General features: G+C 39.9%; 83 protein-coding genes and 1 riboswitch. Of the genes, 70 read left to right on the top strand and 13 right to left on the bottom strand.

Features of this window, described 5'->3' with window-relative positions:
* Positions 1-979: 979 nt before the first annotated feature.
* The 7 genes from HMPREF1519_RS00450 (at position 980) to HMPREF1519_RS10725 (ending at position 15706) form a co-directional block, all read left to right on the top strand.
* Positions 980-5722: a glycoside hydrolase family 70 protein gene (locus HMPREF1519_RS00450; RefSeq protein ID WP_037610551.1), complete on the top strand. Its 4743-nt coding sequence runs from the start codon at positions 980-982 to the stop codon at positions 5720-5722.
* Positions 5723-6203: 481 nt separating this feature from the next.
* Complete coding sequence (locus tag HMPREF1519_RS00445; protein ID WP_022496376.1) at positions 6204-8189, top strand: KxYKxGKxW signal peptide domain-containing protein; 1986 nt, start codon at positions 6204-6206, stop codon at positions 8187-8189.
* 864 nt (positions 8190-9053) lie between these two features.
* On the top strand, positions 9054-13793 hold the full coding sequence (locus HMPREF1519_RS00435; protein WP_037610549.1) for a glycoside hydrolase family 70 protein: 4740 nt from the start codon (positions 9054-9056) through the stop codon (positions 13791-13793).
* Between the two features lie 273 nt (positions 13794-14066).
* Positions 14067-14393 carry a bacteriocin immunity protein gene (locus tag HMPREF1519_RS00430; protein WP_021146107.1) on the top strand — a complete coding sequence of 109 codons (327 nt, stop codon included), beginning with the start codon at positions 14067-14069 and terminating at the stop codon, positions 14391-14393.
* Positions 14394-14594: 201 nt separating this feature from the next.
* Positions 14595-15332: a YhfC family glutamic-type intramembrane protease gene (locus HMPREF1519_RS00425; protein WP_037610547.1), complete on the top strand. Its 738-nt coding sequence runs from the start codon at positions 14595-14597 to the stop codon at positions 15330-15332.
* Positions 15319-15594, top strand: coding sequence for an autorepressor SdpR family transcription factor (locus HMPREF1519_RS00420; protein WP_002891308.1), 276 nt, complete (start codon positions 15319-15321; stop codon positions 15592-15594). Before HMPREF1519_RS00425 ends, HMPREF1519_RS00420 begins: the two co-directional genes overlap by 14 nt.
* Positions 15584-15706, top strand: a complete 123-nt coding sequence (locus HMPREF1519_RS10725; protein WP_306669501.1) for a DUF1648 domain-containing protein — start codon at positions 15584-15586, stop codon at positions 15704-15706. Before HMPREF1519_RS00420 ends, HMPREF1519_RS10725 begins: the two co-directional genes overlap by 11 nt.
* A gap of 518 nt (positions 15707-16224) precedes the next feature.
* Here HMPREF1519_RS10725 and HMPREF1519_RS00410 read toward each other — a convergent pair.
* Positions 16225-17256 (bottom strand): S66 family peptidase, encoded by a 1032-nt coding sequence (locus HMPREF1519_RS00410; RefSeq protein ID WP_037610545.1) that lies wholly within the window; start codon positions 17254-17256, stop codon positions 16225-16227.
* Positions 17257-17587: 331 nt separating this feature from the next.
* Here HMPREF1519_RS00410 and HMPREF1519_RS00405 point away from each other — a divergent pair, with 331 nt between their 5' ends.
* The 3 genes from HMPREF1519_RS00405 to HMPREF1519_RS00395 all read left to right on the top strand — a co-directional run bounded on the left by HMPREF1519_RS00405 (position 17588) and on the right by HMPREF1519_RS00395 (position 20634).
* On the top strand, positions 17588-17917 hold the full coding sequence (locus HMPREF1519_RS00405) for a bacteriocin immunity protein (protein WP_037610543.1): 330 nt from the start codon (positions 17588-17590) through the stop codon (positions 17915-17917).
* A 247-nt stretch (positions 17918-18164) separates the two neighbouring features.
* On the top strand, positions 18165-20180 hold the full coding sequence (locus HMPREF1519_RS00400; RefSeq protein WP_037610540.1) for a M13 family metallopeptidase: 2016 nt from the start codon (positions 18165-18167) through the stop codon (positions 20178-20180).
* 133 nt (positions 20181-20313) lie between these two features.
* Positions 20314-20634, top strand: coding sequence for a hypothetical protein (locus HMPREF1519_RS00395; protein ID WP_081721209.1), 321 nt, complete (start codon positions 20314-20316; stop codon positions 20632-20634).
* Positions 20635-20868: 234 nt separating this feature from the next.
* On the opposite strand, the gene HMPREF1519_RS00390 is transcribed toward HMPREF1519_RS00395, so the two are convergent.
* A complete protein-coding gene (locus HMPREF1519_RS00390) occupies positions 20869-24372 on the bottom strand; it encodes a KxYKxGKxW signal peptide domain-containing protein (RefSeq protein ID WP_037610538.1) in 3504 nt (1167 codons plus the stop codon).
* A 366-nt stretch (positions 24373-24738) separates the two neighbouring features.
* A complete protein-coding gene (locus tag HMPREF1519_RS00385; RefSeq protein ID WP_037610535.1) occupies positions 24739-26004 on the bottom strand; it encodes a threonine/serine ThrE exporter family protein in 1266 nt (421 codons plus the stop codon).
* Between the two features lie 326 nt (positions 26005-26330).
* On the opposite strand from HMPREF1519_RS00385, the gene dhaK reads away from it, so the two are divergent.
* The 6 genes from dhaK (at position 26331) to HMPREF1519_RS00355 (ending at position 31193) form a co-directional block, all read left to right on the top strand.
* On the top strand, positions 26331-27320 hold the full coding sequence (dhaK, locus tag HMPREF1519_RS00380; protein ID WP_037610533.1) for a dihydroxyacetone kinase subunit DhaK: 990 nt from the start codon (positions 26331-26333) through the stop codon (positions 27318-27320).
* A gap of 31 nt (positions 27321-27351) precedes the next feature.
* Positions 27352-27927 (top strand): dihydroxyacetone kinase subunit DhaL, encoded by a 576-nt coding sequence (dhaL, locus tag HMPREF1519_RS00375; protein ID WP_037610531.1) that lies wholly within the window; start codon positions 27352-27354, stop codon positions 27925-27927.
* A 3-nt stretch (positions 27928-27930) separates the two neighbouring features.
* On the top strand, positions 27931-28305 hold the full coding sequence (gene dhaM, locus HMPREF1519_RS00370; protein ID WP_014634742.1) for a dihydroxyacetone kinase phosphoryl donor subunit DhaM: 375 nt from the start codon (positions 27931-27933) through the stop codon (positions 28303-28305).
* A gap of 14 nt (positions 28306-28319) precedes the next feature.
* Complete coding sequence (locus tag HMPREF1519_RS00365; RefSeq protein WP_037610528.1) at positions 28320-29303, top strand: Gfo/Idh/MocA family protein; 984 nt, start codon at positions 28320-28322, stop codon at positions 29301-29303.
* Positions 29304-29454: 151 nt separating this feature from the next.
* On the top strand, positions 29455-30546 hold the full coding sequence (locus HMPREF1519_RS00360; protein WP_004182244.1) for a glycerol dehydrogenase: 1092 nt from the start codon (positions 29455-29457) through the stop codon (positions 30544-30546).
* A 302-nt stretch (positions 30547-30848) separates the two neighbouring features.
* On the top strand, positions 30849-31193 hold the full coding sequence (locus HMPREF1519_RS00355; RefSeq protein WP_002885337.1) for a hypothetical protein: 345 nt from the start codon (positions 30849-30851) through the stop codon (positions 31191-31193).
* A 221-nt stretch (positions 31194-31414) separates the two neighbouring features.
* Here HMPREF1519_RS00355 and HMPREF1519_RS00350 read toward each other — a convergent pair whose 3' ends face one another.
* Complete coding sequence (locus tag HMPREF1519_RS00350) at positions 31415-32899, bottom strand: DUF1846 domain-containing protein (RefSeq protein WP_022496779.1); 1485 nt, start codon at positions 32897-32899, stop codon at positions 31415-31417.
* Between the two features lie 306 nt (positions 32900-33205).
* On the opposite strand from HMPREF1519_RS00350, the gene HMPREF1519_RS00345 reads away from it, so the two are divergent.
* The 25 genes from HMPREF1519_RS00345 (at position 33206) to HMPREF1519_RS00225 (ending at position 55431) form a co-directional block, all read left to right on the top strand.
* Positions 33206-34465 carry an ABC transporter permease gene (locus HMPREF1519_RS00345; protein ID WP_037610526.1) on the top strand — a complete coding sequence of 420 codons (1260 nt, stop codon included), beginning with the start codon at positions 33206-33208 and terminating at the stop codon, positions 34463-34465.
* A 15-nt stretch (positions 34466-34480) separates the two neighbouring features.
* Entirely contained in the window at positions 34481-35113 is a 633-nt protein-coding gene (locus HMPREF1519_RS00340) for an ABC transporter ATP-binding protein (RefSeq protein ID WP_002885283.1), read from the top strand.
* 13 nt (positions 35114-35126) lie between these two features.
* Positions 35127-36503, top strand: a complete 1377-nt coding sequence (locus HMPREF1519_RS00335; RefSeq protein ID WP_037610524.1) for an ABC transporter permease — start codon at positions 35127-35129, stop codon at positions 36501-36503.
* Positions 36504-36574: 71 nt separating this feature from the next.
* Positions 36575-37228 carry a response regulator transcription factor gene (locus tag HMPREF1519_RS00330; RefSeq protein WP_037610522.1) on the top strand — a complete coding sequence of 218 codons (654 nt, stop codon included), beginning with the start codon at positions 36575-36577 and terminating at the stop codon, positions 37226-37228.
* Positions 37225-38529, top strand: a complete 1305-nt coding sequence (locus tag HMPREF1519_RS00325; protein WP_037610520.1) for a sensor histidine kinase — start codon at positions 37225-37227, stop codon at positions 38527-38529. Before HMPREF1519_RS00330 ends, HMPREF1519_RS00325 begins: the two co-directional genes overlap by 4 nt.
* Positions 38530-38761: 232 nt before the next feature.
* Positions 38762-40372 (top strand): glucan 1,6-alpha-glucosidase DexB, encoded by a 1611-nt coding sequence (gene dexB, locus HMPREF1519_RS00320; protein WP_037610518.1) that lies wholly within the window; start codon positions 38762-38764, stop codon positions 40370-40372.
* Between the two features lie 129 nt (positions 40373-40501).
* Entirely contained in the window at positions 40502-41503 is a 1002-nt protein-coding gene (gene galE, locus HMPREF1519_RS00315; protein ID WP_037610516.1) for a UDP-glucose 4-epimerase GalE, read from the top strand.
* 133 nt (positions 41504-41636) lie between these two features.
* Complete coding sequence (locus tag HMPREF1519_RS00310; RefSeq protein ID WP_022496074.1) at positions 41637-42479, top strand: aldo/keto reductase; 843 nt, start codon at positions 41637-41639, stop codon at positions 42477-42479.
* Between the two features lie 129 nt (positions 42480-42608).
* Positions 42609-42824: a type II toxin-antitoxin system RelB family antitoxin gene (relB, locus tag HMPREF1519_RS00305; protein ID WP_013990356.1), complete on the top strand. Its 216-nt coding sequence runs from the start codon at positions 42609-42611 to the stop codon at positions 42822-42824.
* Positions 42814-43068 (top strand): type II toxin-antitoxin system RelE family toxin, encoded by a 255-nt coding sequence (locus HMPREF1519_RS00300; protein WP_013990357.1) that lies wholly within the window; start codon positions 42814-42816, stop codon positions 43066-43068. Before relB ends, HMPREF1519_RS00300 begins: the two co-directional genes overlap by 11 nt.
* 144 nt (positions 43069-43212) lie before the next feature.
* A complete protein-coding gene (locus HMPREF1519_RS00295) occupies positions 43213-43899 on the top strand; it encodes a DUF1275 family protein (RefSeq protein WP_037610513.1) in 687 nt (228 codons plus the stop codon).
* A 90-nt stretch (positions 43900-43989) separates the two neighbouring features.
* The gene (locus HMPREF1519_RS00290) at positions 43990-44622 is read left to right on the top strand and encodes a nitroreductase family protein (protein ID WP_022496190.1); all 633 of its coding nucleotides are present in this window, start codon (positions 43990-43992) and stop codon (positions 44620-44622) included.
* Positions 44623-44814: 192 nt separating this feature from the next.
* Complete coding sequence (locus HMPREF1519_RS00285) at positions 44815-46107, top strand: PTS transporter subunit EIIC (protein WP_037610511.1); 1293 nt, start codon at positions 44815-44817, stop codon at positions 46105-46107.
* Positions 46094-46957, top strand: coding sequence for an alpha/beta hydrolase (locus HMPREF1519_RS00280; RefSeq protein WP_037610509.1), 864 nt, complete (start codon positions 46094-46096; stop codon positions 46955-46957). Before HMPREF1519_RS00285 ends, HMPREF1519_RS00280 begins: the two co-directional genes overlap by 14 nt.
* A gap of 184 nt (positions 46958-47141) precedes the next feature.
* On the top strand, positions 47142-47591 hold the full coding sequence (locus HMPREF1519_RS00275; protein ID WP_037610507.1) for an Rrf2 family transcriptional regulator: 450 nt from the start codon (positions 47142-47144) through the stop codon (positions 47589-47591).
* A gap of 137 nt (positions 47592-47728) precedes the next feature.
* Positions 47729-48580 carry a VOC family protein gene (locus tag HMPREF1519_RS00270; protein ID WP_037610505.1) on the top strand — a complete coding sequence of 284 codons (852 nt, stop codon included), beginning with the start codon at positions 47729-47731 and terminating at the stop codon, positions 48578-48580.
* Between the two features lie 136 nt (positions 48581-48716).
* A complete protein-coding gene (locus HMPREF1519_RS00265) occupies positions 48717-49319 on the top strand; it encodes a nitroreductase family protein (protein WP_037610503.1) in 603 nt (200 codons plus the stop codon).
* A 491-nt stretch (positions 49320-49810) separates the two neighbouring features.
* Entirely contained in the window at positions 49811-50125 is a 315-nt protein-coding gene (locus HMPREF1519_RS00260; RefSeq protein ID WP_037610501.1) for an aspartyl-tRNA synthetase, read from the top strand.
* 5 nt (positions 50126-50130) lie between these two features.
* Positions 50131-50340 (top strand): helix-turn-helix transcriptional regulator, encoded by a 210-nt coding sequence (locus HMPREF1519_RS00255; RefSeq protein ID WP_037610499.1) that lies wholly within the window; start codon positions 50131-50133, stop codon positions 50338-50340.
* A 1-nt stretch (position 50341) separates the two neighbouring features.
* A complete protein-coding gene (locus HMPREF1519_RS00250; RefSeq protein WP_037610497.1) occupies positions 50342-51139 on the top strand; it encodes a DUF3169 family protein in 798 nt (265 codons plus the stop codon).
* A 262-nt stretch (positions 51140-51401) separates the two neighbouring features.
* On the top strand, positions 51402-52325 hold the full coding sequence (locus tag HMPREF1519_RS00245) for an aldo/keto reductase (protein ID WP_022496472.1): 924 nt from the start codon (positions 51402-51404) through the stop codon (positions 52323-52325).
* 148 nt (positions 52326-52473) lie between these two features.
* A complete protein-coding gene (locus HMPREF1519_RS00240) occupies positions 52474-53049 on the top strand; it encodes a TetR/AcrR family transcriptional regulator (protein WP_022496473.1) in 576 nt (191 codons plus the stop codon).
* Entirely contained in the window at positions 53046-53726 is a 681-nt protein-coding gene (locus HMPREF1519_RS00235; RefSeq protein WP_022496474.1) for an ABC transporter ATP-binding protein, read from the top strand. The genes HMPREF1519_RS00240 and HMPREF1519_RS00235 overlap by 4 nt, the downstream gene beginning before the upstream one ends.
* Before the next feature lie 3 nt (positions 53727-53729).
* Positions 53730-54875, top strand: coding sequence for an FtsX-like permease family protein (locus tag HMPREF1519_RS00230; RefSeq protein ID WP_037610494.1), 1146 nt, complete (start codon positions 53730-53732; stop codon positions 54873-54875).
* A 295-nt stretch (positions 54876-55170) separates the two neighbouring features.
* Entirely contained in the window at positions 55171-55431 is a 261-nt protein-coding gene (locus HMPREF1519_RS00225) for a SemiSWEET family transporter (RefSeq protein WP_002888017.1), read from the top strand.
* 107 nt (positions 55432-55538) lie between these two features.
* Here HMPREF1519_RS00225 and HMPREF1519_RS00220 read toward each other — a convergent pair whose 3' ends face one another.
* Both HMPREF1519_RS00220 and HMPREF1519_RS00215 read right to left on the bottom strand, forming a co-directional pair.
* Complete coding sequence (locus tag HMPREF1519_RS00220) at positions 55539-56021, bottom strand: glutathione peroxidase (RefSeq protein WP_022496476.1); 483 nt, start codon at positions 56019-56021, stop codon at positions 55539-55541.
* Between the two features lie 116 nt (positions 56022-56137).
* Positions 56138-59287 (bottom strand): KxYKxGKxW signal peptide domain-containing protein, encoded by a 3150-nt coding sequence (locus HMPREF1519_RS00215; RefSeq protein ID WP_037610492.1) that lies wholly within the window; start codon positions 59285-59287, stop codon positions 56138-56140.
* A 326-nt stretch (positions 59288-59613) separates the two neighbouring features.
* Here HMPREF1519_RS00215 and HMPREF1519_RS00210 point away from each other — a divergent pair, with 326 nt between their 5' ends.
* From HMPREF1519_RS00210 to HMPREF1519_RS00200, 3 genes are all read left to right on the top strand, one after another.
* Complete coding sequence (locus tag HMPREF1519_RS00210) at positions 59614-60999, top strand: amino acid permease (RefSeq protein ID WP_037610490.1); 1386 nt, start codon at positions 59614-59616, stop codon at positions 60997-60999.
* A 74-nt stretch (positions 61000-61073) separates the two neighbouring features.
* Positions 61074-61517: an ASCH domain-containing protein gene (locus HMPREF1519_RS00205; RefSeq protein WP_037610488.1), complete on the top strand. Its 444-nt coding sequence runs from the start codon at positions 61074-61076 to the stop codon at positions 61515-61517.
* 121 nt (positions 61518-61638) lie between these two features.
* Positions 61639-64293, top strand: coding sequence for a carbohydrate-binding domain-containing protein (locus HMPREF1519_RS00200; protein ID WP_037610486.1), 2655 nt, complete (start codon positions 61639-61641; stop codon positions 64291-64293).
* A gap of 74 nt (positions 64294-64367) precedes the next feature.
* On the opposite strand, the gene HMPREF1519_RS00195 is transcribed toward HMPREF1519_RS00200, so the two are convergent.
* From HMPREF1519_RS00195 to HMPREF1519_RS00185, 3 genes are all read right to left on the bottom strand, one after another.
* The gene (locus tag HMPREF1519_RS00195; protein ID WP_037610483.1) at positions 64368-64562 is read right to left on the bottom strand and encodes a CsbD family protein; all 195 of its coding nucleotides are present in this window, start codon (positions 64560-64562) and stop codon (positions 64368-64370) included.
* 66 nt (positions 64563-64628) lie between these two features.
* Positions 64629-65261, bottom strand: coding sequence for a DUF421 domain-containing protein (locus HMPREF1519_RS00190; protein ID WP_037610481.1), 633 nt, complete (start codon positions 65259-65261; stop codon positions 64629-64631).
* Complete coding sequence (locus tag HMPREF1519_RS00185) at positions 65258-65710, bottom strand: DUF3290 family protein (protein WP_037610479.1); 453 nt, start codon at positions 65708-65710, stop codon at positions 65258-65260. The genes HMPREF1519_RS00190 and HMPREF1519_RS00185 overlap by 4 nt, the downstream gene beginning before the upstream one ends.
* 374 nt (positions 65711-66084) lie before the next feature.
* On the opposite strand from HMPREF1519_RS00185, the gene manA reads away from it, so the two are divergent.
* The 3 genes from manA to msrB all read left to right on the top strand — a co-directional run bounded on the left by manA (position 66085) and on the right by msrB (position 69647).
* The gene (manA, locus tag HMPREF1519_RS00180; protein ID WP_037610477.1) at positions 66085-67026 is read left to right on the top strand and encodes a mannose-6-phosphate isomerase, class I; all 942 of its coding nucleotides are present in this window, start codon (positions 66085-66087) and stop codon (positions 67024-67026) included.
* A 212-nt stretch (positions 67027-67238) separates the two neighbouring features.
* Positions 67239-68567 carry a branched-chain amino acid transport system II carrier protein gene (gene brnQ / locus HMPREF1519_RS00175; RefSeq protein WP_037610475.1) on the top strand — a complete coding sequence of 443 codons (1329 nt, stop codon included), beginning with the start codon at positions 67239-67241 and terminating at the stop codon, positions 68565-68567.
* A gap of 129 nt (positions 68568-68696) precedes the next feature.
* A complete protein-coding gene (gene msrB / locus HMPREF1519_RS00170) occupies positions 68697-69647 on the top strand; it encodes a peptide-methionine (R)-S-oxide reductase MsrB (RefSeq protein ID WP_037610472.1) in 951 nt (316 codons plus the stop codon).
* An 880-nt stretch (positions 69648-70527) separates the two neighbouring features.
* Here the strand turns inward: msrB and HMPREF1519_RS00160 are convergent.
* Entirely contained in the window at positions 70528-71877 is a 1350-nt protein-coding gene (locus tag HMPREF1519_RS00160; protein ID WP_037601008.1) for an MATE family efflux transporter, read from the bottom strand.
* A gap of 63 nt (positions 71878-71940) precedes the next feature.
* Positions 71941-72774 (bottom strand): helix-turn-helix domain-containing protein, encoded by an 834-nt coding sequence (locus HMPREF1519_RS00155; protein ID WP_037601006.1) that lies wholly within the window; start codon positions 72772-72774, stop codon positions 71941-71943.
* 91 nt (positions 72775-72865) lie between these two features.
* Between HMPREF1519_RS00155 and HMPREF1519_RS00150 the strand changes: the two genes are divergently transcribed.
* Positions 72866-74467: an ATP-binding cassette domain-containing protein gene (locus HMPREF1519_RS00150; RefSeq protein ID WP_051412007.1), complete on the top strand. Its 1602-nt coding sequence runs from the start codon at positions 72866-72868 to the stop codon at positions 74465-74467.
* Between the two features lie 122 nt (positions 74468-74589).
* Here the strand turns inward: HMPREF1519_RS00150 and HMPREF1519_RS00145 are convergent, their stop codons facing one another.
* Both HMPREF1519_RS00145 and HMPREF1519_RS00140 read right to left on the bottom strand, forming a co-directional pair.
* Positions 74590-75858, bottom strand: a complete 1269-nt coding sequence (locus HMPREF1519_RS00145; RefSeq protein ID WP_037610468.1) for a nucleobase:cation symporter-2 family protein — start codon at positions 75856-75858, stop codon at positions 74590-74592.
* Positions 75858-76439 (bottom strand): xanthine phosphoribosyltransferase, encoded by a 582-nt coding sequence (locus HMPREF1519_RS00140; protein WP_037610466.1) that lies wholly within the window; start codon positions 76437-76439, stop codon positions 75858-75860. The genes HMPREF1519_RS00145 and HMPREF1519_RS00140 overlap by 1 nt, the downstream gene beginning before the upstream one ends.
* Before the next feature lie 148 nt (positions 76440-76587).
* Positions 76588-76683, bottom strand: a riboswitch (purine riboswitch).
* 205 nt (positions 76684-76888) lie between these two features.
* Between HMPREF1519_RS00140 and HMPREF1519_RS00135 the strand changes: the two genes are divergently transcribed.
* From HMPREF1519_RS00135 to HMPREF1519_RS00030, 22 genes are all read left to right on the top strand, one after another.
* Entirely contained in the window at positions 76889-77569 is a 681-nt protein-coding gene (locus HMPREF1519_RS00135; RefSeq protein ID WP_037610463.1) for a response regulator transcription factor, read from the top strand.
* Positions 77559-78533, top strand: coding sequence for a sensor histidine kinase (locus HMPREF1519_RS00130; protein ID WP_037610461.1), 975 nt, complete (start codon positions 77559-77561; stop codon positions 78531-78533). The genes HMPREF1519_RS00135 and HMPREF1519_RS00130 overlap by 11 nt, the downstream gene beginning before the upstream one ends.
* Positions 78534-78677: 144 nt before the next feature.
* Complete coding sequence (locus HMPREF1519_RS00125; RefSeq protein ID WP_037610458.1) at positions 78678-79436, top strand: ABC transporter ATP-binding protein; 759 nt, start codon at positions 78678-78680, stop codon at positions 79434-79436.
* A gap of 1 nt (position 79437) precedes the next feature.
* Positions 79438-81438 carry an ABC transporter permease gene (locus tag HMPREF1519_RS00120; protein WP_037610456.1) on the top strand — a complete coding sequence of 667 codons (2001 nt, stop codon included), beginning with the start codon at positions 79438-79440 and terminating at the stop codon, positions 81436-81438.
* 84 nt (positions 81439-81522) lie between these two features.
* Positions 81523-82017, top strand: a complete 495-nt coding sequence (locus tag HMPREF1519_RS00115) for a YkgJ family cysteine cluster protein (RefSeq protein ID WP_002885314.1) — start codon at positions 81523-81525, stop codon at positions 82015-82017.
* Between the two features lie 12 nt (positions 82018-82029).
* Positions 82030-82695, top strand: coding sequence for a hypothetical protein (locus HMPREF1519_RS00110; protein WP_037610454.1), 666 nt, complete (start codon positions 82030-82032; stop codon positions 82693-82695).
* 136 nt (positions 82696-82831) lie between these two features.
* Positions 82832-83509 carry a hypothetical protein gene (locus tag HMPREF1519_RS00105; protein WP_037610452.1) on the top strand — a complete coding sequence of 226 codons (678 nt, stop codon included), beginning with the start codon at positions 82832-82834 and terminating at the stop codon, positions 83507-83509.
* A gap of 70 nt (positions 83510-83579) precedes the next feature.
* Complete coding sequence (locus HMPREF1519_RS00100) at positions 83580-84461, top strand: ABC transporter ATP-binding protein (RefSeq protein ID WP_037610450.1); 882 nt, start codon at positions 83580-83582, stop codon at positions 84459-84461.
* A complete protein-coding gene (locus HMPREF1519_RS00095) occupies positions 84458-85195 on the top strand; it encodes an ABC transporter permease (RefSeq protein WP_037610448.1) in 738 nt (245 codons plus the stop codon). Before HMPREF1519_RS00100 ends, HMPREF1519_RS00095 begins: the two co-directional genes overlap by 4 nt.
* A gap of 10 nt (positions 85196-85205) precedes the next feature.
* Entirely contained in the window at positions 85206-85655 is a 450-nt protein-coding gene (locus tag HMPREF1519_RS00090) for a cytidine deaminase family protein (RefSeq protein WP_037610447.1), read from the top strand.
* Between the two features lie 143 nt (positions 85656-85798).
* Positions 85799-86734 (top strand): bile acid:sodium symporter family protein, encoded by a 936-nt coding sequence (locus tag HMPREF1519_RS00085; protein ID WP_013990402.1) that lies wholly within the window; start codon positions 85799-85801, stop codon positions 86732-86734.
* Between the two features lie 308 nt (positions 86735-87042).
* Positions 87043-87252 carry a hypothetical protein gene (locus HMPREF1519_RS00080; protein WP_004182317.1) on the top strand — a complete coding sequence of 70 codons (210 nt, stop codon included), beginning with the start codon at positions 87043-87045 and terminating at the stop codon, positions 87250-87252.
* A gap of 10 nt (positions 87253-87262) precedes the next feature.
* Positions 87263-87442 (top strand): hypothetical protein, encoded by a 180-nt coding sequence (locus tag HMPREF1519_RS00075; protein ID WP_037610444.1) that lies wholly within the window; start codon positions 87263-87265, stop codon positions 87440-87442.
* Complete coding sequence (locus HMPREF1519_RS00070; RefSeq protein WP_037610442.1) at positions 87435-88313, top strand: ABC transporter ATP-binding protein; 879 nt, start codon at positions 87435-87437, stop codon at positions 88311-88313. The genes HMPREF1519_RS00075 and HMPREF1519_RS00070 overlap by 8 nt, the downstream gene beginning before the upstream one ends.
* Positions 88313-89050, top strand: coding sequence for an ABC transporter permease (locus tag HMPREF1519_RS00065; RefSeq protein WP_037610440.1), 738 nt, complete (start codon positions 88313-88315; stop codon positions 89048-89050). The genes HMPREF1519_RS00070 and HMPREF1519_RS00065 overlap by 1 nt, the downstream gene beginning before the upstream one ends.
* Positions 89043-90125, top strand: a complete 1083-nt coding sequence (locus HMPREF1519_RS00060) for a sensor histidine kinase (RefSeq protein ID WP_037610438.1) — start codon at positions 89043-89045, stop codon at positions 90123-90125. The genes HMPREF1519_RS00065 and HMPREF1519_RS00060 overlap by 8 nt, the downstream gene beginning before the upstream one ends.
* Positions 90122-90724: a response regulator transcription factor gene (locus HMPREF1519_RS00055; protein WP_037610436.1), complete on the top strand. Its 603-nt coding sequence runs from the start codon at positions 90122-90124 to the stop codon at positions 90722-90724. The genes HMPREF1519_RS00060 and HMPREF1519_RS00055 overlap by 4 nt, the downstream gene beginning before the upstream one ends.
* A 369-nt stretch (positions 90725-91093) precedes the next feature.
* Positions 91094-92086, top strand: coding sequence for an ABC transporter ATP-binding protein (locus tag HMPREF1519_RS00050; protein ID WP_021151727.1), 993 nt, complete (start codon positions 91094-91096; stop codon positions 92084-92086).
* A gap of 1 nt (position 92087) precedes the next feature.
* On the top strand, positions 92088-92906 hold the full coding sequence (locus tag HMPREF1519_RS00045) for an ABC transporter permease (RefSeq protein WP_037610434.1): 819 nt from the start codon (positions 92088-92090) through the stop codon (positions 92904-92906).
* A 1-nt stretch (position 92907) separates the two neighbouring features.
* On the top strand, positions 92908-93693 hold the full coding sequence (locus HMPREF1519_RS00040) for an ABC transporter permease (RefSeq protein ID WP_014634663.1): 786 nt from the start codon (positions 92908-92910) through the stop codon (positions 93691-93693).
* A 38-nt stretch (positions 93694-93731) separates the two neighbouring features.
* Positions 93732-94193 (top strand): GNAT family N-acetyltransferase, encoded by a 462-nt coding sequence (locus tag HMPREF1519_RS00035; protein WP_037602136.1) that lies wholly within the window; start codon positions 93732-93734, stop codon positions 94191-94193.
* 684 nt (positions 94194-94877) lie between these two features.
* Positions 94878-101462: a S8 family peptidase gene (locus HMPREF1519_RS00030; RefSeq protein ID WP_037610429.1), complete on the top strand. Its 6585-nt coding sequence runs from the start codon at positions 94878-94880 to the stop codon at positions 101460-101462.
* Positions 101463-101851: the final 389 nt, after the last annotated feature.

Raw genomic sequence — 101851 nt, 5'->3', positions numbered from 1 at the left:
TTTTTACATACTGCAAAATAAGGGCTGTCATGAGAGTTTATGAAAAGTGAGCATTGGGTAGAGTCCCTAAGGTTGTGGGGCAATCTTTTTAATGACAATCCTTATTTTTCCAAGTCTCCTCAATTTCGGTATTGTGAGACTGTTCAAGTCAAACATGAGTCCTGACGAAATGATTTTAGAAAAACGAGAGTCGTTGGGGATTTTCCTCCTTTCTAAGCATGGAAGATCTCGTTTTTTTGGGGTTTCTAAGACACAAAAAACTAGAGCTTACTAGTATGGGGCGTCCCCTCTAGAGCTCTAGTTTGAGATGATGCTGTATTTTTAGAAATGAGCCCTAGTTTGATGATTCAAAGTGACTCAGGAATGGTCATCCTACTATGATTTTTATTTAGGCATTAGGCAAGTAATGTCAATCTTTTAGATAATCCCCAAGTGTCCTTTAAAGCAAGATTAAAACGCTTACATATTCACCTAGCTTCATTATAATCCTTTTTTAAGAATAAACAATAGAAACTAACAGAAATACCTAAAATGTTAAAGAACTGACATAAAAGATTCTATATTTAGTTTCGTTAGTCAAATAAGAATTCACCTGTGTAAATCATTTATATTTTTAATTTTTGTTCCTCATAGACAGACCACGATCTTAGTCAGATGAAAAAATAGAGTCTTTCTATCTAAAATTTTCTTTTCAGAATTGTCTTTTTAGGGTCTGCTTCTCTCATAGTTTTGCTATCTCTTAAGCTTAATTGAAGCTTACTTTAATGATGAAAATCCTTTAAGAATAAGTGTTTGAGAATCAGATACTCTCTATTTAAGACCTTACATGAAGTGTAAGGTCTCATTTTCGCTAATCAAAGTTAATATAACTGAGCGCATGGCAGAGATTTATGAAAAGAAGATGACTTTTTCCTATTTGTAATTTGTCTGAATATATCATAGAGTAGAGTCAACAACAGAAAAAGGATGATTGATATAGATGGAAAATAAGGTACGTTTTAAACTACACAAGGTTAAGAAAAACTGGGTAACTATCGGGGTGACCACTCTCTCAATGGTTGCCTTGGCAGGCGGAAGCCTCCTAGCTCAAGGTAAGATAGAGGCTGATGAGACAAGCACGCCAAATGGTGATGGCCTGCAACAGCTGAGTGAGGATGGGACTGCTAGTCTAGTGACGACAACAACTGTTACTGAGCAAGCTAGTGCTCAAGCAAGTGTGGCAGCAGTAGCAACAGCAAGCGTAAGTCACGAAACAAGCTCTCAGGTGGTAGCAAGTGCGGTCACTCAAGAGGCAACTGTCCAAGCACAAAGTAGTCAAGTTATCGGTCAAGAAGTGGCAGTTTCTTCGCAAACTCAATCCAGTGGCCAAGAGACAGAGACTACGGAACAGGTGTCACAAGGTCAGACATCAACTCAAGTAGCTGGGCAAACAAGTGCTCAGTCTACTCCAAGTGTGACAGAACAAGCAAGACCTAGAGTCTTGACCAATGCTGCACCATCAATCGCCACACGCGCTGCTGATAGCACTATTCGTATCAATGCCAACCGCAACACTAACATTACGATTACGGCCAGCGGTACGACACCAAATGTAACCATTATCACAGGGCCAAACACTCCTAAGCCAAACGTGACGGTGACAAGTCCAAATGGCACAAGACCAAATGTGACCATTGTAACGCAGCCAAATCAACCAAACAAACCTGTTCAACCGAGTCAACCGTCCCAGCCGTCTCAACCTAACAAGCCAGTCCAACCAAGTCAGCCAAGTCTTGACTATAAGCCAGTAGCTTCCAACTTGAAGACTATTGATGGCAAGCAGTATTATGTTGAAAATGGCGTCGTGAAAAAGAACGCAGCCATTGAACTTGATGGGCGTCTTTATTATTTTGATGAGACTGGGGCTATGGTAGATCAAAGTAAACCTTTGTATCGTGCCGATGCCATTCCAAATAACTCTATCAATGCGGTTTACAATCAAGCCTACGACACATCAAGCAAGAGTTTTGAACACTTGGATAATTTCTTGACAGCTGATAGTTGGTACCGTCCAAAACAGATTTTGAAGGATGGGAAGAATTGGACAGCTTCAACTGAGAAAGATTATCGTCCCCTTTTGATGACTTGGTGGCCAGACAAGGTGACACAAGTCAATTACCTCAACTATATGAGTCAACAAGGCTTTAGTGATAAGACCTATACGACCGACATGATGAGCTATGACTTGGCAGCCGCTGCCGAAACGGTTCAACGAGGAATCGAGGAACGTATTGGTCGTGAGGGCAATACCACTTGGCTTCGCCAGTTGATGTCAGATTTCATCAAAACACAGCCTGGCTGGAACTCTGAGAGTGAGGACAATCTCTTAGTTGGTAAAGATCACTTGCAAGGAGGAGCACTGACCTTCCTAAATAATAGTGCGACAAGTCATGCCAATTCAGATTTCCGCCTCATGAACCGCACACCGACTAACCAAACGGGGACACGCAAATATCATATTGACCGTTCAAATGGTGGTTACGAGTTGCTCTTGGCTAACGATATCGACAACTCTAACCCAGCTGTTCAGGCAGAGCAACTAAACTGGCTCCACTACATCATGAACATTGGTTCTATCCTTGGCAATGATCCAAGTGCCAACTTTGACGGTGTTCGTATCGATGCGGTGGACAATGTGGATGCGGACCTCTTGCAGATTGCTTCTGACTACTTCAAGGAAAAATACCGTGTCGCAGACAATGAAGCCAACGCTATTGCCCACTTGTCAATCCTTGAAGCTTGGTCTTACAACGATCATCAATACAACAAGGATACCAAGGGTGCTCAGTTGTCTATCGACAATCCACTACGTGAAACGCTTTTGACGACTTTCTTGCGTAAGAGCAATTACCGTGGCAGCTTGGAGCGCGTGATTACTAACTCTCTTAACAACCGTTCAAGTGAGCAGAAACACACGCCACGTGATGCCAATTATATTTTTGTGCGTGCCCATGATAGTGAAGTGCAAGCTGTTTTGGCCAATATCATTAGCAAGCAGATTAATCCAAAAACAGATGGTTTCACCTTCACTATGGATGAGCTCAAACAGGCTTTTGAAATCTACAATGCGGACATGCGCAAGGCTGATAAAAAGTACACCCAGTACAATATCCCAGCTGCCTATGCCACAATGTTGACCAACAAGGACAGTATCACTCGTGTTTACTACGGGGACCTCTTTACCGACGATGGCCAATACATGGCTCAAAAATCACCATACTATAATGCTATCGATGCCCTGCTTCGTGCTCGCATCAAATATGTAGCAGGTGGTCAAGACATGAAGGTTACTAAGCTTAATGGCTATGAAATCATGTCATCTGTGCGTTATGGTAAAGGAGCAGAAGAAGCCAACCAGCTTGGTACTGCCGAAACACGCAACCAAGGAATGCTCGTCCTTACAGCCAACCGTCCAGATATGAAGTTGGGAACAAATGACCGTTTGGTGGTCAATATGGGAGCTGCCCACAAAAACCAGGCTTACCGTCCATTGCTTCTCAGCAAATCTACAGGTCTTGCGACCTACCTCAAGGATTCTGATGTGCCAGCTGGATTGGTTCGCTATACTGACAATCAAGGGAACTTGACCTTTACAGCAGATGATATCACTGGTCATTCAACCGTTGAAGTTTCAGGTTATTTGGCAGTTTGGGTGCCAGTAGGTGCTTCTGAAAACCAAGATGCTCGAACCAAGGCTTCGACGACCAAGAAAGGTGAGCAGGTCTTTGAATCATCAGCTGCTCTTGACTCACAGGTCATTTACGAAGGTTTCTCAAACTTCCAAGATTTCGTTAAGACACCAAGTCAGTACACCAACCGTGTCATTGCTCAAAATGCCAAACTCTTCAAAGAGTGGGGAATCACTTCCTTTGAATTTGCGCCACAGTACGTGTCTAGCCAAGACGGCACTTTCTTGGATTCTATCATTGAAAATGGCTATGCCTTCGAGGATCGTTACGATATTGCCATGAGTAAGAACAACAAATACGGTTCACTCAAAGACCTCATGGATGCCCTTCGTGCCCTTCACGCAGAAGGTATCTCAGCCATTGCTGACTGGGTTCCAGACCAAATTTACAATCTTCCTGGAAAAGAAGTGGTAACAGCCTCACGTACCAACAGCTACGGCACACCACGTCCAAATGCCGAAATCTACAATAGTCTCTATGCAGCTAAAACACGTACCTTTGGAAATGACTTCCAAGGCAAGTACGGTGGTGCCTTCCTCGATGAGTTGAAGGCGAAATACCCAGCTATCTTTGAGCGCGTGCAGATTTCAAATGGCCGTAAATTGACAACCAATGAGAAAATCACGCAATGGTCAGCCAAGTATTTCAATGGAAGCAATATCCAAGGCACAGGGGCTCGTTATGTCTTGCAAGATAACGCCACAAATCAACACTTCAGCCTTAAAGAAGGTCAAACCTTCCTTCCTAAACAAATGACAGAAATCACAGCAACTGGTTTCCGTAGGGTGGGAGATAAGGTCCAATACCTCTCAACGAGTGGTTACCTTGCCAAGAATACCTTCATTCAAATCGGTGCTAACCAGTGGTATTACTTTGATAAGAACGGCAACATGGTCACAGGTGAACAGGTCATTGATGGCAAGAAATATTTCTTCCTAGACAATGGTCTCCAGCTACGCCATGTCCTTCGCCAAGGCAGTGATGGTCACGTCTATTACTACGATCCTAAAGGGGTTCAGGCCTTTAACGGATTCTACGACTTTGCAGGTCCTCGCCAAGACGTTCGCTATTTTGATGGCAACGGTCAAATGTATCGTGGTCTCCATGACATGTATGGCACAACCTTCTATTTCGATGAAAAGACTGGTATTCAAGCCAAAGACAAGTTCATCCGCTTTGCGGACGGACGCACACGTTACTTCATTCCAGATACAGGAAATCTCGCAGTCAACCGTTTTGCGCAAAATCCTGAAAACAAGGCTTGGTATTACCTCGATAGCAACGGTTATGCCGTGACAGGCCTTCAAACTATTAACGGTAAGCAATATTACTTTGACAATGAAGGCCGTCAGGTTAAAGGACACTTTGTCACTATCAATAACCAACGTTACTTCCTTGATGGCGATAGTGGTGAAATTGCCCGTTCACGCTTTGTGACGGAAAACAACAAGTGGTACTATGTCGATGGCAATGGTAAGTTGGTTAAAGGTGCTCAAGTCATTAATGGTAATCACTATTATTTCAACAATGATTATAGCCAAGTCAAGGGTGCCTGGGCCAACGGCCGTTACTATGATGGTGATTCAGGTCAGGCCGTAACCAACCGCTTTGTCCAAGTTGGTGCCAACAAATGGGCTTACCTCAACCAAAATGGTCAAAAGGTAGTTGGTCTCCAACATATCAATGGTAAACTTTACTACTTTGAAGGCAATGGTGTCCAAGCTAAGGGTAAACTCCTTACCTATAAAGGCAAGAAATACTACTTTGATGCCAATAGTGGTGAAGCCGTAACCAATCGCTTCATCCAAATTTCTCGCGGTGTTTGGTATTACTTTAACGCCTCAGGCCAAGCCGTAACAGGTGAACAAGTCATCAACGGTCAACACCTCTACTTCGACGCTTCTGGTCGTCAGGTCAAAGGCCGTTACGTCTGGGTTAAAGGCCAACGCCGTTACTATGATGCCAATACTGGAGCTTGGGTCAGAAAACGATAATTAGGCAGGAAAAATGTATTTTGGAGACTATCCCAGAAGCTTATAGATTGAAAATCAGTAGCTTTCCACATAATTTCAAAACTTTTAAGTACTTGAAGTATTTTTCTTCAAGTACTTTTCTTTTATCATTTTCCCTCGAAATGTCTAGTGGATTGTAAGCAAACAATGAGTTTGATTAATAGAATCGTCAATAAATTGCTTACTTTCGTTTTAAACTATACTCAGTCCTCTAATGAAGGGGGAGCTAAAACGGCTAAACATCGGAATTTCTGTGTAAAGTTAACAAAATCCAAACGTTCTTTTGGTAACGTTTTCTAACATATAAAGGTTATAGGTATATATCTTAGGCTTGTTTCTTCAAATGGATTATGGGTAGAAGGTTAGTCTTATGAGACTAGGGTTATGCATCTGTAATTGTATTCGCTTCCAAAATCCCTTAACATAGTATAGAGAAATAAAGTTATATTGAAAGGTGTATGTTATGGAAAAGAAAGTTGGATTTAAGTTGCACAAGGTCAAGAAAAACTGGGTGACTATTGGAGTTAGTACGCTGTCGATGGTTGCACTTGCGGGTGGAGCACTTTTAGCAGATCAATCGGCACAAGCAGATGAAGTGTCACTTCCTAATGGAGACGGTTTTGAACAAACAGATGCAGGCATTGAGTCAAGTGCTTCATTGATTAATGAAAGCTATTCGCCAACCTTGACGGAAGATGCTGGCCATTTGTCAGCGGTGTCATCTAACTATGGCAGTCAAACAAGCTCAGGCTACGAGTCTTCATCATCTGTCTCAACAGGAGGCTCATCACAGACTGTGGTAGGTGGTGGATCTGGTCAAGTCAGCTCGTCACAATCTTCTCAAGTAGTAGGAACACAAACCTCTAATTCATCACAAACGGGTTCTGCTTACCAATCAAGTAGCAGTTCGGCATCAGTAAGTGCTAGTGCGTCAAGTTCTTCAAGCTCATCAAGTTCAGCTTGGTATTCTTACTCGTCTTCATCATCATGGTCATCATCATCGTCAGCTAGCGGTTTTGCGACAATTACGACAAGTTCGTCTGACTCAAACGGCATTCATTGGAATGGTGGTCGAAACACGACAATTACCATCACGGCTTCAGGAACAACGCCGAATGTGACTATCGTTTCGAACTCTAATAAACTGTTTCCAAACGTGACAGTAGGTCAATCAAACGGTTCAAATGCTAATGTCACTATCATTTCACAAGGAAATCAACAAAATAACTCAGGTTACCAAATCATCACAGGTGAGACTAAACCAAGTGTTGATTCGAACAATGCCAAGTCTTCATTTGTACGTGTAGGCGAAAATCAATGGTATTATTACGACCAATATGGCCAAAAGGTCAAAGGTGAAAAGGTTATCGATGGTAAGGCTTATTACTTCCTTGAAAATGGTCTTCAAGCCCGTGACTCACTTGTTAAAGGTAGCGATGGCTACACTTATTACTACGATAAAAATGGTGTGAAAGCTATCAACGGTTTCTACGATTTTGCAGGTTATCGTAAGGATGTCCGCTATTTCGATTGTTATGGTCACATGGCTACTGGTCTTCTTGAAATGTGTGGCACAACCTTCTACTTTGATACACAAACAGGTATCCAAGCGAAAGACAAGTTTATTCGCTTCTCAGATGGCCGTATCCGTTACTTCATCCCTGATACTGGTAATATGGCTGTAAATACTTTTGTTCAAAATAAAGAAAACCAAGCTTGGTACTACCTAGATGAACATGGTTACGCTGTGACAGGAAAACGTATCATCAATGGTAAAGAATACTGCTTTGACTCAGAAGGCCGTCAAATCAAAGGTCAGATGATGCAACAAGGCAACAAGCAATACTACATTTCAGCTCAAACAGGTGAAATGGCTGTTTCACGCTTTATCTTTGAAAACAACAACTGGTATTATGCGGATGCTTTTGGTTGCCTCGTTCAAGGTGCAAAAGTGATTGATGGTAAACTCTATTACTTCAATAAAGACCACAGCCAATTAAAAGGTGGCTGGGCTGAAGGACGCTACTATGATGCCGTTACTGGTCAAGCAGTCATTAACCAATTCATTCAAATTGCGGCTAACCAATGGGCTTACCTTAACCAAGATGGTCACAAAGTGACAGGTTTTCAAAACATTAACAATAAAGTTTACTACTTTGGCAGCAATGGTGCTCAAGTCAAAGGTAAATTGCTCACTGTCCAAGGTAAGAAATGCTACTTTGATGCCCACACTGGTGAGCAAGTGGTGAACCGCTTTGTCGAAGCTGGACGTGGCTGCTGGTATTACTTCAACGCAGCAGGTCAAGCAGTGACTGGGAAACAGGTCATCAATGGCAAACAGCTTTACTTTGACGGTTCAGGTCGCCAAGTTAAGGGACGTTATGTCTATGTTGGTGGTAAACGCCTCTTCTGTGATGCTAAAACTGGTGAATTGAGACAGCGTCGCTAATTAAGATGTACTTTAAAAATCTAGAGCGAATTTTTCCTTTTCCTATATAAATTACTATTATTATTTTCCTATCAGAACTCTAGATGATTAAATAGACAAAAAAGCCAGCGTTTGCTGGTTTTTTTAGTGAAGATAAGGTTTTGCTGTTTGTTTAGGTGCTTTTTCCACGCTTAAATCCTAATAATTTTGTCCCTCTCATATTCAAAAGAAGGAGCCATAGCCGTGTTATAATGGGTACTATAGTTGTATTTAGGAAAATAGAGTTAGGGGGAGTTATGGGGAACTATCTTCGTTAAACTCAAGGTGTAACTGGCTTTTTAGAGGAGGAAAATCATGCTTATCTTGGCTTGGATTATCATTGTCATATTATTTCTTTTAATTTCGAATTATTACTTTTATAAAACAGATTCCAGAACACGTAAAAAAGCATTCCTCTATGCAATTATTGAGACCATAGGTGCCTTTTTTACTAGGTGGTAGTACATGGAAAATAATTAAAAACACCAATCAAGAGTTTTTCGGACTACCAAACATGGAAAGCAGCGCAACCTCCTAACCCATTAGCCACACATACTTTCACAGTCATTCGCTAATACCTCCCACAAAGCCTTTATTTCATCTTAGAAATGAAGGTTTTTTTATTTAAAAATAAATTAAGATTGTTGGGGTGCAAGGAGTGCTTGGAGGGGCTATAACCTAATGATACCGTTAGTTACCAATTCCTCGTTTCGTCTACCATTCATTTGAGCCTGATTTCTTAGAAAACTAGGGGCTATACATTAAGCTGACATTATAGTTGTGTAATTGTATTCCCTTGTCAAATAGCTTATGATAGAAATAATATAAGGGAAAAAGGTATATAATATGGAACAAAAAGTACGCTTTAAAATGCATAAAGTGAAGAAGAATTGGGTGACAATTGGGGTAACAGCACTCTCAATGGTTACTGTTGCTGGTGGAACTTTGTTGGCGAATCAACAGGTTCAGGCCGATGAGCAAAATCCTGCGAATCAGTCGGGTGATAGCAGTCAGGATTTGCTTCAAGAAACACCTGCCACAACTAATGATGTAGCAACTACGGTAGCACCAACTATCGCGACAGATGCCAATACTGCTAGTGTCAACATACCTGTCGCAGACGCCACTAGCACGACAACAGCTGTCACAGATAGAGCAGTAGCACCTACCACAAACGCAGCAACAGTTGACACCAACTCAGGTCAAGCAGCACCAAGCACAAATGTGCAACCAGCTGCAGCTGATACGAGTGCTACAACTACAGATACAACTAACAATACTACAACAGCCACTACAGACCGTGCAGCAACAACTGATACGGCAAATACAGAAGCTCGTACACGTAGTCGTCGTGCCTTGGCAGAAACTCGTGAAGCTAACACCAACACGTCGACTGGAATCCAATGGATTAACGGCAAACAATACTATGTCAATAGTGACGGTAGTGTGCGTAAGAACTTTGTCTTTGAGCAAGATGGTAAGTCTTATTACTTTGATGCTGAAACAGGGGCTCTTGCGACCAAGTCACAGGATGAATTTTCAACAGAACCTATCAAGGCAACCGTAGATTTTTCATCTGGAAACCAGCTCTACAAAAACGATGACAAGTCTTTGGACCAACTCGACACCTTCATCACAGCGGATGCTTGGTACCGTCCAAAGAGCATTCTCAAGGATGGTAAGACTTGGACAGCTTCAACTGAAGCGGACAAACGTCCACTCTTGATGGTTTGGTGGCCTGACAAGTCAACTCAGGTTAACTACCTCAACTATATGCAAAATCAAGGTCTTGGTGCAGGCTCATTCTCAACCAACTCTAGCCAGGAAAGTCTAGACCAAGCTGCCAAGATGGTTCAGACTAAGATTGAAGAACGTATCGCTCGTGAAGGAAACACAAACTGGTTGCGTACAAGTATCGACCAGTTCATCAAGACTCAGCCAGGTTGGAATAGTAGCACTGAAAATAGTTCATACGACCACTTGCAAGGTGGACAGTTGCTCTTTAACAACAGTAAGGGTGATACTGGCAACCGTACGAGTCACGCCAACTCTGACTATCGTTTGCTTAACCGCACACCGACTAACCAGACGGGTACGCGTAAGTACTTCAAGGACAATTCTATCGGTGGTCTTGAGTTCTTGCTTGCCAACGATATTGATAACTCAAACCCAGCAGTTCAGGCAGAGCAACTTAACTGGCTTCACTTTATGATGAATATCGGAAGCATCATGGCCAATGACCCAACAGCAAACTTTGACGGTTTGCGTGTCGATGCCTTGGACAATGTGGATGCCGACCTTCTCCAAATCGCTTCAGATTACTTCAAAGCAGCCTATGGTGTGGACAAGTCTGAAGCCAATGCCATTAAGCACTTGTCATACTTGGAAGCTTGGTCTGCCAACGACCCATACTATAACAAGGACACTAAGGGGGCACAACTTCCGATTGATAATGCCCTTCGTAATGCCCTTACCAACCTCTTGATGCGTGATAAAAATACACGTATGCAGCTTGGGGACATGACTGCTTTCATCAACAGTAGTTTGAATCCACGTGGTGCTAACGATAAAAATGGTGAACGTATGGCTAACTATATTTTCACCCGTGCCCACGATACGGAAGCTCAAACGATTATCCAACGTATCATCCGTGATCGTATCAATCCAAATTTGTTTGGCTACAATTTCACTCGTGATGAAATCAAGAAAGCCTTCGAGATTTACAATGAGGATATTGATAAGGCTCACAAGACTTATGCGTCATACAACTTGCCATCTGTTTATGCTCTCATGTTGACCAACAAGGACTCTGTAACACGTGTTTATTACGGAGACCTCTATCGTGAGGATGGTCACTACATGGCTAAAAAGACGCCTTACTTTGATGCCATCGACACCCTCTTGCGTGCTCGTATCAAGTATGTAGCTGGTGGTCAAGACATGGAAGTGAAGAAAGTCGGAAATGATGGCCTCTTGACATCTGTTCGTTATGGTAAAGGTGCCAATAACAGAACTGATTTGGGAACTTCAGAAACTCGTACGCAAGGTATGGGTGTCATCATGACCAACAACTATGATTTCCGCTTGGGTAGCAATGAAACTGTAACGATGAACATGGGTAGAGCACACCGTAATCAGCTTTATCGCCCATTGCTTTTGACAACAAAAGATGGTATAGCAACCTACCTCAACGATTCTGATGTGCCTAAAAACCTTCTTAAACGCACTGACTGGAATGGGAACTTGACCTTCAATGCCAACGATGTTTTCGGTGTAGAAAATGTCCAAGTCTCAGGTTACCTCGGTGTCTGGGTACCATACGGAGCTAAGGCTAATCAAGATGCACGTACACAGCCAAGTAATCGTGCCAATAGCGACGGTCAAGTTTACAAGTCTTCAGCAGCCCTTGATTCGCAAGTCATGTATGAAGCCTTCTCAAACTTCCAAGCTTTTGCGGACGATCAGCCAGAACTCTACATGAACCGTGTCTTGGCTAAGAACACTGACTTGCTCAAAGCTTGGGGAATCACGTCGGTCGGACTTCCACCACAGTATGTTTCAAGTAAAGATGGCACTTTCCTTGACTCAACAATTGATAATGGTTATGCCTTTGATGACCGTTACGATATGGCCTTGAGTCAAAATAATAAATACGGATCACTTGAGGACCTCCTTAACGTTCTTCGTGCCCTCCATAAAGACGGTATTCAAGCCATTGCTGACTGGGTGCCAGACCAAATCTATAACCTCCCAGGAAAAGAAGTGGTAAATGCGACACGTGTTAATGGTTATGGTAACCACCAAGTAGGCTACCAAATCATTGACCAAGCCTATGTGGCTAATACTCGTACAGATGGTACAGACTATCAAGGTAAATACGGTGGTGCCTTCCTTGATGAGCTTAAAGCTAAGTACCCATCTATTTTCAACCGTGTGCAAATCTCAAATGGAAAACAGTTGCCTACGAATGAAAAGATTACTAAATGGTCTGCTAAGTACTTCAACGGAACTAATATCCTTGGACGAGGTATCAACTATGTCCTTCGTGATGACAAGACTAACCAGTACTTTAATACTTCAGCCAACAGCCAACTCTTGCCAACACCACTTCGTGATACTGGTGCCATCACAAGCACTCAAGTCTTCCAACGTCGTGGACAAGATGTTTATTTCCTACGTGATAACCAAGCTGTTAAGAATGAATTTGTTCAAGATGGTAACGGCAACTGGTATTACTTTGGTGGTGATGGTAAGATGACCAAGGGTGCCCAAAACATCAATAACAAGGATTACTATTTCTTTGACAATGGTATCCAATTGCGTAACGCCCTTCGTCGTGCTAGCAACGGCTATACCTACTATTACGGTCTAGACGGCGCAATGGTTAAGAATGCCTTCGTTGATTTTGATGACAAACATAAGCAGGTTCGTGCCTTTACGACTCAAGGAACAATGGTAGTAGGTAACCTTCATTGGAGTGGCCACCATTTCTACTTTGACCGTGAAACTGGTATCCAGGCTAAGGATCGCGTTGTTCGTACAGATGATGGCAAATTGCATTACTATGTTGCTGAAACGGGTGACATGGGACGTAACGTCTTTGCGACAGACAGCAGCACAGGTAAACGTTATTACTTTGACGCTGATGGTAACACTGTGACTGGCTCACGTGTCATTGACGGTAAGACTTATTACTTTAACCAAGATGGTAGTGTCGGTACGGCCTACAGCAATCGTGCAGATTCTATTATCTTTGAAAATGGTAAGGCTCGCTACATCACACCAGCAGGCGAAATCGGACGCAGCATCTTTGTCTATAACCCAGCAACTAAGGCTTGGAACTACTTTGATAAAGAAGGTAACCGTGTCACAGGACGTCAATACATTGATGGTCACCTCTATTACTTCAAGGAAGATGGTAGCCAAGCTAAGGGTGAAATTATCGAGGAAAACGGCATTAAGTATTACTATGAGCCAGAATCAGGTATTCTTGCTAGCGGACGCTACCTCCAAGTTGGTGATGACCAGTGGATGTACTTCAAACAAGACGGTTCACTGGCTATCGGCCAAGTTCGTGCTGATCATGGATACCTTAAGTACTTTGATAAAAATGGTATCCAAGTTAAGGGGAAAACTGTTGTCGAAGATGGTAAGACTTATTACTATGATGCCCACAGTGGAGCTCTTGTCACAAGCAGCTTTGCTGAGATTGCACCAAACCAATGGTCTTACTTCAATACTGATGGCCAAGCCCTTAAAGGCAAGTGGACTATCAATGGCAAGGAATACTACTTTGACGAAAATGGTATCCAATACAAAGGCAAGGCCATTAAGGTCGGCAGTCGTTACAAGTACTATGACGAAAACGACGGTCAACCTGTAACCAACCGCTTCGCTCAAATCGAGCCTAATGTCTGGGCTTACTTTGGAGCAGATGGTTATGCAGTGACAGGGGAACAAGTCATCAATGGCCAACACCTTTACTTTGACCAATCAGGTCGCCAAGTTAAAGGAGCCTACGTCACAGTCAATGGCCAACGCCGTTACTACGATGCCAACACTGGCGAATATGTCCCAGGAAGATAAGTAGTAGTAGCCCCAGTGACTGCTCAGAGAACACACAGACGAGAATGAGGGAAAATTCTCAAGAAAAAAAGATCGTGAAAACGGTCTTTTTTTGTATCTCTATTTCGATTTTTTCGAAATAGTCTTGACAGTAGTCTATGAAAAGCGTAGAATCTTTTTCAAAAAAAGAAAATAGGTGTGCTCACCAAGATAGCATTTCTTTCCGAATTCGATGATAGTATAAATCAAATGTTTACCTTGAGAAAAGCAGGATCTATTTAGGGAGTGTTCTAGTTGACAAAAAGTGATAATATCCAAATTGAAGATATCTTAAACAATATCTATAATCTCATTTTAAATCCAGAAACAACTGAAGAAGAGAGAAACTTGCTCGTAACGTTTAAAAACGAAATAGAAGTTGGAAAGAAGGACAATGGTGAACTTCTTGCAGAGTTACGCAGAGCTATTCAAGTTCTAGCTGTCGACAATCTTTCTAAAGGGATTTCACTGAGTTCAGGATTGAGTGAATTGAGTAAGACACTCACAGAATTCCAAAATGAATCAGAACGTAACGCTAATCTAGCAATAGGATTGTCATCAATCGCCATGTTTTTTAGATGATTTATCTGTTTGTGATGATTAATAATTAAAATGACAAAAAAGATCGTTTTCACGATTTTTTTTGTGATTCTATTTCGATTTTTTTCGAAATAGAATTGACTGTAGTCTATGAAAAGCGTATAATCTATTTCGAAAAGTATAGAAATAGGTATTCTCACCAAGATAGTATTCTTATTCCGTCTCAATGAAAGGATAAATCAAATGGAAACACTCCTTTTTATGACAATTCTTGCCATGTTAGTTATCGCCATCATAAGTTTTATCGTCCTGAGGAAAAGATGGAAGTTTTCGCTCAAGCTCTTTTTAGTGGGACTGATTGGCTTTGCCTTACCAGTCATGATGATTGAAGGACCTATCAATGCCTTGGTTTTATCTGGTTTTACTCACTCTTCTAAGTGGTTTACCATTGTTTATGGAGGACTTATGGCTGGTCTTGTTGAAGAAACAACACGCTATTTGGTTTTTAAGATTCTCGAAAAGAAAAGAAGTTTGATGACGTCTGATATTGTAGCTTACGGTTTTGGACATGGTCTTAGTGAATTTATCTTGCTTGGAGTGATGGGCTTACTCACTAACATCATTGTTTTACAGGCCGTCCATTCAGGTCAGGCCAGTCAGTTACCTTCATTTCTAGTAGGTCAGGTCAATCAATTAACAGGCTTTGCTGTGCTTATGTCTCTCTTTGAAAGAATAGTTGCCTTGGTGTTACAAGTCTTGCTTACAGCTTGGGATTTTCTAGCAGTCACTAAGCATAGACTTTCATTCTATTTCTGGGCAATTATACTCCATGCTGCCATTGATTTTTTGGCAGGTGCTTATCAGCTAGGGATAGTCAGCAATCTCTTACTAATCGAACTTATTTTAGCTATTTATGTGTTAGGTATTGGACTTCTGACATGTCGTATTTGGAGAAAGGAGGGAACTCATGGGCTTATCTGAAACACTAAAAGCTATCTCTGCCCCTGTGAGGAGAGAAATTTTAGACTATCTAAAGTCTGGACCCAAGTCCGCTGGTGAAATCAGCCAGCAGTTTGACTTGGCTCCCGCAACAGTTTCCCATCATTTGTCTACCTTGAGAAAAGCGGGACTTATTGAAGAAGAAAAGCAGAAGAATTTTATCTACTATAGTTTGAACTTGACCGTTTTTGAAGAAATTTTAACTTGGATTCAATCACTTGGAGGAAAAGAAGATGAAAAATAATATGCAAAGAGTCATTAGTAATATAGTAATACTTACACCGGTTATTGTCGGACTAGTCTTTTACAAACAACTACCAAATCAGATTGCAATCCACTTTAATGTTGAAGAGTAAGCCAATGGTTTTATGAACCGCAATCTAGCAATTGTTGCACTTCCTTTTCTTGCGTTAATCATATATAATCTCTGTTTTTCATTCTTTAAACAAATAACGATCCCATTCTTAAAAGAGTTTATGCTATGGTTTGTCCCAATCTCTACTGTGCTTATCCAAGGTCTTATATTGACTGTTGCCTTAGGAGGTCATGTTCAAGTTCGCTTGACTGTGATTTGGTTAGTGGCACTTATTTTTCTAGTGATTGGAAATTATCTTCCTAAAAGTATTGGCCTGGCTACAAAAAATCATAACCAGAGCAGTAAATCAGTAGTGAGAAAGTTGGGATACCTAATGATTGGAATAAGTCTTGCCTTGCTAATAAGTCTCTGCTTTAATCCCTATACTACAATTATGGTTTTGGGCATTTTTATAGTTCTTATTTTGAGTATCTTGTTACCCAATTTTCGCTGTTTAAGAAAATAAAAAGAAGTAATCGTCTGATTACTTCAATCTGAGCTGAGAAATTCTTCCCAGCTTTATTTGTGATTATCAAAGCGAATGACTTGCTCCGTTGCATCTACATACGCGTGGACTCCAAAGGAAACAATCGCTCTTGGTGTGGCATGGCCGACATTCAGATTATAGACAATCGGGATATTGCTATCAATGATGTCCATTAAAGCCTCCTTATAGTCGTCATAGAAGGTTTCATCCATAGGTTTCCCGACCAAGAGTCCACTGATGACCTCAAATATCCTAGTTTCTTTTAAAGTTTGCAACATTTTTTTGAAATCATCAGGTTCAGGCTTTTCTTCACTTGTTTCTAGCAATAGAATCTTTCCTTCCCAGTCGGATAAGTCAGGGAAAAGTTTGTATTTTTGGCAGAGGTCTGTGCTATCTGCGTGTAGAGAGTTGTCGAAAATATCATAGAGAGACTCAAGACAACCACCGAGGATTTCTCCCTCAAACTGAGCATTGCCTTGTAACAAGTCAAAACCTGTATTTGCATGGCTGACACGAGGTGTTCCCAGAGCCTTGGGACTATAATCAGTCCGTTCCTCATACCAAACGTTACTAGGGCGGATTTCTGAGATTCTGCCAGTCTCAATCAATTCTTTAAAGTAGTGAAGGCTATAGTCAAGCATTTCCTTGTCTAATTCACAAATGTCTGCTAGAAAGGATTGCCCATAAAAAGTCTTGATTCCTAGTTTATGCAACATGAGATGGTTCATGGTCGTATCCGAGAAGCCAAGAAAAATCTTTTGTTTGATAACCTTTTGTAGTTGGTCATTTTCAAAAAGATAAGGTAGCAAGCGATAGGTATCGTCTCCACCGATGGCGCATAGGATCATGTCGATGCTATCATCAGAAAAGGCCTGAATCAAATCCTCTGCACGAGCTTCAGGATGTTCTTTGATAAAGTCTAAGCCTTTTAGCGAATGAGGTAAAAAGATAGGATTGAGTCCCAGGTCTTTGAGTCGTTGGACCCCCAAGTCCACTTCGTGCTTGACAAAGTCTTCACCGATAATTCCACTAGATAAGCTCACAATACCAATAGTAGAAGTCATATATTATCCTCCTAAAAATAAATTGATGCTATTGTATCATAAAGAATGATAGAAAAATATAAGGAATAGCGTTAGACATATGTTTTTATGTCAATAAAGCAATAGAAAAATAACCGCTCGATGTGCTTACTTCTTTTTGTCTGTTGGTGCTATATTTGGACCATTTGTGGTCGAAGGATATTATTATTCTTGAATTTGCTATGTTAGATGTGTATAATGATGTCACAGCGAACTATTGAAAGAGGTCGTTGCTCATGACAACACAAACAATTAACCAATTTAATTCACTTGCTCGACCTAATCTTGCTACAGGTTATAGGAGGTAATCTAGATGACAAAAAGTAACAACAACCAAATTACGGATATCTTAAACAATATCTATAATCTTATTATAAATCCAGAAACAACTGAAAATGAGAGAGAGTTGCTCGTAACGTTTAAAAATGAAATAGAAGTTGGGAAGAAGGATAATGACGAGCTTCTTGCAGAATTAAGGAGAGCTATTCAGGCTCTAGCAGTCAGCAATCTTTCTAAAGGGAAATCACTGAGTTCTGGAGTGAGTGACTTGAGTAAGACTCTCACAGAATTCCAAGAAAAATCAGAGCGTAACATTAATCTAGCAAGAGGATTAACATCACTCGGCAGTTTGTCTTTTAAATGATTTATCTGCTTGTGATGATTAGTAAAATGACCAAAAAGCTCAACTGAATTCAACCTGCTAAGTTGGATTTAGTTGATTTTTTATGGTTTTTATCTTGAGTGTCATGATACCTAATTTTCGCTATTTAAGAAAATAAAGAGAAGTAATCGTCTGATTACTTCTTTTTGTCTTCCAGAAACAGCTTGCTAAAATTTGTGTTCTAATGATATAATACAAGTATATTAATCTAATTTTCTAAGGAGTATCTATGAAAAAGCGTAAGAAAATTATTCTTGGTTCCATAACGGGAGCCTTGGCCTTGGCTCTTGCAGGAGGTGGTTTTTGGGCTTATAAAACCTTTGTCCCACAAGAAACGCCGATTGACAAGAATGCTACGGTAGCCTCAAATTTTTACCAAGCTGTTAACAAGGATTGGCTTCTAAAAACCAAAATTCCTGCTGATTCTCCAAGCATTGATAATTTTTATACTTTAGATGAAGATATTAAAGGAAAGCTAAAGAAGGATATCAAAAATTTAGGGGAGGGCAAGGAAACGTCAGATATTACAGGGATGTCTGAGTTTATCACTTTCTACAAGGCTGCTAGTGATTACAAGCAACGTGAGAAAGATGGACTTGAACCTCTCAAACCTTATCTAAAAGAAATTGAGGATATCAAGGATCTGAATGATTTGGCCAGTAAATCTGCTAGCTTGACTGATAAAGGGATTCCTCTTCCATTTGGTTATGACGTAGGAACTAACGCAGAGAATACCAGCCAAAAACAAATCCAATTGAGTCCCCCAAGTATCTTATTGCCAGATGTGTCTATTTATAAAGACGAGGCCAGCAAGAAACAATATTTGACTCCAATTGAAACAGCTACGCAAAAAGCCTTGGAAATGCTTGGATATAGCGAAAAAAATAGTAAACGCATTGTCAAAGAAGCACTGGAGTTCGACGAAATCATTGCTAAGTACAGTCTCAGTAACGAAGAGATGTCTGAAAGTAAGAATTTGGTTCACCCTAAAACAGCAGAAGAGATTAATGCCTACTCTGGTTCCTTCAAATTATATGATGTCATTAAAGGCATTATGGGACGTGATTTAGAAACCATCAACGTCCCTAATACCAAGTATTTTGAGAATTATAGTAAGATCGTCAATCAGGACAATTTTTCTAAAATCAAATCATGGATCTTGGTTCAAGAAGCTATGGCGGCCTCAAATTCTCTGACAGAAGATTACCGCTTGAATTTTCAATCGATTAGCATGGCTATTATGGGTACACAGAAGCCAATTTCTAAGGAAGATACGGTTTACGAGATGAGTGTCCATCTGTTTAGTGATGTCATGAGTGTCTATTATGGACGTAAATACTTTGGTGAGGAAGCCAAGACTGACGTGACAGGCATGATTGATAAAATCAAAAATGTCTATCGTGGCCGTCTCCAACAAAATGATTGGTTGACGGAAGATACACGCAACAAGGCCATTGAAAAGTTGGATAAAATGAAGGTTTTCGTAGGTTATCAGGAAGATGTCGATCCTGGTACTAAGGAACTACATCTTGATCCGAACAAGTCCTTCTTTGGATTGTCAGAAGACATTGCCCAGTTCGGAAAACGTTATACCATTGATCATTTTGATGATCCTATTGATAAGAATAAATGGTCTGGTTCTGCTTTTGATATCAATGCTTATTACAACCCAGAAAGCAATAGCATCAACTTCCCAGCTGGTATTTTACAAGCTCCATTTTATGACAAAAACCAAAGTACTGAAAAGAACTATGGTGGTATCGGTGTCGTGATTGGACATGAAATTACCCATGCCTTTGACTCCAATGGTGCCGACTATGATGAGAACGGCGACATGCATAACTGGTGGACAAAAGCAGATAGTAAAGCTTTCGACAAGAGGATCAAAGCCTTTGAAGACCAGTGGAATGGTTTGGAAATTTACGGGACTAAGGTAAATGGAAAACTCACAGTCACTGAGAATGTCGCAGATGCTGGCGGTCTCTCATCCACACTACAAGTTCTCAAAACAGATCTGACAAAACCTAACCTCAAGGATTACTTTGAGAACTACGCAGATATCTGGAAACAAAAGGCCAGCCTACAGTACAATAAATATACCATGGTACAAGACGTCCACGCACCAAATGAGTTGCGTGTTAACCAACAACTTAAAAACCTTCCTGAGTTTTATGAGGCCTACCCTCAAATCAAGGAAGGAGACGCCATGTATCTAGCACCAAGCAAACGTATTAGTTTGTGGTAAAAAGTCTTGCTACTTTGCTAATCAAGAAGAAGAGAATTTGGAATGGAAACATCCCAAGTTCTCTTTTTATGTTGTCGTTTTGGGGAATCATTTTCTAGTGTTATAATGTTGCTATTAAGGAAAGGATTCAAGAATGATGCATAAAAGGAATCTGATAGAAGATAACAAAAGAGCTGAGAATCAGAGCTTTCTCTACTTCCTACACGAGGAGAAAAAATTTGATGTAAAGGCACTTGATGATTTGTGTCACTACATCATAGAATTGGATACAATCAGTCTCGGGCAGTTGAGAGATATCCATTATATTGAAAATCAAATACTACGTCATCTCGTGTATCATTTTGATGATAATGATCTAAGTAAAATTACAAATCTCCCTTTTGACTACTGGGAGTATATAGAGCCCTTTGAACGCTTGGTAGCATGTTTGTATGAGGGTGATGGTGAGGAATGACAATTATCCAGATTATAACAAAGACTTATTAGAGACTTTGAATCAACAGTATGGCTATGCTAGAGATGTTAAGGAATATTTTAATTTGAAGTAGATTGATGATAGAGATTTTGCCGGTAGCCTTACTAGGTTTTAGACAAAAAGAAAACACCAGAAAAAATGATTTCTGGTGTTTTTGAATACATTTTGGCAAAAATGAGGTATTTTTAAATGCTTACAGTTGTTAGTTTGATATTAATCCTTTTTCTCTGTAGCTACGCCATTTTCGTCAATAATATAGGTTTTTCCATCTTTTTCAAGCGTAGTGTTAGTGGTAATTGGAGAACCTTTTGACTCTGGACTAACTGATATCGGCTTTTCAAAATGATAAAGTTTACCATCAAACTCTGCCCATTCGCCACTAAAAGGAGTAGTCATATAAATTTCAGGGTTGAAATAATAAAGTCTATTATCTTCTAACCGAATGACACCTGTTTTTACAACTCCATTTTCATCAGAGATACAGAAACCATTCCAAGAGGTCGAGGTGTCTGTAGCTGTATTCCTTAGAAGTCGTCCTTTAGGACCCAAAAGATAGGTCTTTTCATTGATATTTTGTAGATATGTTCGGTTTTCAGCTCCCCATGGTGGGCTAATATAGTAGGTTTCATTATTATGAGTAACCCATCCGAACTGTAGATGACCGTCCTTATCAGCATAATAGTATTTGTAGTCGCCGTCAATATCATCAGAAAGCATACTACCGTCTTTTTTGAAGAAATAATCGAAATCACCTATCTTGTGTCTATCATTTCGAACTTGGTAGCCATCTTCTTTAAAATAAACACGTTTACCGTCAATAGTTGCCCAACCAAAGATCTGGCTTCCATCCTCGCCAAAATAAGTATATTTTTTAGAAAAGTAATCGCCTGTTTCATGGAATTTATTTACGAACATAGCACCAGTATCTTTATCGAAGAAATAGTATTTTCCATCAAGCAGAAGGCGTTTTCCTTTTGCTTGTTTTCCAGTTGGATCAAAGTAGTATTTTTGATGATTAATAATTTGAAGTCCAGTGGCTAACTGTCCATTCTCTTTAATATAAGCCCAATCACCATCTCTATCTTGAATAAATTGTCCAGGTTTATTCATAGTTACATAACCATTTTGGTCAATGACATAACGAATACCATTAAGTTCAAGTGTTCGGTTAGTCCACATAGCTCCGCTGTCTCTATCGAAATAATGTGTTTGACCGTCAATTTCGACAAGTCTTCCCTTAGCTTGTTTGCCCTCTTTATCAAAGTATAGAGTGACATTATCTATTGAATGGAGTCCTGTGACAGCTTTTCCCTCGTTATCAAAGTAGTACCAATTCCATGCATCATCGTGTTCGAAACGATTTGTTAGTTTAGTTTCGGTCGCTACTCCTTTATCATCAATGAGGTAGGCTTTTTTATTGTAAACTAAGGTCTTGGAAACTGTGAGAGGGGAAGTTTCGGAAAGCGAACTTGTTCTATTGAAAGCATAGAATTTATTATCACTTTGAATTACAGTTTCTTCAATCTTAGTTAAATCTGTGTTTTCTGGAAGTAGATGTCCGATGTAGAAATCATTGTTTTCATCAAGATAGTATAGATTACTATAATTATCACGAATAATACGTTTAATCTTATCGGTCTTTGTTCGTACTCCGTGGTCAATAATGTCTACTTCTTCCCTGACGGTATGGGTATAACTTCTTCCACCATTCTTGTAAGTTCTGTTTATGCTAGGCTCTAAGTGGTATAGCTTATCATCAATCGTTTTCCAAGTAGGTGTTGTAACTGTAAACATTTTGGGGATATTGCTATTATCAAAATAGATATTTTCAAAATAATAGAGTTTACCATTATTTGCAGTGCTAACACCAGTAAGTAGAACTCCATCCTTATCTGTACCTACGATGCCAGAGTAGTATGCATCATAATCCAGTTCCTGACGTCCGAGTAAAGGTCCGAGATAGTTTTTTAGAAGTTTGCCTTCAAAATAGTAATAGTCCTTGCCTCCTTTATTGACTATACCAGTGACTGGTGAACCAGAATTTGAAAAATAGTAGTCATCACCATTAATATGATGTTCTCCGGTTAGTACTTGGCCAAATTTATTGGAGCGATAGCTAGTATTTAAAGTTCCAACAAAGACACGTAATGACTGAATATAAAAGGCATCTTTTACCAATTTTCCATGATTATCAAAGAGGTAGTTTTGTCCTTTGAAGATAGTAAGACCATTTTCAACTCGACCAGTATGATCAAAATAATAAAGTTGATCGCCAACTCGATGCCATCCATAGTAACGTCGACCATCAGAACCATAATATTCGTAATACGTTTTAGCAAATGGTTCCTGTCTTCTGATTTCAATAGACCAAGTATGCCAATAGTTGGTTTTTACAGCACCTGAATAGTGACTAAAATAGTAATGGGAGCCGTCAATGATTCTTTCCCCATCTTTCGCTTGACGACCTTCTTCGTCAAAGTAAAGAGTTACTCCATCTACATTTTGCCATCCTTTTAGTTTCTCTCCTGTTGCGGTGTAATAGTACCAGTTGCCTGAGGAATCTTCTTGGAAATGGCCACCAGAAACAAGTGGACGTTGAGGAAGTTTCTGTTCAGTTTCAATCAAAAGACCATTAGCTTCTGCGTGGTAAGTTTTTCCATTAATAGTGATGTCGGTATTTATAACCTTATGACCACTATCCTTATCAAAGTAATAGGGTTCGATACCTATTGTAACGATTTCACCCTTGGCCTGAACACCGTCTGGGTAGAAATACATGTCGAAGCCATCTATAGTCTGTTCGCCTGTTAGAAGTTTCCCTTCTTTATCACTATAGTACCAGTTGCCGTCGTCATCCGACCAAAAACGGTCACGAACCAATTGGCCAGTATCTTTTTGAAAATAATAGGAATTTCCATCTAGTACGACAAAGGCATCTTTAGCTTGGACACCATTAGGGTAAAAGTAGAGTGGTATATTGTCAATAACTTGTTTACCGATAAGTGCTTTCCCATCTTGGCCTAAATAGTACCAATTTCCATTCTTATCAGATGCAAAAGCACTACGGGTAAGTTGTCCACTATCTTTCTCAAAGTGATATGTTGATCCATTAACGTGACGGGTGTCTCCTTTGACTTGCTTACCATCGGCATCGAAGTAGACATTCACATTATCAATATTTTGCATACCAGTAAGTGCTTTCCCATCCTTAATATAGTACCAGTTGCCCTGATCATCGCTAGTGTAATGACCGCCGGATATTACGGGACTTTCTTCTACTTCATGGGCTGCATTTGTTTCAGAATGTGATGTTTCAGAGCTTACGACTTCACTGCTAGTAACAGTAGAGACTTCCGAACGAAGAGCTTGTTGAGAGTTAATTTCAGAAGTACCTATGTCTGAAGTAGCTGCATCAGTGACACTTTGTTTAGATTCAGTAGAAGTAGTTTCAGTGATGATTTCACTTGAATTTGTTGTGACTAAAGATTTGTTTTCCTCTGGTTTAGTAGTGACTTCATTAGTTGACGGGCTTATGACATCGATTGCATTTTCTTCTATGCTGTTTTCAACCGTTGGTTCTGAGGTGGAGTGAGTCTGTTCAGCTGCGGACACATAGCCCAAGCTTGCAAAACTAAGTCCTAGAGCTAGACCAGTTACTGCAATGGTTACCCATTGCTTTTTTACTTTGTGAAGTTTAAAGTATACTTTCTTTTCCATGATAATGCTCCTTTCATAAAACTAAATAATAGTAGCAAGGATATGGTTAACTCATGAGTAAAATTAAGTTAGTATTATGGTTCTATTACTTACATATCAAGTTTATCATCACATTTTAATAAAATCAAAGAATTGTGTAAGCGTTTTTATTTTTGTATAAACTCTTTCCAACTCTACTCTAAACAAAACTGATAGTATATGAATGATGAACTTTCATTAAAGAGTGTTAATGATGTATTTGCTTTAAGTTAGCAGCGGATAGATCCTTGAGTAGGGTATTTTTGATATTCATAATATGCTATTCACTGATTTTAGAACGCCACCAAAAAAAGCCACTGGCATACAAAACCACTGGCTTTTAACAATTTATTTCTTCTTCCCTAGTACAAAATAGCGGCTAGGGATTTGTTGTGTCAAACTGACGGCGATGGCGATGGTAAATGAGGCCAGGAAACAAGCTCGTAGGAAGCTGAGACCTAGGTCTGAATTTCCAATCAAGAGGAAGTAGACCGCACGGTAGAAGCTCATCCCAGGGATGAGTGGGAACATGCTTGAGGCTAGAAAGACTGTAGCTGGACATCTACGGTAGTGGGCCAAAAAGCGTGAGGTGAAGGTAACCAGTAGGGCTGGGAAGAGGATGGCAAGGACCTCGTGATGGGTATTGTTCCAAATCAAGAGGTAGAGGAGCCATGAGCCTGCACCTAGGGTTCCGAGGTCTAAGAAGTATTTCTTGGGAACTCGGTAAAGCACGGAGAAGGCTGCTGTCCCCAGCCCGGCCATGAAGGTCTGAATCAAGACCTCCTGCCATGAGGTAGATGGTGTTGAGAACATGCCTGATAATTGTTCCGCAAAGGGAAGAAGTGAAATCATGGCAAGAACACCGACAGAGATAGACAGACAAGTGGAGACCCCAGACAGCATCAGGGCCAGACCACTATAGTAGTTGTTCTGGGTGAATTCTCGTATGGCATTAACAAAGTAGGCCCCAGGAATCAAAATCATCAAGGTTCCTAGGATAATCACACTACGATGTTGGCCGATTCCTAGATAGTAGAGAACATTGGCTGATAAAGCAGCAATGGCACTAGAGAGGATAATCTGCAAGAAACTGGTATGAATAAAACGAGAAAAGAGCTGCATACCAATCCCCACAAAAAGTCCCGATATAGCCGCAGCAGTTCCATCAATCCAGCTACTTCCAAGGGCTAGCGAGAAGCTTCCTGCACCAATGACACAGGCTATAATGTCCTCTAAAGGACGATAGAAAGTCTTCTGCTCTATGGTTTTCAGCTTTTGGAAAATACTAGCCACAGGCTGATTTGGCTGCTCTGCCAGTTCACGAGACAGGCGGTTAACTTCCTCGAGCTTGCCCAGATGGATAGAAGGAGCTGAGGTAGCTAGGACACGAGACTCCTTAAGACCAGATCGGTTGAGTCCGGAGATCATTACCCCTCGATTGACCACGTAAGTGGAAAAGTCTCTGATACCAAGAGACTTGGCCATATGCCCCATGGTGTCTTCAATACGGTAAATCTCAGCACCGCTCTCCATAAGGACACGGCCAGCCTGAAGGACGGCATCCATTTCGTTTTTAGTTTCTATTTCTGTCTCTCTTGGAAAATCGATGGTCATTTGAACCTCCTAATCGCTTAATTCGTCATTCCATTATAAGGTTTGAATGGTGGTTTTTCAATAGCTTTGGCGACTAAAAAAGGACTTTCTATGAGATTTTTCTTCTACTTTAATGATAGAGGTCAGGAAAATGGAGGTCTTGCCTTTTGCCTTGCTATTGATAGAGGCAAATGCTACAATTAAATTATAAAATGTATGCGTTTACATATTTTTACGCTGTCTTTCTCAAAAAGCCTTGAAGTCCTTTATTTAAAGGGAATTAACAATCACAGAAGGAAGCCAATGTAAGTGCAAATAGTTGATACCTTTGAAAAGGAGGCAATCCCATGAAAAAAATTATCAATAAACCTGAAAATGTAGTGACAGAGATGCTAGATGGCTTGGCTTATGTTCACAGTGATTTGGTACATCGTGTTGAGGGGTTTGACATCATCGCAAGAAATGAGCAGGCTGCTGGTCAGGTTGGTCTCATTTCTGGTGGTGGAAGTGGTCACGAGCCAGCTCACGCAGGTTTTGTAGGTGATGGTATGCTTTCTGCAGCCATTGCAGGTGCTGTCTTCACGTCACCAACGCCAGATCAGATTTTGGAAGCTATCAAGGAAGCGGACCAAGGAGCTGGTGTCTTCATGGTTGTTAAAAATTATTCTGGCGACATCATGAATTTTGAGATGGCTCAAGAATTGGCTGAAATGGAAGGCATCGAGGTTGCTAGTGTTGTTGTAGACGATGATATTGCTGTGGAAAATAGCCTTTATACACAAGGTCGTCGCGGGGTTGCAGGTACTATTTTCGTTCACAAAATCCTAGGTCATGCGGCTCGTGAAGGCAAGTCTCTGGCTGAAATCAAAGACTTGGCTGATAAGATTGTTCCTAATATTCACACCATTGGTTTGGCCCTTAGCGGTGCGACGGTTCCTGAGGTTGGTAAGCCTGGTTTTGTCCTAGCTGAGGATGAAATTGAATATGGTATTGGTATTCATGGTGAGCCAGGCTATCGTAAGGAGTCTATGCAGCCATCTCGCCAGTTAGCTGAAGAATTGACAGGGAAACTCCTTGAAGCCTTTGAGGCTAAGGCAGGTGAACGCTATGCCCTTCTCATCAATGGTATGGGTGCGACACCTCTCATGGAGCAGTATGTCTTTGCTAACGATGTAGCAAGCATTCTTGGAGAAGTTGGACTAGAAGTGGCCTATAAAAAATTAGGTAACTACATGACATCGATTGATATGGCAGGTCTTTCATTGACGCTCATGAAGATTGAAAATGACTCTTGGCTTGAGGCTCTGGAGAGTCCTGTTAAGACCATTGCTTGGTAGTCTGACATGGAAACTAGAAATTAGGTATATTATGGATAAAACAGTTGCAGTAAAATGGATGCAAGGCTTTGATCAAAGGGTTGAAGTAGAAAAAGACCACTTGTCTGAATTAGACGGTCCTATTGGAGATGGTGATCATGGTGCTAACTTGGCGCGTGGTATGGCGGCAGCCATTGAGGCTATTAAGAGCACGGAACCACAAAGTGCAGCAGAAGTGTTTAAGGCAGTCTCAATGGCCTTGATTAGCAAGGTTGGTGGTGCCTCAGGTCCGCTCTATGGGTCTGCCTTTATGGGCATGATGAAGGCTGAACAAGATGGACAGGATTTGGCAGGAGTACTTGAGGCAGGTCTCGAGATGATTAAAAAACGTGGTCATGCACAAGCTGGTGAAAAGACCATGGTGGATGTTTGGCATCCGGTTGTTGAAGCTGTCAAACAAGGTCAACTAACCAATGATGTCATTGACCAAGCTGTTCTTTCAACCAAGGATGTTGCAGCTACCAAGGGGCGTGCCTCTTATGTCGGTGAGCGTTCAATTGGTCACATTGACCCAGGTTCCTATTCGTCTGGCCTACTCTTCAAGGCCTTGCTAGAAGCGGAGGGCTAGGATATGCCAGAACTTGGAATTGTGATTGTATCCCACTCTGCTGATATCGCTAAAGGTTTGGTGAGTCTGATTCGTGAAGTTGCACCAGATATTCCTTTAACGGCCACAGGCGGTCTTGAAGATGGTGGACTGGGATCTAGTTTTGACCATGTTCAAGTAGCAGTGGATAGTCAACCTGCTAAACGTCTCTTGGCCTTTTATGATCTGGGCAGTGCTCGCATGAATTTGGAGATGGTTGAAGAATTTTCAGACAAGGAAATCCTTATTCAGCAGGTTCCTCTCATTGAGGGGGCCTATGCGGCATCAGCCTTGCTTCAGGCAGGAGCGAGTGAAGTTGAAATCTTATCACAGATAAATGAATTAACCATTCAAAAATAGAATAAAGGAAAACTATGACAAATCAAATTAAGTATAAATGGGCTAGTCTTGGGACGGGTGTTATTGCCAATGAGTTGGCACAGGCTTTAGAGGCTCTAGGTGGTAAACTCTATTCCGTTGCTAATCGCACCTATGATAAGGGTGTTGCCTTCGCTGAAAAATACGGCATTGAAAAGGTTTATCAAGAGATTGATGAAGTGTTTAAAGATCCTGAAGTGGATATTATCTACATTTCAACGCCTCACAATACGCATATCAATTTTCTTCGTAAGGCACTCGCAGCAGGTAAACACGTCCTCTGTGAAAAATCTATCACCTTAAATAGTGAGGAATTGGCAGAAGCTATCCAACTCGCCGAAGAAAATCATGTTAAACTGGCAGAAGCCATGACCATTTTCCATATGCCTATCTATCGAAAACTCTCTGAAATCGTGGAAAGTGGTAAGTTGGGACCTCTTAAGGTTATCCAGATGAACTTCGGTTCCTATAAAGAATATGACATGACCAACCGCTTTTTCAATCGTAACTTGGCTGGTGGAGCTTTGCTTGATATCGGTGTCTATGCCCTTTCCTTTGTACGTTGGTTCATGACGTCGCAGCCGACAGAGATGGTTTCACAGGTTAAATTAGCTCCAACTGGTGTTGATGAACAAGCGGGTATTCTCCTTACCAATGCAGAAGGGGAAATGGCAACGGTGACGCTAAGTCTTCACGCCAAACAGCCTAAACGTGGTACTATCGCCTATGACAAGGGCTATATCGAACTTTATGAATACCCACGTGGGCAAAAGGCGGTCATCACCTATACGGAAGATGGCTCACAAGAAGTCATCGAAGCAGGAGAAACCGCTAAAGCCCTCCAGTATGAGGTCCTCGATATGGAAGCAGCTGTTGCAGGCGAGGATAATCATACTTACCTCAATTACAGCCGAGATGTCATGGATCTCATGACACAACTCCGTAAAGACTGGGGTTTGACCTACCCAGAAGAAGAGTAGGAGTTTTGAAAACAGAGAAAAAATTAGACTTATGTACTGACTCCAAATAGATATGCTGTCAATTAAAGTGAGTTTTTAGCTCTATATTCCATAGAACTAAGGTCGTTTAATTGATTCTATATAAATACATTTATGTCAAAGGAGAAAGACTATGAGAAATTTTGCAAGTCCGTCGCGTTACATTCAAGGTGAAAATGCCTTATTTGAAAATGCAAAAACCATTTTGGAACTAGGAAGTCATCCTGTACTATTGTGTGATTCAGTAGTTTATGACATTGTGGGTCAACGTTTCGAAGAATATCTTGTTCAAAATGGACTTACAGTTGTTCCAGTCTTCTTTAATGGTGAAGCTTCAGATAATGAAATTAATCGTGTGGTAAGTTTGGCCAAAGAAAAGGGCTGTAATTTAGTCATTGGTTTAGGTGGTGGTAAGACTATTGATAGTGCTAAAGCCATCGCAGATCTTCTAAAATCACCAGTAGTGATTGCTCCTACCATTGCATCTACAGATGCTCCGGTTTCAGCCTTGTCTGTTATCTATACGGACGAAGGTGCCTTTGAACGCTACATCTTCTATTCTAAGAACCCAGAATTAGTTTTGGTTGATAGTAAGGTTATCTCTCAAGCGCCAAAACGCTTGCTTGCTTCTGGTATCGCAGATGGCTTAGCAACTTGGGTAGAAGCTCGAGCAGTTATGCAAGCAAATGGTAAAACCATGCTAGGCAAACACCAAACACTTGCTGGTGTTGCCATTGCTGAACGCTGTGAAGAAATCCTTTTTGCAGATGGTTTACAAGCCATGGCCGCCTGTGAAGCAAAAGTTGTAACGCCTGCCCTTGAAAACATCATTGAAGCCAATACCCTTCTCAGTGGTATCGGATTTGAAAGTGGTGGCTTGGCTGCGGCTCACGCCATCCATAATGGTTTCACAGCTCTCACTGGCGATATTCACCATTTGACTCATGGTGAAAAAGTAGCTTACGGAACTCTTGTACAATTGTTCCTAGAAAATCGTCCAAAAGAAGTTTTGGATAAATACATTCGTTTCTATCAACAAATTGGCATGCCAACCACTCTTAAAGAAATGCATCTTGAAAATGCAAGTTACGAAGATCTTCTCAAGGTTGGTCAACAAGCAACAATCGAAGGAGAAACTATTCATCAAATGCCATTTGAGGTGAAAGCTTCTGATATTGCGCAAGCCATCGTTGCTGTAGATGCTTATGTTCATGGATTAGCCTAAGTAAATTTGCTCTTTTGTAGGGAAAGTGCCACCATTCCCGTATAGGAATATTATCCCCCTCAGGCACTTATCCCAACAGGATAGACAAATTCTTATAGGAAAGGGTTCAGTTCTGTATTAGATAGGACTGTGCCCTTTTTACTATTTAAAATCCAATATTTCCAAAGTCCCTCAAAGCGTTTTAAGAACTTTTGAAAACATAAACCATTTTCAAGAAATCCTGATTTAACAGTCATTTCACTTGTGTAAGCGTTTTAAAAAGTGTATAATATAGGTGGAAAGATAGGAAAAGGAGATGGCTAGTGGCTAGTATAACAATTGAAGCGAGCAAGGTAGCTAGAAAGAGTCCTATTCGCGTAGACAGTAGTCTTGTGGGGACAGTTTCTGGAGTGGAAGACGTGAGCGTTTCCCTACCATCGTCGAAAGCTCGTTTGAGTGTCGGAAAGTTGGGTTACAAGTCTAACACCATTACCGTTGAGGACGGACAAACCGTTCGTGTTACTAGCAATTTTCTAAATCGTTTCATAGCGATAGCGCCATTGTTACTCTATCTTGTTGGAGGCCGTTACCTCCCACTTGTGGCAGTCCTATCTACTATAATTTTGCTTTTTAGCTTACCTTTTCTCAAGTTAGAAATCGTAGGCTGATTAGAATCGGGAGTGGCTTAGCCCTCTGTTTGATACCTTTAACTCACTTTTTCATAATAATGCTAGGCCACTCCCTTTTCATTGGGAACGGGTCGAGACGAAAGAGTGGGTTATCAAAAAGGGAACTCGATAGAGTTTCCCTTTTTTCTTTCTCCAACTAAATGCAATTCTAAAAGACCTCAGTTTTACTAACTGAGGTCTTTGTTGTTTCTAGTCATGCATTATTTACGATACAATTTGTCGTATTGATAGTAAGGGTCGAAGGTCACATTGATACCAAGCTTACGGAGAACATTTTTATCTTCATCAGTAAGGATGATGGTTGAGTGGGCTTCAGACCCCTTGAGGTTACCTAGTTCCTCCATGGCACGCGCCGCATCCGCATTGTTAGCAGCTGTGATGGCCAAGGCAATGAGGATTTCGTTTGAGTGGAGGCGAGGGTTACGGCTACCTAAATGGTCAATTTTCAGACCTTGGATAGGTTTAACCACCTCAGGCTCGATAAGTTTAGTATCCTTATCAATACCTGCAGAAGTCTTGATAGCGTTGATTAAAGCAGCCGCAGTTGGACCAAAGAGTTCTGAATTTTTACCAGTGACAATTTGGCCATTTGGCAATTCAAGCGCAAGGGCAGAACCACCTGTTTCTTCAGCCTTAGCGCGTGCTGCAACGACCACTTGGCGATCTTCAGGAGTAATGCCAAGATCGTTCATGAGCAACTCAATCTTCTTGACAGCGGTCTCAGGAACACGTTCATTTTTGAAATCAAGTACAGTTTGATAGTAGCGACGGATGATTTCTTGTTTAGAAGCTTCTTTGGCGGCCTCATCATCCGTAATGGCAAAACCAACCATGTTAACACCCATATCCGTAGGTGAAGCGTAAGGAGACTCACCAAGGATACGCTCAAGCATACGTTTGAGGACTGGGAAAATCTCGATGTCACGGTTGTAGTTTACTGTAGTCTTGCCATAAGTTTCCAAGTGGAATGGGTCAATCATATTGACATCATCAAGGTCTGCAGTGGCAGCTTCATAGGCCAAGTTAACTGGGTGATGAAGCGGCAAATTCCAAACTGGGAAGGTTTCAAATTTAGCATAACCTGACTTGATACCATTGATTTGGTCGTGGTACATGTTAGACATACATGTCGCCAATTTACCAGAACCAGGACCAGGAGCAGTAACAACGATAAGGTTACGGCTAGTCTTGATATAGTCGTTTTTCCCCATACCCTCAGGAGAAATGATATGATTCATATCCGTTGGGTAGCCCTTGATAGGGTAGTGGATGTAAGACGTGATTCCATTTTTTTCCAGTTGATTACGGAAAGCATCAGCCGCTGGTTGACCAGAATACTGCGTAATAACAACAGAACCCACATAGATATTAAGCTCGTTGAATTTATCAATCAGACGAAGCACCTCTTGGTCGTAGGAAATGCCAAGGTCACCACGAGCCTTAGAATGCTCGATATTGCTGGCATTAATAGCAATAACCACTTCGACCTGATCTTTGAGCTCTTGAAGGAGCTTGATTTTATTGTCAGGTTCATAACCAGGGAGGACACGGGCAGCATGGAAATCTTCCAACATCTTACCACCAAACTCCAAGTAGAGCTTGCCGTCAAACTGGTTAATGCGCTCCAAAATATGGTCGCGTTGCAGATTCAAATACTGTTCGGAACTAAAAGCTTGTTTCTTCATAAATAAAAATACCTCTGAGAAAAATTATATCAAATGACGAGGGTAAATGCTATTGGCGAGAGATGATTTATGGGAGAAAAAGAGGTGAAGTCAATCATGAAACGAATTTTTTATGATAGTCCTTTAGAGTTATTATTTAATTGGAGTTCTCATCTCAGCAGTTAGATTTTTAGATAACAATCACTTTAGAATATTGAATTTCATAAAGGTTTCACATTTGTCGTCTATAATTAGGATAAGAAAAATGAAGAGTCCTCATTTATCTTTGGTGTAGCTGAGGGCCAATGTCTTAAATGGAGGTGGAAGATGGTTCTCTTACAACAGGCAGTTGCTTATATTTTCCGCAAAAAAACGCGGAATTTTATCCTTTTTCTTATTTTATTTTTGATATTATCTTGCTTGTATTTTTGTTTTTCTCTTATGCAAGTTGGTGGAGGAATGGAGGCACAAATCAGGAAGTCAAGTGGGGCAAGTTTTGATCTGGTAAGTAAAGAAAGAGGGAGTGCCTTTTCCTGGAAAGAGGGGGCAAAGATTAGTCATCTATCTGATGTGATTTCAACGATACCTCAATATGTAAGTCCGGTGCGACTTATCGATAAGAAGGTAGTTACAGGAAAACAAACGGTGGAACGTGATGATCTTAATAATGAGGCTAATCAAGCCTTGGGAGCCACTTTTACTAAGGAAACAGGCCAAAGTGTTGATTTTAGGAGTGGTGCTTTTCAACTCATTAAGGGGAAGCACATATCTGCTAAAAGGCAAATTATGATTCATGAATCGCTTGCTAGGAAAAATAAGCTAAGCGTCGGAGATAAGCTGACCTTGTCCAATTTCCAGATGACTGAAAGTGGAGCTAGGGAAATGACCTTTGATATAGTTGGTATTTTTTCTGGCAAGAAGGAGGAGACATTTACTGGAATGTCCTCAGATTTAAGTGAAAATCAAATCTTCCTCCATTATGACGATAATAGCCAACTGCTTAATTTGACTGATAAGTTAGTGACAAAATTATCCTTTGGTATTAAGAATCCAGATAGAATCAATCAAGTCATTAAACAAGTGGAACAATTGAATATCGATTGGAATCGTCTACGTTTAGACGAGGACCGTAAGGCTTTTGACTCCTTGAAGGAATCGTCTAAAGCGCTACAAGGAATCGTCAGAACGATGATGATTAGTTTAATTGTTACAGGAGCAGGGATCCTCTCATTTTTAATGGCACTATGGACGCGTGAGCGAAATCATGAGATAGGTATTCTTTTAGCAATTGGGAAGAGTAAGGGACGCATTTTTGCCCAATTTCTTATGGAGATATTGTTGGTGTCCCTTATGTCTTTGCTACCTGCCCTTGCTATTGGACGGCTACTAAGTCGACTGTTTTTGCAAGAATTTATAGGACAGCAAGGACAGCAGCAGGCTCTTCAGTTATTAGATCAAATACCTCAGGGACTACCTTTAGGCCAATCTTATCTAAGTCTTCTAGTCTTGGTAATATTATCGCTCGGTGTGACAACAGGTCTCATTTGGCGTAAAACTCCAAAAGAAATCTTATCTAATATGAGTTAAGGAGAAAGGAACACTATGTTAGAACTCAAAGATGTTACGTATAGTTATCAAAATAAAAGTGAAGCTATCCTCTCGAAAGTGAATTATCGTTTCGAGAAAGGTAAATTTTATAGTATTATTGGGCAATCTGGAGCGGGAAAATCGACCTTACTTTCCCTTTTGGCAGGTCTTGATTATCCCAAGAAGGGGCAGGTCTTGTTTAATGGAGAAAATATCAAGAAAAAAGGCTCTAGTTATCATCGTAGACACCATGTTGCGCTTGTTTTTCAAAATTACAATCTCATTGATTATCTTACACCTTTAGAAAATGTACGACTTGTTAATAAAAATGCCGATAGGAAGATACTTTCTGAATTGGGATTAGATGAAAAACAAATTAATCGAAATGTCCTGCAACTTTCAGGTGGGCAACAACAACGTGTAGCAATTGCGCGGGCTTTGGTTTCAGAGGCTCCAATTATCTTAGCAGATGAACCGACAGGAAATCTAGACGAGGAAACTGCGAAGGATATTATTGCTATCCTAAAAAGAATGGCCTTAGATCGCCAAAAATGTGTCATAGTTGTTACGCACAGTAAGGAAGTTGCTCAGGCATCTGATGTGGTTTTAGAGTTGAAGAAGAAACAACTCATAGAAAAGAAAAAATAAAGAAAGGACTCTTATGTTTCGAAACGCTTTTGCATATATTACACGAAAATGGTCAAAGTCACTATTACTGTTAATTATTATTCTTTTGATGAGTACTCTTAGTTTGTTAGGACTTGCTATGCGAAGTGCAACCCAAGAAGCTGCATCCAAGAGTCTAGGGTCAATTACCAATAGTTTTTCAATGCAGATTAATCGTAATACGAATCCTGGAACTCCTCGTGGGGCTGGAAATCTTAAGGGAGAAGATATTAAAAAGATTAGTGAGGCTAAAGGGATTGTTTCGACTATAAAACGGATAAATGGTATTGGTGATTTACTAGATTATGAGATTATCGAAACAGAGCAAACGCTACAAAATCAGTCGCCAGAACGTGCTAAAAATTTTAAATCTACCTTGATGTTGACAGGAGTCAATGACTCATCAAAAGAAGACAAATTTGTTTCAGGTGCTTATAAACTAGTTGAAGGAGAACATCTAACCGATAAGGATCATAATCAAATCTTGATGCACGAAGATTTAGCTAAAAAGAATGGTCTTAATGTAGGAGATAAAGTAAAGCTTAAATCTAATCTCTATGACGCTGATAACGAAAAAAGGGCTGATGAAACAGTAGAAGTGACTATCAAAGGTTTATTTTCTGGTCAAAATAAAGCAGCCGTTACCTATGCTCAGGAGTTGTATGAAAACACCCTCATCACTGATCTATATACAGTAGCAAAACTCTATGGTAATACTGTAGAAACTGCCACTTATGAGGATGCCACTTTCTTTGCTAAAGGCGATCAAAATCTTGATTCCTTGATAGCAAAGATTAAAAAGTTGAATATTAACTGGTCCCTCTACGATCTTGTTAAGAGCTCGTCAAATTACCCTGCTTTACAGAAATCTATTCTTGGGATGTATCGTGTGGCAAACCGTATGTTTATTGGAAGTCTCATTTTTACAAGTTTATTGCTAACCCTTCTGTTAATTTTATGGTTAAATGCTCGTCGTAGAGAAGTTGGTATCTTTTTGGCCTTGGGACTTAAAAAGACACAGGTTGCGGGTCAATTTTTAATAGAATTGCTGATGATTGCCTTACCAGCCTTTCTTTTGTCATATGGTTTAGCTAGTTTCTTTGCCGAAAAAGTTGGTAATACAGTCCTTTCCAATGTAACAGAAGGTATCAATAAGCAAATGACCAAAGAATCTCTAGCTGCAAATCTTGGTGGAGGGGCTGAGGCAGAAAGCTTCAGTAAGACTCTAACTCAGATTCACATGACAGTCCAACCTAAGCAACTTTTGGTAGTCATTCTAGTCGGTGGATTTATTTTAAGCTTGGTATCCTTGATTTCTTCTCGCTGGCTTCTTCACAAGAAACCCAAGGACCTCTTAGTTGATGTTGAATGATAAGTTTGCTGCACCTATAAAAAACGGTATAATGGAAGAAAGAGACCATATATAGATGAAAAGGATAATGTATGAAGATACTAATCGTAGAAGATGAAGTCCTGATTCGCGAAGGGATGAGCGACTATCTCATGGAATGTGGTTATGAGGTCTTTGAAGCAGGCGATGGGCAGGAGGCCCTGGACCTCTTTCACAGAGAGGCGCCGGATCTGGTCTTGCTGGACATCCAGCTCCCTATCCTCAATGGCTTGGAAGTGCTCAAGACCATCCGGAAGACCAGCTCAGTCCCTGTCCTCATGCTGACGGCCTTCCATGACGAGGACTATAAGTTGACGGCCTTTGGAGAGCTGGCAGATGGCTATCTGGAAAAACCTTTCTCCTTGTCCCTCTTGAAGGTCCGGATTGAAGCTATTTTTAAAAAGCTTCAACCTTCACGGGTCTTCACCTATGGAGAGGCACGGGTGGATTTTGAGAGTTATACAGCCAGCCTAGCTGGGCAAGCTATCTCCATGAATGCCAAGGAGTTGGAAATCTTGGAATACTTGCTCCAGAATGAAGGGAAGGCCCGGACCCGCTCTCAGATCCTCGATGCCGTCTGGAAGGAGACGGAGGAGATTCCTTTTGACCGGGTGATCGATGTCTATATCAAGGAACTACGAAAAAAACTAGAGCTGGACTGTATCGTTACGGTACGTAATGTCGGCTATAAATTGGAGAGACCATGACCAAACGGAGTATCTTTGCAAAAATCTTTCTGATCACCTTTGCCCTTTTTAGTAGCTTAGTCATCCTTCTACATGCTTCGGTTTACTTTATTTTTCCATCGACCTATATCGAGTCCCAGCGCCAGACGATTTTGAAGAAATCACAGGCTCTGGCCAAGAGTTTCCAGGGTCAGGCAGAAGGGACCATTGAGTCGGTCATCGACCTTTATTCCAAGACCAATGATATCAAGGTCTCGATCAAGGGCAAGGAAAAACAAAATGCCATAGAGGTAAAGGATGATCTGCTCCTGAACCCTGACAGCCAGAATAATTTCCTGGTCATTGAAGAGCGAAAGATTCAGACTAAGGAAGGGAAATACCTGACCTTGCAATTCTTAGCGACCGTCGATTCGCAAAAGGAAGCTCGGGACATCAGTCTGGGCTTTCTTCCCTATAGTCTCCTTGCTTCCTTTGTTCTGTCGCTAATTGCCTCCTATCTCTATGCCCGCATGATTTCCGCTCCGATCCTTGAGATCAAGCAGATGACCAAGCGGATGAAACGGCTGGATCGGACAGCTAGTCTTCCCATTCATTCGCAGGATGAGATTGGCGTTCTCAAGCAACAGATCAACGACCTCTATCACCATCTTTTAGAGGTGATCGACAATCTAGAGCAGCAGAAACAGGAAAATCTGAAGTTGGAGCAGATGAAGGTCGAATTCCTTCGGGGGGCTTCGCATGAGCTCAAGACGCCTCTGGCCAGCTTGAAGATTATCCTAGAAAATATGCGGGATAAGATCGGCCGCTACAAGGATCGGGACCGCTATCTGGCGGTCTCCCTCGATATCGTCGATGAGATGAATCAGATCGTCCTAGAAATCCTGTCCCTGTCCTCTGTCCAGGAATTGGCTGGTGATAAGGAGTGGATTCAGTTAGATGATGTGGTAAATCGCATACTCACTCAAAATCAAGTGTTGGTTGAGAATCGCTCCCTATTAATTGACAATTATCTTCCGGCAACTAGTATTTTCATGAATTTACCTATTTTGAAATTGGTTCTCTCAAATATCATCAGTAATGCAGTCAAGCATTCTGATAAGGGTGGAGTGATTCGAATAGGTTTAGAAAATGAAGGAACCGATTTTGTCATTGAAAATACGAGTGTATCTAAAGAAAATATTTCAACTAAAGCTCAGTCTAAGAAAGAAGGAGGATTAGGCCTTTTTGTGGTCAAATACCTTTTAGAGCATGAGGAACTTAGCTATAGATTTGAAGAAAGTTCTACGGGGAGGCGCTTTGTTATGGTCTTGCCCAAAAAGTAAAAAGCGATAGTTAAGCTATTAACCATCGTTTTTTTTGTATTGTTAAAATAAGCAAAGGCTAACCTTACATTTCAACTCTATTATTTTTCAATATTACCAAAAGTTTAAGGAGTTTGAAGTATAGGTCATTGAAATGTTTTAAACAATGGAAGAAAACGCTTGCATAACTTCTAGAAAAACGTAAAATAGAACCATCAGACTCACGATGATAATAAAAACGAGGAGTAGAATCATGCAAAAATACTGGTGGCATAAAGCTACGATTTATCAAATTTACCCTAAATCATTCATGGATTCCAATGGTGATGGTATCGGTGATCTCAAGGGGATTACAAGTAAACTAGATTATCTTCAAAAACTCGGAATAACAGCCCTATGGCTTTCGCCTGTCTATGATAGCCCAATGGATGACAATGGCTATGATATCGCTAACTATGAGGCTATTGCAGATATTTTTGGAGACATGAGTGACATGGATGAGCTTTTGGCGGAAGCCAAGAAGCGTGATATTCAAATTGTTATGGACTTGGTGGTTAACCATACGTCTGATGAGCATGCTTGGTTTATCGAAGCGCGTGAAAATCCAGAAAGTCTTGAACGAGATTTCTACATCTGGCGAGACAAACCTAACGAGTTAGTATCTATCTTTAGTGGCTCCGCTTGGGAATATGATGAGACCTCAGGCCAATATTATCTGCATTTCTTTAGTAAGAAACAGCCAGACCTCAATTGGGAAAATCCACAGCTCCGCCAGAAAGTTTATGACATGATGAATTTCTGGATTGATAAGGGAATCGGTGGTTTCCGCATGGATGTGATTGATATGATTGGTAAGATTCCAGATCAACTGATTGATACAAACGGTCCAAGGCTTCACGATTACATCAAGGAAATGAATCAGGCGAGCTTTGGTAAGCATGACCTTCTAACCGTTGGTGAAACCTGGGGAGCGACACCTGAAATTGCTAAACAGTATTCAAATCCTGATAATCAAGAACTTTCAATGGTTTTTCAGTTCGAACATATTGGACTTCAGCATAAGCCAGATAGCCCTAAATGGGAGTATGAGAAGGAGTTAAATGTTTCAGCACTTAAGGCTATTTTCAATAAATGGCAAACTGAGTTAGAGTTGGGACAAGGGTGGAACTCACTATTCTGGAATAATCATGATCTACCTCGTATTCTTTCAATGTGGGGAGATACTGGTGTTTATCGTGAGAAGTCAGCCAAGGCCTTAGCTATCCTCCTTCATCTCATGAGGGGAACACCTTATATTTATCAAGGTGAAGAAATAGGCATGACCAATTATCCTTTTAGAACTTTGAAAGAATTGAATGACATTGAATCTCTCAACTATGCTAAAGAAGCTCTCGAAAAAGGGGCATCACTAGAAAGTATCATGGACCAAATCCGTCAGGTGGGTCGTGACAACGCTCGAACACCAATGCAATGGGATGCGTCTAAAAATGCTGGATTTAGCACATCGGATAAGACTTGGCTACCTGTTAATCCGAACTATAAGGACATAAATGTTGAGTCAGCCCTCGCCAATCCAGAATCGATTTTCTATACCTATCAGAAGCTCGTTGTGCTTCGTAAAACTCAAGATTGGTTGGTAGATGCTGACTTTGAACTCTTGGAGACAGCCACAAAAGTATTTGCTTATATTCGGAAAACCGAAGATAGCAGTTATCTGGTTGTAGTCAACCTATCAGACCAAGAACAAGACTTCTGTTATGATTTCGAAAGAGCAGAAGTTGTCATTGCAAATACCGAATTAGAGCCAATTACAGACCAAGGCAAACTCCAAGCCTGGGATGCCCTTTGTGTCAAGGTGAGATAGAAAGAAAAATGGTTGTCAACTAACTGTTGATGACCATTTTTTATCTTCTTTCCCCTTACTTAACTCAGGTTAGTCTTGTAGACTAGAATTATGTTATAATAATAGAAAAATAAGAAAAAGGTGAATTTTATGGCAATCTTAGTTTTAGGTGGAGCTGGTTACATCGGTTCTCACATGGTGGACCGTTTGGTTGAAGCGGGTCAAGAAAAAGTCGTTGTCGTGGATAACTTGGTGACAGGTCACCGTGCGGCAGTTCATCCAGACGCTGTATTCTACCAGGGAGATTTGGCAGATCAGGACTTTATGCGTAAGGTCTTTAAGGAAAATCCTGATGTCGATGCGGTTATTCACTTTGCGGCTTACTCACTTGTGGCTGAGTCTATGGAAAAACCACTTAAGTATTTCGACAATAATACAGCTGGTATGGTGAAGTTGCTAGAAGTCATGAACGAATGTGGTGTCAAATACATTGTCTTCTCATCAACAGCTGCGACTTATGGTATTCCTGAGGAAATTCCAATCCTTGAAACCACACCACAAAAGCCAATCAATCCTTACGGTGAAAGCAAGCTCATGATGGAAACCATCATGAAGTGGTCAGACCAAGCCTACGGCATCAAGTATGTCCCTCTTCGTTACTTTAATGTAGCGGGAGCCAAGCCTGACGGTTCTATCGGTGAAGACCATGGTCCTGAAACCCACCTCTTGCCAATTATTCTCCAAGTGGCTCAAGGTGTGCGCGAGAAAATCATGATTTTTGGTGACGACTACAATACTCCAGACGGAACTAATGTTCGTGACTACGTGCATCCATTTGACTTGGCAGATGCCCATCTTTTAGCAGTGGAGTATCTCCGCAAAGGTAATGAGTCAACAGCCTTCAACCTCGGTTCTTCAACTGGATTTTCAAACCTCCAAATCCTTGAAGCAGCTCGTAAGGTAACAGGTAAGGAAATCCTAGCTGAAAAGGCTGATCGTCGTCCTGGTGACCCAGATACATTGATTGCATCCTCTGAAAAGGCTCGTACGGTACTAGGTTGGAAACCACAATTTGACAACATCGAAAAAATCATCGAAAGTGCCTGGGCATGGCATTCAAGTCATCCAAAAGGCTATGATGATAGAGATTAATTATAAGGAATAGAAGCTCCATCTGGTCACAAACTACCACTTGGAGTTTTTTCCTACACACCGTAGCAAATCTTTGCATTTTTATCTTATATCTTTTAAGATAATTCTGTTACAAATTGAAAAGGAGAACAGGATGGAAACATATACACTTTCAAATGGCGTTACGATTCCTAAAATCGGTTTTGGAACTTGGCAGATTCCAGAAGGGGAAGAAGCTTATAACAGCGTTACTTTCGCACTTAAGGCTGGTTACACACATATTGATACAGCGCAAATCTACGGTAACGAGGTTTCTGTAGGTAAGGCGATTGCTGATAGTGATGTGGCGCGTGAGGATATTTTCCTAACAACAAAACTTTGGAATGACAAGCACGATTACGAATTGGCTAAAGCCTCTATCGACGAGTCACTTGAAAGATTAGGTGTGGATTATTTGGATCTTTTGCTCATTCACTGGCCAAATCCTAAGGCTCTTCGTGAAAATGATGCTTGGAAGGCTGGCAATGCAGGCGCTTGGAAGGCAATGGAAGAAGCCTATAAAGATGGTAAGGTTCGTGTTATTGGGGTATCTAACTTTATGCAACATCACCTTGAAGCTCTCCTTGAAACGGCTGAAATTGTGCCACATGTTAACCAAATTCTCTTGGCTCCAGGTTGTGCCCAAGAAGATTTGGTTGCTTATTGCCAAGATCGTGACATTCTTCTTGAAGCTTACAGCCCACTGGGTACTGGTAGCATTTTTGGAAATGAAGAGGTTGAAGCAGTGGCTGAACGTAACGGAAAATCTGTTGCTCAAGTCGCCCTACGTTGGAGCCTTCAAAAAGGTTTCTTGCCACTACCTAAGTCAGTGACACCAAAAAATATTGAAGCCAACTTGGATATCTTTGACTTTGATTTGTCGGAGGAAGATATGGCAGTCTTGGATAAGATTCAAGGCATCAAGACTCAGGATAATCCTGACACAGTTAATTTTTAATAGAATAGAAGCAACTCGTGAGGGTTGTTTTTATTGTTTTACGAATAAGAGTATGAACCTATTATCAAAATTGACAAGAAGAAGGAGAGGTAATACAATGGTGTTACAAAAGAGAACGAGGTTAAGGATATGACAACAATTACATTGAAGGTTTCAGAAGCAGATAAGAAGTTCATGCAGGCAATTGCGAAATTTGAAGGCGTATCCTTGTCAGAATTAATTCGTACCAAGACTTTAGACGCCATTGAGGATGAATACGATGCTAGAGTAGCCGATTTGGCATTAGCAGAATATGAAGACTATCTTGAAAACGGTGGGGAGGTGCTAAATTGGGATGACCTATAAGATAGTACCAACCCCTAAATTTGCCAAAAGTTTTAAAAAGTTGGATCCTTTTGTCAGGAAACAAATTAAGTCTTATCTCAATCGTGTCACAGATAATCCAAGAGCTAAGGGTAAGGCATTGGTTGCCAATCGAACTGGACAATGGCGCTATCGTATTGGTGCCTATCGTGTTATTGTCAATATTCAGGACAATGAACTAATCATACTTGCTCTCGAAGTTGGTCATAGACGTGATATCTATTAGCATCAAAACTCAGGATGACCCTGACACAGTTAATTTTTAATAGGATAGAAGCAACTCGTTAGGGTTGTTTTTTTCTACTGTGTGTGCCCGAATTTGCTATAATAAAGTCATCATATCAATCACTATTAGAAGGGAAGTTATGCTATGGAATCGCGAAACCTTCTTCCTCAAAATACACGTCTGATGGCAAATTTGCTAAGTTTCTCAGGAGGGGCTTTGGATGTCTTTTGTCATATGTACTACCATAGTTTGGTTGCTACACAGACTGGGAATATCCTTTGGTTGGTCGCTGACTGGCGAAACAGTAGTATGTACTATAACTTATTGCGTTGCTTTTCGATTTTTTTCTTTTCTTTAGGCTTTCTTTTTGGCATGTGGTTTAAAGACCAACGTAAGAATGCTTATTGGCGAGTTTATGGTCTGCTTCCACTTTGTGTCATGACAGCCATCCTGCCTTTTCTACCTTCAAATGCCTTGATTGAGCTCCCTATTATCGCTTTTTCTGCAGGTATCATGATGAAGACCTTTACTGGCAGTCAGATTGAGAATCATCCTTTCGTGATTTTTATGACCTCAGGAAATTATCGAAGGATGTTAACGGCTCTCTATTATGCCATTCAGGGAAGCGGTGATCAGAAAGAATATCGTCGTCAGGCTGTCAATTATTGCTTTGTCGTAGGGAGCTTTGTCGTCGGTGCTATTGTCGCAGCCTTTCTGATGCATTTTATCCATATTTGGTCAATCTGGATAATCACACTCAGTCTCATTACCATCATGGTTTACTATTCCTCTGAAGTGAAACGCTTAGGACTCAAGGAGACTAATCTTTAGGTGTTTTGTAGCAAATATTTTTGATAACAATTGTCTTGTGTTATAATTTTGATTATATTATTTTCATTTAATCAAAAAAGGAGACATAAGATGCCTGTAGTAAGCAATGATTTTTCAGATATTGTATATAACCGTCGTTCCATTCGTAACTTTGATCCATCTGTTAAGATTCCACGAGAAGAATTGTTGGAAATCTTAGATAAAACTGTTACAGCACCATCATCAGTCAACATGCAACCATGGCGTTTTGTGGTCGTTGAAAGCGCAGAAGGCAAAGAAAAGTTGAAACCTTTTGTCAGCTACAATGGGGTGCAAAATGAAACATCATCAGCCATGGTTCTTATTTTTGCTGATTTGAAGAGCCAAGAAAGAGCTGAAGATATCTACGGTAAGGCTGTTGCTCAAGGAAAGATGCCTGAAGAGGTCAAAGAAAAACAACTGTCAAGTATTGTACCAATGTATGAAAATGCTCCTCGAGAAATGATGAATGAAATTGTCCACATTGATGCCAGCCTTGCTGCTATGCAGTTGATGTTGGTTGCTCGTTCATACGGCTATGATACCAACGCCATCGGTGGCTATAAAAAAGATGGTCTTGCCAAATCATTTAGCCTTGATGAAGACCGTCATGTGCCAGTTTTGCTCATTGCTCTTGGTAAAGCCAATGAAGAAGGCTTTGAGTCTGTTCGTTTGGACGCTTCTGATGTGACAACTTTTGCATAATAAATAATCGACCATAGGTCTCGGAAGTAGAGACTTATGGTTTTTTCTTGTATTAAGAGAGAGCTAAGTGTTTTTTAGCAAGAATGGGAATTTGCTTTAACCCACGATTAAGGTAAGGCCCCTCTCTTTGTGCTATAATGAAAGAAAACGTTTGAATATAAGGTAGATTTTACCTTTTGCTAGGAGTCTGTTATGACTAACTATTTGATCCAGAGGTTTCTCTGGTTTCGTGAGCGAGGCTTTGTCCAGATTACGCAGAAAACCTTGGTTTCGCTCTTTCCTTTCTTCCTGTTTTCAGGAATTATTCGGGTGATTTCACTATCTGTCTTTTCAGAGCTTGGTTATATTAACCAGTTGTTTTCAGTTTCTGACTGGCTGCCAGCTTTTAAGATAACTGGGCAAGTGCTCAACAATCTCTCCAGCTTTCTTGGTGGCTTAGCGGGCCCTATGTCAACCTACTTTGCAGGAAAATACACGGCTGGCCACTATGGTAGGAGTACTGGTACGGCTGGCGTGACCTCTCTTTTGGTCAGCTTGATAATAGGATCGCGGGAGTTGTTAATGTCTCCCCTAAACGATGGCGATTTGACACGTATCAGTTTACCAGCTTCGGTTAATATTATGCTGGCCATCTTCGTGGGTTATCTGGTTGGCCAGATTTTCCGCTTTTCAAGAGCTAGTGATGACCAGATTGTAGACAAGGACTATATTTATCAGCCAAAAACTGTCCGTCCCATCTTTTTGTCCCTGATTCTTGCTGTTGGATTTAATATTCTTTTGGTAGTGGGAGAGCAACGTAATGTTTTTCAGACCATTAGTCAGTATATATCGATAGTTACCGTAACGGACAATCATCTATTATCAACCTTTATGATAGGGCTCTTGAATACCTTCTCTGCCTGGATTGGCAATAGTCAGGCTTTTGCTCACAATGCTATTACTGAGGATAGTTTTGCTTTGGAGAATCTGACTTACGCTGTCTCTCATCATACGACGGTTGGCCTTCCCCATCTTTACACTTTGACTAATCTCTATCATAGTTACGGTTTGGTTGCAGGTATTGGATCATGTCTGGCACTCTTAGTGGCCTTGCTTTTAAAATCAACCAGCTTTAAGGATAAGAAGGTCAGTCTCCTCAGTGTGTTCCCTAGTCTTTTTAATAATGGGGCTCCCTTGATGGTAGGGATACCAGTCTTACTTAATCTGGTTTATCTGATTCCTTTTCTTCTAGCACCCATGGTCAATATGGGAATTGCTGCGGTAGCTCTGGCTATTCGTCTTATGCCTGCAGCGGTTTATCCTGTCCCAGATGGAACGCCTAGTCTTCTTTATGCTTTTATCGGAACTGGTGGTAGCCTGAGGGCACTTGCTGTTAGCTTGCTCTGTTTTGCGGTTGATGTTGCTATCTTTATTCCCTTTGTTCATCTGTCTAATAAGGTACAACACGGTTTGAAAGAGGAAGGAGAAAGCAATGAAGTTCAGTAAAAAAATGAAGTTGGTCTTTATCCTTGTTGCAGTCTTCCTCATCGGTCTGGCTGTTCCGTCATATAGTTGGACAAAGAAAAATGTTAAGGAAATTGAGACCTTCTATAATTCTAAATTGTCTCCTATTATTATGATTCCGGGGAGCTCTGCGACGGAAAATCGTTTTGATGGCCTGGTACGTAAGCTCAATCAGGATCGTCGTGGGGTCAAGCATAGCCTTCTCAAGGTCAAGGTCTGGAACAATGGCCGTATCACCTTTAATGGTAAAATCAAGGATAAGGATAACGAGCCAGTTATCGTTATCGGATTTGAGAATAATAAAGACGGCTATAGCAATATCAAGAAACAGGCTAAGATGATGAATAAGGCCTTTGAAGCCTTGCAGAAGAAATACAATTTCAATAATTTTAAAGGTCTGGCCCATTCAAATGGTGGTCTGATTTATACAGCCTTTATTGAAAACTATCTGGGTGACTATGATGTCAAGATAAACTCACTCATGACTATCGGGACGCCCTATAATTTCACTGAAACTAATATCAAAAATAAATCAGTCATGCTAGCGGATTTCATAGCTGGCAAGGAGAATATTCCTTCGACACTTCATGTTTATTCAGTAGCAGGGACAATCACCTATGATTCGGATGAGTTGGTGCCTGATGCCAGTGTTTCCGCTGGGAAATACATCTATCAGAACCAAGCAAAAAGTTATACTGAAATCACTGTTACAGGTGAAGATGCTCAGCACTCGGATTTACCAACCAATGATGAAGTTGTAGATTTAGTTAGACAACATATTGAAGGTCAAGGCGTTCGTAAGAAGCAAAAGACTAAGCTAGAGCCTCAGTAAGTGAGAATAATATAGCTTATCAGTTCTAGTTGTTTGTCATCAAACACAATCAGATAGAGTCTATAATGGCTCTATCTTTTTTAGTGATAAGACTGACTCCTTAAGTTGTTGTAACTCCTTGTTTTACAACTTTCTTTTTGTTATAATCAAGTAAAATAGCAAAGAAGAATGAGAGGTCCCAAATATGCAAATTCCAAGTCGCTTTACCATTGCCGTTCATATTTTGACTCTTATAGCACAAAATAAGGGAAATGAAACTAAGTTAACCAGTGACTTTATGGCTGGTAGTGTGGGAGTTAACCCTGTTATTATCCGCAAAACCTTGTCGCAACTAAAGAAAGCAGACTTAATTTCAGTTCAAAGGGGAACAGGTGGAGCTAGCTTGCTCAAGGACCCAGAAGAAATCAACCTTCTTCAGGTTTATCGTGCTGTGGATAGCATCGGCCCAAGTGGTCAACTCTTTAGTTTCCATGACAATCCTAACCCAGCCTGTCCAGTAGGACGAAATATTCATGGAATCTTGGATCAAAGCCTAGAAGAGGTTCAAATGGCAATGGAAAAAGAGCTTGAAAAGAAAACACTGGCTGGTATTTTAAAAGATGCAAAGGCCAACTGGAAAGAAGCCGGAGCTTGATTGTTTAGTCAGCAAACGCTAGGAAATCGAAAGTTCTTCGGTTTCTTTTTTTGTTTCTAAGTTGTAATAATTGACATTACAATTAAACCAAGTATAATATTGTCATATAAAAGATTACAACACAGGAGAAAAATCATATGACATACGATTACAATAGTAAGATTTATTTAGCAGAGGCAGTGCTAAATGTTAAGGATTTGGCTGGTCAGACAGCCTTTTATTCACAGATTATAGGTCTTGAAATCCTCTCCCAAACGGAAAAAGAGGTTATCTTGGGATCTGGGAACAAGCCTTTGGTCCACTTGATTCAAACTAATCGTGAGGAAGCGGTCAAGTCCAGTTATGGCCTTTACCATATGGCGATTTTATTACCTTCTCGCGAGGATCTAGCTGATGTTTTCAAACATATTGCTGAACTGGACTATCCTTTTGTTGGTGCAGCTGACCATGGTTATAGTGAAGCTCTTTATTTGGAAGACCTTGAGGGCAATGGTATTGAGCTCTATCGAGATAAGCCAGTCGCTGAGTGGGATATTCGTGAGGACGGTCGCATTGTTGGGGTAACAGAAGAACTCTCAGCCCAAGAAATTTACGAGATGGGACGCAAGGTTGAACCTTTTGTCATTGCTGAGGAAACCCGAATGGGACATATTCATTTATCAGTCAAGGATAGTCAGTTAGCTTCAGCTTTCTATCAGGAAGTTTTGGAGCTAGCAGATAAATTCACTATTCCAAGTGCTAGTTGGATTGCTTCAGGTGATTACCATCATCACCTAGCGGTCAATGAATGGGGTGGAAAAGACTTGGCCAAACGTGAAGAAGATATGCCTGGTCTTGCCTATTACGTCCTTGAAGTAGAGGACAAGGTAGATTTGATTGCTATTTCAGAACGTGCTAAAAATCGTGGAGCTGAGGTCAAATGGTTATCTTCTAATGCCTTAACATTCGAGGATAATGATGGTATTTTGACACGGGTAAGAAAAAAATAATAATTAGTGATTTTTAAGTCGTAACTATTGACATTACATTAAGGGTCTATATAATAGTTATTGTAATCAAAGTTATTACAAATAAACTTAACAATTTTAACAATTAACATATATCACAAAGAAAGAGGAAATAACGATGACAAACTTTACAGATTTACAAACAAAACGCCGTTCTATCTATGCATTGGGAAAAGATGTGGAACTTTCAAATCAAGAATTGATTGATACTATCCAAGAAGCGGTTCTTAACACACCAACTGCTTTTAACTCACAAACATCACGTGTGGTTATCTTGCTGGATGAAGAATCAGATGCTTTCTGGAATGAGATTGCTTATTCAGAGCTTGAAAAAGTGACACCGGCAGAAGCCTTCGAGGGAACAAAAGAACGTTTGAAAGGTTTTGCCCAAGCTAAGGGAACAGTTCTCTTCTATGAAGACCAAGATGTGGTGAAAGGCCTTCAAGAGCAATTCCCACTTTATACAGATAACTTCCCAATTTGGTCAGAACAAGGTCACGGAATCGCTCTTTATGCAACATGGTTGGCTTTGGCTGAGAAGAATATCGGCATGAACGTGCAACACTATAACCCACTTGTTGATGCCCAATTGGCTGAAAAATATGATATCCCAGCGAACTGGAAGCTCCGTGCCCAAGCACCATTTGGTCAAATCGTAGCACCAGCTGGAGATAAGGACATCCAAACAGAAGGCCGTTTCAAAGTTTTTGGCGACAAATAATCACCTTAACTTAGTCAGTCGGTTATGTACTGACTGAACAAAATCATAATGATAAGACAAATGACTAGCAGGATAGAGGAATCTTGCTAGTTTTTTCTATTTTAAAACTAGTAATGTCAAGAAAATGTATAGCTTGAATTTTGAAACTTTCCTTAGGTGATAGCAAATGTCAGCGATTTTCTAAGAAGTTTCATGACTAAGTTTTGAGTTTCTAGGTTTTAAATTTTTAGACACAGGTTAAGACAGTTCTCCAAATCTCTGAGTATCTGAAATTATTTGGTTTAGGGTGCTTTCTTAGTGGTAGATTTCACATCAATTTCTCCAAGTCGTTTATCGAAGGAGAGATAGTCTAAAAGGTTTGAAAAGATGAGCTACTGATATCTTATTTCCAATAATTTTGACAATGTTCTTTTTATTTTTGACAAAGATACTTGTCAAAAATAAAAAGAAGCGTTACAATAGTTTTAGACGAATGAAGGAGAGGTATTCTTATGGGAGCCATATGGATTCTATTTATCCCTTTTCTGCTTATAGTTTATGCAAGCTCAGAGAAGAAGATAAAAAGATTGAACAAACGTATCAAAGGGTTGGAAAAACAATTGAAAGGAAGTAAAGAAATGTCTAGACTTTTAGAAGAATTGAAAGGGCAAACGGTCAGTATTAGACTAAATGGTTTTGGAAGTAATTGGGAAATTGTTGATTTTGATGAAGATTGGGTTAAATTAAGCCGTGAGGGTATTAAACAACACAGGGTGACAAAATTAGTTCGTATTGAAGATGTTGAATTAATTCAGCAATTGAGGTAGTCATCATGAGATTAAAAAATCGTCTGAAAGAGTTGAGGGCGCGTGATGGGCTCAACCAATCTGAGCTAGCCAAGCTAGCAGGGGTCTCGCGCCAGTCCATCAGTCTCTTGGAACGTGGTGAGTATACACCTTCTGTCATTATCGCCATGACCATTGCCCGGATTTTCAAGGAACCAGTTGAAAATGTATTTAGTTTAATAGAGGAAGAGGAATGATATGAAAAAGCAACAACAAGAACGCTCCGCTCGTTATCGGTTTTGGAGAAATGTCGGAATCATCACAGCTTCCGGCTTGATTGGAGGAGTCATTGGTTTTTTGACAGGCATGTTCGGATCCGAAAAAAAACTTGAAATCCAATCCTTCTTTAGTAAAGAAGTACTCCTTTTGGGCTCAATACTTTTGTTTCTTATCGTGTTTATGGTCACGATAGCCTTACTAATAAGCGCGAGAAAAGTTCATCAAAAAATGCTCCAGATAGAAGACGAAGAGGAAGCCTATCACTATGACATCCAGAAGAAAAAACTGTATGGGTTAGCGACCATTTTTAAAGGCATCATGATCTTGCCATACTTTTTAGTCATCATCTTTTATTGTCAATTGATGTATATGGATAGACCTGGCACAGGAAACTTGACTTTTATCTTTGGAGACTTTACCATACTCTATCTCTTCCTTGTCGTGATTGTCCTATTTTTCTTATCAGATATCTTCTTTCGCAAGACCTTCCATCTGCTTTATGGAAAACCAATTCCCCGCAATGCCAATACCAAGGTAGTCCGTGAATTCATGATGAGTATGATGGATGAAGCAGAAAAACAGATTAGCTACGAGGAAAATTTCGAAGTGGTCGTCAAGTTAAGCAATTATATCTTGCCTATCATGCTAATAGGAATTTTAATCATTGGGCTTGTCTTCCAGACGGATATCCTCTTAGCTTTGTTCGTTGTATCCATCATCTATATTTATATCCTTATTTCACAATACAAGATTACCAAACGTTATTATAAAGAATAAATGTTCATCCATGTTAGAAATCTGTAAAAGCTTTTGGAAGTGATAGAGAGCTCTTCTTATTGAAAATCTTATCTTACATTTCTTTAATACAATCAATGGGTGTGTTACCAGTCTTGAATCTTAGGGATTCTGAGAGACTATCAAAGGTGACCTAGCTATCGTAAATCATCCAAGCCCTCAGTTGATGCTGAGGGCCTTTTAATTCTCAATTGATTTTTGAAAGCCTTTTCATTACAATAGAGATACAGAAAAGGAGACAGACATGAACTATATTGATTTTGCTGAAAATGAGCGTTTGTCAACGATTGTCCTTGGGATGATGCGTATTAGCGAATTGAGTGAAGACGAGGTGGAGGCCTTGGTGGAGGCAGCCTTGTCGATTGGAATCAACACCTTTGATTTGGCGGATATTTATGGCAATGGCCAGTGTGAGCAGCTTCTTGGTAAGGTCCTCAAACGTCGCCCGGATCTTCGGGACCAGATGTGGATCCAGTCTAAGTGTGGGATTCGCAAAGATGGCTTTACCTATTTTGATTTTTCGAAGGACTATATTTTGGACTCTGTCGATGGCATCCTCGAGCGTCTGCAGATTGAGCGTTTAGATAGTCTTCTCCTTCACCGACCGGATGCCCTCATGGAACCAGAAGAGGTTGCAGAGGCATTCAATCACTTGGAGCAAGTGGGCAAGGTTCGTCATTTTGGGGTATCCAATCAAAATCCTATGATGATGGAATTGCTCAAAACCGCAGTCAAACAACCTCTCAAGGTCAACCAGTTGCAGTTGAGTGCTGCCTTTACACCGAGCTTTGAAGCTGGTTTTCATGTCAATATGGAAGGGTCAAAAGCAGCTGTGAGAGATGGCAGTGTCTTTGAGTATTGTCGCTTAAACGATACGGTGATTCAGGCCTGGTCTGTCCTCCAGCATGGCTATTTCAAGGGAAATTTTGTCGGCAATGAAGAGTTTGTGGACCTCAATCACGTCCTCAATGACTTGGCGAAAAAATACCAAGTCACTCCGACAGCTATCGCCCTTGCTTGGGTCCTTCGCTATCCAGGTAAGATTCAGGCGGTCATCGGAACGACCAAGACACAACATGTCCTTGAAGCAGGGAAAGCAGCAGAGGTGAATTTGACCCGCAAGGAATGGTACCAAATCTACTTGGCTGCAGGAAATGATTTGCCTTAGAATCTTGTTAGTAAACCAGATTCCACTCTTATCGGTAGTCTGGTTTTTTGTTTTGTGGTCTTCAGTTTTTTCTTGACAAGCCTTTCCTCTTTATGATATCTTTTAGGCAACATATGTTGCGCAACAAACGTTGCGTGAAAGGAGTCTTATGCCACCCAAGGTTAAATTTAGTAAAGAGACTATCATTGGGACAGCTTTACAATTGGTACGCGAACAGGGTATGTCTAGTTTGACAGCTAGAGCATTAGCGGAGAAACTGGGAGCTACACCAAGAGTCATTTTTGGGCAATTTGCTAATATGGCTGAGTTACAAGCAGAGGTTATTGGTGCTGCGGAGATGGTGGTGGTGGAGTATATTCGCAAGGCCTTAGAAGATGAGAAACCTTTCCGATCTGTCGGGGTTGCCTATATCCTTTTCGCCTCAAAAGAGCCCCAACTCTTTCAATTGCTTTTCCAAAATCCTAGCAAAGATCCGATTCGTCGTTTTCAAGATTTTCTTCCCATGAAGGATCATAGTTACCAAATGGTTCTGGATTCGATTGTCGCAGACTATCCTTTGACTGTAGGGGAGGCTAGTCGCTTGTACCAGCATCTATTTATCTACTCACACGGGATGGCCTCTATGGTTGCTTCTGGTATTTATCAGTTCAGCATGGAAGAAGTGATTGGATTACTGACAGAGGTTTGTCAATCTCTCATCAAAGAAATGGTAGGAAAGAAATGATTCAACTAGAAAATGTGCACAAAAGTTACGGCCAAACCAAGGTTTTAAAGGGGATTGATTTGCAGATTCAAGACCAGGATGATGTGGTTATCCTAGGCCCTTCTGGATCGGGGAAATCAACTCTCTTAAACGTGTTATCAGGATTAGAAAAGGTAGACGAGGGGCATATACTCATTCAAGGACAGGATTTATCACAACTCTCGGATGCTCAATTGACGGCCTTTAGACGGGAGAATATTGCCTTTATTTTCCAGCAGTATTATCTATTACCGAATCTGACGGTTAGACAAAATGTAAAGATGGGAGCTGATCTGGCAAACAATCATGATTTTTTGCAGATCATAGAAGATTTGGGTCTTGGCGATAAGCTGGACAAGTATCCGAGTGAATTGTCGGGTGGGGAACAGCAGAGAGTGTCCATTGCTCGGGCCTTGGCCAAAAAGCCAGAGATTCTCTTCTTGGATGAGCCGACGGGTGCCCTCGATGAAGAAACAGGACGCAAGATTCTCGACTATATCTGGAAACTGAAAGAAAAGATAGGCTTTACCTTGATCATGGTGACGCACAACCAAAATATTGCGGATATGGCCAGAACCATCATTCGTGTCAATAGTGGCAAGATTATCGAAGTTGTGACCAATGATCAGCCTCAGACAGCCTATGAGATTGGATGGTAAGTCATGTTTTCAGTAAAAGATATTCGAAAATTAGTTGTCGTTAGTATCATTGGAGCCTGTGCGGTCTTTGTGGCCAATCTCTTCTTGAATTTTTACCTGGATATCGAGCAGTTGGAGATTTCTAAAACCAATCCGATGATTCAGACCTACTATGATGCCCAGGTTTCACTTTCCTGGATGGTGGCCATGGTCAGTGGGGTTGTCTTGTCCTTGACGTCTGTTCTTCTCATGTGTTTTTATATCAAACAATTTGTCGACGACCACAAGGAACAATTAGGAATTTTAAAGGCTTTGGGCTATAGCAATGGACAGTTGGCTAAACGATTTTGGGCCTTTGGACTCAGTTTTGGAGCTGGAGCGCTTCTTGGCTATTTTGCTTCATTTCTCATGATGGGACATTTTTATGACTTCCGTAATGAGAAGGGGATTTTGCCAGAAATTACCATTCACTTTCACTGGCAGCTCTTGCTTACTTTGGTGATCCTGCCAACGACCTTCTTTATGGTTCTCGCGATTGGTTATGCTAGAAGACAACTACAAACGCCAGCTCTTCGCTTATTGAAAAAGTCCCCAAGTCCGATCAAGGTCAAAAGGAGAAAGAGGGCTTCCAAGAAAGACAAATCCTTCTTAAAAGAGCTGTCTTCGTCACTGATTTGGGGGAGAAAATCTATCTTGTTTTTTGTGGTCTTTGGCTCCATGTGTTTTGCGGCCATGGTTCAATTGTCCTTTGGCTTAAGAGATTACACAGATGACATCATCCAAACCATGATGATCATGATTGGCTTAATCCTTTCTTTCTCGATTCTCTTTTTGTCATTGGGGATTGTCGTCTCAGAAAGTCGCGAAACCTTAGCCTTGATGAAGGCTTTTGGCTACACCAATCGTGAATGCCAAAGTCATATTCTCGCTCCCTATCGTTTTTGGGCCTATTTAGGATTTGTTCTTGGGACGGCTTATCAATACGGTATCATGGAAATCTTGATCGGTGTAATCAAAGATACAGTTCCTGAAAAGATTGAGCATAACTTTGATGGGAATGTGTGCTTCTGGACCTTGCTCGGTTTTGCTGTAGTTTATGAAAGCCTCTTTTATCTATCCAACAGAAAACTCCAAAAACAAACCATCAAAGAAGTGCTCTTAGCTGAATGATTTATGACAGTAATCCTTAATATCAGTGCTTTTTGATGAGAAAAAATAGTAGATTGATTGACTTTAGACCTCTTCACGAGGTCTTTTTCTCTTATGAAAACGCTACATAAGAGACTAAATGCACTATCACAATCTTGTGATAGTTTACATCTTCTTAACATTGTTCCGAAATTCTTGCATTCTCTATTGTTAAAGCGTATGATAGACACTGTTTTAATTTTAGTGCTTTAAAACATGTCTTGAAATATTTCTAGATGTACAAGGCAAAAAGAATTTTATGAAAGAGGAGTCTCGAATGTCAGATAAACAAATGAAAACCCTTGGTTGGGTGGCAACCTTCATGTCAGTTATGATGTATGTATCATACGTACCACAAATCATGGACAATTTGTCTGGTCATAAAGGAAACTTTATCCAACCATTGGTAGCTGCAATCAACTGTAGCCTTTGGGTTTACTATGGTCTCTTTAAAAAAGAACGTGACCTTCCCCTTGCTGCGGCCAATGCACCAGGTATTATCTTTGGTTTAATTACAGCATTGACAGCTTTGTTCTAAAATAAAGCGAAATTTCTTTCTATACTATTTTTCTTAACGCAGAAAACGAGAGCAGAACTAGCGACAGTTAAAGATTGTCGTTCTAGTTTCACTCTCGTTTTTTGTTTTTAGTTACTAAGAAGAGCCTTGATAGCATCTTCCATTTTTAGTGGTTCAGTTTTGGAAGAAAAGCGTTCGACGACTTGACCTTCGCGGTTAATCAAAAACTTAGCAAAGTTCCATTCGATTCTAGCCCCAAGAGGTCCAGATTTTTCTTGTTTTAGCCAATCAAAAAGTGGTTCTGCTTCCTTTCCATTGACCTTAATTTTGGCAAAACGAGGGAAGGTTGTATGGTAATTGAGGGTGCAGAAGGTATTGATTTCTTCAGCACTACCAGGTGCCTGCCCCATAAACTGATTACAAGGAAAATCAAGAATATCGAATCCTTGTTCTTTGTATTTATCATAGAGTTCCTGCAAGCCCTGATACTGTGGGGTCAAACCACAGCCTGTTGCTGTATTGACGATTAAGACGACCTTGCCCTTATAATCATTTAGGGATACGGGCTGGTCAGCTTGATCTGAAACTGTAAAATCGTATAAGGTTGTCATGGGAAACCTCCTTTGGTTTAGTTGAGACTATTATAGCAAAAAGAGAGATATAAGAAGTATAGCTTTTAGCATTCCCCACAAAAAAACCAAGACTTTCGTCTCGGTTTCATCTCATCTTATGACACGACATGTCCGTCTTTGTCGAAGGTATAGAGTTTACCATCGATGAGGACAGAGCGGTTTGTGTATTTTTCACCTGTTTTAGGGTCCAAATAGTAGGTGTAGTTATCGACTGTGACAAAGCGTCCTAGGACTTGTTTGCCTTCAGCGTCGAAGTAGAGGACCTTACCATCAACTTCTTGGAAGCCGGTCACTTTCTCACCTTTGTCATTGTAATAGTAGTTATCGCCCTTATCGTAGACAATGCGATTGCGATAAGCTGGTTCACCCTTGCGGTCAGCGACTACACCATTGTCATCAGCATTATAGGCTCTGTCTCCGATGACAAAACGTCCTGTTTCAAGGTTTCCGCTAGCTCGGAAGTAGTAGTTCTTGCCGTCGATGGTTTGCCAACCGGTAAGAGCAGCTCCGTCGTTGCCATAGTAGCGTGTTGGGTAGTATGGGAAGCGTGGAGAACCTTCGTAGTTGTATGATTTTGAAAAGGCATTACGTGTCATGATACCAGTCAATTGGTCAAATTGGTAAGTCTTACCATTGATTGTGACCTCTGTGCCTTTGGCTTGACGGCCATCTTCATAGAAATAGTAAGTGACGCCATCAAATGTCTTCAAGCCAGTGACTTTTTGACCATTTTCATAGAGATAACTTGTACCGCTACGATCCGTCTGCAATTGGTCAAAGTGGATGGCTTTTTCTTTTGCCGCATCAATACCCTTGGCATCAAAATTAAAGGTTACGCCACGATAAGTAAGGGCCTTGTTAGTTGTTGCAATGGCAACGTTTGTGGTCACTTTTTGGCCATTTGGTGCTGTGAAGGTCATAGGTGTTGAGTCGAAATGGTAGAGGTGTCCATTAAGAATATCCCATTCGTCAAAAGTTGACCATTGTGATTGGCGGACGTTACTATATTTAGATCCAAGAATCTTACCATCATATTGATAAGGACCTTCTTTGATATTACCGTCGGCATCTGTAACATAGACACCTTCAAGTTCATACGAATTCTCACCAGTACGCTTGAATTCAGGATAGAGACCGTTTGTCAAGAGTTTTCCATCTGGGCTAAAGAGTTGAGAGTTGATAACTCCTGTGTAGAGGTTTCCTTTAGGTGTGTCGTCATCAGAATAGTCGCTACCATAATAACGGTTGCCATCAACTTCAAACCAGCCTGTCTTGAAGGCACCATCATTGCCAGCGTAGTAGATGTTTTCAGAGAAGTTACCGTAACGCCCAGTAGATTTATCATGGTAGAAGGCATTACGAAGGACAGCACCAGTGTCTTTGTTGGCAAAGTAGTAGTTATCACCTAGGTTGAAAATACTTCCTCGGACTTGTTGGCCCTTATCGTTGAAGTAGTAGAGGTCCTTGTTAATGGTTTGGAAACCAGTGACCTTTTTACCATTAGCATCGTAGTAGTACCATTCTTGATCAGTACCTTTAACAAATTGATTTCGATTTGTGGTTTGGTCAGCTTTAGTAGTCGCCACACCATTGCTATCAAAATTATAGACCGTACCGTTTAAGGTAAGTGAACGATTGACCCACTTGTCACCTGTATTTGGATCGAAGTAGTAGGTTTTGCCGCCGATAGTAACCAGTTGTCCCTTGGCTTGGACACCATATTCGTGGAAATAAAGGTTCTGTCCGTTAATGGTTTGGAAACCAGACACGGCTTTACCATCAGCTCCGAAGTAGTACCAAGAGTTGTCTTTATTGATAAATTGGTTAGTTACTGGATTTCCATTATCTTTATCGAAATAGTAGATATCGTTACCGTAGTAAAGGAAGTCCCCTTTGACTTGTTGACCATTGTCATTGAAGTAGTGAAGGCTACCGTCTACTGTTTGAAAGCCATGAAGCGCTTTACCATCTTTACCAAAGTAATACCAATTCCCTTTATCGTCAGAAACATAACGGTTGGTTACCATAATACCAGTCTTAGGGTCAAAGTAATACTGTTGTCCGTTCAGGTTTTGAACACTTGTCTTGTAGTGAGCTTGGCTACGGTCTAGAAATTCGGTTTGGAAACCAAATGGGGCTGAGAAGCCTTTAGTTGCCTTGAAGTCATTGATGTAATACCAGTTTCCAGCATTATCCGAAACAAAGACAAAATTAGGTTGATTACCAGTAGCATCAAAGTAGTAAAGATTTCCATTTTCAGTGATGAAGTCATCTTTGACCATCTTGCCATCTTTGTCGAAGTAGTAAAAGCCAAAGTATTTATGGTTGACGTTGTTAAGAGCTTGTAGACCTGTTACGCGACGTCCATTGTCTTTATCGAAATAGTAGCTATCACCATTAATAGTGACGATTTCGTTTTTAGCTTGTCGACCATCTTCGTGGAAGTAGAGGTTAAAGCCATCGATATTCTGAGCACCAGTGACGGGTTTCCCATCTTTGCCGAGGTAATACCAGTTGTGGTTGTTGTCTTCAATAAACTGGTTGCGTTTGTTCGTTTCAGGTAGAACTGCTGTCAAACGACCTTGGGCATCAGCATTGTAGGCTTGACCATCGATGTTGATAGAGGTATTGGTTACCTTACGTCCATTGGCTTTGTCATAGTAGAAAGATTGTCCATTTTCTGTGATAATCTCACCCTTGGCTTGCTTGCCATCCTCGTGGAAATAAAGGTCGAAATGGTCAACGTTTTGGGCACCAGTCAAATTTTTCCCATCTTTGAGATAGTACCAGTTGCCCTCAGCATCGCTCTTGAATTGACCGCCAGAAACGACAGTAGTTTCAACAGATTCTGGTGCTTGACTGTTTACTTCAGTGACTGTGCTAGCTGTTTCTGAAGTTGAAGTAGCAGTTCTCGTTTCGCCACTAGACAAATTGTAAGTGCTACTTGCTTGGTCTTCTTTAAGGACTGGCTGCTTTTCAGTTGTGACAGTAGCAGTTGTATCACTTGCACTATTGGTTGCGACTTGATCAGCTTTTGCTGTAGCTACAGTTGTTTCTGTGACGAAATGATCAGGATCCTGGCTGACACTTTCAGGTGTGCTAGCTGAGGTAACTTGATTTGTAGCTTGTTCGTCGGCAGAGACACCAACTCCAATCAATGAGGCACCAAGTGCCAAACCAGACACGGCAATGGTAACCCATTGTTTTTTCACTTTATGAAGTTTAAAATGAACTTTATTTTCCATAAAAGTTCCCCTTTTCCTTTTTAATGACCCCATTCTAACATCTTTCATTAGAAGAATCAAACGCATTCATAAGATTTTCATGTTTTTTTCTAAAAATTGAAAATTCTTTCCAGATAAGGATTTGAGAAACAAAAAAGAATGCTAAAGGACTACTTTAGCAAGCTTCTTTTAATCGAGATGTATGGAAAATTAAAAAGTAAGCACTGGAAGTCCCCATCTTCAACATAGCATTCCCCAATAAAAGTATAAAAATACAGAAAAAGGTCCATTTAGACCAAGAAATATGGTATAATAGTTCGGTATTTCGCAAAAAATGGAGTATAAAAATGAGTATTTTTCGTAAAAAGGATGTCGGTCTCGCTCAGACTGAGATGAAACGGCATCTGACCCTTAGGGATGTGGTCCTGCTGGGAATCGGTGCCATGGTTGGTACAGGAATCTTTACGATTACTGGTACCGCGGCATCGACTCTGGCTGGTCCTGCCCTGATTATTTCAGTCTTGATTTCAGCAGTGTGTGTTGGGATGTCAGCGATTTTCTTTGCCGAGTTTGCCTCACGTTACCCATCAGCCGGTGGTGTCTATGGTTACCTCTATGCTGTCTGGGGGGAGTATCCTGCCTGGATGGGTGGCTGGTTGACCATGATTGTCTTTATGAATGCCGTATCCAGTGTTGCCTCTGGTTGGGGTGCTTACCTCAAGGGGCTACTTGCTAGCTTTGGTCTTAAGTTGCCTCAAGCTATCAGTGGACCTTTCAATCCCAGTCAAGGTACTTACATTGATCTTTTGCCAGTCTTGGTCTTGGTCTTGGTGACGGCTCTTCTTCTCATGAATTCCAAGCAGGCCCTTCGTTTGAACTCCCTCTTGGTAGTGCTCAAGTTTTCAGCCTTGGCGGTCTTTATCTTAGTGGGCCTCTTCCATTTGAATCCTAGCAACTGGGCAGATTTTGCACCATTTGGGTTTGGTCAGATTTATGGAGGAAAAAATGGGATTATGGCAGGTGCCTCCCTCATGTTCTTTGGATTTCTTGGTTTTGAGTCTATCTCTATGACCGTAGATGAGATTAAAGAGCCGCAAAAGAACGTTCCTCGAGGTATCGTTCTTGCCTTGATTATCGTGGCTTCACTCTATGCAGTGGTTTCGCTGGTCTTGACAGGAGTGGTTCACTATACCAAGTTGAATGTTGATGATGCCGTGGCTTATGCCCTTCGCTATATCGGGATTTCTTGGGCAGCCAACTACGTCTCTGTCGTTGCTATTATGACCTTGATTACGGTATGTATTTCAATGGCCTACGCCCTTAGCCGTATGGTTTATAGCCTGGCGCGTGATGGTTTCCTTCCTCAAACCTTCCAAAAGGTTTCAAAGACTAATAAGGTTCCACATCATGCGACACTTTTGACAGGCGTATTGTCAGCTATCTCGGCAGGTATCTTCTCCTTGGCCAACATGGCATCATTGGTTAACATTGCGACCTTGGCTTACTTAGTTCTCTTGGCTATTGCCCTCATTATTCTTCGTAAGGACAAGGGCTTGCCACAGAAGGACGAGTTCAAGGTTCCATTTGTTCCGGTCTTGCCTATTATTTCAATTATCGTCTGTCTCTCCTTTATGAGTCAGTACAGTTGGCAGACATGGTTAGCCTTTGGTTTGGCAGTGCTAATCGGTTCAGTTATTTATGCCTTTTACGGTTACAAACATTCTAAATATTAAGATGAAAATGATAGTACCATCTGGTCTATCATTTTTTGATATAATGGAAGGAAAGTAAAAGCAGGAGTAGATTGATGAAATCAGACCAGATGTGGCAAGCCTATAAGATTTTAAATCAGACAATCGGAGATAAGATTGATGCCTGGGCTTTTGGCGTGGAAGCAGATTATTTGGCAGAGCTCGTATTGATGGGGCAAAAGACAGCAACCAGTTCAGCTTTTGACTTGTATGCAGTGGGGAATGAACCATTGCCCAAGGAAAATGAACTGAGCGTCATTCTTGATAGTAAGGAGAATGCTATTTGTATTATTGAAACGACGAAAGTTGAGGTCATCCCATTTAAAGAGGTTTCTGAAAAACATGCCTACAAGGAAGGTGAAGGAGACCGTAGGTTAACCTATTGGCGAGAGCTTCATGAGGATCTCTTTAGCAAATGGTTGCATGAGGTTGGATTACATTTTAGTCAGGAAAGTCTGGTTGTTTTGGAAGAATTTAGGGTGGTCTATCCCAGAGATTGAAAGTTCCCAATATCTTGGGGACTTTTTTTACTTTAAGGAAAGATTAACCTTTCTTTAAGTCTTGTCTTAGGTTTCTTGTGTTTAATAGAGGCATCTCAAAAGTAAGAAAGAGGTCCAACATATGACATACAAACATAGCAAACAAACACAAGAACGTTATGCTATTAAAAAATCATCAAAATGGAAAACTGCAGGATCAGTCCTAGTAGCTAGCTTAATCTTTGGTAGCTCAGTTGTCTTAAATGACAGCAAGGTTTCAGCAGACGAGACAAACACTGAATCAACACTCTCAACGGTTTCAACAGGTGAAACCACTGCTGATTTAATTGAAGAAAGTACTCAGACCGACAATACATCAGAAACTACTGAAACAAGCACAGAATCGGCTACAAGTACTTCAACTGCGGCTTCAACTTCAGACACTGATTCGTCAACAATAAGTACAACAAGTACGACAGAGGACACGACTGCTACATCAACAAGCAGTGAAACATCTGATCATTCAAGTACTTCCGCAACTCCAGAAGCAAGTTCTTCTGAAACTGCTGAAAGCACAACTAGTGAAACCTCAGCATCTGAAACGAACAATGCAGAAGAAAACACTAGCTCTAATACAAGCTCAAGCACCACTGAAGCCACTGCATCTGAAACAGCTTCAGTGTTAACCAACAGCGCCTCAGATTCAGCTACTGAAACGACAACTGAGTCTGAAGATAGTGATTCAGAAAGCTCAACGACAACGATTACCTTTAATGGGACAACTGTTGTAACGAGTGATAGCGGTACTGTCACAGTTGATGGAACGACAATTACCATCAATCAAGCAGGATCATACACTTTGACCGGAAATGGTTCAAGCTATACCATTATTGTGTCAGGTAGCGTGACAGATCCAGTTACAATCTACTTGGATGGTGTGACCTTAACGGATTCGTCTATTACTTCCAATTCTTCAGCAGAATTGACTGTTAATGTCCTTTCAGACAGTTCTATTTCTTCGACGTCTGATAATGCGATTGAAGCCGCTGGTGCCTTAACAATCACGAGTGGTACTGGAAGCACCCTTACCCTTTCAAGTACTGAAAAGCACGCCATCAAGGCTGATAGTGTGACTGTTGATTCAGTAACGCTTGATTTGACGTCAGAGGCTAAAGATGGTATCAATGCGACGACAGCTGTAACTATTAAAAATGCCACAGTCAACATCACAGCAACTGATGACGGTATTCAGGTCGAAGACGAAACAGATGTGAACAGTGGTGATTTGACGATTACCGACTCAACGGTAACCATTAATGCAACTGATAAAGGTATCACGGTTACAGATGAATTGACTGTCGAAGGCAATTCTAAAGTAACAGTTGTAGCAGGTGACGAAGGCCTTGAAGGGCGTTATATCAATTTGACAGGTGGAACCGTTGATATCACTGCTGGTGATGATGGTATTAACGCCACTGAGTGGACGACCAAGGACAGCGCTGATACTTCAAGCTTAACCAATTCGACTTCTGACTTGGAAAATGAAGTGGGCATCAATATTGACGGTGCAACGGTAACTATCTTGGCAGATGGTGATGGTATCGACAGTAACGGCAATGTGACAGTGAAAAGTGGTTCTCTCTACGTCGCTCAGACAAGTGCAGATAATGCTGCTATCGACTACGATGGAACAGGTATTATTTCGGGCGGTACTGTATGGGCTATTGGTAACCAAGGAATGGCTCAAGCCTTTACAACAGGTTCAAGCCAGTCTTATATCATGGCCAACATCTCTGGTAGTGCTGGAGATACCATCACAGTTACAGATAGTTCTGGAAATGTTGTAGCGACCACAACAGCAACAACTTCATTTGGAAATGTGGTCTTTAGTACCGAGAGTCTAACTTCGGGTGAAACCTATACCATTACGACATCAAGTGGTGCTAGTGTGACTGCAACAGCTACTGAAGAAGGCACAAACAATGGTCCTGGTGCTGGTGGCATAGGCGGCTTCCCAGGCGGTGGCTTTGGCAATAGCTCAATGTCTGATAACTTCGGAGGCTACGGCAGACCAACTAGCTATGGTGGCAGCTCTACAAATACGGGTACCGTCAATACCCCATGGGGCCAATCTGCTTCGACAAGTTCTGAGAATACAACTAGCACAAGTAGTACAAGTTCAACAAGCCAGACGGCTAATACTGGACGTCCAACCCCACCAAACTTTGCTAGTCAAACAAGTAGCTCAAACTCTATAAATATGAGCCCTACGACAAGCAGCAGTGCTAATCAACCAGCTACCAATGCTCCAGCAATGACAGCGACAAACACAGCTTTATCAAATCAAAATACGTCAACATCAAATCCTTCAAGCTTTGAAGGAGCATCGCTTAAATCAAATACCTCTCTCGCTAACCAGCTTACAAAAGAGCAATCGACACAAACAATGACCAATACATCAAGCAGTGCCCAACAACAAGCTCATGAGACTGCTGAAAAGTTGGATAAGCTCCAACCTCAAAATCAAAGCTCTAAAGCATCAAAAGGTCAGACAAGAGAAGTTTCAAGTCAAAAGGAAAATGTAAGCTCAGTCGTACAAACTAATCTTGCTCAGAAACAAAATACCCAAACAAGCTCTAAGGCTAATCAGTCATCTAAAAGTTCACAAAGCAATCAAACAAGTAAATCAAGTCTACCAAATACTGGTGATGTGAGCAGTTTGGGACTAGGTGCATTAGGGGCTGTACTTATGACAACATCATTTGCAATTAAAGGAAGCAAGCATTCTCGTAAGTAATTCTAGTTAAGAACATAAAGAAAAACAGAAGCCCTCTTCAAAAAAGGAAAAGAGCTTCTGTTTATTTATTATTATTATTTAGAAAAAGCATTTTTAAGGCCTTCAACAGCACCTTCAACGCCTTCTTTAACATCTTCGATACCGTCTTTTGCTTTTGCTACCACTTTTTCAACAGCACCTTCGACTTCAGTCTTTTTGTCGCCAGTCAGTTTACCAGCACCCTCTTTAAGAGCGCCTTTAGCTTGATTCAATTTATCTTCGATTCCCATAGTAGAACCTCCTTTTTATGATGAGACCATTGTAGACAATATTAAACGGTAATGCAAGTGATTTGTTTAATAAGTAACGACATTAATGTTTCCTTTATCGTATTCAGCAATAAAGATATCCGAAACGTTTTCATATCCTAATTTTTGAAGCTCTTCATTTAACCAATCTTCCGTTTTACCAATAGTATCAAGAATTTCTGTTTGAATGACCCCATCAGTAATGATTGGATATTTTGGATTTTCATCACCCGCACGAACCACAATCAATTGGCCGTTCTGTTCAATAACTGCACGTTTAACCTCTTTGAGTTGAAAAATTCCTTGAGAACGTAATTTTAAAGCGACATCAGAAGCTGAAAGTCCTATAGAGCGACAAGCTTCAGGATCTAGTTGACCCTGTTTGATGATGAGAGTTGGTTTACCGTCAATCAAATGTTTGATGAAGCGAATATTGGTGATGAGCCATTTAAGAAGTAAGATCAAAATAGTCCAAATAATCAGGATAACAAAGTACTGAAGGATGGAAACGGTACTATTATAAATTGTACCACCGATGATTCCACCAAGAACAAAGTTCTGTACTTGGTCAGCAGCTGAGCTAGGTGCTAGGTTTCCTTTACCTGTTAAATTGATAACAAAGACGAGTGAAATAAGCCCCAAAGCTAGTTTAATTGCAACAGCAAGATAAAAAGATGTCATTTTTTAACCTCCACGAGTTCAACATCAGACTTGTAAAGTTTTATTTGTTCTAGCAAGTAGCTGTCAGGTTCTGAACCTGAGATGGCACGATAGTATTTGTTTCCAACTTTGAGGATAGCATCATCTGTAGTAGTAGAAGTATTGACATAAACCTTGCTCTTATCAACGTCAAGATTTTTAGACACAACCTCGATAAAGTGAAGAGATGCTCTAAATTGGTCGTTGTTAGATTGATTGCTTTGGAAATTACTGATAGCAATTAGAACCACGGCAACTAAGGTTAAAATAGAAATAATAGAGAGTTCACGAAACTTAGTATCATGGCGTTCTTTGAAGGCTTTAAAAGCAAATACACCGGTCACTAAAATAAGTCCTGCAGTAATGGCAACCATAACCCAGTTTTGTTGGCTAATCTGATTTAGCACATAGTCGTAGGAATAGAATTTCATTGAGAGATTTCCTTTCATAATATCACTAACATTATAAGTTAAAAAGTCTTTAAATTCAATCAATCTATCCGAAAAATGAAGGAATGAGTAGGATTCTTAAAGGAAATTTGCTATTGAAATGACTTGCAGCCATTAAGCCAAAATCTTATGATTTCTTTAAGGACTTTGTTGATATTTTCACAAATTATGCTTATAATTGAGGTAATTACTCGTCAAAATCTGTTTGTGATTTGCTGATGATGGAGCTTACTGGCTATAGGTGATTTTTGGAACATCCGCTTTAAAGTGGGACTGATTCATTTATCATGATGTGGGTAATCATCTATGTTAAGACATAGATTTTGAGTCTATTCATTCTTATATAAGGAGTTTTTATGTCTGAACCATTATTTTTACAATCTGTTATGCAGGAGAAAATTTGGGGTGGCACGCATTTGCGTGATGTCTTTGGCTACGACATTCCAAGCGACCATGTTGGAGAGTACTGGGCTATCTCAGCTCACCCAAATGGTGTATCGACTATTAAGAATGGTCGTTATGCTGGTCAAACTTTAGATGTTCTTTATGCAGAGCATCGTGAATTGTTTGGAAATCGTCAGGAACCTGTTTTTCCTCTTTTGACTAAGATTTTGGATGCCAATGATTGGCTCAGTGTGCAAGTCCATCCAGATGATGCTTATGGACTTGAACATGAAGGTGAACTTGGTAAAACAGAGTGTTGGTATATTATTGCTGCAGAGCCAGGTGCAGAAATCATTTATGGTCATAATGCTAAATCAAAAGAAGAATTGCGTCAGCAAATTGAAAGTAAGGATTGGGAAAATCTTTTGACTAAGGTTCCAGTTAAAGCAGGTGATTTCTTCTATGTGCCAAGTGGTACCATGCATGCTATTGGTGCAGGTATCATGGTTCTTGAAACGCAACAATCTAGTGACACAACCTACCGTGTCTATGACTTTGACCGTAAGGATGACCAGGGCAACCTGCGTGAGCTCCATCTGGAAAAATCTATCGATGTCCTAAATATTGGTGAACCTGCCAACAGTCGCCCAGTCACAACAAAAGTAGATGACCTCAAATCAACGCTTTTAGTAGCAAGTGATTTCTTCGCCGTTTATAAATGGGAGATTTCAGGTAAGGCTTATTTTGAAAAGACTGCAGATTACAGTTTGTTTAGTGTACTTGACGGTCAAGGAAGTCTCCTTGTTGATGGTCAAGAATATCCAATTGCAAAAGGAAGCCACTTCATTCTACCAAGCGATGTTCAAGCTTGGGAAATTCAGGGAGAGCTTGAATTGATTGTTAGTCATCCTTAATTAAACTATCAAACTAGACGAGATAAGAATCTTGTCTAGTTTTTTCGTACAATGATACAGAAAATTTGCAATTTTAAAAACCTTTCCTAATAAGTCTGAATAGCTTGAAGTTCCAAACTAATCATGTCATACTAAGTAAGTTGACTAAAATAGTAATAAACAAGTTATCTTTTTTGAGATGATATCTTGTTTGTCTTAGATCGGAGAAACTTATGTTAAAAAAAGGAGGCCTTACAGCTTTATTGTTGTTTGGTATGTTCTTTGGAGCCGGAAATCTGACCTTTCCGCCTCAGCTAGGCTTTGAATCTGGAGGTCATTTTTGGCCTGCGATTGCAGGGTTTGTCCTATCAGGTATTGGTATTGCCATCCTAACGCTGGTGATTGGGACCCTAAATCCTAAGGGGTACATTCATGAGATTTCACAAAAAATCTCGCCTAAGTTTGCCCTAGTCTATTTGGCAGTCCTTTATCTGTCTATTGGTCCTTTCTTTGCCATTCCTAGAACGGCAGCAGCAGCCTTTTCGATTGGCTTCTCGCCTTTGATTGGCAGTGGACATACCAGCCTTTGGCTCTTTGTCTTTACCGTAATCTACTTTGCTTTAGCACTTTGGATTGCCATGAACCCATCTAAAATTCTAGATAGTATTGGACGTATCTTAACACCTGTCTTTGCTATTATGATTGTTATGGTTATTGTGGCAGGAGCACTTAAATACGGTGCTCACAGTCCTCAGGTAGCTAGCCAAGCTTATCAAGCTTCTGCATTTGGTAAGGGATTCTTGGAAGGCTACAACACCTTGGATGCCTTAGCTTCTGTGGCCTTCAGTGTAGTGGCAGTAGTCACTCTCAACCAACTAGGCTTTAAATCTAAGAAAGAGTATATCTCTACCATTTGGGTCGTTGGTTTTGTAGTGACGCTTCTCTTTGGTGCTTTGTATTTGGGACTAGCCTTTTTGGGCAATCATTTCCCACTCCAAGTGGCAGGCCTACCAAAAGATGCCAATATTGGTGCTAGCGTCTTGTCACAAGCCACACAAGCTATCTTTGGACCAGCTGCTCAGATTTTCCTAGCTATCATGGTGACAGTGACTTGTTTCACAACAACTGCAGGACTTATCGTTGCGACAGGAGAATTCTTCCACAAGGCATTTCCGAAAGTATCCTACAAGGCTTACGCCATTCTCTTTACCTTGATTGGGTTTGCGATTGCCAACTTGGGACTTAACAATATCATTGCTTTCTCAGTGCCAGTGCTTTTGATTCTCTATCCAATCACGATTACGATTGTCATGATTGTAATTGCCAACAAGTTCGTGGCCTTGTCTAAACCAGGTATGCAGATTACAGTTGCCGTAGTCACGCTGATTGCTTTGCTCAGCGTTCTTGGCACCCAGTTCAAGCTTGCAGGACTAAATGCCCTTATTAACTTCCTACCATTGTCAGGAGCATCATTGCCATGGTTGATACCAGCCATCTTGTGTATCATTTTATCTTTCTTCTTACCAAGTAAAATCAAGAGTGAAAGCTTCGAAATGGAATAAACATAAAATCCTATCACAATGTGATGGGATTTTTTGTGTCTCTCCAAGTCACCATAAGTGCGAAATCTTCTCAAAAGCGTTACACTTAAGGCGTGGAGATGAGAGTATCTATTGAAGGGAGTGTTAAAAATGTCAAATCTAAATAATCATATGATTTATCTTGCTGGTGGCTGTTTCTGGGGTGTTGAGGAGTATTTTTCTCGCGTGCCTGGTGTGCTTGATGCGGTTTCGGGTTATGCCAATGGCCGTAGTGAGACGACTCGCTATGAGCTTATCGGTCAGACGGGTCACGCTGAAACGGTTCAGGTGACCTATGATGCTAGCAAGGTGTCCTTGCGTGAGATTCTGCTACATTTCTTCCGTATCATCAATCCTCTGAGTAAAAACAAACAGGGCAATGATGTGGGTAGCCAGTACCGTACGGGTGTTTACTACACGGATGCAAATGATTTATCGACTATCGAGCAAGTTTTCCAAGAAATGACTGAGCAATACGGTCAGCCTTTGGCGGTTGAATTGTTGCCCCTACATCACTTTATTCCTGCTGAGGATTATCATCAAGATTATCTCAAGAAAAACCCTAATGGCTACTGTCATATCAATGTCAATCAGGCAGCTAGTCCTGTTATTGATGCTAGTGCTTATCACAAGCCGAATCGAGAGGAGCTTAAGGAAAGTTTGAGTCCAGAAGCCTACGCTGTGACTCAGGAGAATGGAACGGAACGGGCCTTTACGAGTCCGCTTTGGAATCAGTTTGAGCCTGGGATTTATGTTGATGTGGCGACTGGTGAGCCACTCTTTTCGTCCAAGGATAAGTTTGATTCAGCCTGTGGCTGGCCAAGTTTCTCTAGACCCATTAGTCCAGAGGTAGCCAACTACAAGGAAGACCATTCGCACAATATGGACCGCATCGAAGTCCGTAGTCGTGTGGGCAACTCCCATCTAGGTCATGTCTTCCCAGATGGGCCAAGAGATAGAGGTGGTTTACGCTACTGTATCAATGGTGTAGCAACGCGATTTGTTCCTAAAGCTGACATGGCAAAAGAAGGCTATGCTTACTTGCTTGATCAGGTGGACTGATTAGGTATTCTGAAGGAATGAATTATTTACTAAAAAGAGGTTGGTTCCCCTTGGTTCTAACCTCTTTTTTCATGACAGAAGAAGATGTAAATAAGATGAAAGCCTTTTAAACCTAACATGATATGTAACCTAACCATTCAGGATAAAAAAGTGACCTTTCATTACATTTTTTAACAATTTGGGCAAAATTGTTTTATGTTTCAAATAAAAAAATAGTACACTATAAAAGTGAGAAATCTGACAAGTGTCAATATGTCCTTCTCCTTAGCTTTTGCTGGTTTTGGCGTCTGTAAACATTATTGTACTTTGTGTAATAATGAGTCTTCCCAACCTCCCAATATGATTTTATATGTCTTAACTTACCTTAACAAGACTAGCAAGAGATACTAAGATATTTCCTTAAGAAGTAATGACAGCACTTGTTAGATTTTATGATAACATTCAGATAGTCCTAAGGACTATTTTATTGTGCGAAACCTTTGTGACGGAGATTATTATGGAATGTATGAATAAACTAATCATATTAATAGCCATTTGTGTCTTGTGGTTCTGGTCTTTTCTTTTACTTCCTAAAACAGGGGAGAAAGTAGTTTATTTTTATCATTTCCTAGCTCTCTGTGGTTTAGTCATGATTTATGGTGCCCTAGTTGATCCAGCTGGTCTCTGTGATACTTTTTTCAATATTAAACATCTATGTTTTCATTAATGAATCCAGCTTGGTAATAGGTTAGGAAAATCTGAATATAATTAATCACTCATCAAAAGAAGCTTTCTGTGTATTGATAACAGTCTATCTGTTTTCAATATGCAGGAGTTTTTTTTCTGTATTATCGAGATTTGAGTATAGAAAAAGCAGTCTGACAAGACTGCTTCAGGGATATCACTGTTGTGATTCGTAACGTTTGACGATTCTATTTAAGCGCCATTGGTAACAGAGTCCACTGACGATAAGGCTGGCAATCAGGCCAATCCAGTAACTATAGGGACCGAGTCCAGTGACTTTTTCAAGCAGGAAGCCTACTGGGAAGGTGATGCCCCAGTAGGTTAGGACACCGAGATAAAAAGGCACCTTGGTATCCTTATAGCCACGGAGGATTCCTTGAAGCGGAGCCGCAAAGACATCTGCCACTTGGAAGAAGAGGCTATAGGTCATGAAAATGGCTGTCATTCTCAAAAATTCAGGCTCATGTCCGTAGAGTTCTGCCAAATCATAGCGCAAGAAGTAGAGGAAAATCAAGGTAAAGATAGAAAATCCAAGGGCTGTCAACCGTCCCAGCTTGCTGTAGCTCTTAACGGCATCCATGCGTTTAGCTCCAAATTCGTAAGAAATAATGATAGCCATAGCACTGGAAACACTGAGAGGAAAGGCATACATGAGGTTTGAGAAATTCATGGCTGCCTGATGACTAGCAATCACAAGGGATGGATACTTGGCCATAACTAGACCAACACCTGAGAAGATGGCGACCTCTGCAAAAACCGTTCCACCAATAGGGAGACCCAGTTTAAGTGCCTCAAGTAGAGAATTTTTATCAAGGGGTTGAACCTTTTCAATGTGGTAGGGTTTAACCTTCTTATGCTTTCTGATAACTGCGATGGAAATAAGGAGAAGGGCCCAGTAAGCCAATGAAGTTCCCAGACCTGCTCCGGCTCCCCCCAACTCTGGTAGACCAGCAATGCCATAGATAAGGAGAAAATTGAAGAAACCATTGAGAGGTAGAAGCAAAAGCATGAGGTACATGGACAGGCGCGTGAGGCCAAGCGCATCAAGGAAGGAACGAATCACGCTAAAGAGTAGAAGGGGAATAATCCCAAGACTCAAAAATCGTAGATAACCAAGGGCGACTTCTCTGACCAAAGGCTCCAGACCTAGATGATTCAAAACCAAGGGTGCCCCCAGAAAAACGAGGGCAAAGAGGATTAGTGATAGACCCAAAGCCATATAAAGAAATTGATAGAAATCAGGTGCCACTCGGTCCTTGCGACCTGCCCCTAGATGGTGTCCGATAATCGGAACCAAGGCAGAGACGATACCTGTTAAGAAGGTGAAAAAAGGACTCCATAAACTCGTTGCCATGGCTACCCCCGCCAAGTGTAGGGCATCGTATTGCCCAGTCATGGTAGTGTCCACAAAAGCTGCTGAAAAGTTGGCAAACTGATAGATCAGTATGGGCACAAAAATCTTGAAGAAAACAAGAAATCGCTCACGGAGAGAATGTGTTTCGTGCATTCTGTTTTCCTTTCTAAATTTTTCAAATTATATAATCATTGTACAACTGTTATCCAATAAAGTCTATAATTGACGGAAAGTTTGGTCCCATTCTCTCAAATTATCGTCATCTCCCATAAAAGCCAAGTAGTGGAGAATTTCTTTATGTATAGTCATTCCCATATTCTTATCGATAAATTTATAAAGGTATGCGGCTTTTAGTTCTTTAAGATAGAGTTTTTGTAACATGAAATAGTCTGGTAATTGAATAGTTTTTAGTTCGTTTATATAGTAGTCACTATCTTCTTGATTTCCGTAAAGAATGATTTGGAAAATACAACGACTGATAACTTCTAAAGTGATTCGATCTAAATTATTTCTAGGATTTTTATTGAGTATTGATAGGAATTCCTTAATGTAGATTTTTAGCGCATCTTCTGTGAAGATATCCTTTACCATATTCAGTAAATTAATATCGAGAAGTGTCCAAATATCAATCGAAAAGAAGTAGTTTTGAAGTTCTGTAGCAATATCTTGGTTAACTGAACGGTTTTGAAGTTTTGAAATCTGACAGTCAATACAAAGACTAATCAGATAATCACTATAATTGGTTTCTCCTAAAATGCGAAACTTTTCTGCGACTTGCTCCAGTGCTTCAAAGTCTAGATGATTTGAGGCTTGATTGAATTGATTAGCAAGTTTTATGTAGGTTTCGTCCACAAGATATTCTTGTCCGAAAAATTCATTATATTCGACTTTTAGATGTTTTAAAAGTTTGAAAAGAGTATCATTTGAGAGTGATGTTTTGTTATTTTCAAAGTCTGAAAGACTCGCTACAGATCCAGCTACTTGAGCGAGTCTCTGAATAGTGTATTTTCTCTGTTTTCGAATCTGTTTAAATTTTTGACCTTGTTCCATATAAAATTCCCTTATCGGATTTCCGAAATTTCAATAGTTGATACTATTAATAAACTAAAATAATAGTATCAAATTGAAGGAGGTAAAAGCAATGATTATTGAAAAAACTAAATCGGTTGCTGTGTCACTGCTTAGATTTATTAAGCTACTTCCTAAGAAGGAAATGGTACTTTATATCATTTTTGCGCTTCTTTATTCGTGTCAAGGCATTGTAATACCTATAATTATCCAGATGGCAGGTCATATAGATAGTAGTGATAGTCGGGATTTAATAGTTTTTACATTTTCGAGTATCTCTCTTTGGGTGGTTGTGTACGCTTTTATGTATATAGAGAATATTCTGCTTCGTTCTATTATTAGAGCGTTTAATGTAAGCCTATCAGAAAATATTTTAAAGAATCATGCTGCCTTTCCTAAAAACATATCCGATTCTGAGCTTTGCTCACTCTTGACACAAGATCTTGGAATTGTAGACCAGGAGTTCCTCCAATCTTTTCTTATCTCGCCAGTGTGGGGCGCCTCTGTCCTAGTATCTGTAATTTATCTGCTCAAACAAAATATTATTGTAGGTAGTCTTTTTACTGTAGGTGCCTTTCTGATGATTTTGCCTCAGTTTATATTTAAGAGAAAGTTAAAAGAGTCAGGAGAATTACTAAGTAGCTCAAAAGAGAAAAATTTAAGAGCTATTACAGACTTTGGTAAAGGGATTGAAACTATTATTTGCAACCAAGCAGAAAAAGAGAATGTAAAGCAAACTCTCATAACCCTTAGTGAGATGGAGACGACACAATTTAAGTATTATACACTTCATAATTTAGTTATGTTTTGGACAGGACCTCTGAAAGCTGTCGGCTTGATTGGACCATTTGTGATTGGTCTTGTCATGAAACAAAATTCAATTACTACACTTATTGCTATGATGTCTGCTTCAACATATCTTATTAACCCCTTACAACAGATTCTGGAGGCTATTGCAAGTATTCAATCAAGTCAAGTGATAAAAGATAAATTATTGACATTTGGAAGTGAGTCAGAAATTCCTTCAAAAGGGCTTCACATACATACTTTAGAAGAAATTCAGTTAAAAAACGTCACTAAATCTTATGATAATCAAGAGATTTTTCGAGATGTTACGGTTACTTTTTCATTGTCTCAGCATAATCTTATAGTTGGTGATAGTGGTATTGGGAAAACAACACTTTTTAGGTTAATATCAGGGCAAGATAAGGCATATAGTGGGGAAATCATTTTTAAAAGCATTGACGGAAGGGAGCTGACTCCAAATTTAGATAACATTGCAATTATTCATCAAAATCCCTATATCTTTCATACAAGTGTGCGACATAATCTAACTCTTTATCAAGATTGTTCTGACTCATTGCTCATTTCAACACTGAAAAAGGTTGGACTATGGGAGGCTTGTTGTCACCAATTAGACTATGAATTAACTGGAGATAACTTTTCAGGTGGTCAAATCATAAAACTGGAGATTGCGCGTGCTATTTTGAGAGGAAAGCAGGTTTTACTTGCGGATGAGATGATGGCTTCTTTAGATGAAGCAAGTTCAAAGGAAATAAGAAATGTCTTGAAACAGTTGCCTAATAGTATTATTGAAATTGCCCATCATTACAATCTGGAAGATTACGATGCTATTTATAGAATTGAAAATAAGTCAATCGTAAGAATTAAATAACACGAGATACTTTCAATAAAAGTTTGACAGAGTAGTTGCTTAGTCTTTTCTTTCGATTTACAAACTTGAAGATTTTAATTTCAAAGAAAACACCTAAGTCAAGTGACTCAGGTGTTCTTGTGTTATTTTTCTTTTTTGTTATGGTTCAAAATAGCATTGAGGACGATGGCAAGCAGACTTGCAACGACGATACCGTTTGAGAAGAACATTTGGAAAGCATTTGGTAGGCTGTTGAAGAGGTTGCTGCCGTTAAGACCAACCCCTGCAGCGATTGATACCGCAGCAATCAAGAAGTTGTGTTCGTTGTTGGCGAAATCAACACGCGCCAAGATTTGCATCCCTTGGATAGAAACAAAACCGAACATGACAAGCATTGCGCCACCAAGGACTGGGCTTGGGATGATTTGTGCCAAGGCACCAAACTTAGGAAGGAGTCCAAGAAGAACAAGGAAACCAGCGGCATAGTAGATTGGCAAGCGAGTCTTAATACCTGACAACTTCACAAGACCAACGTTTTGTGAAAAACCAGTGTATGGGAAGGTGTTAAAGAGTCCACCAAGGAGAACAGCCAAACCTTCAGCACGGTAACCGTTACGAAGGCGAGTGCTATCGAGTGGTTCTTTGGTAATATCAGAGAGGGCCAAGTAAACCCCAGTTGATTCAACCATAGACACAGTAGCGATAATACACATCATAATAATTGATGACAACTCAAACTTAGGTACCCCGAAGTAGAATGGCGTTGGCACGTGAACAATAGGTGCCGCAGCTACTGGTGAGAAGTCAACTAGGTGTATGCTTGCTGCGATAGCAGTACCGACAATCAAACCAATCAAGATTGAGATGGATTTGATAAATCCTTTAGTGAAAATATTAACTACAAGGATGATAAGAACGGTGATAGCAGCAAGGAAGAGGCTTTGACCGGTAGGCTTATCAGCATTATTCCCCATATTTCCGATAGCAACAGGGATGAGGGTCAAACCAATAGTTGTGATAACTGATCCTGTAACGATAGAAGGGAAGAGATTGGCTACTTTTGAAAAGACGCCAGAAACGAGGATAACATAAATCCCTGAAACGATAAGGGCACCAAACATAGCACCACTACCGTGTTTCTCACCAATCATAATAAGTGGTGCCACTGACTGGAAGGCAACCCCGAGAACAACTGGAAGACCGATACCGAAGTATTTATTAAGTTGAAGTTGGAGGAAGGTTGCTACACCACACATGAAAATGTCTGTTGAAATCAAGTAGGTTAATTCATGAGCTGAATACCCCAAGGCTCCAGCAATCATGATTGGCACCAGGATTGATCCCGAGTACATGGCAAGTAGGTGTTGCAGTCCTAGGACCGCTGCCTGCGAGTGTTTCTCTTTATTTTGCATTAGATGTCTGCCTCCTTAAATACGACCTGACCATTTTCAAAACGATCCAAACGAGCAAGTGAAACGACTGGGTAGCCAGCTTCTTCCAGAAGGGCACGACCATCTTGGAAAGATTTCTCAATAACGATACCAACCGCTTCGACGTGTGCACCAGCTTCTTCGATGATTTGAATCAAGCCTTTGGCAGCTTGGCCGTTAGCTAGGAAGTCATCAACGATGAGGACCTTATCTTCAGGAGTGAGGAACTTGCTTGCGATAGAGACAGTACTAGTCACCTGCTTAGTGAAGGAGTAGACCTCAGCCGTGAGGATCCCTTCATTCATGGTGATATTTTTAGCCTTCTTAGCAAAAATCATAGGGACATCCAAGGCCTCAGCAGCGTAGAGGGCTGGAGCAATACCAGATGCCTCGATAGTCACCACCTTGGTGATGCCTGCATCCTTGAACTTTGCAGCAAAGACCTTTCCAATCTCACGCATGAGGTCAAAGTCCACTTGGTGAGTGAGGAAAGAGTCAACTTTGAGGATGTTCTCCCCAAGGACATTCCCATCATTGAGAATGCGGTCTTCCAGTAATTTCATATTACCTCCTATAAAAAATATAACTAAAGTGTATTTTGATTTTTCCCAGATTCTATTGAGAACCTGACAAAGATCAAAACAATCGAATAATAGAAAAAGGCTTGCAAAGCAAGCCTTTAAAATCATAAAAAGACGGTAAAATCTTATTATGACTTTATGACTTACTCATTGTTAGGTGTTACGGCACCTTGTAGAAACGTCACGCCGATTCGTGACATAAATAAGTAATGTTCTCATTATTCGATGAAGCTGTCGTTGGTTGATGATAAACCAATATCAACTCTATAATAATACTATATTTTCTTTGAAGACTCAAAGGATTTTTCCTATGAAAACGCACTATTTTAAAAATTGGAAAATTCAATCTAACATTATTGTAAGATTTGCTGAGAATGGTCGTTTCTTCTAGCATTTCTGTTATAATAGTGGGAAATGAAAGAGGTAGAGTTATGCATAAGATTTTATTAGTTGAGGACGATGAGGTTATCCGTCAACAAGTCAAAAAAATGCTAGAACAGTGGGGTTACGAAGTTGTTCTTGTTGAAGATTTCATGGAAGTATTATCTATTTTTGTAAAAGTAGAGCCCCACTTGGTTCTTATGGATATTGGTTTACCTCTATTTAATGGTTATCATTGGTGTCAGGAAATTCGTAAGGTCTCCAAGGTGCCTATTATGTTCTTGTCTTCCAGAGATCAGGCCATGGATATTGTTATGGCAATCAATATGGGTGGGGACGATTTTGTGACTAAACCTTTTGACCAAAATGTTCTCCTAGCAAAAATTCAAGGGCTTTTGCGTCGTTCTTATGAGTTTGGTAAGGATCAGAGTCTCTTGGAATATATGGGTGTGATTCTGAACCTTAAGGCCATGGATTTGGTTTATCAGGGAGAGATCGTTTCTTTGACAAAGAATGAGTTTCAGATTTTACAAGTTCTTTTCGATCATGCTGGTAATATCGTTAGTCGGGAAGACCTGATGAAGGAGCTTTGGAATAGTGACTTCTTTATTGATGACAATACCTTGTCAGTTAATGTAGCTCGTTTACGTAAGAAGTTAGAGGCAGTGGGTTTGAAGGATTTTATTGAAACCAAGAAAGGTGTCGGTTACGGGTTGCGTCATGATGGGTAAGAGTCAATTTATCAAATACCATATTAGGTCTCGTCTGACTTTCTATCTTTTATTTTTCTTTAATGGAATCATATTGGTCTTGTTTGCCTTTTTATTTGAAGAGGCGGCAGATATTCTTTATTATGCCTTGACCATAATGACCTTTGTGACTATCATCATGGTTATTTGGGACTTGGTTCGCTCCTATCACTCTTATAACTTAGCCTTTCTCTATGAGGAAATCACACCATCGAGTCCTTTAGAATTTTACCTAGCCCAAACTTTGGAAAGTGCTAGGGAGAGCCAGATGTCTCAGAATGAGGAGGAGCGCAAGCGCTATACAGATTTGATGGACTACTATACGCTTTGGGTGCATCAAATCAAGACGCCAATAGCAGCTAGTCAATTATTGCTTCAGGATGTTACGGATAGTAAAACGAGGGCTCTCTTGGAGCAAGAGGTATTCAAGATTGATTCTTACACCAATTTGGTTTTGCAGTATTTACGTTTAGAGAATTTTCATGATGATTTGCAGTTGAGGCAGGTTACATTAGAAGACTTGATTAAAGAAGTTGTTAGAAAACATAGTCTTTTCTTTATTCAAAAAGGATTGACTATTAATCTACATGACTTGGATGTTAAGGTCGTTTCAGATGAAAAATGGCTCTTGGTTATCATAGAGCAGGTCTTGTCAAATAGTTTGAAGTACACAAAAAGTGGTGGTATTGAAATTTACTTTAAAGATAATGGGCTTCATCTTAAAGATTCTGGGATTGGTATTAAAAATAGTGATATTCTACGAGTTTTTGAGCGTGGCTTTTCAGGTTATAATGGCCGACTGACTCAGCAGTCCTCTGGGTTAGGTCTCTATCTTTCTAAGAAAATTGCTGATCAGCTTGGACATGATATTAGTATTAGCTCCCAAGTAGGCCAAGGAACCACAGTCTCCATTCATTTTCAAAAGCAGAAGTTGGCGATTGATTAATAACTTACAAAAGTGTAAGAAATATGACCACAAATGAAAGCAAGGGTTATGGTTGAGACCTTGCTTTTTCTATAAAATGGTATCAGAAGTTAAGTAAGAGGTTCCTAAAATCTCTTCCAAATCTATTAAATAAAGGAGCTTATTATGGCGTTACTAGATGTTCAACATGTTAAAAAAATCTATAAAACACGTTTCAAAGGAAATCAGGTTGAAGCCCTTAAAGATATCCATTTTACAGTTGAAAAGGGTGACTATGTTGCAATCATGGGTGAATCCGGCTCAGGAAAATCGACCTTGCTCAACATCCTTGCCATGCTTGATAAACCAACAGCAGGGCGTGTCTATCTTAATGGTATGGACACAGCAACCATCAAAAATAAGGATGCTTCCAGTTTTCGTCGTGAAAAATTAGGGTTTGTTTTCCAAGATTTCAACCTTTTGGATACCCTATCTGTTAAAGATAATATCTTACTACCTTTGGTCCTTTCTCGACGCCCACTTAAGCAAATGATGACACAAGTAGAAGCTATAAGTCGTCAATTGGGGATTCATCCCTTGCTAGAGAAGTACCCTTATGAAATTTCAGGTGGACAAAAGCAAAGGGTTGCGGTTGCGCGTGCAATCATCACTAAACCAGAAATCCTCTTAGCAGACGAGCCAACAGGTGCTCTGGATTCCAAATCTTCAGCAGCTCTCTTGGATGTCTTTGATGCGATCAATGCCAGTGGCCAGACCATTCTTATGGTAACTCACTCGACAGCGGCTGCCAGTCGTGCACAGCGTGTTTTGTTTATCAAGGATGGTATTCTATATAATCAAATCTTCAAAGGTGATAAGTCTGAACATCAAATGTTCCAAGAAATTTCCGATACACTAACTGCAATGGCAAGTGAGGTGAACTAATATGTTTCGTCTAACCAATAGACTGGCTTTGTCCAATCTCATAAAAAATCGTAAGCTTTATTATCCTTTTGCATTAGCAACAATTCTGGCTATTGCTATTACCTATATTTTTACATCTTTAACGATTAATCCACATCTGGATGACTTGACTGGGGCAGATGCTATCAAGATGGTTTTGGGGATGGGACTTGGAATTGTCGCCCTATCCTCTGGAATTATTGTTCTTTATGCCAATAGCTTTGTTATGAAAAATCGTTCAAGGGAGCTTGGTCTCTATAGTGTGCTAGGCTTAGAGAAGCGTCACCTCTTTAGTATGATTCTAAAAGAAACAGTGATTATGAGTTTTGTGACTTTGCTTCTAGGTATAGGTGTGGGGGCACTTTTCGATAAACTCATTTATGCTTTTCTTCAAAGGCTTATCGGTGAAAGTACTGGTTTAGTTTCGACCTTTCAAGTAATGACAATTCCTATTGTTCTTGTTATCTTTGCTTGTATTTTTAGTTTGTTGGTTTTGGTAAATGGTTTCCGATTACTACGGCTTAATCCTTTACAATTAACTAAAGATGGGCTTAAGGGTGAAAAAAAAGGCCGTTTCCTAGTTCTTCAAACCCTTTTAGGACTTGGGACTATGGGATATGGTTACTATCTTGCTCTCTCTGTTCAGAATCCAGTAACGGCTATTATCAGTTTTTTCCTAGCTGTTTTACTGGTCATTTTAGGGACTTATCTTCTCTTCAATGCCGGTACAACAGTAGTACTGCAACTCTTGAAAAAGAAGAAAAGCTACTATTACAAGCCTAATAATATGATTTCCATTTCCAACCTTGTCTTTCGGATGAAGAAAAATGCAGTTGGGCTGGCGACCATTGCAATCCTATCAAGTATGGTTCTAGTGACGCTTGTAGGTGCTGCAAGTATCTATGCTGGAAAAAAAGACTATTTGGCCAGTGCTGCTCCACATGAGTACTCAGTTACCGGAACGAATGTAGATGTAACAAGTACACAAAAGGTTATGGATGATTTCTTATCACAGTCGGGAAATCAGGTAAATAGAAAAACGGAAGTAACTTACCTCTACTTTGGTATCAAAGAACAAGAAAAAAACAAGCTAACCATCTTTTCTGAGAATGAAAGAAAAGTTCTACCAAAGTCAGTTTTTCTTGTCTTCTCACAAGCAACTTATAAGCAATTAACAGGTAAAGACCTCAATCTGACTTCAAATCAAGTTGGCTTATTTACTAAAAATAGAATATTGAAAGATCAAAAGAGTGTCTCTATCAATGGTCAAAGCTACCAGATTCAGGATGGTCTTAATGACTTTATTAAAGGTAAAGTACCCAATATCTTTACAACCATAGTTTCTGATTATAGCTACCTTGTCGTTCCTGATATGGATATTTTTAAAGAAAGTATCAAAGGAACAGCAACCACTCAATCTACTTATGTTGGTGTTAACGTCAAATACCCTACACATGAAGCCAAGAAAAATTCAGATTTGTTAGACAAACTCACGGATAAAGAAATGCAACAGTTAGCTGGACAAACTACTGGTGTCCCTGGGCCTAACCTCACTGCTAATAGCCGATATGATGTAGAAGGGATGCTAAATGGCTTTGTTGGTGGAACCTTCTTTATCGGCATCTTCCTATCCATCATCTTCATGCTTGGCACAGTTCTCGTGATTTACTATAAACAGATTTCCGAGGGTTATGAGGATCGTGAGCGCTTTGTTATTCTTCAAAAGATTGGCTTGGACGACCTCCAAGTCAAGCAAACCATTCGAAACCAAGTCCTTACTGTCTTCTTCCTCCCCTTGATTTTTGCCTTTATTCACTTGGCCTTTGCCTATCATATGATCAGTTTGATTGTGCGTATCATTGGAGTTCTTAATCCAAGTCTTATGTTAGTGGTTACTATCATTGTTTGTGGCGTATTCTTCCTAGCCTATATCTTGGTTTTTGCCCTAACGTCTCGTTCCTATCGTCGAATCGTATCGATGTAACTGACATAGAGTCTAGTTCAAGCTAGGCTCTATTTCTTTTATGCTATAATAGATGACAGAATTATAAATTATCGGAGAAAACACATGTCACAGACTATTGATGTCAAACGTTATGAGGAGTTGGCACGTCAGAAGCAGGGGGAGCACCGCAAGTTTCTCGCACAGCTCAAGAAGAAGGCACCTAAAAATTTAGATAAGATTGTTCAGCAGGTGCACAATGAAGTCTTCCAAGAAATTGATTGTACCCAGTGTGCAAATTGCTGTAAAACGCTAGGACCAGATTTCACAGAGCAGGACATCACTCGCATTGCCAAGCATTTTCGCATGAAGTTACCTGCCTTTGAGGAGATGTACTTGCAGGTAGATGAGGATGGCGACAAGGTCTTCAAGTCTATGCCTTGTCCATTTTTGGGGCCGGATAATCTTTGTGATATCTATGATGTCCGCCCCAAGGCTTGTGCAGCTTTTCCGCACACAGATCGTAAGAAAATCTATCAGATTAATCATCTGACCATCAAAAATACGCTATTTTGTCCAGCAGCCTACCTTTTTGTAGAAAAACTCAAGGACAGGATTTAGAAAGGACTTGTTATGAAACGCTTTAATGCAGGTGTTATTACCTTACTTATCATTGCTGCCTATTTTATTGCAACAGCTTTTATTCCAGATTTGTATTTGGCTTTTAATTATAAGTTGATTTTAGCCTTGCTTTTTGTGCTTTTGAGCTGGCAATCTAAGGGGAAATTTCTCTTTTTCTTGGGGATGGCTTTTCTGTCGACCTATATCCATGACCTATTCAGATTGGACTATTCGGAATGGACACTCTTTGTAGGGATTCTTATCTTGGGCATTGCGGTGGACCGTTTGAGTAAGCCAAGTTATAAGAAAAACTTCTCTTACAAGGTGTCTAAAGAACATGAGCGAGAAATTTTTGCTAAGACTCTTTTTTCAGAGTCTGTGCAAGTGGTGACTTCTCAAAACCTCGAAACTGTCTATGCCAATGCTGATTTTGGGCGTTTGACCTTGGATTTGCGTCAGGCTCAGTTTATGACGGACCGACCTCAGATTGTGGTTCAGGCCAATTTTTCTCAGGTCATCATTCGAGTACCCAAGGATTGGCAAGTGGATACACACGGGCTTCATACAAGCCTAGCAGGAGTGAAAGGCTACGATAGTCTAGGAGAGCGAGAGTTATCAAGCACTACAGTTTCTCTAACAGGCTCAGTATCCTTTGGACAAGTAACTGTCAAACATTGAAAATAATGAAAGAGCGAAAGCTCTTTTTTTCTTGCAAATCCTTCTTGTATAGCATTGAATACGGTTACAAATAGTGCTATACTGGTAGTGAAAATAATTAGAAAATTGCAATCATTTACTAGAAAGGAGTTTTCTTATGGAACGATTTAATCTTCGGTCCTTCTTGTTGTTTTTACTAGCAGCTTGTTTTATCGCTAGTGCCTTTATTCCAGATTTTTGGATCATGGTCAACTATAATCTGGTCTTCTTCGTGGCCTTCTTTTGTTTTGGTATCTTGAATAGGCGACCTCTCCTCATTTTTCTTGGTTTGGCCTTCTTATCACCCTATGTTCATGACTTGTTAAACCTCGACTTTGCACAGTGGAATCTCTTTAGCGGTATCTTTCTAATAGGTTTGGCTTTAGAGTTGCTCTATGGCCGTAGTCAAAAGAAGGGTCTCACTAAAGACTATAAGGTTAATAAGAACGACCAAGAAGGACCACATATTTCTGTTAAGACATATATGGCTGAGGATAGGTATCGGATTTATTCTCAAGAAGTCGAAACGGTTGATATGAATATGGCTTTCGGTGAGCTGTGGCTGGATTTGAGTCAAGCTAGCTTTGCATCAAGTAAGGTAGCAGTTCATCTTGATGCTAAGTTTGGTGAAGTTCATATTCGACTTCCTCATGCTTGTGTCATGGACACCACTGGAATCTCACATCCCCTATCATCTGTAAAGGTGGATCGTTTTGAATCTGATTTAGAGCAAGTTGAAACGAGACTTCATCTGAGCGGAAGTCTCTTCTGTACGGAGTTGGAAGTGGAGTATTAAGGGAGTCCAATGATATCAGCTCTATTGTCAATTAGCATGGTTCCTATACAAAAGAAAGGAAATCACAGGTATGAGTGAAACGGTTATTCAAGTCACATCCCTTGGAAAACGCATCAAGGGAAAGACCATTTTAGAGAATATTAGTTTTGAGATAAATCAGGGGGATTGTGTCGCCTTGATTGGACCTAATGGGGCGGGTAAGACTGTCTTGATGTCTTGTATTCTTGGAGATAAAAAGCCCAGCAGTGGTCAGGTCCTCATTGATGGTAAGACAGGTAAGGCCAAAAATAAAATTGCGGTTCTCCTTCAGGAAAATACCATTCCAAATAGTTTGAAAGTGGAAGAGCTGATTGCCTTCTTCCAATCTATTTCTGATAATCCCTTGACCAATCAAGAGGTTCAGAAACTCCTGCAATTTAAGGAAGACCAGTACCAGCAGTTTGCGGACAAACTCTCTGGTGGACAAAGACGTCTTCTAGCTTTTGTCCTTTGTTTGATTGATAAACCAAAAATCCTTTTCTTGGATGAACCGACAGCGGGTATGGATACCTCCACTCGTCAACGTTTCTGGGAGATTGTCAATGACTTGAAAAAAGCTGGGACAACTATCCTCTATTCCTCTCACTATATCGAAGAAGTAGAGCATACAGCTGACCGCATCTTAGTTCTCCATCAGGGAAAACTCATCAGAGATACTACGCCATACGCTATGCGACACGAAGAGAAAGAGAAGCAGGTCACTCTTCCAAGTAGCTTTGTTAATATCGTTCATGGCTTGACCGATATCTATGAGATTACTGAAAAGAGGGATGTCATCAGCTTCATGACCAAAGATATCGAAAAGGTATGGCAAAGTCTTGAGAAAGCAGGCTGTGGAATTTCTGATATTGAAATCCAAAATAAAACACTCTTGGATAGCTTATTTGATTCAACAAGGGAGGACAAGGCATGAAAGCATTACTAAAAATTGAATGGATAAAAACATGGCGTAGCTGGCCAGTATTTATCATGGGAATTGGTATGCCTGTAGGCTTTTTCCTCCTATTCTCAAGCATTGTCTCAACACCTAATCCCGAGACTCAAAAAGAGTTTTTGCTGTCTTATATGTTAACCATGACTGGCTTTTCCATGTCTAGTTTTGGTTTGTTCACCTTCCCTTATATGTTGCAAGAGGACCAAACGGAGCACTGGTTGACCTATATCGAGCATTCTAAAATCAGTATCTCAGCATATTATCTTTCTAAAATCTTTCGTGTTTTGCTGAATTTTATGGTTGCTATCATTGTGACCTTTTGTGTGGGAGCTTTTGTTCGAGATGTTGAGTTGCCTTTGTCAGGTTGGCTAGGTTCAGGTGCTCTCTTACTCTTGTCAAGTCTGGTTTTTCTAGCTTTTGGTTTGCTTATCGCTCAAATTAAATCTCAACAGATTATGTCTGTGGTTGCAAATATTACCTATCTTGGCCTAGCTATCGTGGGTGGTTCGTGGATGCCTATTTCCATGTTCCCTAAGTGGGTTCAGAATATCTCTGAGTGGACGCCTGTCTATCATGTCAATGAGTTGGTCGTTAATTTTGCAAAGGACGGGAAATTTTCATGGAAGTCACTTCTGTTTATTTTGGCTTATACTGTAGTAGCAACAGGGCTTGCACTCTTTATCAAGTCACAAAGAGAAAGTGATCGAGGTTAAAGGAGAAATAATGGATATTTGGCAGAAAATGTATGAAAAGGCTCAAGCCTTGTATCAGCCACAGGAAGTCTCAGACTTTGTCTATGCTAGACACGTTGTGGCTGCCGTTGAGGCTGAAGATGGGCAAATTTTCACAGGCTTTTGTATGGAAGGGACTTGTGGTGTTTTCCATCTATGTGCTGAAAGGGCTGCGCTTTTCAATATGTATCAAGAGTCTGGTCAGACCAAGGTTAAGCGAATTATCGCCTTTCGTGACCAGCCACCTCATGGTGGAACGTCTGGCATGCCTTGTGGGGCTTGTCGAGAATTTTTAATGGAACTGCATCCCGACAATCGTAACTTGGAATTCATGGTTGACTACGAAACACGACAAACCATTACTTTGAGCGAATTATTGCCACTATGGTGGGGAGAAGAACGGGCTCAACATTTTGAAGAAAAGTCGCAAGACAAGGCTTAACGTTTATAGAAATCACAAAATCCTCACATCTTAAGTGTGAGGGTTTATTTTTTTGAAAATAATTTCAGAAAATTCGAAATTTACCTTGTAATTCAAAATGAAAGTGCTATACTATTCTGTGAAAATAGAAAGAAGGTTTCATTATGGAGTCACTTGTATCTTTTAGTAAATGGCTCAGCAAATGGTTTACTGTAGCTGTTATCCTCTGGGCGGCCTTTAACTATGCCCTTCCCGCAACTAGTAGTTGGGTTATTCCCAATACGGCTTATCTACTTGGCTTGATTCTCTTTGGTATGGGGCTTACTTTGACCACTGAAGATTTTAAACGTATTGCTAAGCGTCCAATTCCAGTTGTTCTTGGAACTGTTGCCCACTATGTCATCATGCCTGGTTTGGCTTGGTTGCTTTGTATGATTTTCCATCTGAAAGGTGCGACAGCAGCAGGGGTTATCCTTGTTGGGTCTTGTCCAAGTGGGACTTCATCTAGTGTTATGGCCTTCCTTTCGGGTGGGGATGTCGCCTTGGATGTCTCTATTGAAACCCTCTCAACTCTCTTGGCCCCACTCATGATTCCAACTCTCTTGTCATTCTTGGCTGGTCAGTACGTGAGCGTCCCTGCTCAAAGCCTCTTCCTTAGTACCTTGCGTATCGTGGTTGTTCCTATCATTTTGGGTGTGCTTGTTCACTCAATCTTTGGTAAGAAAATTGATGCCATCATCAAGATTATGCCTTTGATTTCACAAGCTGCCATCCTCTTGATCGTTGGAGCAGTTGTTTCTGCCAACCATGCTAATATTTTCACAGCAGCGACAGCCCTTGTCATTCCAGTTGTTATGCTCCACAATCTTTGTGGTTATGCCCTTGGTTTTGGATTTTCAAAAATCCTTGGTTTGGAAGAACCACAACAAAAAGCCATTACCTTCGAAGTGGGGATGCAAGACTCAAGTCTTGGAGCAACCCTTGCTATGAAATATTTCGTGCCACAAGCTGCAATCCCATCAACTATCTTTAGTATTTGGCACAATATCTCAGGTTCCATCCTCTCATCATGGTGGAAGAACCATTCAAAAAATAATTAGTAATATAATGAAAAGCTGACCTTGGGTTGGCTTTTATTTTTTTATAAAGAATTTTTTTTGATACTTTCCTTAGGTGATGACCTTTGGCTCCGAAAAGTCAGAGTGCATAATAAAGGACGTGTCGTCCGCACTTACTATGAACTCGCTGAGAGATATTAGACTATAGAGAGCTGACCTTGGGTCGGCTTTTTTACGTCACATGACAAATGTCATGTCATGTCATGACATCTGGTGCTAAAAAGAGAATGACCAAAGAGATATACTTTAGTCATAACTTAGAAATAATAAAAAACGAAAGAGGTCATCTCATGAAAATCAAAACATCTTACCTTATCTACGCTGTTATCGGAACTGTCTTTGCTGGACTTAGCATGTTTACTGATATCTTTGAAAAAGGCAACTTTGAAGCTATCTTCTCAAATCTTGGCATGATTATTGGCTTGTCTATCTCAGCCTACATTCTCATCACTATGGCTAAAAGTTTTATCGACCTTGTTATTAATGAATTGAAAAACTAGGAGATCCAGCATGAAACTACTAAAAATACTGAGCATCATGCTCCTAGCGGCAATTTGGACTATCCTCTTTGCCTATGTCCTATTTCATGGTAGCAGTGATATACTCTACAGTGTTATGGGCGTCTCAGTTGCAGCCTGTTATGTTTTTCTAGCCTTCTACCAAAAGAAAGGAAGTCACAAACATGAGTGAAGCGGTCCTTCAAGTCACAAATCTTGTCAAAAAGATCAATGGTAAAACGATTTTAGATCATATTAGTTTTGAGGTGGGACAAGGTGACTGCCTTGCCTTGATTGGGCCCAACGGTGCGGGTAAGACGACCTTAATGTCCTGCATACTTGGTGATAAGAAAGCCAGTAGCGGTCAAGTCTTTATCAAGGGCAAAAAGGGGAAAGCACAAGATCAAATTGCAGTTCTCCTCCAAGAAAATACCATTCCCTCAAAATTAAAAGTTAAGGAACTGATTGTTTTTTTCCAAGATATTTCTGAAAATGGATTATCTAAGGAAGAGATTCAAGCACTCTTACAATTCAAAGACGACCAGTATCAGCAGTTTGCGGACAAACTTTCAGGGGGACAAAAACGTCTTCTTGCCTTTGTCCTCTGTCTCATTGGCAAGCCTGACATTCTCTTTTTAGATGAGCCGACAGCAGGGATGGATACGACGACACGCCAACGCTTTTGGGAAATCATCAATGACCTGAAAAAGTCTGGTGTAACCATCCTCTATTCGTCCCACTATATTGAAGAAGTGGAACACACAGCTGACCGTATCTTGGTCCTCAATCAAGGGAAACTCATCAGGGATACTACACCATATGCCATGCGTAGCGAGGAAAAGGAAAAACAAGTCACTTTACCAAGTCGCTTTGCGCCAAGTCTTGATAAACTGGCAGCCATTTATGAAGTAACTGAAAAACGTGATGTTGTAACCTTTATGACTAAAGATATTGAAAGTATTTGGAGTAGTTTACAAGCTCAAGGCTGTCGCATTTCTGACATTGAAATTCAAAATAAGACACTTTTAGATAGCCTATTTGATAGCACAAGGGAGGACAAGTAATGCAAGCACTACTTAAAATCGAATGGATAAAAACATGGCGCAGTTGGCCTGTCTTTATCATGTCTATCGGAATGCCCGTCGGATTTTTCCTCTTGTATTCAGGTATGGAAATGAGTCCTGACCCAGAGTCACAAAAAGCATTTATCTTGTCCTATATGTTGACCATGACAGGATTCTCTATGTCCAGCTTTGGCTTCTTTACCTTCCCCTACATGCTTAAAGAGGACCAAACGGAGCATTGGCTAACCTATATCGAACATTCAAAAATCAGTATTCAGGCCTATTACCTCTCTAAAATCTTCCGTGTTCTTATGAACTTTATGGTAGCTATCCTAGTGACTTTCTGTGTGGGAGCTTTTGCGCGTGATGTTGAGATGCCATTCTCACATTGGCTTGGTTCAGGTGCTCTGTTACTCTTGTCAAGCCTAGTCTTCCTATCCTTTGGCTTGCTCCTAGCTCAAATTAAGTCTCAACAAATCATGTCTATCGTCGGAAATATCGTCTTTCTTGGACTTGCTATTATCGGTGGTTCTTGGATGCCAGTAACCATGTTTCCAAAATGGGTTCAGCATATTTCGGAGTGGACACCCATCTATCATATCAATCAGTTAGTAGTCAATTTCGCAAAAAAAGGGGAATTTTCATGGAAATCGCTCATTTTTATCTTGGTCTATGCTACAATAGCTACAGGCTTAGCCCTTTTTATCAAATCTTACAGAGAAAGTGACCATGTTTAGAAGTTACCAGAAAAATGATTTCGCTTATTTTGTTAGTCTTATTTTCCTTGTCTTCCCAGTATTGGGAGTCCTTGGTGGGTATTATCCAGTTTGGAGCCTAGTTTTGACAGGACTGTTTACCATCGCTTATCTCCTTATGGTGTATTTGAAAAAGGCCTATAGCAAGTGGATTCCCTTTCTGTGGTTTTACACTCTAGCTTACATTATCTTTATGTCCATTTGCATCCAAGGTGGCATGATGTGGTTTGTTTTTTTCAACGTCAATCTTCTCGTTTGGCGCTTTGAGGATAGCATATCATCTTATCGCTTTTTATCCTTTCTAGCGACACTCTTAATTTTGACGTCATCATCCTTCCTATTGACAGACGATTTGAGTACCCAGCTCATGTCTCTGGCTATTCTCCTCTTTTCGTTGGGAATGTACTATTTTCAAAATCGTATACGTCAGGAGAGAAAGATAGAAGAGCAGAACCGGACCATCAATATCCTGTCGGCTGAAAATGAACGCAACCGTATCGGTCGTGATTTGCACGATACCTTGGGACACACCTTTGCCATGATGAGTCTCAAAACAGAGTTGGCACTGAAACAGATGGACAAGGAGCAGTATGACGCTGCTAGAAAAAATCTGGAAGAATTGAACCAGATTAGCCGTGACTCCATGTACGAGGTGCGTGAGATTGTCAATAAGCTCAAGTACCGAACGGTGGCAGAGGAGTTACTGGAACTCGAGCGACTCTTTGACCTATCTGATATCGTCCTGACCGTGGATAGTAGCCTTGACTTAGACGGCCTGTCACCTGTTAGCCAGTCGACCTTGTCCATGGTGCTTCGTGAACTGGCCAATAATGTTATCAAACATAGTCAGGCCGATAGCTGTCAAATTCGTCTAAGACGTGATCATGGTATTGTTTTAGAGTTTGAGGATGATGGTTGTGGCTTCAAGGAAGTCACAGGACAAGAGTTACACAGTATCAGGGAGCGTCTCAGTTTGGTAGATGGAGACTTGGAAATTCTGTCTCAATCGCATCCAACAATCATTCGTGTGCATTTGAAAGAGGGAGGAAAAGCATGAAATTATTAGTCGCTGAAGACCAGTCAATGTTGAGGGATGCCCTCTGCCAACTCCTCATGTTGGAGGACGATGTCGAAGAGGTCCATGCAGCCAGTGATGGCCAAGAAGCTATTACTCTTTTGGAAAAAGAAGAAGTCGATGTGGCCATTTTAGACATTGAAATGCCAATAAAGACTGGACTTGATGTCCTGGAGTGGATTCGAGCCAATCAAAGAGAAACAAAGGTCGTTATTGTGACCACCTTCAAAAGAACAGGCTATTTCAAACGAGCCCTGGCAGCCCACGTGGATGCCTATGTACTGAAAGAGCGTTCCATCAGTGACCTCATGGCGACCATCCATACCGTCCTAGCAGGTCAAAAGGAGTACTCGCCAGAGCTGGTTGAAGGTGTTGCCTTTGATAATAATCCACTCAGCCAACGCGAACAAGAAGTCTTGGCCATGGTGGCCCAAGGGTCAACAAACCAAGAAATCGCCGAAAGTCTTTTTCTCTCAAATGGAACCGTCCGAAATTACATGACAGCCATCCTAACCAAACTTGATGCAGGCAACCGAACAGAAGCCGTCCGCATTGCCAAAGAAAAAGATTGGCTAGGGTGAGGAGAGGTAGATAAGAATGAAGTCACCATATGGTGGCTTTTTTCATGCCTTATAATCTATCTAAACATTCACAAGCAAGAATGAGAGAAGTTGAAATGAGCCTCTACAGGAATATGTAGAGGCTTTGATGAATTATTGAATTGTGTCATTTTGTTTAGTGAATTAGACGGGTGGTTTTGATTTTTTCAAGTATCAAAACTATTTTCTCTTTTTCGAGAATAACACTTGGTTTCCTTTTTTAACTGCTTTATAATAGAGTAATACTGAGGTCTTCTGCTGTGATAAAGAAGGCAGATTTTAGGAGATGAGAAATTGGCTTTTTGTGTTTAGAGGACACGGTTTGTTGATTTTTTACTGTAGGAGATAGATATGGCAATGATAGAAGTGAAACATCTTCAGAAAAATTTTGTGAAGACAGTCAAGGAACCGGGGTTGAAGGGGGCTTTGCGTTCCTTTATTCATCCTGAAAAGCAGACCTTTGAAGCGGTCAAGGATTTGACCTTTGAGGTGCCCAAGGGGCAGATTCTAGGTTTTATCGGGGCAAATGGTGCTGGGAAGTCGACCACCATTAAAATGCTGACAGGAATTTTGAAACCGACATCTGGTTTTTGTCGGATTAATGGCAAGATTCCACAGGATAATCGCCAGGATTATGTCAAGGATATTGGGGTTGTTTTTGGACAACGCACCCAGCTATGGTGGGATTTGGCCCTGCAAGAGACTTACACGGTTTTGAAGGAGATTTACGATGTCCCAGACTCGCTCTTCCACAAGCGCATGGATTTTTTGAATGAAGTCTTGGATTTGAAGGACTTTATCAAGGATCCCGTGCGGACTCTTTCACTGGGGCAACGGATGCGGGCGGACATTGCGGCTTCCTTGCTTCATAATCCCAAGGTTCTCTTTTTAGATGAGCCGACCATTGGTTTGGATGTGTCGGTCAAGGATAACATTCGTCGGGCTATTACTCAGATTAATCAAGAGGAAGAAACAACTATTCTCTTGACTACTCATGATTTGAGTGATATTGAGCAACTATGTGATCGGATTTTTATGATTGATAAGGGGCAGGAGATTTTTGATGGAACGGTTAGCCAGCTCAAGGAGACCTTTGGAAAGATGAAGACTCTCTCCTTTGACCTGACGCCAGGTCAAAATCATCTAGTCTCTCATTATGAGGGCTTGCCTGATATGTCCATTGATAGACAAGGAAATACTCTCAATATTGAATTCGATAGTTCCCGCTATCAATCAGCTGATATTATCAAGCAAACCCTGTCTGATTTTGAAGTCCGTGATTTGAAGATGGTAGATACGGATATTGAAGATATTATCCGTCGCTTCTATCGAAAGGAGCTCTAAGATGGTCAAATTGTGGAGACGGTATAAACCCTTTATCAATGCAGGGATTCAGGAGTTGATTACCTACCGAGTCAACTTTATTCTCTATCGGATTGGTGATGTCATGGGGGCTTTTGTCGCTTTCTATCTCTGGAAGGCAGTCTTTGACTCCTCCCAGGAGCCTTTGATTCAGGGCTTCAGTATGGCAGATATCACCCTTTATATCATCATGAGTTTTGTGACCAATCTGTTGACCAGGTCTGATAGCTCTTTTATGATTGGGGAGGAGGTCAAGGATGGCTCCATTATCATGCGCTTGCTGAGACCAGTGCATTTTGCGGCCTCTTACCTTTTCACCGAACTTGGCTCCAAGTGGTTGATTTTCATCAGTGTTGGCCTTCCATTTTTAAGTGTCATTATTTTGATGAAAATCCTGTCTGGGCAAGGGATTGTAGAAGTGCTGGGGTTGACGGTTCTATATCTCTTTAGCTTAACGCTCGCCTATCTGATTAACTTTTTCTTTAATATCTGTTTTGGTTTTTCAGCCTTTGTATTAAAAAACCTTTGGGGTTCCAATCTACTCAAGACTTCCATAGTGGCCTTTATGTCTGGAAGTCTGATTCCCTTGGCTTTCTTTCCAAAGGTGGTTTCAGCTATTCTCTCCTTCTTACCTTTTTCATCCTTGATTTACACTCCGGTCATGATCATTGTTGGGAAATACGATGCCAGTCAGATGCTTCAAGCGCTTTTGCTCCAGTTCTTCTGGCTTATAGTGATGGTGGGCTTGTCTCAGTTGATTTGGAAACGAGTCCAGTCATTTATCACCATTCAGGGAGGTTAGTATGAAAAAATACCAACGCATGCATCTGATTTTTATCAGACAATACATCAAGCAAATCATGGAATACAAGGTGGATTTTGTAGTAGGTGTCTTGGGAGTCTTTCTGACTCAAGGTCTGAACCTCTTGTTTCTCAATGTTATCTTTCAACATATCCCATCCCTAGAAGGTTGGACCTTTCAAGAGATTGCCTTTATCTATGGATTTTCCTTAATTCCAAAGGGATTAGATCATCTCTTTTTTGACAATCTCTGGGCTTTAGGTCAACGACTAGTTCGAAAAGGGGAGTTTGACAAGTATCTGACTCGTCCTATCAATCCTCTCTTTCACATCCTCGTTGAGACCTTTCAGATTGATGCCTTGGGGGAACTTTTGGTCGGTTGCATTCTATTGGGAACAACAGTATCAAGCATTGCTTGGACGCTTCCAAAATTCCTGCTTTTCCTAGTCTGTATTCCATTTGCTACCTTGATTTATACTTCCTTGAAAATAGCGACAGCCAGTATCGCTTTTTGGACTAAACAGTCAGGTGCCATGATTTACATTTTCTATATGTTTAATGATTTTGCCAAGTACCCGATTTCTATTTACAATTCGCTCCTTCGTTGGTTGATCAGTTTTATCGTGCCTTTCGCCTTTACGGCTTACTATCCTGCTAGTTATTTCTTGCAGGGTAAGAATGGGCTCTTTAATATCGGTGGTTTGATTCTGATTTCCCTTGTCTTCTTTTTCATTTCCCTCAAACTCTGGGATAGGGGCTTGGATGCCTACGAAAGTGCTGGCTCGTAAGGGGGAAAGTAAGACTAAAATCAAGAAAGGAACTTATGATGTTTACAATTGAAGAAGTCAAGGATGAAGATCAAAAAATGGCAGTTGTTGATGAGGTTTTAAAGGATTTGCCAGAATGGTTTGGAATACCTGAAAGCACGCAAGCCTACATCGAAGGAGCCAAAGATTTGCAAGTTTGGGCAGCCTATCAGGAGAGTGATTTGACTGGATTTGTAAGCTTGTCCTATTCTAGTGAAGAGTGTGCAGAGATTGATTGTCTCGGCGTAAAAAAAGCTCATCAAGGTAGAGGAATTGGGAGTCAATTGCTTGCTACTTTAGAAAGTGAAGCACGCAAACAAGTAGACTACCTACAGGTAAAAACAGTAGCAGAAGGCTCTAATAAAGATTATGATCGAACAAATGTCTTTTATCGAAGTGTTGGTTTTAAAAAATTAGAGATTTTTCCTCAACTATGGGATCCCCAGAATCCTTGCCAGATTTTGATAAAGAAAATCGTTTAAAACTTCCTGACAAAAAATTGAGAGTGCCACACTATAAAAGTGTTAGCCAATTTAGCTCAGTTGGTAGAGCAAGGCACTCGTAAAGTCTAGGTTATAGGTAGATAAACGACTGAGGATTTAAAAAAATAGATATGTAGAAGATAACCGTTAAGTCTTATTCTTAGCGGTTTTTTATATTGTTTAATAGCGCTGATATTTCATTAATGATGTTTGACTTTGTGATGTTGCTAGTGCTTTAAGTTGATTGCTACTATTTTTGATGGTGTGAATGTTCTGATAATGTACCCCAGCTAACTACGAAAGTTTTTGACTCTATGTTTTTAACGCTTATTAAAAAATAAATTAATGTAGGTTAATTTTTCTTGACTTAAATTTTTTAAATGATATACTATTTTTCTGGAGAGCTAACAATTATATATAAATGTACTACTCTATTTCCTAGATAATACTTATACTCGATGAAAATCAAAGAGCAAACTAGAAAACTATCCGCAGGTTGCTCAAAGCACTGCTTTGAGGTTGTAGATAGAACTGACGAAGTCAGTAACCATACATACGCTAAGACGACGTTGACGCGGTTTGAAGCGATCTTCGAAGAGTATTAGTAAAACTTTTTATAACAAATGCTAGCAAAGTTAAAGTTTACTATCTATTGGAAGTTAAATAAATATGTAAGGAATTAAAATGAAAAAAAGTACAGTATTGTCATTAACCACAGCTGCAGTTATTTTAGCAGCATATGTCCCTAATGAGGTAATCCTAGCAGATACACCTAGTTCTGAAGATTCTTTAAAAATATCTGATAAAGAAACAGTAATAGGTAAACAAAACGAAAACAAAGAAAAACTTGAAGATATTCATAATGTTATAGAAACTTCAAAGGATACTGAAGAAAAGAAAACAACAATTATTGAGGAAAAAGAAGTTGTTAGTAAAAATCCTGTGATAGACAATAACACTAGCAATGAAGAAGCAAAAATCAAAGAAGAAAATTCCAATATTGAGGAAAAAGAAGTTGTTAGTAAAAATCCTGTGATAGATAATAACACTAGCAATGAAGAAGCAAAAATCAAAGAAGAAAATTCCAATCAATCCCAAGGAGATAAAGCGGACTCGTCTGCAAGTAAAGACCCAGAAAGTCCCAAAAAAGAGGATAAACTTGTCTATATTGCTGAATTTAAAGATAAAGAATCTGGAGAAAAAGCAATCAAGGAACTATCAAATCTTAAGAATACAAAAGTTTTATATACTTATGATAGAATTTTTAACGGTAGCGCTATTGAAACAACCAAAGATACTCTGGACATAATTAAACTAATAGAAGGTATTTCATCGGTTGAAAGGTCACAAAAAGTCCAACCTATGATGAATCATGCTAGAAAAGAAATTGGAGTTGAAGAGGCAATCAATTACCTAAAATCTATCAATGCACCATTTGGGAAAAACTTTGATGGTAGAGGTATGGTCATTTCAAATATCGATACGGGAACGGATTATAGGCATAAGGCCATGAGGATTGATGATGATGCTAAAGACTCAATGAGATTTAAAAAAGAAGACTTAAAAGGTACTGATAAAAATTTCTGGTTGAGTGATAAAATCCCTCATGCTTTCAATTATTATAATGGTGGTAAAATTACTGTAGAAAAAGCTGATGATGGAAGCGATTATTTTGATCCACATGGGATGCATATTGCAGGGATTCTTGCGGGAAATGATACTGAAAAAGATATTAAAAACTTTAACGGAATAGATGGAATTGCTCCTAATGCACAGATTTTCTCTTATAAAATGTACTCTGACGCAGGATCTGGCTTCGCAGGAGATGAAACAATGTTTCATGCTATTGAAGATTCGATCAAACACAATGTCGATGTTGTTTCGATATCATCTGGCTTTACAGGAACAGGTCTTGTAGGTGAGAAATATTGGCAAGCTATTAGAGCATTAAGAAAAGCAGGCATTCCAATGGTTGTAGCTACGGGTAACTATGCGACTTCTGCTTCAAGTTCTTCATGGGATTTAGTGGCAAATAATAATCTGAAAATGACCGACACTGGAAATGTAACACGAACTGCAGCACATGAAGATGCGATAGCAGTCGCATCTGCTAAAAATCAAACAGTTGAGTTTGATAAAGTTAACATAGGTGGAGAAAGTTTTAAATACAGAAATATAGGTGCCTTTTTCGATAAGAATAAAATCATAACAAATGAAGATGGATCAAAAGCTTCTAGTAAATTAAAATTTGTATATATAGGCAAGGGGCAAGACAAAGATTTGATAGGATTGGATCTTAGAGGCAAAATTGCAGTAATGGATAGAATTTATACAAAGGAGTTAAAAAATGCTTTTAAACGTGCAACGGATAAGGGTGCACGTGGCATTATGGTTGTAAATACTGTAAATTACTACAATAGAGATAATTGGACAGAGCTTCCAGCTATGGGATATGAGGAGGATGAAGGAACTACTAGTCAAGTTTTTTCAATTTCAGGAGATGATGGTGTAAAGTTATGGAACATGATTAACCCTGATAAAAAAACTGAGGTTAAAAGGAATAATAAAGAAGATTTTAAAGATAAATTGGAGCAATACTATCCAATTGATATGGCAAGCTATAATTCTAATAAACCGAATGTAGGTGACGAAAAAGAGATTGACTTTAAGTTTGCACCTGACACAGACAAAGAACTGTATAAAGAAGAGATCATCGTTCCAGCAGGGTCCACATCTTGGGGACCAAGAATAGATTTACTTTTAAAACCAGATGTTTCAGCACCCGGTAAAAATATTAAATCCACTCTCAATGTCATTAATGGGAAATCAACTTATGGTTATATGTCAGGGACTAGTATGGCAACTCCAATCGTGGCAGCTTCTACTGTTTTGATTAGACCAAAATTAAAGGAAATGCTTGAAAGACCTGTGTTGAAAAATCTTAAGGGAGATGACAAAATAGATCTTACAAGTCTTACAAAAATAGCCCTACAAAATACTGCACGCCCTATGATGGATGCAACTTCTTGGAAAGAAAAAAGTCAATACTTTGCATCACCTAGACAACAGGGAGCAGGGCTAATTAATGTTGCCAATGCTTTGAGAAATGAAGTCGTAGCTACTTTTAAAAACACGGATTCTAAAGGTTTGGTAAACTCTTATGGTTCTATTTCTCTTAAAGAAATAAAAGGAGATAAAAAATATTTTACAATTAAGCTTCACAATACATCAAACAGACCTTTAACCTTTAAAGTTTCAGCATCTGCTATAACTACAGATGCTCTAACTGACAGACTCAAACTGGATGAAACATACAAAGATGAAAAATCTCCAGATGGTAAGCAAATTGTTCCAGAAATCCACCCAGAAAAAATCAAAGGAGCAAATATTACATTTGAGCATGACACTTTCACTATAGGTCCAAATTCTAGCTTTGATTTAAATGCGGTTATAAATGTTGGGGAGGCTAAAAACAAAAATAAATTTGTAGAATCATTTATTCATTTTGAGTCAGTGGAAGAAATGGAAGCTCTGAACTCCAACGGGAAGAAAATAAACTTCCAACCTTCTTTATCGATGCCTCTAATGGGATTTGCTGGGAATTGGAACCACGAACCAATCCTTGATAAATGGGCCTGGGAAGAAGGTTCAAAATCAAAAACAATGGAAGGTTATGATGATGATGGCAAACCGAAAATTCCAGGAACCTTAAATAAGGGGATTGGTGGAGAAGGTATAGATAAATTTAATCCAGCAGGAGTTATACAAAATAGAAAAGATAAAAATACAACATCCCTAGATCAAAATCCAGAATTGTTTGCTTTCAATAACGAAGGGATCAACGCACCATCATCAAGTGGTTCTAATATTGCTAAAATTTATCCTTTAGATTCAAATGGAAATCCTCAAGATGCTCAACTTGGGAGAGGATTAACACCTTCTCCACTTGTATTAAGAAGTGCAGAAGAAGGATTGATTTCAATAGTAAATACAAATAAAGAGGGAGAAAATCAAAGAGACTTAAAAGTCATTTCGAGAGAACACTTTATTAGAGGAATTTTAAACTCTAAGAGAAATGATGCAAAGGGAATCAAATCTTCTAAGCTAAAAGTTTGGAGCGACTTGAAATGGGATGGACTCATCTATAACCCTAGAGGTAGAGAAGAAAATGCACCAGAAAGCAAGGATACCAAAGATCCTGCTACTAAGATAAGAGGACAATTTGAACCGATTGCAGAAGGTCAATATTTCTATAAATTTAAATATAGATTAACTAAAGATTACCCATGGCAGGTTTCCTATATTCCTGTAAAAATTGATAATACAGCCCCTAAGATTGTTTCGGTTGATTTTTCAAATCCTGAAAAAATTAAGTTGATTACAAAGGATACTTATCACAAGGTAAAAGATCAATACAAGAATGAAACCTTATTTACGAGAGATCAAAAAGAACATCCTGAAAAATTTGACGAGATTGCAAACGAAGTTTGGTATGCAGGCGCCGCTCTGGTTAATGAAGATGGAGAGGTTGAGAAAAATCTTGAAGTAACTTATGCAGGTGAGGGTCAAGGAAGAAATAGGAAACTAGACAAAGACGGAAATACTATTTATGAAATTAATGGTGCAGGAGATTTAAGAGGAAAAATCATTGAAGTTATTGCATTAGATGGATCTAGCAATTTCACAAAGATTCATAGAATTAAATTTGCTGATCATGCTGATGAAAAGGGGATGATTTCCTATTATCTAGTAGATCCTGATCAAGATTCATCTAAATACCAAAAGCTTGGCGAGATTTCCGAATCTAAATTTAAAAATTTAGAAAATAGAAAAGAGGATAGTCTTAAAAAAGATACAACTGAGGAAGAAAATCATCAAGAAAATGAAGAGTCTATCGAAGAAAAATCAAGCTTGACTATTCATAAAACTATTTCAACAATTAGAGATTTTGAAAGTAAAGACTTAAAGAAACTCATTAAAAAGAAATTTAGAGAAGTTGATGACTTTACAAGTGAAACTGGTAAGAGAACAGAGGAATACGATTATAAATACGATGATAAGGGAAATATCATTGCTTATGACGATGGTAGTGCCTTACAATATGAAACTGAAAAACTTGACGAAATCAAATCAAAAATTTATGGTGTTCTAAGCCCGTCTAAAGATGGACACTTTGAAATTCTTGGAAAGATAAGCAATGTTTCTAAAAATGCCAAGGTATATTACGGCAATAACTATAGATCTGTAGAAATCAAAACGACTAAGTATGATTCCCACTCAAAAACGATGACATTTAATTTATACGCTAATATTAATGATATTGTGGATGGATTAGCTTTTGCAGGAGATATGAGATTCTTTGTTAAAGATGATGATCAGATAAAAGCTGAAACTAAAATTAGAATGCCTGAAAAAAATAAGGAAACTAAAACAGAATATCCCTATACATCAAGTTATGGGAATGTAATAGAATTAGGAGAAGGTGATCTTTCAAAGAACAAACCAAACAATTTAACGGAAATGGAATCTGGTAAAATCTATTCTGATTCAGAAAAACAACAATATCTGTTAAAGGATAACATCATTCTAAGAAAAGGCTATGCACTAAAAGTGACTACCTATAATCCTGGAAAAACGGATATGTTAGAAGGAAATGGAGTTTATAGCCAGGAAGATATAGCAAAAATACAAAAGGCCAATCCTAATCTAAGAGTCCTATCAGAAAAAATAATTTATGCTGATAGTAGAAATGTTGAAGATGGAAGAAGTACTCAATCAGTATTAATGTCGGCTTTGGATGGCTTTAACATTGTAAAATATCAAGTGTTTACCTTTAAAATGAATGATAAAGGGGAGGCAATCGATAAAGATGGAAATCTTGTAACAGATTCTTCTAAACTGGTATTAATTGGTAAAGATGATAAAGAGTATCATGGGGAGGATGAGTCCAACGTAGAAGCTATAAAAGAAGATGGCTCTATGTTATTTATTGATGCAAAACCAGTAAATCTTTCAATGGACAAGAACTACTTTAATCCATCTAAATCTAATAAAATTTATGTACGAAATCCAGAATTTTATTTAAGAGGTAAGATTTCTGATAAGGGTGGTTTTAACTGGGAGTTGAGAGTTAATGAATCGGTTGTAGATAATTATTTAATCTACGGAGATTTACACATTGATAACACTAGAGATTTTAATATTAAGCTTAATGTTAAAGACGGTGACATCATGGACTGGGGAATGAAAGACTATAAAGCAAACGGATTCCCAGATAAGGTAACAGATATGGATGGAAATGTTTATCTTCAAACTGGCTATAGCGATTTGAATGCGAAAGCGGTTGGAGTACACTATCAATTTTTATATGATAATGTTAAACCAGAAGTAAACATTGATCCTAAGGGAAATACTAGTATTGAATATGCTGACGGAAAATCTGTAGTCTTTAATATCAATGATAAAAGAAATAATGGATTCGATGGTGAGATTCAAGACAAACATATTTATGTAAATGGAAAAGAATATAAATCATTTGATGATATTAAACAACTAACAGATAAGACACTAAACATTAAGATTGTTGTAAAAGATTTTGCAAGAAATACAACCATAAAAGAATTCATTTTAAACAAAGATACGGGAGAGGTAAGCGAACTAAAACCTCATACGGTAACTGTGACCATTCAAAATGGAAAAGAAATGAGTTCAACGATAGTGTCGGAAGAAGATTTCATTTTACCTGTCTATAAGGGTGAATTAGAAAAAGGATATCAATTTGATGGCTGGGAAATTTCTGGTGTCGAAGGGAAAAAAGATGCTGGCTATGTTATTAATGTATCAAAAGATACTCTTATAAAACCTGTATTCAAGAAAATAGAGGAGAAAAAGGAGGAGGAAAATAAACCTACTTTTGATGTATCGAAAAAGAAAGATAACGTGCAAGAAAATCATAGTCACTTAGATGAAAATTACAAAAAGGAGGATTTACAAAGAGAAAATCATTCACACAAATCTGATTCAACTAAGGATGTCACAGCTAAAGTTCCTGATGAAAATGATAAAAACTTTGAAAATAAGAAGGAAGTTTATCTTAATGAACCAGAGAACATAGATAATAAACATACCAATATTGATAGTAAATCAACTACTAACAATGATAGGTTGCCAAAAACCGGAACAGTTAGCGAAGTCTTCATGTCATTAGTTGCCGGAATAATGTTTACCTTAGGTGCGTTTCTTGGATTAAAGAAAAAAGATCAAGATTAAGACAAAGCTATAGAAAAATGGTTTGTGTACTGAGATAGTGTGATGATGAAACAGTTTTGTGAAAATAGCCATTTATAACTCAATTATTTAGTTTACTTTACTATTGATACTCTTTTTGGATTTATTAATGTACTTAGTTTCGACAACTAATGAATTGATTGAAAGGGTTAGTATTGACAATATTGGTCATATTAATTAGAAAATAGAGTCTATCAAAATTTAAAGGCTAATAGAGGTGATGAGATAATTTCAAGGAATTAAGTAGCGTTTGGTTGCTTAATTCCTTTTTATTATGTGACTATTAGTCCGTTTCGCTCCGAAGGTGCGAAACAAATAAACCACCCGCTATTGATATGCCCCCTGTCAAGTAGACAGGTTAAATATGGCTC

Source organism: Streptococcus sp. SR4 (assembly GCF_000517725.1).
Classification (GTDB): domain Bacteria; phylum Bacillota; class Bacilli; order Lactobacillales; family Streptococcaceae; genus Streptococcus; species Streptococcus salivarius_F.
Note: the sequence above shows the minus strand (reverse complement) of the source record. Positions and strands in the feature narration are given on the sequence as shown.

Coding starts and splice junctions, on each gene's coding strand:
- HMPREF1519_RS00205 (WP_037610488.1), top strand. CDS start 61,074: ATGAAATCAGACCAGATGTGGCAAGCCTATAAGATTTTAAATCAGACA.
- dhaL (WP_037610531.1), top strand. CDS start 27,352: ATGGATAAAACAGTTGCAGTAAAATGGATGCAAGGCTTTGATCAAAGG.
- HMPREF1519_RS00405 (WP_037610543.1), top strand. CDS start 17,588: ATGACAAAAAGTAACAACAACCAAATTACGGATATCTTAAACAATATC.
- dhaK (WP_037610533.1), top strand. CDS start 26,331: ATGAAAAAAATTATCAATAAACCTGAAAATGTAGTGACAGAGATGCTA.
- HMPREF1519_RS00080 (WP_004182317.1), top strand. CDS start 87,043: ATGAAAATCAAAACATCTTACCTTATCTACGCTGTTATCGGAACTGTC.
- HMPREF1519_RS00155 (WP_037601006.1), bottom strand. CDS start 72,774: ATGGAACAAGGTCAAAAATTTAAACAGATTCGAAAACAGAGAAAATAC.
- HMPREF1519_RS00345 (WP_037610526.1), top strand. CDS start 33,206: ATGGTTCTCTTACAACAGGCAGTTGCTTATATTTTCCGCAAAAAAACG.
- HMPREF1519_RS00035 (WP_037602136.1), top strand. CDS start 93,732: ATGTTTACAATTGAAGAAGTCAAGGATGAAGATCAAAAAATGGCAGTT.
- HMPREF1519_RS00350 (WP_022496779.1), bottom strand. CDS start 32,899: ATGAAGAAACAAGCTTTTAGTTCCGAACAGTATTTGAATCTGCAACGC.
- HMPREF1519_RS00330 (WP_037610522.1), top strand. CDS start 36,575: ATGAAGATACTAATCGTAGAAGATGAAGTCCTGATTCGCGAAGGGATG.
- HMPREF1519_RS00160 (WP_037601008.1), bottom strand. CDS start 71,877: ATGCACGAAACACATTCTCTCCGTGAGCGATTTCTTGTTTTCTTCAAG.
- HMPREF1519_RS00055 (WP_037610436.1), top strand. CDS start 90,122: ATGAAATTATTAGTCGCTGAAGACCAGTCAATGTTGAGGGATGCCCTC.
- HMPREF1519_RS00360 (WP_004182244.1), top strand. CDS start 29,455: ATGAGAAATTTTGCAAGTCCGTCGCGTTACATTCAAGGTGAAAATGCC.
- HMPREF1519_RS00225 (WP_002888017.1), top strand. CDS start 55,171: ATGTCAGATAAACAAATGAAAACCCTTGGTTGGGTGGCAACCTTCATG.
- HMPREF1519_RS00045 (WP_037610434.1), top strand. CDS start 92,088: ATGGTCAAATTGTGGAGACGGTATAAACCCTTTATCAATGCAGGGATT.
- HMPREF1519_RS00145 (WP_037610468.1), bottom strand. CDS start 75,858: ATGCAAAATAAAGAGAAACACTCGCAGGCAGCGGTCCTAGGACTGCAA.
- HMPREF1519_RS00095 (WP_037610448.1), top strand. CDS start 84,458: ATGAAAGCATTACTAAAAATTGAATGGATAAAAACATGGCGTAGCTGG.
- HMPREF1519_RS00250 (WP_037610497.1), top strand. CDS start 50,342: ATGAAAAAGCAACAACAAGAACGCTCCGCTCGTTATCGGTTTTGGAGA.
- HMPREF1519_RS00445 (WP_022496376.1), top strand. CDS start 6,204: ATGGAAAAGAAAGTTGGATTTAAGTTGCACAAGGTCAAGAAAAACTGG.
- HMPREF1519_RS00255 (WP_037610499.1), top strand. CDS start 50,131: ATGAGATTAAAAAATCGTCTGAAAGAGTTGAGGGCGCGTGATGGGCTC.
- HMPREF1519_RS00290 (WP_022496190.1), top strand. CDS start 43,990: ATGCCTGTAGTAAGCAATGATTTTTCAGATATTGTATATAACCGTCGT.
- HMPREF1519_RS00085 (WP_013990402.1), top strand. CDS start 85,799: ATGGAGTCACTTGTATCTTTTAGTAAATGGCTCAGCAAATGGTTTACT.
- HMPREF1519_RS00090 (WP_037610447.1), top strand. CDS start 85,206: ATGGATATTTGGCAGAAAATGTATGAAAAGGCTCAAGCCTTGTATCAG.
- manA (WP_037610477.1), top strand. CDS start 66,085: ATGTCTGAACCATTATTTTTACAATCTGTTATGCAGGAGAAAATTTGG.
- HMPREF1519_RS00425 (WP_037610547.1), top strand. CDS start 14,595: ATGGAAACACTCCTTTTTATGACAATTCTTGCCATGTTAGTTATCGCC.
- galE (WP_037610516.1), top strand. CDS start 40,502: ATGGCAATCTTAGTTTTAGGTGGAGCTGGTTACATCGGTTCTCACATG.
- HMPREF1519_RS00240 (WP_022496473.1), top strand. CDS start 52,474: ATGCCACCCAAGGTTAAATTTAGTAAAGAGACTATCATTGGGACAGCT.
- HMPREF1519_RS00050 (WP_021151727.1), top strand. CDS start 91,094: ATGGCAATGATAGAAGTGAAACATCTTCAGAAAAATTTTGTGAAGACA.
- HMPREF1519_RS00060 (WP_037610438.1), top strand. CDS start 89,043: ATGTTTAGAAGTTACCAGAAAAATGATTTCGCTTATTTTGTTAGTCTT.
- HMPREF1519_RS00220 (WP_022496476.1), bottom strand. CDS start 56,021: ATGACAACCTTATACGATTTTACAGTTTCAGATCAAGCTGACCAGCCC.
- HMPREF1519_RS00130 (WP_037610461.1), top strand. CDS start 77,559: ATGATGGGTAAGAGTCAATTTATCAAATACCATATTAGGTCTCGTCTG.
- HMPREF1519_RS00420 (WP_002891308.1), top strand. CDS start 15,319: ATGGGCTTATCTGAAACACTAAAAGCTATCTCTGCCCCTGTGAGGAGA.
- HMPREF1519_RS00030 (WP_037610429.1), top strand. CDS start 94,878: ATGAAAAAAAGTACAGTATTGTCATTAACCACAGCTGCAGTTATTTTA.
- HMPREF1519_RS00040 (WP_014634663.1), top strand. CDS start 92,908: ATGAAAAAATACCAACGCATGCATCTGATTTTTATCAGACAATACATC.
- HMPREF1519_RS00300 (WP_013990357.1), top strand. CDS start 42,814: ATGACCTATAAGATAGTACCAACCCCTAAATTTGCCAAAAGTTTTAAA.
- relB (WP_013990356.1), top strand. CDS start 42,609: ATGACAACAATTACATTGAAGGTTTCAGAAGCAGATAAGAAGTTCATG.
- HMPREF1519_RS00435 (WP_037610549.1), top strand. CDS start 9,054: ATGGAACAAAAAGTACGCTTTAAAATGCATAAAGTGAAGAAGAATTGG.
- HMPREF1519_RS00120 (WP_037610456.1), top strand. CDS start 79,438: ATGTTTCGTCTAACCAATAGACTGGCTTTGTCCAATCTCATAAAAAAT.
- HMPREF1519_RS00125 (WP_037610458.1), top strand. CDS start 78,678: ATGGCGTTACTAGATGTTCAACATGTTAAAAAAATCTATAAAACACGT.
- HMPREF1519_RS00230 (WP_037610494.1), top strand. CDS start 53,730: ATGTTTTCAGTAAAAGATATTCGAAAATTAGTTGTCGTTAGTATCATT.
- HMPREF1519_RS00105 (WP_037610452.1), top strand. CDS start 82,832: ATGGAACGATTTAATCTTCGGTCCTTCTTGTTGTTTTTACTAGCAGCT.
- HMPREF1519_RS00100 (WP_037610450.1), top strand. CDS start 83,580: ATGAGTGAAACGGTTATTCAAGTCACATCCCTTGGAAAACGCATCAAG.
- dexB (WP_037610518.1), top strand. CDS start 38,762: ATGCAAAAATACTGGTGGCATAAAGCTACGATTTATCAAATTTACCCT.
- HMPREF1519_RS00400 (WP_037610540.1), top strand. CDS start 18,165: ATGAAAAAGCGTAAGAAAATTATTCTTGGTTCCATAACGGGAGCCTTG.
- HMPREF1519_RS00200 (WP_037610486.1), top strand. CDS start 61,639: ATGACATACAAACATAGCAAACAAACACAAGAACGTTATGCTATTAAA.
- HMPREF1519_RS00365 (WP_037610528.1), top strand. CDS start 28,320: ATGACAAATCAAATTAAGTATAAATGGGCTAGTCTTGGGACGGGTGTT.
- HMPREF1519_RS00410 (WP_037610545.1), bottom strand. CDS start 17,256: ATGACTTCTACTATTGGTATTGTGAGCTTATCTAGTGGAATTATCGGT.
- HMPREF1519_RS00135 (WP_037610463.1), top strand. CDS start 76,889: ATGCATAAGATTTTATTAGTTGAGGACGATGAGGTTATCCGTCAACAA.
- HMPREF1519_RS00325 (WP_037610520.1), top strand. CDS start 37,225: ATGACCAAACGGAGTATCTTTGCAAAAATCTTTCTGATCACCTTTGCC.
- HMPREF1519_RS00450 (WP_037610551.1), top strand. CDS start 980: ATGGAAAATAAGGTACGTTTTAAACTACACAAGGTTAAGAAAAACTGG.
- HMPREF1519_RS00385 (WP_037610535.1), bottom strand. CDS start 26,004: ATGACCATCGATTTTCCAAGAGAGACAGAAATAGAAACTAAAAACGAA.
- HMPREF1519_RS00245 (WP_022496472.1), top strand. CDS start 51,402: ATGAACTATATTGATTTTGCTGAAAATGAGCGTTTGTCAACGATTGTC.
- HMPREF1519_RS00335 (WP_037610524.1), top strand. CDS start 35,127: ATGTTTCGAAACGCTTTTGCATATATTACACGAAAATGGTCAAAGTCA.
- HMPREF1519_RS00185 (WP_037610479.1), bottom strand. CDS start 65,710: ATGAAATTCTATTCCTACGACTATGTGCTAAATCAGATTAGCCAACAA.
- dhaM (WP_014634742.1), top strand. CDS start 27,931: ATGCCAGAACTTGGAATTGTGATTGTATCCCACTCTGCTGATATCGCT.
- HMPREF1519_RS00190 (WP_037610481.1), bottom strand. CDS start 65,261: ATGACATCTTTTTATCTTGCTGTTGCAATTAAACTAGCTTTGGGGCTT.
- HMPREF1519_RS00150 (WP_051412007.1), top strand. CDS start 72,866: ATGATTATTGAAAAAACTAAATCGGTTGCTGTGTCACTGCTTAGATTT.
- HMPREF1519_RS00235 (WP_022496474.1), top strand. CDS start 53,046: ATGATTCAACTAGAAAATGTGCACAAAAGTTACGGCCAAACCAAGGTT.
- HMPREF1519_RS00070 (WP_037610442.1), top strand. CDS start 87,435: ATGAGTGAAGCGGTCCTTCAAGTCACAAATCTTGTCAAAAAGATCAAT.
- HMPREF1519_RS00340 (WP_002885283.1), top strand. CDS start 34,481: ATGTTAGAACTCAAAGATGTTACGTATAGTTATCAAAATAAAAGTGAA.
- HMPREF1519_RS00115 (WP_002885314.1), top strand. CDS start 81,523: ATGTCACAGACTATTGATGTCAAACGTTATGAGGAGTTGGCACGTCAG.
- HMPREF1519_RS00260 (WP_037610501.1), top strand. CDS start 49,811: ATGGGAGCCATATGGATTCTATTTATCCCTTTTCTGCTTATAGTTTAT.
- HMPREF1519_RS10725 (WP_306669501.1), top strand. CDS start 15,584: ATGAAAAATAATATGCAAAGAGTCATTAGTAATATAGTAATACTTACA.
- HMPREF1519_RS00075 (WP_037610444.1), top strand. CDS start 87,263: ATGAAACTACTAAAAATACTGAGCATCATGCTCCTAGCGGCAATTTGG.
- HMPREF1519_RS00065 (WP_037610440.1), top strand. CDS start 88,313: ATGCAAGCACTACTTAAAATCGAATGGATAAAAACATGGCGCAGTTGG.
- HMPREF1519_RS00270 (WP_037610505.1), top strand. CDS start 47,729: ATGACATACGATTACAATAGTAAGATTTATTTAGCAGAGGCAGTGCTA.
- msrB (WP_037610472.1), top strand. CDS start 68,697: ATGTCAAATCTAAATAATCATATGATTTATCTTGCTGGTGGCTGTTTC.
- HMPREF1519_RS00195 (WP_037610483.1), bottom strand. CDS start 64,562: ATGGGAATCGAAGATAAATTGAATCAAGCTAAAGGCGCTCTTAAAGAG.
- HMPREF1519_RS00110 (WP_037610454.1), top strand. CDS start 82,030: ATGAAACGCTTTAATGCAGGTGTTATTACCTTACTTATCATTGCTGCC.
- HMPREF1519_RS00140 (WP_037610466.1), bottom strand. CDS start 76,439: ATGAAATTACTGGAAGACCGCATTCTCAATGATGGGAATGTCCTTGGG.
- HMPREF1519_RS00215 (WP_037610492.1), bottom strand. CDS start 59,287: ATGGAAAATAAAGTTCATTTTAAACTTCATAAAGTGAAAAAACAATGG.
- HMPREF1519_RS00265 (WP_037610503.1), top strand. CDS start 48,717: ATGACAAACTTTACAGATTTACAAACAAAACGCCGTTCTATCTATGCA.
- HMPREF1519_RS00395 (WP_081721209.1), top strand. CDS start 20,314: ATGATGCATAAAAGGAATCTGATAGAAGATAACAAAAGAGCTGAGAAT.
- HMPREF1519_RS00295 (WP_037610513.1), top strand. CDS start 43,213: ATGGAATCGCGAAACCTTCTTCCTCAAAATACACGTCTGATGGCAAAT.
- HMPREF1519_RS00310 (WP_022496074.1), top strand. CDS start 41,637: ATGGAAACATATACACTTTCAAATGGCGTTACGATTCCTAAAATCGGT.
- brnQ (WP_037610475.1), top strand. CDS start 67,239: ATGTTAAAAAAAGGAGGCCTTACAGCTTTATTGTTGTTTGGTATGTTC.
- HMPREF1519_RS00275 (WP_037610507.1), top strand. CDS start 47,142: ATGCAAATTCCAAGTCGCTTTACCATTGCCGTTCATATTTTGACTCTT.
- HMPREF1519_RS00390 (WP_037610538.1), bottom strand. CDS start 24,372: ATGGAAAAGAAAGTATACTTTAAACTTCACAAAGTAAAAAAGCAATGG.
- HMPREF1519_RS00285 (WP_037610511.1), top strand. CDS start 44,815: ATGACTAACTATTTGATCCAGAGGTTTCTCTGGTTTCGTGAGCGAGGC.
- HMPREF1519_RS00280 (WP_037610509.1), top strand. CDS start 46,094: ATGAAGTTCAGTAAAAAAATGAAGTTGGTCTTTATCCTTGTTGCAGTC.
- HMPREF1519_RS00210 (WP_037610490.1), top strand. CDS start 59,614: ATGAGTATTTTTCGTAAAAAGGATGTCGGTCTCGCTCAGACTGAGATG.